General features: G+C 50.2%; 108 protein-coding genes, 1 tRNA gene, 1 CRISPR repeat array and 1 other annotated feature. Of the genes, 20 read left to right on the top strand and 89 right to left on the bottom strand.

Annotated features, from left to right (window positions below; translation table 11 throughout):
- Positions 1-503: 503 nt before the first annotated feature.
- The 3 genes from L6H65_RS10965 to L6H65_RS10955 form a co-directional block, all read right to left on the bottom strand.
- Positions 504-680: a hypothetical protein gene (locus tag L6H65_RS10965; RefSeq protein WP_236341744.1), complete on the bottom strand. Its 177-nt coding sequence runs from the start codon at positions 678-680 to the stop codon at positions 504-506.
- Positions 681-888: 208 nt separating this feature from the next.
- The gene (gene dtd, locus L6H65_RS10960) at positions 889-1,332 is read right to left on the bottom strand and encodes a D-aminoacyl-tRNA deacylase (protein ID WP_236341742.1); all 444 of its coding nucleotides are present in this window, start codon (positions 1,330-1,332) and stop codon (positions 889-891) included.
- A gap of 51 nt (positions 1,333-1,383) precedes the next feature.
- The gene (locus L6H65_RS10955; protein WP_236341915.1) at positions 1,384-3,567 is read right to left on the bottom strand and encodes a RelA/SpoT family protein; all 2,184 of its coding nucleotides are present in this window, start codon (positions 3,565-3,567) and stop codon (positions 1,384-1,386) included.
- A 389-nt stretch (positions 3,568-3,956) separates the two neighbouring features.
- Between L6H65_RS10955 and L6H65_RS10950 the strand changes: the two genes are divergently transcribed.
- Positions 3,957-4,556: a hypothetical protein gene (locus L6H65_RS10950; RefSeq protein WP_236341731.1), complete on the top strand. Its 600-nt coding sequence runs from the start codon at positions 3,957-3,959 to the stop codon at positions 4,554-4,556.
- Between the two features lie 88 nt (positions 4,557-4,644).
- On the opposite strand, the gene L6H65_RS10945 is transcribed toward L6H65_RS10950, so the two are convergent.
- From L6H65_RS10945 to L6H65_RS10920, 6 genes are all read right to left on the bottom strand, one after another.
- Positions 4,645-5,157 carry an adenine phosphoribosyltransferase gene (locus L6H65_RS10945; protein ID WP_236341729.1) on the bottom strand — a complete coding sequence of 171 codons (513 nt, stop codon included), beginning with the start codon at positions 5,155-5,157 and terminating at the stop codon, positions 4,645-4,647.
- Positions 5,154-7,643 carry a single-stranded-DNA-specific exonuclease RecJ gene (recJ, locus tag L6H65_RS10940; RefSeq protein ID WP_236341727.1) on the bottom strand — a complete coding sequence of 830 codons (2,490 nt, stop codon included), beginning with the start codon at positions 7,641-7,643 and terminating at the stop codon, positions 5,154-5,156. The genes L6H65_RS10945 and recJ overlap by 4 nt, the downstream gene beginning before the upstream one ends.
- A 130-nt stretch (positions 7,644-7,773) precedes the next feature.
- The gene (locus L6H65_RS10935) at positions 7,774-8,685 is read right to left on the bottom strand and encodes a cation diffusion facilitator family transporter (RefSeq protein ID WP_236341725.1); all 912 of its coding nucleotides are present in this window, start codon (positions 8,683-8,685) and stop codon (positions 7,774-7,776) included.
- 115 nt (positions 8,686-8,800) lie between these two features.
- On the bottom strand, positions 8,801-9,727 hold the full coding sequence (gene secF, locus L6H65_RS10930) for a protein translocase subunit SecF (RefSeq protein ID WP_236341723.1): 927 nt from the start codon (positions 9,725-9,727) through the stop codon (positions 8,801-8,803).
- Entirely contained in the window at positions 9,717-10,976 is a 1,260-nt protein-coding gene (gene secD / locus L6H65_RS10925) for a protein translocase subunit SecD (protein ID WP_236341721.1), read from the bottom strand. The genes secF and secD overlap by 11 nt, the downstream gene beginning before the upstream one ends.
- Before the next feature lie 135 nt (positions 10,977-11,111).
- Positions 11,112-11,351: a post-transcriptional regulator gene (locus L6H65_RS10920; RefSeq protein ID WP_236341719.1), complete on the bottom strand. Its 240-nt coding sequence runs from the start codon at positions 11,349-11,351 to the stop codon at positions 11,112-11,114.
- A gap of 196 nt (positions 11,352-11,547) precedes the next feature.
- On the opposite strand from L6H65_RS10920, the gene spoVB reads away from it, so the two are divergent.
- Positions 11,548-13,119, top strand: a complete 1,572-nt coding sequence (gene spoVB, locus L6H65_RS10915; protein WP_236341717.1) for a stage V sporulation protein B — start codon at positions 11,548-11,550, stop codon at positions 13,117-13,119.
- Positions 13,120-13,170: 51 nt separating this feature from the next.
- Here spoVB and L6H65_RS10910 read toward each other — a convergent pair whose 3' ends face one another.
- Positions 13,171-13,875 (bottom strand): YetF domain-containing protein, encoded by a 705-nt coding sequence (locus L6H65_RS10910; RefSeq protein ID WP_443093983.1) that lies wholly within the window; start codon positions 13,873-13,875, stop codon positions 13,171-13,173.
- Between the two features lie 186 nt (positions 13,876-14,061).
- Positions 14,062-15,393 (bottom strand): ArsB/NhaD family transporter, encoded by a 1,332-nt coding sequence (locus L6H65_RS10905; protein WP_236341713.1) that lies wholly within the window; start codon positions 15,391-15,393, stop codon positions 14,062-14,064.
- Positions 15,394-15,547: 154 nt separating this feature from the next.
- On the opposite strand from L6H65_RS10905, the gene L6H65_RS10900 reads away from it, so the two are divergent.
- The 3 genes from L6H65_RS10900 (at position 15,548) to L6H65_RS10890 (ending at position 18,885) form a co-directional block, all read left to right on the top strand.
- Complete coding sequence (locus L6H65_RS10900; RefSeq protein WP_236341710.1) at positions 15,548-15,946, top strand: TIGR04086 family membrane protein; 399 nt, start codon at positions 15,548-15,550, stop codon at positions 15,944-15,946.
- A 98-nt stretch (positions 15,947-16,044) separates the two neighbouring features.
- Positions 16,045-16,911, top strand: coding sequence for a phosphatase PAP2 family protein (locus L6H65_RS10895; protein WP_236341708.1), 867 nt, complete (start codon positions 16,045-16,047; stop codon positions 16,909-16,911).
- 480 nt (positions 16,912-17,391) lie between these two features.
- Positions 17,392-18,093: a CRISPR direct-repeat array (repeat unit 32 nt; unit sequence GTCGCTCCCTACGCGGGAGCGTGGATTGAAAT).
- A 207-nt stretch (positions 18,094-18,300) separates the two neighbouring features.
- Complete coding sequence (locus L6H65_RS10890; protein ID WP_236341706.1) at positions 18,301-18,885, top strand: hypothetical protein; 585 nt, start codon at positions 18,301-18,303, stop codon at positions 18,883-18,885.
- 334 nt (positions 18,886-19,219) lie between these two features.
- Here L6H65_RS10890 and yajC read toward each other — a convergent pair whose 3' ends face one another.
- The 20 genes from yajC to rplU all read right to left on the bottom strand — a co-directional run bounded on the left by yajC (position 19,220) and on the right by rplU (position 37,903).
- On the bottom strand, positions 19,220-19,546 hold the full coding sequence (yajC, locus tag L6H65_RS10885; protein ID WP_236341704.1) for a preprotein translocase subunit YajC: 327 nt from the start codon (positions 19,544-19,546) through the stop codon (positions 19,220-19,222).
- Between the two features lie 17 nt (positions 19,547-19,563).
- Positions 19,564-20,697 carry a tRNA guanosine(34) transglycosylase Tgt gene (gene tgt, locus L6H65_RS10880; RefSeq protein ID WP_236341695.1) on the bottom strand — a complete coding sequence of 378 codons (1,134 nt, stop codon included), beginning with the start codon at positions 20,695-20,697 and terminating at the stop codon, positions 19,564-19,566.
- A gap of 24 nt (positions 20,698-20,721) precedes the next feature.
- Positions 20,722-21,768, bottom strand: a complete 1,047-nt coding sequence (gene queA, locus L6H65_RS10875; protein WP_236341685.1) for a tRNA preQ1(34) S-adenosylmethionine ribosyltransferase-isomerase QueA — start codon at positions 21,766-21,768, stop codon at positions 20,722-20,724.
- Positions 21,769-21,777: 9 nt separating this feature from the next.
- The gene (locus tag L6H65_RS10870) at positions 21,778-23,934 is read right to left on the bottom strand and encodes a SpoIID/LytB domain-containing protein (RefSeq protein ID WP_236341683.1); all 2,157 of its coding nucleotides are present in this window, start codon (positions 23,932-23,934) and stop codon (positions 21,778-21,780) included.
- A gap of 16 nt (positions 23,935-23,950) precedes the next feature.
- Complete coding sequence (locus L6H65_RS10865) at positions 23,951-24,457, bottom strand: thiol-disulfide oxidoreductase DCC family protein (RefSeq protein WP_236341682.1); 507 nt, start codon at positions 24,455-24,457, stop codon at positions 23,951-23,953.
- Positions 24,458-24,459: 2 nt separating this feature from the next.
- Positions 24,460-25,503, bottom strand: coding sequence for a Holliday junction branch migration DNA helicase RuvB (gene ruvB / locus L6H65_RS10860; protein WP_236341681.1), 1,044 nt, complete (start codon positions 25,501-25,503; stop codon positions 24,460-24,462).
- A 20-nt stretch (positions 25,504-25,523) separates the two neighbouring features.
- A complete protein-coding gene (gene ruvA, locus L6H65_RS10855; RefSeq protein WP_236341672.1) occupies positions 25,524-26,159 on the bottom strand; it encodes a Holliday junction branch migration protein RuvA in 636 nt (211 codons plus the stop codon).
- Positions 26,156-26,659: a crossover junction endodeoxyribonuclease RuvC gene (gene ruvC / locus L6H65_RS10850; protein ID WP_236341662.1), complete on the bottom strand. Its 504-nt coding sequence runs from the start codon at positions 26,657-26,659 to the stop codon at positions 26,156-26,158. Before ruvC ends, ruvA begins: the two co-directional genes overlap by 4 nt.
- 97 nt (positions 26,660-26,756) lie before the next feature.
- Positions 26,757-27,350: a kinase gene (locus tag L6H65_RS10845; protein WP_236341642.1), complete on the bottom strand. Its 594-nt coding sequence runs from the start codon at positions 27,348-27,350 to the stop codon at positions 26,757-26,759.
- A 244-nt stretch (positions 27,351-27,594) separates the two neighbouring features.
- Positions 27,595-28,221 (bottom strand): BofC C-terminal domain-containing protein, encoded by a 627-nt coding sequence (locus tag L6H65_RS10840; RefSeq protein ID WP_236341635.1) that lies wholly within the window; start codon positions 28,219-28,221, stop codon positions 27,595-27,597.
- Positions 28,222-28,370: 149 nt separating this feature from the next.
- Positions 28,371-30,533, bottom strand: a complete 2,163-nt coding sequence (locus L6H65_RS10835; protein WP_236341626.1) for a LysM peptidoglycan-binding domain-containing protein — start codon at positions 30,531-30,533, stop codon at positions 28,371-28,373.
- A gap of 320 nt (positions 30,534-30,853) precedes the next feature.
- Complete coding sequence (gene pheA / locus L6H65_RS10830; protein WP_236341611.1) at positions 30,854-31,720, bottom strand: prephenate dehydratase; 867 nt, start codon at positions 31,718-31,720, stop codon at positions 30,854-30,856.
- Positions 31,717-32,697 carry a homoserine kinase gene (thrB, locus tag L6H65_RS10825; protein ID WP_236341913.1) on the bottom strand — a complete coding sequence of 327 codons (981 nt, stop codon included), beginning with the start codon at positions 32,695-32,697 and terminating at the stop codon, positions 31,717-31,719. The genes pheA and thrB overlap by 4 nt, the downstream gene beginning before the upstream one ends.
- Positions 32,698-32,728: 31 nt before the next feature.
- Positions 32,729-34,015, bottom strand: coding sequence for a homoserine dehydrogenase (locus L6H65_RS10820; protein ID WP_236341609.1), 1,287 nt, complete (start codon positions 34,013-34,015; stop codon positions 32,729-32,731).
- Positions 34,016-34,038: 23 nt separating this feature from the next.
- Positions 34,039-34,476, bottom strand: coding sequence for an ACT domain-containing protein (locus L6H65_RS10815; RefSeq protein ID WP_236341607.1), 438 nt, complete (start codon positions 34,474-34,476; stop codon positions 34,039-34,041).
- Between the two features lie 227 nt (positions 34,477-34,703).
- Entirely contained in the window at positions 34,704-36,026 is a 1,323-nt protein-coding gene (gene obgE / locus L6H65_RS10810) for a GTPase ObgE (protein WP_236341599.1), read from the bottom strand.
- Positions 36,027-36,040: 14 nt separating this feature from the next.
- Complete coding sequence (locus L6H65_RS10805) at positions 36,041-36,775, bottom strand: Spo0B domain-containing protein (protein ID WP_236341597.1); 735 nt, start codon at positions 36,773-36,775, stop codon at positions 36,041-36,043.
- Positions 36,776-36,913: 138 nt separating this feature from the next.
- Positions 36,914-37,225, bottom strand: a complete 312-nt coding sequence (rpmA, locus tag L6H65_RS10800) for a 50S ribosomal protein L27 (RefSeq protein ID WP_236341589.1) — start codon at positions 37,223-37,225, stop codon at positions 36,914-36,916.
- 17 nt (positions 37,226-37,242) lie between these two features.
- Positions 37,243-37,581, bottom strand: coding sequence for a ribosomal-processing cysteine protease Prp (locus tag L6H65_RS10795; protein ID WP_236341587.1), 339 nt, complete (start codon positions 37,579-37,581; stop codon positions 37,243-37,245).
- A 10-nt stretch (positions 37,582-37,591) separates the two neighbouring features.
- Positions 37,592-37,903, bottom strand: a complete 312-nt coding sequence (gene rplU / locus L6H65_RS10790) for a 50S ribosomal protein L21 (protein WP_236341585.1) — start codon at positions 37,901-37,903, stop codon at positions 37,592-37,594.
- A 321-nt stretch (positions 37,904-38,224) separates the two neighbouring features.
- Between rplU and L6H65_RS10785 the strand changes: the two genes are divergently transcribed.
- Genes L6H65_RS10785 through L6H65_RS10775 form a run of 3 tightly spaced genes read left to right on the top strand, consistent with a single transcriptional unit; the run spans position 38,225 to position 40,468 of the window.
- A complete protein-coding gene (locus L6H65_RS10785) occupies positions 38,225-38,386 on the top strand; it encodes a hypothetical protein (protein ID WP_236341583.1) in 162 nt (53 codons plus the stop codon).
- A 35-nt stretch (positions 38,387-38,421) separates the two neighbouring features.
- Complete coding sequence (locus tag L6H65_RS10780; RefSeq protein ID WP_236341581.1) at positions 38,422-39,792, top strand: arsenic transporter; 1,371 nt, start codon at positions 38,422-38,424, stop codon at positions 39,790-39,792.
- 25 nt (positions 39,793-39,817) lie between these two features.
- Positions 39,818-40,468, top strand: coding sequence for a YwrJ family protein (locus L6H65_RS10775; protein WP_236341579.1), 651 nt, complete (start codon positions 39,818-39,820; stop codon positions 40,466-40,468).
- Positions 40,469-40,476: 8 nt separating this feature from the next.
- On the opposite strand, the gene L6H65_RS10770 is transcribed toward L6H65_RS10775, so the two are convergent.
- The 20 genes from L6H65_RS10770 to hemL all read right to left on the bottom strand — a co-directional run bounded on the left by L6H65_RS10770 (position 40,477) and on the right by hemL (position 63,570).
- Complete coding sequence (locus tag L6H65_RS10770; RefSeq protein ID WP_236341577.1) at positions 40,477-41,712, bottom strand: Rne/Rng family ribonuclease; 1,236 nt, start codon at positions 41,710-41,712, stop codon at positions 40,477-40,479.
- Between the two features lie 54 nt (positions 41,713-41,766).
- Positions 41,767-42,648, bottom strand: a complete 882-nt coding sequence (locus L6H65_RS10765) for a M50 family metallopeptidase (protein WP_307728327.1) — start codon at positions 42,646-42,648, stop codon at positions 41,767-41,769.
- A gap of 1 nt (position 42,649) precedes the next feature.
- Positions 42,650-43,603, bottom strand: a complete 954-nt coding sequence (locus L6H65_RS10760) for a M23 family metallopeptidase (RefSeq protein WP_236341573.1) — start codon at positions 43,601-43,603, stop codon at positions 42,650-42,652.
- Between the two features lie 115 nt (positions 43,604-43,718).
- Positions 43,719-44,867 (bottom strand): FtsW/RodA/SpoVE family cell cycle protein, encoded by a 1,149-nt coding sequence (locus L6H65_RS10755; RefSeq protein WP_236341571.1) that lies wholly within the window; start codon positions 44,865-44,867, stop codon positions 43,719-43,721.
- A gap of 7 nt (positions 44,868-44,874) precedes the next feature.
- The gene (minD, locus tag L6H65_RS10750; RefSeq protein WP_236341564.1) at positions 44,875-45,666 is read right to left on the bottom strand and encodes a septum site-determining protein MinD; all 792 of its coding nucleotides are present in this window, start codon (positions 45,664-45,666) and stop codon (positions 44,875-44,877) included.
- 81 nt (positions 45,667-45,747) lie between these two features.
- Positions 45,748-46,407 carry a septum site-determining protein MinC gene (locus L6H65_RS10745; protein ID WP_236341563.1) on the bottom strand — a complete coding sequence of 220 codons (660 nt, stop codon included), beginning with the start codon at positions 46,405-46,407 and terminating at the stop codon, positions 45,748-45,750.
- A gap of 125 nt (positions 46,408-46,532) precedes the next feature.
- A complete protein-coding gene (mreD, locus tag L6H65_RS10740; RefSeq protein WP_236341561.1) occupies positions 46,533-47,057 on the bottom strand; it encodes a rod shape-determining protein MreD in 525 nt (174 codons plus the stop codon).
- Positions 47,054-47,944: a rod shape-determining protein MreC gene (mreC, locus tag L6H65_RS10735; protein WP_236341559.1), complete on the bottom strand. Its 891-nt coding sequence runs from the start codon at positions 47,942-47,944 to the stop codon at positions 47,054-47,056. Before mreC ends, mreD begins: the two co-directional genes overlap by 4 nt.
- A 51-nt stretch (positions 47,945-47,995) precedes the next feature.
- Positions 47,996-49,030 (bottom strand): rod shape-determining protein, encoded by a 1,035-nt coding sequence (locus L6H65_RS10730; RefSeq protein WP_236341557.1) that lies wholly within the window; start codon positions 49,028-49,030, stop codon positions 47,996-47,998.
- A gap of 42 nt (positions 49,031-49,072) precedes the next feature.
- Positions 49,073-49,762: a RadC family protein gene (gene radC, locus L6H65_RS10725; protein WP_236341555.1), complete on the bottom strand. Its 690-nt coding sequence runs from the start codon at positions 49,760-49,762 to the stop codon at positions 49,073-49,075.
- A gap of 24 nt (positions 49,763-49,786) precedes the next feature.
- Positions 49,787-50,416, bottom strand: a complete 630-nt coding sequence (locus L6H65_RS10720; protein WP_236341553.1) for a Maf family protein — start codon at positions 50,414-50,416, stop codon at positions 49,787-49,789.
- Positions 50,417-50,451: 35 nt separating this feature from the next.
- A complete protein-coding gene (locus tag L6H65_RS10715; RefSeq protein WP_236341551.1) occupies positions 50,452-50,694 on the bottom strand; it encodes a DUF4321 domain-containing protein in 243 nt (80 codons plus the stop codon).
- A 60-nt stretch (positions 50,695-50,754) separates the two neighbouring features.
- Positions 50,755-52,245 (bottom strand): SPOR domain-containing protein, encoded by a 1,491-nt coding sequence (locus L6H65_RS10710; RefSeq protein WP_236341549.1) that lies wholly within the window; start codon positions 52,243-52,245, stop codon positions 50,755-50,757.
- Positions 52,246-52,396: 151 nt separating this feature from the next.
- Entirely contained in the window at positions 52,397-52,585 is a 189-nt protein-coding gene (locus L6H65_RS10705; protein WP_236341547.1) for a hypothetical protein, read from the bottom strand.
- 90 nt (positions 52,586-52,675) lie between these two features.
- Complete coding sequence (gene murC / locus L6H65_RS10700) at positions 52,676-54,082, bottom strand: UDP-N-acetylmuramate--L-alanine ligase (protein WP_236341545.1); 1,407 nt, start codon at positions 54,080-54,082, stop codon at positions 52,676-52,678.
- Between the two features lie 7 nt (positions 54,083-54,089).
- Positions 54,090-55,466, bottom strand: a complete 1,377-nt coding sequence (locus L6H65_RS10695) for a bifunctional folylpolyglutamate synthase/dihydrofolate synthase (protein WP_236341543.1) — start codon at positions 55,464-55,466, stop codon at positions 54,090-54,092.
- 57 nt (positions 55,467-55,523) lie between these two features.
- Positions 55,524-58,184: a valine--tRNA ligase gene (locus L6H65_RS10690; RefSeq protein WP_236341541.1), complete on the bottom strand. Its 2,661-nt coding sequence runs from the start codon at positions 58,182-58,184 to the stop codon at positions 55,524-55,526.
- Positions 58,185-58,293: 109 nt separating this feature from the next.
- Positions 58,294-58,532: a binding site (T-box leader), on the bottom strand.
- Between the two features lie 183 nt (positions 58,533-58,715).
- The gene (locus L6H65_RS10685; protein ID WP_236341533.1) at positions 58,716-60,107 is read right to left on the bottom strand and encodes a LysM peptidoglycan-binding domain-containing protein; all 1,392 of its coding nucleotides are present in this window, start codon (positions 60,105-60,107) and stop codon (positions 58,716-58,718) included.
- Positions 60,108-60,202: 95 nt separating this feature from the next.
- On the bottom strand, positions 60,203-61,192 hold the full coding sequence (locus tag L6H65_RS10680; RefSeq protein ID WP_236341911.1) for an RluA family pseudouridine synthase: 990 nt from the start codon (positions 61,190-61,192) through the stop codon (positions 60,203-60,205).
- A gap of 1,067 nt (positions 61,193-62,259) precedes the next feature.
- Positions 62,260-63,570 carry a glutamate-1-semialdehyde 2,1-aminomutase gene (gene hemL, locus L6H65_RS10675; protein ID WP_236341523.1) on the bottom strand — a complete coding sequence of 437 codons (1,311 nt, stop codon included), beginning with the start codon at positions 63,568-63,570 and terminating at the stop codon, positions 62,260-62,262.
- 114 nt (positions 63,571-63,684) lie between these two features.
- On the opposite strand from hemL, the gene L6H65_RS10670 reads away from it, so the two are divergent.
- A complete protein-coding gene (locus L6H65_RS10670; RefSeq protein ID WP_236341909.1) occupies positions 63,685-64,338 on the top strand; it encodes a Crp/Fnr family transcriptional regulator in 654 nt (217 codons plus the stop codon).
- Between the two features lie 19 nt (positions 64,339-64,357).
- Here L6H65_RS10670 and hemB read toward each other — a convergent pair whose 3' ends face one another.
- The 19 genes from hemB to L6H65_RS10575 form a co-directional block, all read right to left on the bottom strand.
- On the bottom strand, positions 64,358-65,353 hold the full coding sequence (gene hemB / locus L6H65_RS10665; RefSeq protein ID WP_236341521.1) for a porphobilinogen synthase: 996 nt from the start codon (positions 65,351-65,353) through the stop codon (positions 64,358-64,360).
- Positions 65,350-66,930: a uroporphyrinogen-III C-methyltransferase gene (cobA, locus tag L6H65_RS10660; protein WP_236341518.1), complete on the bottom strand. Its 1,581-nt coding sequence runs from the start codon at positions 66,928-66,930 to the stop codon at positions 65,350-65,352. Before cobA ends, hemB begins: the two co-directional genes overlap by 4 nt.
- Before the next feature lie 3 nt (positions 66,931-66,933).
- A complete protein-coding gene (gene hemC / locus L6H65_RS10655) occupies positions 66,934-67,902 on the bottom strand; it encodes a hydroxymethylbilane synthase (protein ID WP_236341516.1) in 969 nt (322 codons plus the stop codon).
- Complete coding sequence (locus tag L6H65_RS10650) at positions 67,902-68,558, bottom strand: precorrin-2 dehydrogenase/sirohydrochlorin ferrochelatase family protein (protein ID WP_236341508.1); 657 nt, start codon at positions 68,556-68,558, stop codon at positions 67,902-67,904. Before L6H65_RS10650 ends, hemC begins: the two co-directional genes overlap by 1 nt.
- Before the next feature lie 121 nt (positions 68,559-68,679).
- Entirely contained in the window at positions 68,680-69,498 is an 819-nt protein-coding gene (locus tag L6H65_RS10645; protein ID WP_236341506.1) for a cytochrome C assembly family protein, read from the bottom strand.
- Positions 69,499-69,593: 95 nt separating this feature from the next.
- A complete protein-coding gene (hemA, locus tag L6H65_RS10640) occupies positions 69,594-71,003 on the bottom strand; it encodes a glutamyl-tRNA reductase (RefSeq protein ID WP_236341907.1) in 1,410 nt (469 codons plus the stop codon).
- A gap of 152 nt (positions 71,004-71,155) precedes the next feature.
- Positions 71,156-71,560 carry an adenosylmethionine decarboxylase gene (speD, locus tag L6H65_RS10635; protein WP_236341491.1) on the bottom strand — a complete coding sequence of 135 codons (405 nt, stop codon included), beginning with the start codon at positions 71,558-71,560 and terminating at the stop codon, positions 71,156-71,158.
- Between the two features lie 293 nt (positions 71,561-71,853).
- Complete coding sequence (locus L6H65_RS10630; RefSeq protein ID WP_236341489.1) at positions 71,854-72,444, bottom strand: non-ribosomal peptide synthetase module; 591 nt, start codon at positions 72,442-72,444, stop codon at positions 71,854-71,856.
- Positions 72,445-72,628: 184 nt separating this feature from the next.
- Positions 72,629-73,231: a ribosome biogenesis GTP-binding protein YihA/YsxC gene (yihA, locus tag L6H65_RS10625; RefSeq protein WP_236341487.1), complete on the bottom strand. Its 603-nt coding sequence runs from the start codon at positions 73,229-73,231 to the stop codon at positions 72,629-72,631.
- A gap of 59 nt (positions 73,232-73,290) precedes the next feature.
- Positions 73,291-75,642 (bottom strand): endopeptidase La, encoded by a 2,352-nt coding sequence (gene lon / locus L6H65_RS10620; protein WP_236341899.1) that lies wholly within the window; start codon positions 75,640-75,642, stop codon positions 73,291-73,293.
- Positions 75,643-75,713: 71 nt separating this feature from the next.
- Positions 75,714-77,417: an ATP-dependent protease LonB gene (lonB, locus tag L6H65_RS10615; RefSeq protein ID WP_236341480.1), complete on the bottom strand. Its 1,704-nt coding sequence runs from the start codon at positions 77,415-77,417 to the stop codon at positions 75,714-75,716.
- 127 nt (positions 77,418-77,544) lie between these two features.
- Complete coding sequence (gene ispG / locus L6H65_RS10610) at positions 77,545-78,660, bottom strand: flavodoxin-dependent (E)-4-hydroxy-3-methylbut-2-enyl-diphosphate synthase (RefSeq protein ID WP_236341471.1); 1,116 nt, start codon at positions 78,658-78,660, stop codon at positions 77,545-77,547.
- 97 nt (positions 78,661-78,757) lie between these two features.
- Positions 78,758-80,014 carry an ATP-dependent protease ATP-binding subunit ClpX gene (clpX, locus tag L6H65_RS10605; protein ID WP_236341469.1) on the bottom strand — a complete coding sequence of 419 codons (1,257 nt, stop codon included), beginning with the start codon at positions 80,012-80,014 and terminating at the stop codon, positions 78,758-78,760.
- Positions 80,015-80,036: 22 nt separating this feature from the next.
- On the bottom strand, positions 80,037-80,624 hold the full coding sequence (gene clpP / locus L6H65_RS10600; protein ID WP_219873430.1) for an ATP-dependent Clp endopeptidase proteolytic subunit ClpP: 588 nt from the start codon (positions 80,622-80,624) through the stop codon (positions 80,037-80,039).
- Between the two features lie 391 nt (positions 80,625-81,015).
- Positions 81,016-82,317: a trigger factor gene (gene tig, locus L6H65_RS10595; protein ID WP_236341467.1), complete on the bottom strand. Its 1,302-nt coding sequence runs from the start codon at positions 82,315-82,317 to the stop codon at positions 81,016-81,018.
- 91 nt (positions 82,318-82,408) lie between these two features.
- A complete protein-coding gene (locus L6H65_RS10590; protein ID WP_236341459.1) occupies positions 82,409-83,320 on the bottom strand; it encodes a hypothetical protein in 912 nt (303 codons plus the stop codon).
- Positions 83,321-83,443: 123 nt separating this feature from the next.
- Positions 83,444-83,596 (bottom strand): hypothetical protein, encoded by a 153-nt coding sequence (locus L6H65_RS10585; protein WP_236341457.1) that lies wholly within the window; start codon positions 83,594-83,596, stop codon positions 83,444-83,446.
- Positions 83,593-84,492: a TetR/AcrR family transcriptional regulator gene (locus L6H65_RS10580; RefSeq protein WP_236341455.1), complete on the bottom strand. Its 900-nt coding sequence runs from the start codon at positions 84,490-84,492 to the stop codon at positions 83,593-83,595. The genes L6H65_RS10585 and L6H65_RS10580 overlap by 4 nt, the downstream gene beginning before the upstream one ends.
- A 16-nt stretch (positions 84,493-84,508) precedes the next feature.
- Positions 84,509-87,664, bottom strand: a complete 3,156-nt coding sequence (locus L6H65_RS10575; protein ID WP_236341454.1) for an efflux RND transporter permease subunit — start codon at positions 87,662-87,664, stop codon at positions 84,509-84,511.
- A gap of 173 nt (positions 87,665-87,837) precedes the next feature.
- On the opposite strand from L6H65_RS10575, the gene L6H65_RS10570 reads away from it, so the two are divergent.
- The 5 genes from L6H65_RS10570 (at position 87,838) to L6H65_RS10550 (ending at position 91,404) form a co-directional block, all read left to right on the top strand.
- Positions 87,838-87,914: transfer RNA gene (locus tag L6H65_RS10570), tRNA-Arg, on the top strand.
- Positions 87,915-88,289: 375 nt separating this feature from the next.
- Complete coding sequence (locus L6H65_RS10565; protein WP_236341453.1) at positions 88,290-88,847, top strand: hypothetical protein; 558 nt, start codon at positions 88,290-88,292, stop codon at positions 88,845-88,847.
- A 269-nt stretch (positions 88,848-89,116) separates the two neighbouring features.
- Positions 89,117-89,611, top strand: coding sequence for a hypothetical protein (locus tag L6H65_RS10560; protein WP_236341444.1), 495 nt, complete (start codon positions 89,117-89,119; stop codon positions 89,609-89,611).
- Between the two features lie 365 nt (positions 89,612-89,976).
- Positions 89,977-90,144, top strand: coding sequence for a hypothetical protein (locus L6H65_RS10555; RefSeq protein ID WP_219873424.1), 168 nt, complete (start codon positions 89,977-89,979; stop codon positions 90,142-90,144).
- A gap of 246 nt (positions 90,145-90,390) precedes the next feature.
- Positions 90,391-91,404 (top strand): ATP-grasp domain-containing protein, encoded by a 1,014-nt coding sequence (locus L6H65_RS10550; RefSeq protein ID WP_236341436.1) that lies wholly within the window; start codon positions 90,391-90,393, stop codon positions 91,402-91,404.
- 168 nt (positions 91,405-91,572) lie between these two features.
- Here L6H65_RS10550 and L6H65_RS10545 read toward each other — a convergent pair whose 3' ends face one another.
- Entirely contained in the window at positions 91,573-91,917 is a 345-nt protein-coding gene (locus tag L6H65_RS10545) for a hypothetical protein (protein ID WP_236341434.1), read from the bottom strand.
- Positions 91,914-92,264 carry a hypothetical protein gene (locus L6H65_RS10540; protein ID WP_236341424.1) on the bottom strand — a complete coding sequence of 117 codons (351 nt, stop codon included), beginning with the start codon at positions 92,262-92,264 and terminating at the stop codon, positions 91,914-91,916. Before L6H65_RS10540 ends, L6H65_RS10545 begins: the two co-directional genes overlap by 4 nt.
- A 167-nt stretch (positions 92,265-92,431) precedes the next feature.
- Between L6H65_RS10540 and asnB the strand changes: the two genes are divergently transcribed.
- On the top strand, positions 92,432-94,276 hold the full coding sequence (asnB, locus tag L6H65_RS10535) for an asparagine synthase (glutamine-hydrolyzing) (RefSeq protein WP_236341422.1): 1,845 nt from the start codon (positions 92,432-92,434) through the stop codon (positions 94,274-94,276).
- 68 nt (positions 94,277-94,344) lie between these two features.
- On the opposite strand, the gene L6H65_RS10530 is transcribed toward asnB, so the two are convergent.
- The 4 genes from L6H65_RS10530 to L6H65_RS10515 form a co-directional block, all read right to left on the bottom strand.
- Positions 94,345-94,806 carry a YdeI/OmpD-associated family protein gene (locus L6H65_RS10530; RefSeq protein WP_236341420.1) on the bottom strand — a complete coding sequence of 154 codons (462 nt, stop codon included), beginning with the start codon at positions 94,804-94,806 and terminating at the stop codon, positions 94,345-94,347.
- A 41-nt stretch (positions 94,807-94,847) separates the two neighbouring features.
- Positions 94,848-95,501 (bottom strand): RdgB/HAM1 family non-canonical purine NTP pyrophosphatase, encoded by a 654-nt coding sequence (gene rdgB / locus L6H65_RS10525; RefSeq protein ID WP_236341418.1) that lies wholly within the window; start codon positions 95,499-95,501, stop codon positions 94,848-94,850.
- Complete coding sequence (gene rph / locus L6H65_RS10520; RefSeq protein ID WP_236341410.1) at positions 95,498-96,244, bottom strand: ribonuclease PH; 747 nt, start codon at positions 96,242-96,244, stop codon at positions 95,498-95,500. Before rph ends, rdgB begins: the two co-directional genes overlap by 4 nt.
- Positions 96,245-96,499: 255 nt before the next feature.
- On the bottom strand, positions 96,500-97,552 hold the full coding sequence (locus tag L6H65_RS10515; RefSeq protein WP_236341408.1) for a GerMN domain-containing protein: 1,053 nt from the start codon (positions 97,550-97,552) through the stop codon (positions 96,500-96,502).
- A gap of 145 nt (positions 97,553-97,697) precedes the next feature.
- Here L6H65_RS10515 and L6H65_RS10510 point away from each other — a divergent pair, with 145 nt between their 5' ends.
- Positions 97,698-98,237 (top strand): phosphatidylglycerophosphatase A family protein, encoded by a 540-nt coding sequence (locus L6H65_RS10510; protein WP_236341399.1) that lies wholly within the window; start codon positions 97,698-97,700, stop codon positions 98,235-98,237.
- Between the two features lie 1,140 nt (positions 98,238-99,377).
- Here the strand turns inward: L6H65_RS10510 and hemG are convergent.
- From hemG to hemE, 3 genes are read right to left on the bottom strand one after another with little or no spacing between them, the layout of a single operon-like run.
- On the bottom strand, positions 99,378-100,958 hold the full coding sequence (gene hemG, locus L6H65_RS10505; protein ID WP_236341397.1) for a protoporphyrinogen oxidase: 1,581 nt from the start codon (positions 100,956-100,958) through the stop codon (positions 99,378-99,380).
- Between the two features lie 41 nt (positions 100,959-100,999).
- Positions 101,000-101,929 (bottom strand): ferrochelatase, encoded by a 930-nt coding sequence (hemH, locus tag L6H65_RS10500; RefSeq protein ID WP_236341387.1) that lies wholly within the window; start codon positions 101,927-101,929, stop codon positions 101,000-101,002.
- Positions 101,922-102,992 (bottom strand): uroporphyrinogen decarboxylase, encoded by a 1,071-nt coding sequence (gene hemE / locus L6H65_RS10495; protein WP_236341371.1) that lies wholly within the window; start codon positions 102,990-102,992, stop codon positions 101,922-101,924. Before hemE ends, hemH begins: the two co-directional genes overlap by 8 nt.
- Positions 102,993-103,247: 255 nt before the next feature.
- On the opposite strand from hemE, the gene L6H65_RS10490 reads away from it, so the two are divergent.
- On the top strand, positions 103,248-104,471 hold the full coding sequence (locus tag L6H65_RS10490) for an MFS transporter (RefSeq protein ID WP_236341368.1): 1,224 nt from the start codon (positions 103,248-103,250) through the stop codon (positions 104,469-104,471).
- 57 nt (positions 104,472-104,528) lie between these two features.
- Entirely contained in the window at positions 104,529-104,660 is a 132-nt protein-coding gene (locus L6H65_RS26570) for a hypothetical protein (RefSeq protein WP_290370372.1), read from the top strand.
- Here L6H65_RS26570 and L6H65_RS10485 read toward each other — a convergent pair.
- Entirely contained in the window at positions 104,651-105,040 is a 390-nt protein-coding gene (locus L6H65_RS10485) for a ribosomal maturation YjgA family protein (protein WP_236341366.1), read from the bottom strand. The two genes, L6H65_RS26570 and L6H65_RS10485, sit on opposite strands and share 10 nt — an antisense overlap.
- 14 nt (positions 105,041-105,054) lie before the next feature.
- Entirely contained in the window at positions 105,055-105,681 is a 627-nt protein-coding gene (locus L6H65_RS10480) for an O-methyltransferase (protein ID WP_236341358.1), read from the bottom strand.
- Between the two features lie 120 nt (positions 105,682-105,801).
- Between L6H65_RS10480 and L6H65_RS10475 the strand changes: the two genes are divergently transcribed.
- Entirely contained in the window at positions 105,802-106,947 is a 1,146-nt protein-coding gene (locus tag L6H65_RS10475) for a THUMP domain-containing class I SAM-dependent RNA methyltransferase (RefSeq protein WP_236341356.1), read from the top strand.
- Between the two features lie 85 nt (positions 106,948-107,032).
- Positions 107,033-109,015, top strand: coding sequence for an LTA synthase family protein (locus L6H65_RS10470; protein ID WP_236341348.1), 1,983 nt, complete (start codon positions 107,033-107,035; stop codon positions 109,013-109,015).
- Between the two features lie 286 nt (positions 109,016-109,301).
- Here the strand turns inward: L6H65_RS10470 and L6H65_RS10465 are convergent, their stop codons facing one another.
- From L6H65_RS10465 to ltrA, 8 genes are all read right to left on the bottom strand, one after another.
- A complete protein-coding gene (locus L6H65_RS10465; protein ID WP_236341346.1) occupies positions 109,302-109,526 on the bottom strand; it encodes a YuzB family protein in 225 nt (74 codons plus the stop codon).
- Between the two features lie 42 nt (positions 109,527-109,568).
- Complete coding sequence (locus L6H65_RS10460; RefSeq protein ID WP_236341344.1) at positions 109,569-109,871, bottom strand: iron-sulfur cluster assembly accessory protein; 303 nt, start codon at positions 109,869-109,871, stop codon at positions 109,569-109,571.
- Between the two features lie 104 nt (positions 109,872-109,975).
- The gene (locus L6H65_RS10455) at positions 109,976-110,218 is read right to left on the bottom strand and encodes a hypothetical protein (protein WP_236341342.1); all 243 of its coding nucleotides are present in this window, start codon (positions 110,216-110,218) and stop codon (positions 109,976-109,978) included.
- Between the two features lie 54 nt (positions 110,219-110,272).
- On the bottom strand, positions 110,273-110,437 hold the full coding sequence (locus tag L6H65_RS10450) for a DUF2304 family protein (protein ID WP_236341333.1): 165 nt from the start codon (positions 110,435-110,437) through the stop codon (positions 110,273-110,275).
- A gap of 150 nt (positions 110,438-110,587) precedes the next feature.
- A complete protein-coding gene (locus L6H65_RS10445) occupies positions 110,588-111,700 on the bottom strand; it encodes a sensor histidine kinase (RefSeq protein ID WP_236341325.1) in 1,113 nt (370 codons plus the stop codon).
- Between the two features lie 50 nt (positions 111,701-111,750).
- Positions 111,751-112,437, bottom strand: a complete 687-nt coding sequence (locus L6H65_RS10440; RefSeq protein WP_236341323.1) for a response regulator transcription factor — start codon at positions 112,435-112,437, stop codon at positions 111,751-111,753.
- Between the two features lie 346 nt (positions 112,438-112,783).
- On the bottom strand, positions 112,784-113,998 hold the full coding sequence (locus L6H65_RS10435; protein WP_236341318.1) for a M14 family metallopeptidase: 1,215 nt from the start codon (positions 113,996-113,998) through the stop codon (positions 112,784-112,786).
- Positions 113,999-114,173: 175 nt separating this feature from the next.
- The coding region (gene ltrA / locus L6H65_RS10430; protein WP_236341317.1) for a group II intron reverse transcriptase/maturase at positions 114,174-115,343 on the bottom strand (1,170 nt) is incomplete at its 5' end.

The raw sequence follows: 115,343 nt of genomic DNA, 5'->3' as shown, positions 1-115,343 counted from the left end.
GATCGTCTCTGCGGCAGTACTCGTTAGTCGTCAGTCCCGGGAGGGACACACAAGGGAGCGTCAAAATGGGAGCGGGTCCCAAAGGGACGTAGCGGGGATGAGCACATAAACTCGTTGGATCGTCTCTGCGGCAGCACTGGTTAGTCGTCAGTCCCGGGAGGGACTCACAGGGGAGCGGCAAAGTGGGAGCGGGTCCCGGAGGGACATAAGCGGGGATGAGCACAATGGCAGTGGGGAGCGCCACAGGAGAGCATATCGACAAAAATTCCGGGTGTCCAGAGGGCGGGAGTCCTTTGGGGTCCCCCTCAGGGGGATTTAGGGGGAAATCTGCAGAAAAAAACCTACAAACAAGTTGTAGGTCCATCAATAGTATATTCAAAAAAGGGGGTCGACTTTTATTATAGGCTTCCGTTGTTAAAGTAACATTGAAATCAAGTTACAATTCCATTACAGAAAATAAAGCGTTATCACCCTTGCACCCTTTGCTCCCCACGAAGATGAATTTAAAACCCTCGTTCTCCGCGTGGTCCTTGGTGTGATGAGAACGCCCCTGCCGCCCACTCTGCGGCTGCTTCAATATCTTCCTCAAACTCCGAGAACAATATCGCTTCCCTTCGATCGGGATGCAGCAGCCTTCTCGATGACCTCTCTACCCCTTGTTCCTTGCGGGATTGATGCATTGCAGGACACTCCTTCCGTTGATGCGCAGCCCCGCAATAGGGCAATATTGCCCCTAAAATGACGGCGATGCGCATTTCTACGTAATCTAGTGTTCCCGCAAATGCCCGTTCTAACACCTGACCCCATGACAGCTTTTCTTTCTACACCGTACACAGTTCTCAGCGCAATGCCGGGTTGGTATCCCATATCGAGATTGATTGAGCATTGTCAGTTTTTGCTGTCCACTATAATGGTGACGGGTCCCCAATTAACAAGCGACACATCCATCATCGCACCGAATTTCCCCATCGCAACCGTCAAGCCTGCAACGCGCAGCTTTTCATTAAAAAGATCATAAAGCGCTTCTGCCTGCTCCGGACGAGCCGCTGCCATGAAATTCGGCCTTCTTCCTTTGCGGCAATCGCCATACAGCGTGAATTGCGAGACGGAAAGTATGCCGCCGCCAATGTCACTTACCGACAGATTCATTTTGCCGCTTTCATCCTCGAATATTCGCAGACCGGCTATTTTCTCAGCCATCCAGCTGACATCATTCTCATTGTCCTCATGCGTTATGCCCACAAGAAGCATAAGCCCTTGACCTACTTCTCCGACAATTTCATCTTCTACAGCTACACTGGCTCTCTTGCAGCGTTGTACAACTACCTTCATGCGTGCAAAATCCTCTCCATGCAGGTCAGAGCGCGGTTCATTCGCCTGTCCTTATTGCATAATACGTTGGACGGAATATACGTCCTTCACACGTTTTATTTTCTCAACGACGGAATGCAAATGCTCAATATTGCGAATGAGTATGGTCATATGAATCATCGCCATCTTATTCTTGTCCGAACGGCCCGATACAGCCGATAAATTCGTCTTGCTCTCCGACACCGCTTGAAGCACCTCATTCAGCAGCCCTCTGCGGTCGTGGCCTGTAATCTCGATATCCACGCTGTAATTCGCTTCAACCGATTGCTCCCATTCCACCTCAATGACACGGGCTGCTTCTTCGCCGTCAGCACCTCCGGGAATGTTCTGGCAATCCAGACGATGCACGGACACCCCCCGCCCCCGTGTAATATAACCAATAATCTCATCGCCAGGCACTGGATTGCAGCAGCGGGCGAAACGCACTAGCAAATTGTCCACGCCCTTGACGGAAACACCATGTGTGGGACGCGATTTGCGAAGCGCCGGAGCTGTCTTGACTTCCTTCTTCTCATTGGATAGCTCAATCTGGCTGGCTTCCTCTGCTTCCTTGCGCATTTTCTCCGTCAGCTTCGTGACGATCTGTGCTGCCGTAATGCCGCCGAAGCCAATCGCGGACAGCATATCCTCATTGTCGTTGAAGGTGAACTTAACTGCAGCCTCCTGCAGCTTGTCTTCGGACATGAAGGCTGAAGGCTCCAGACCGAGCCGTTTCAGCTCCCGTTCAATGAGCTCGCGGCCTTTGATCACATTCTCTTCCCGCTTCTCTTTCTTGAACCACTGCTTGATCTTGCTGCGGGCATGGGAAGATTGCGCGATTTTAACCCAATCCTGACTGGGACCGTAAGAATGCTTGGAGGTGAGAATTTCAACGATATCCCCCGTCTTCAGCTTGTAATCCAGCGGTACGATCCGCCCATTGACCTTGGCGCCAATCGTCCGATTCCCGACCTCAGTATGAATCCGATAGGCAAAATCAAGCGGAACCGCGCCTGCCGGCAGCTCGAACACCTCGCCCTTAGGCGTAAACACAAATACAAGATCGGAGAAGAAGTCCATCTTAAGCGACTCCACAAACTCCGATGCATCGCTTGCCTCATGCTGAAGCTCAATAATTTCGCGGAAGATTGTCATCTTCTCTTCGAAGCTGTCTCCAGGCACGACACTGCCTTCCTTGTACGCCCAGTGGGCAGCAATACCGAATTCAGAGGTGCGATGCATATCCCACGTGCGAATTTGGACCTCAGTTGGTTCGCCAGTAGGTCCGATGACGGTCGTATGCAGCGACTGGTACATATTTGCTTTGGGCATGGCAATATAATCCTTGAACCGGCCTGGCATCGGCTTCCACAGCGTATGAATAATACCGAGAGTGGCATAACAATCTTTAATATTGTCTACGATGATTCGGATGGCCAGCAGGTCATAAATTTCATTGAACTGCTTGCCGCGCGTCGTCATTTTTTTGTAAATGCTATAAATATGCTTGGCACGTCCGGAGATATCGCCTTCTATCCCCATCTCATCCAGCTTCTCAGTAATCCGGCTTATAACATCGGAGACATATTGATCGCGCTCAGCCCGCTTCTTCTTCATCAGATTCGCAATCCGATAATATTGCTGCGGGTTCAAATAGCGCAGAGCGATATCCTCCATCTCCCATTTAATCGCCGATATACCAAGCCGGTGAGCGATGGGACAAAAAATCTCCAACGTCTCATAGGCAATACGTCGCTGCGCTTCCTCCGACTGGTATTTGATTGTCCGCATATTGTGCAATCTGTCAGCAAGCTTGATCAGAATAACGCGGATATCCTGGGCCATAGCAACGAACATTTTACGATAATTCTCGTTCTGCTGCTCCTCCTTAGAACGGAACTGAATCTTCTCAAGCTTCGTCAATCCGTCCACAACCATGGCGCAAGCATCGCCAAACCGAGTTCTGACCTCTTCAAGAGGAACCGTTGTATCCTCAACGACATCATGAAGAAGCGCCGCAATAATCGACAGCACGTCCATCTGCATGTTAACGAGAATTTCCGCTACGGCCACGGGGTGGAGAATATAGGGCTCTCCTGATTTGCGCACTTGCCCGTAATGAGCCTGATCCGCAAATTCATAGGCTTCTCTAATTCGCTTCAAATCCTGGTCCTTCATATATGTCGCTGCTTTTTCGAGTAAATGATCAATGCCCATGTATGTCCCTTTCCCGAACTTTGCGAACAGCACACGCTCCGCATCCGTTAACTTATAAATAATGGAGCTATAACGAAAAACAACCGCAGAAGCGGCCGTGAATTTCAATACGAGGTTTTCTACTATTATGCCTGTTTCATAGGCTTTCCGTCAACTACTCCAAGTGCAGTTGTCCAAATGCAGTTCATGTACATAGTGATCTCTCTGTGTCGGGCTTACAAGGGGTTGAACATTCGACATGTCATTTTTGGGACATATTTATATTTTATTCTCATTTTGGTTTTAATTCGTGTATGCTAAAATTAAGGGAGCTGCGTTCGAAGAATACTTAAAGGGATTAGGTTCAGTCATCTTTTATGTGCCAAAAACACTTTTCGGGAGGTATGCATGTGGGGAGGAATATTGCATTTTTTTTCGTTCTATCTCTTATATTAATGTCCAGTTGTTCTGATTCCAATTACATTACAAACAATAGTAAACCTGTATCTCAACAATCTCCCCAAGAGATAAGTAATCATTCGCAATTAATACATTACTCAGAGTATCAACAAATATTTGAAACATTTACAAAAGAACTTTCTATATCAGGTTATTCATACAAAAGCGGATCCGTTGGGCCTAATATTGTTATCATGGATAAAGACCTTTCATTCAATAAGAGAGAGTATTTAACGCTTGATGGTAAGTTTGATATGAATAATACGCAGCCTACCTCTGAATTACTCTTGTTTGAGAATGAAGATAGTAGCAAACAATTGGCAATTAGAATTTCTTATACAACAAGCTATATTGGAAATGATCTTGTTGATTGGTCATCCTCGCGGGGTTACAGCGGGACAAATGAAGCTTTAGCAAAAAAAACGGATCTGGTTACCCTATCATATAAAAATTTGATTCTCACAATTTTGCAGACTTCTGAAGAAGAAGCTGATATGGAAGCCTCGAAAACCGCCGTTAGATCTATCATATCCATTATAAGCAAATATTAATAGCAACAAGCCTCTGGTGCTAAGTGGCACCGGAGGCTTGTTGCACAACATCATTACGTTCGCGAACAATCTGAATTGTTCTTAATGATCAATAGCTCATCAACGAGAAAACATCCAGGCCATCCATCTTATCCCGCCCGTCCAAATAGCCCAGCTCAATCAAGAAAGCCGCACCGACGGGAACCCCGCCTAGCTGCTTGATCAGATTGATCGTCGTTGCAATCGTGCCGCCGGTAGCAAGCAGATCGTCCGCGATCAGTATACGCTGGCCTGGCTGGATAGCGTCGCGGTGGACCGCGAGCTTGTCTTTGCCGTATTCCAAATCATAGCTGGCCTCAACTACGGCTCCTGGAAGCTTGCCGCTCTTGCGAATAGGAACAAATCCGACTCCAAGCGCAATCGCAAGCGGTGCGCCGATGATGAATCCGCGGGCCTCCGGTCCTGCTACCAGATCAATTTGCTTATCAGAGACAGCCGACTTGATCGCCTCGATTGCAGAGCGGTAAACCTCACCATTATTAATTAGCGTTGTAATATCCTTGAACCGAATGCCAGGCTGCGGAAAATCAGGGATAATGCGAATATAATCTTTAAAATTCATGCTATGCCCACTCCTTCTTTCTTCGATCGTAGTTCAGTTGACAACTGCTGTCCAATCCATTCGGTCAGCGCCTTCGCCTCCGCGAACAGAATACTGTCGGATTCCATCGTGCGCTGCGCCTCCCGGTAGGCTGCCGAATAGGTCAGATCCTTCTTCGCCGGAGCAGGAACAAGCACTAGCTGTCCCCCAGCGCCTGTCTCAATAAACTCCAATTCTTTAAACACCTGAAGCATATAGTGAATAACGTTCTCCGGATAATCCAGCATAACTGCAAGCCTTCGGGCGCTTCCTTCAGCGGCGATGGGACAGACACGCTTAAGCGTTCCATACAATCGCCCGAATTCCTCACGGTCTGTTGTCAGCTGCGATTCGCCAGCGCCCTGCTGAAACTTTGCACTCACTGCTCGATTCGACTTCAAACTATTATGCTGAGCGACTGGAGAAGTGCTATTCTCGTTATAAAATAAGTACATCGCTTCAAGCGGCGAACAGCAGCTAATGACGTCTGCAAGCTCATCCGCCGAGGGCGGTCTGCCTAGCAAAATTAAATCCGTGCATGAGCGGGCCCCAGAGCAGAATTCCTCATATGTCCATACGGTTATTTCTCCAGGCATTGCCCCGTCTTGCGGCATTGATTCTATCGCTTCCCGCCACGATAGGTTCGTAACAAGTATAGCCCCTTGCGTGACGCCTGTGTCAAGCAGCCATCTGCCGATTGACGGAAGCGATTCATTGTAAGAACGACGGTCGTAAAGCCTGACATGCTCGATGCGCATATCCTGAACGACGAACTGCGCTTTGCGCTGACCATTCCATTCGTTGACGTTCAGCTCTCCAACCAATTCCAGTGCAGCGCCGTCTGTCAGCTTGTGCGCCAACGGCCCAAACCCGAAGCCGATTGCATCCAGCAGCTTGCCCTTCCCGCTTAGCGACAGCTTCAGATGCTTGCTGTCCTTGCCTATGACACGCCGATCAGCAAGCGCTGCATGCTGAAGCAATAAGCGAGGCGCAGCATTGCCGATGCCAAACGGCTCAAGCTGCTTGAATTGTTCGATCACTTCGAGTGTCGCATCCTCTATCGCACAGGCCAGATCAATTGTTGTCTTAGGCAGCCAGTCTTCACTGCTTAGCCAGCGATCCGCAAGCTCGCCTAGCCGCTGCTCCAGCTCGCCTAGCTTATCCTTGTGCAGACTCATGCCTGCGGCCGCCTGATGACCGCCATAGTGATCCAGCAATTCGTCACATGCCGTCAAAGCAGCGTGCAGATCATAGCCTTCTATTGAACGCGCTGATCCTTTGCACATTCCGGTTGCAGAATCAATGCCAAGAATAAGCGTTGGTTTATAGTACTTCTCAATAAGCTTGGACGCGACGATTCCAACCACACCCACATTCCAGCCCTCGGCGGCCAGCACAATTACAGACGGCTCACGCTGCCCCGCGCTTGCCGATTGCTCACATTTCCGGGTCCAGATGTCTACTGCTTCCTTAACGGTCTCTTCCACGATCCCTTGACGCTCACGGTTGAGCGTATCGAGCGCTACAGCAGACAATTCCGCTGTTTGACCATCTGCTGCCGTTAACAGCTGAACCGCAGCTTCAGCATGGCGCAGCCGCCCTGCAGCATTAATCCGTGGAGCCATGCCGAAAGCAACGTTAGACGCGCTGATCGTCGACAGCTCAATCCCAGCTACATTAGCCAATGCCAGAAAACCCGGCTTATCCGTTTCTTTAAGCTGATCAAGTCCCATTCGAATCAATACTCGATTCTCATCCGTTAGCGGCATAAGATCTGCAATTGTTCCGAGAGCTACAACATCGGTCCATTCCACTGGAGGTTCACCAAGCATAGCCTCTGCTAGCTTAAAGGCAACACCAACACCTGCTAATCCCTTGAACGGATACGGGCAGTCCTCCTGCTTCGGGTTAATGAGAGCGAGCGCAGCCGGTAGCTCATGCGGCGGCTCGTGATGGTCTGTGACAATGATATCGATTCCGAGTGAATTGGCGTAGGCGATTTGAGCTACAGCACTAATCCCTGTATCCACCGTAACAATCAGCTTAACACCAGCTGCTGCCGCTTTGTCGATAGCTCCCTCATTCAAGCCATAACCTTCTAATGTCCGATGAGGAATGTAATAATCGAACGTCAGTGCCAGCCGTTGGAACAAATAAGTCATTAGCGTCGTCGAAGAAACGCCGTCAGCATCATAGTCGCCATAAATGCGTATGAATTCTCCCCGCTCCTTGGCAAGCTGGATACGCTCCACAGCGGCATGCATCCCTTTCAGCAGGAACGGATCATGCAGACATTCAATGCCGCCTGTAAGGAATAGACGCGCCTTGTCCAAATCATGAAATCCGCGCTGAACGAGCAGCTTGGCAACTAGCGGAGATAGAGAGAGCTTCTTGGCAAGCAGAGAAGCTCTCTCCACTCCTGTCGGGTCCAGTTCGGCAACTTGCCAGCGTGTTTTCGATTGCAGCAAGCGTATAGCCCTCCTTTATCAATCAGAACCGGCTTCTCCAACCCCCTTGGCAGCGAAGGAAGTCCGCTTCTGATCTGAACATACTAATTTAATTCCTTGTCACATAGACAGGCATGGAACGACGCTGCTGCTATTGCAGCAGCGTCGCCACCTGCTCTCCATTTGGATCATGATTCGATTTGTAGGGATAACCTGGATCATAAGGCTCGACATGAACCGTTACATCTGTAATATGGCTGAATCGTTTCATTAAGAAATATTTCACTCGCTTGGCGACCTCGTTGCCTTCCAGAACGGATATGCGTGGATTGACGCTAATGACCACATCAACCACAACATAATGTCCATGCTCACGAGCGCGAAGCTCTTCCACGGTCACGACGCCTTCCATTCGTCCGACTGCAACCTTCAATTCGGCAATGTCTGTCGCCTCGATTTCACAGAAGAGTCTGCGCTGCACAGAGGCTGTAACGATACGATAGCCATTATTAAATACAATCACGACAATGATAAGCGATGCAGCCGGATCGAAGTAATAGAGCAGCGGCATTTGCAGCGGCTGACCCAGCGCAGCAGCACTTGTTCCAATAAGAGCGGCAAGCGATGCATACAAATCCGCTTTGCGCTCCTTCACAGGAAAGAAAAGCTCCTTTAATGCGAACGCAATGATTATTGCCGCGGCCGCTGACCAACCCGGCGCTTTCTCGACTCCCGCTGTTATCAGCTTGATAGCCGATATGCCTATCTCCAGCCCGACAATGATCAGAACGATGGAAGTAACAACACCTGAGTAAGCTTCTGTTCGTCCGCGAACAGACGATATGGGCGCAGCAGTGGCGCCAACCTGACGGCAGCGGCGAATGTCGGTCAACGAAACAAATGAAGAAGCCGCATCAGAAGCGCTTCGGCAAGCATCAGCCAACAATGTTTTACTGCCTGTATTCAGGCCGATGCCACCCTTTACTGCCGCAAGGCAGACATTGCCGAGCAACCCTGTCCACGCTGCGGACTCCGCTTTAGCATAACGTTTGTGCGCTGACATGGACGCCTCCTAAACATGTTTGCGCAGCCTTACGCTTATCCCTGTCTGTCGTTCATACAACAAGAGGCGAAGGCTCGCTATAATGATTAAACGATTGAAGCGTGTGAAATTCCTCTTAGGATGTCGTTGATACTTTGGAACCCTGCTTTGGTTTCTGTCCCCTCTTGAGCAGCAGCCATAGCGGACTTGCAATAAAGATGGACGAATAAGCACCACTTGCCAGTCCGAACAATATTGCCAGCGCGAACAGCTTGATCGACTCGCCTCCGAAGAGGAATAGACAGAGCGCAGTGACTACTACAGTCAATACTGTATTTATGGAACGTGATAACGTTTGCCATACACTGTCATTGACGACCTTCGCAAGATCGGCTGCCGTCTTCACTTTCGCAAATCTCATATTTTCACGGATACGGTCGAAGATAACGATCGTATCATTAATGGAATAGCCGATAATCGTCAATATGGCGACGATAAATGGAAGATTAACTTCCAGGCGCAGGATAGAGAACAAGCTGATTACGATGAAAGCGTCATGCAGGAGCGCGACAATAGCGGCAATAGCAAACCGCCATTCGAACCGTATGCTCACATAGATGATAATCCCGAGACTGGCGATCAGAATCGCTTTCAGCGCATTAAATTGCAATTCTCTCGCAATTTCCACATCGACGATATATACTTCCATCGATGCATCCTTATCAAAACTAGCTGCAAAGCCATCCTTCAACTTATGTTCTTCCACATCTGACAGTACATTGTCAAATCTGAGTGTTATGCGGTCTGCACCTATTGTCGTTGCCGGTGCTCCCAAGCCGCTGTCTGCAATAAACTTCTCGATTTCCGCTTTTTTGCCTGATAGATCCTTTGTTACGACGATATCCACACTTGAACCTGATTTGAAATCCACACCGTAATTAAGTCCAAAGATCGCAAGCGAAAGTACACCCAGTATAGTGATCACTATTGAGAATATGAAGAAGTGTCGAGACTTCGCAACAAAATTAAATCTCGTACTATTGTCCCCTTTGTTAAAGTTCACGTATTTCACTCTCCTTGACTCCGAAATAAGCAGGTTTATTAAACTTGTTGCTGCGAATGAGCATATAAAGGAGTAGGCGTGAATACGCTACGTTCGTAATAACACTGATAATAATACTGAGAATGAGAATAACCGCGAACCCTTTGACAGAGCCAGTTCCGATAAAGAAGAGCACCAGTCCGGCAATGATTGTTGTGATGTTCGCATCCATAATGGTACGGAACGAATTCTTCGATCCCGCTCTAAGTGATGACAGTACGCTCTTGCCGCTTCGCATCTCCTCGCGAATCCGCTCATAGGTAATAATATTCGCATCCACAGCCATCCCGATTGCGAGTATGAACGCCGCGATGCCCGGCAGCGTTAATGTCGCATTGATCAGATAGAAGCCAAGCAGCAGCATCCAGATAAAGACGATCAATGAGATGCTGGCAATTATGCCAGGAATCCGATAATAAATCATCATGAACAGAAGAACCAGCACTGTGCCTAACCCGCCGGCAAACAATGTCTGCTGCAGAGACAGCTGGCCAAGTGAAGCGCCAACGCTCTGTGTATATTTCTCAGTCAGCTTGAGCGGCAGAGCGCCCAGGTTAATCGTATCCTTTAATTTCTTGGCTTCTTCACGTGTATAGTTGCCGGAGATTACAGCCTCCTTGCTGTTAATCTCATAGCTGACATTTGGTGCTGACAGCTCTGTTTCGTCAAGGTATATCGCAAGCTGATTGCGGCCTAGCTTGGCGACTTCTCTTGTGATCTCCGCGAATTGCGTGGCACTCTTTAGCTCAATCGTTATTTCCCAACTTCCTAATGTAGATTGCTGGGTATTTGCTCCACCCTCCACGAAATCAATGCCCGTCAGCTCGACTTTGCAATAACCTGCATCTTCAGCACAGCCTCTTGCACTTCGAAAGGTCAGCTCCTGCGGCTTCTTTAATATATTCCGCAAATCCTCTTGGTCGGTTACGCCTGCAATTCTGGCACGAATCCGGTCATTGCCTTCTGGAGTGATTTCCGGTTCCTCAACCCCATTTGCATTCACGCGCGCCTCCAGACTTTTTGCCGTCTCACGCAGCGCATCCTGAGTAATTACACCACCTGGCGTTATAGGCTCCGCCTGGTATAATATTTCGAACCCGCCCTTCAAATCAAGACCTAGCTTAATTTGCTTGACCAGTTCCGTGCTTGTAGCTGCCACGACGCCCACAGACACGACGACGACCAGCAAAAACGCCAACATACGGTTCATAATGTTCAAATGCTCCCTCTTGAGTGATAGTCAATATTCCTATTATAGCGATGCCCCAAATTCGAGTCAAAAAAAAGCCCCTCGACTCCAAAAGAGGCTGCCACATCTTCCTCACAACAGAGCATGCAACCCCGCTTAGAATTGCGTCCCCCGATATGCGCTTATCGTCATGAAGTTCATAAATTTCATCACCTTGAGCGATAAAATATCGTTCACAACCTGATGCATGGCAGGCTCGCCTGTTTTGGCGTAAGCGGCGCTTACACATTCCCATACTTCCTGTGCTGTCACATGCTCATAGCCGATGAGGCGAAACTCTCCCGCCTTGCTCTCGCATAATGACTCAATGGTCGCGATCCATTCCTCATCCTTCATTACCGCGCCCTCCTTTGCTTCTTCCCTGTTATAATTTCGCCTTCTGACCCCCGGATTCCTGCCTGCAATGCCCCTCACGCGAAAAAATGGCTGCATGGAATGAGACATGCTCTGCATAAGCATGAGGATAGGACATGTCAGCGCTGCCCGAATATTGTGCATGTCCCATAGATAGCTCATGAGAGAGGGAATGCATATGACCAAGCAAACTTTTATAAAAGGCGCGCTCATCCTGCTCCTTGCAGGCATCGTAAATCGCATTCTCGCCTTCGTCCCCCGCATTGCGCTGCCCCGCATTATTGGAGCTGAAGGCGTCGGGCTGTATCAGCTTGGTTATCCGTTTCTAATCGTGCTGCTTACGGTTATTACGGGCGGAATTCCACTGGCAGTCGCCAAATGGATAGCCGAGGCACAATCCAAGGGAGATGCGAAACGGGTCAAGCATATATTCCGTGCCGCTATGGGACTCACTATTGCACTCTCCTTAGCGCTCACCTTATTATTCGTTGCTCTAACGCCCTGGATGACGAAGCATTTAATGACAGATCCCCGTGTCTATCAGACCTTCCTGGTTATGACTCCGCTGCTTCTCATTATTGGAATATCCTCTGTTTATCGAGGGTACTTTCAAGGGAAACAAAATATGGTGCCAACTGCGCTCTCACAGACAGTAGAAACTATAATTCGCATTATTTTTGCGTTGTTGTTTGCAGTCCTGCTGCTTCCCTTCGGACTTGCATGGGCTGCCGCTGGGGCAATGCTTGGAGTAGTAGCAGGTGAAATCGGCGGTTTGGCTGTCCTGCTGTGGATGTATGCAAGAGAACGTAAGCGCAGCCTCCCCCCTGACATTCAACCGCTTGAACAGCAGCCCTCTCCAATGGGCGCTAGACGGGTTCCAGTACTGCGACGTCTTATCAGCTTATCTATCCCAGTAACAACCAGCCGCATGATCGGTTCATTGTCCTATTTGCTGGAGTCGATTCTGACAGCCAGAGCGCTGGCTGCCGCAGGACTTGCGACCGGCATCGCAACCGCACAATATGGCGCGCTGCAAGGAATGATCATTCCCATTCTTCTGCTGCCCACAGCGTTAACCTATTCACTTGCCGTATCCCTCGTCCCTTCGCTATCTGAAGCTGCGGCAGCGGGCAATACAGCCATCATTCATAAACGGCTGCACCAGTCCATGCGGCTGGCTTTAGTTACTGGCGCGCCTTTCATCGTTGTCATGCTGCTGTTTGCTGAGCCTATCTGCCTCATACTGTACAATCACGCTGACATTGCTCCAATGCTCCAATGGATAGCGCCCATAGGGCTGTTCATCTATTTGCAAGCTCCTCTGCAAGCTGCGCTGCAAGCGCTGGATAAGCCCGGCACGGCGTTAATGAATACATTCATCGGCGCTGTCGTGAAGCTGCTGCTCATTATGAAGCTCGCTTCGGACCCGGAACTAGGCATTTACGGCGCTATTATCGCCATTAATGTCAACATCGTGCTTGTTACAATCCTCCACTGGATCAGTGTCGTTCGTTTCGTCGGTTTTCATATGAAGCTGCTCGATTTCTTAAAAGTAGGATCGGCCATGATCATCATGGGCGCAGCGGCGCTCTGGGTTATGAACCGTCAAGTGCTGCCGGCATTATGGCTCAACTTGTTAACAGCTGTCCTTGCCGGTTTGATCATTTATTTAATTCTTATGCTGCGCCTTGGCATCATCGACCGGTACGATGCCGCGCGTCTCCCCATTATCGGAAGATGGTTCCAATGATGGGCGCGCAACGAAGCAGCCGGGCCATCGACCATTCCTGACAGGAAGTGATCAATAGCCCGGCTTCTTTATTGTATCGATAAAGAGGTTTCCTTTGTGGTCAATCGTACACATGTACACTTGCCTGTAATCCGCAATGCCCTTCTCCCTCAACTGCTCATTCAGCCAGAATCGGTTCTTGCCCAGCTTCAACAGATTGCTCCCTTGCACTTTTCCATCCATAATCAGGGGAACTGGCAATGTTTCAAATCTGAAGCCTCTTGGAAAAACACTGGCGATTTCACCACTCTTGTCGCTCTTCTGCTGCGCAGGGAAGCCGTCCGATCCTGAGCTTCCTGAATCTGAAGTCGCCTTGAAGCCGCTCGATTGCTCCTTCGTAATGACTGACAGCGACCCCGTCGTCTCCAGAATAGCAAATTCAACATCCGCCACATTTGAAACCTGATTCTCCCGAAGCTGCTGCAGCAAATCATCCAGATTATACCGTTGCTTATGCATCGCTTCCCGATTCAGCTTCCCTCTCTCGATCATAACGGTAGGCTTGCCGTCGAACCAGAACCTGAGCTTGCGGCTTTTTAAAGCCAGATAAGCAAGAGCGATCTGAATAATGAGCAGCACCACCATGGGCAGAATGCCTTCGATCATCGGCCGATTCGTATCTTCGATAACCATCACCGCAATTTCAGCAATCATGAATGAAATGACGAGATCAAAGACCGACAGCTTGCCTATTTCTCTCTTGCCCATAGAACGCATAATCAGGAACACGACAAAATAAATCAATACCGTACGGAATAACAGGATCCACAGCTCCAATGGAAACCGCCTCCTCCAATGCTGCCCAGCATTCGCAAGCTAATATCCATCGTTATGCTTCCCATAACGTTGTAGAGGTATTGTCACCCCATGTTACTTTCGTCATACAGGAAGCTGGAGCCCGATTTATGGAAGTAAAAACAGTTGAACATACACGGTCGAAATAAGAAGCGAGAGCAGAGTAACCGGTGCGCCAATCTTGATAAAGTCCATGAATCCGAAGCCCTTGCCTGCCTTCGAAGCCAGGCCTGCCGCTATCACATTGGCGGATGATCCGATTAATGTGCCATTGCCCCCAAGACTTGCCCCGAGCGCAAGCGACCACCAGAGAGAATTCAATTGCTCGGGATGCGTAATATTCAGCTCCACCCCTACGCGTTCTATAAACGGAATCATCGTTGCTACGAACGGAATATGGTCAATCGTTGCCGAAGCAATGCCTGATATCCAGAGGATCAGCATGGATGTATAAGCGATATCGCCCGAGGCAATCTGCAGCGTCATCGAAACAAGCTTCGTTATGACCCCGGTTTCGATCATCCCCCCTACCACAATAAACAACCCGATAAAGAAGAATACCGTCTTCCATTCGAGCATTCCGATCGTTTCCTCCACATGCTTCTTGCTTACTCCAGCAAGCATGAGCAGCAAAGCGCCCATGATTGCGACAGCAGCAATCTCCACATTCAATACTGAATGAAGCAAGAAGCCTGCAGCAGTAAGGGCTAGAATAACAATCGCCCTCCGAAGCAGCCCTCTATCCTGCAAATAATTCGCTGCATTCAGCCTCATCAGATCACGCCGCGCAGCCTCTGTGACGACCAGCCTCTTCCGAAAGACAAGCACGAGAAGCAGGATCGTTACGATCATAATGATAATGGATATCGGCGCCATATGAATGAGAAATGACTGAAAGCTCAGATGCTCATTCGCAGTGCCGATCATCATATTCGCTGGATTTCCAATCAGGGTTGCCGTACCGCCAATGTTGCATGCCATTATTTCCGAGATGAGATAAGGAACCGGGGTCACCTTTAATTCTCGTGTTATCGCGATGGTAACAGGCACGATCAGAAGCACCATTGTAACATTGTCGAGAAAGGCTGACCCCGCTCCTGTCAAGAGCGATAAGATGACGAGGACGCGGAGCGGTCCACCTTTTACAAGTTGAACCCCTTTAATGGCGAGATATTGAATGATCCCGGTTTTATTCGTCATGCCAACAAGAATCATCATACCTAGCAGCAAGAATATTGTTCTCCATTCGATATGCACAGTGAATGCCGTATACAGATCCACGATGCCGAGCAGCAGCATGATACCTGCACCACATATTGCAATGGCCGCTCTGTTTAATTTTTCCGTAATAATAATGGCATATGTAACAAGAAAAATGATGGCTGCAGCTGCGATTTGCCAGAAAGCAGGCTCAATTGCTGCAATTACTTGATGTTCCAACTCTGCACATCCTTCCTTTATCTTCCCACACATCATTATACAAGAATGCCATTTGAACCGTCTACGTTGTACTATTTCCGCCTGCTTGACCATATGTTGTACAAACCGTTCCCGTGTATGCAATAGATAACAAGATTGGGAGGAGAGAGTTCAAATGAATCCAATGAAGAGTGTTCCGAAGGTGAAGGTGCAAATGACTTCACCGCTATTGTCCGGTATTCTCTATGCAGCCATATGGCTGTCTATCGGTGCTTTCATTCTGTCGGTGCTGCTGCGCTGGGGCAGTATGCAGGAAACTGCTTTGCCTGGTTACAGCCTTATCATTCATGGATTGGCGGCTGTTGCTGGCGGCTTCGTTGCAGGCAAAAGATCCGGACAGCGCGGATGGTACTACGGCTGCTTGCTTGGCATAATTTATGGCTTGCTCGTTCTGCTGATCGGTTTTCTCGCTAATAATTCTGGAATAACGGGGAGAACTTTGATTATGCTAGGCGAGGCTTTGCTAGGCGGCGGTCTGGGCGGCATGTTTGGCGTCAATGCCAAACGCAGATGACATCTTGTACCGTTTGTGAATAGTCTTGGCAAATTGCATTATCCCCTTGAATATATGCTATACTAGATCGAGTATTTTTTAAGGGGGAAGAGAACGCGATGATTTTGTTTGACAGCATGAAAACAGTAACCATATATACAACAATCACTGTTATTTTCCTAATCTGGTACGGTTCTTTCGCTAATCCTTTTCGAGTCGGCGGCTTGTTCCTGAAGGAGCTTGCCACAAATCGCAAATATCTGTTTCACTTCGCCGCATTGATGGCTATTCTGTTTCTCAATAAAGTCGAGCTGCAAATCGAGCAGGATATGAACTATACCTTGGATTTCACGGGTTGGTTCCAAGCTATAGAAGGCAGCTTTGTCAGCAACTTTCAGCAGCTGTTCCATAACGATATTCTGACCACCGTTCTTGCTTTCATCTATGTCGTCGTGTTCCAGGCGCTTATGATTGTCTCTATCGGAATCTATACCTATCAAAGCAAGAACAAAGCCATGTTCTATGCGACTTGTTACGCCATAATGATCAACTATCTCGTCGCAATCCCCTTCTACTTGTTCTTCCCGATCAATGAGGTGTGGGCGCATGATCCGAACGTCGCCTTTCTGATGCTGGATGTATTCCCAAATTTCGAATCGGAATACCGTGCCCTGTCAGGACTGGACAACTGCTTCCCTAGCTTGCATACATCCATATCCGTAACGCTGGCCATTCTAGCGATTCGCTCAGGCAATAAGCGGTGGGCATGGTTCTGCGGCATTATCGCTGCTTGCGTCATCTTCTCCATCTTCTATCTTGGCATTCACTGGCTTATCGATATGTGCGGCGGTGCCTTGCTCGGCATATTCGCTTCAACAATGGGCATACGGCTCAGTGAGAAGGGCTTCACCTTCATTAATCGCCGCCGGAGACAATCGGCTCCTGTCGGCGGGCAGGCCATAAGCAAAGCAACAAGCAATAAATAGTAAATTATAAGCCGTCTGTTTCCGATCATTTCGGATTCGGCGGTTTTTTGTTGTTTAAGCAAGCGATTAGCAAAGCAGCACATATACCTATCTAAAGCTCGGTAAACATATCTCTCCGCCTTTTTTTGTGAAAATATCAATAGCTAATCTCTTGCTCATCATATTATGGAACCAAGAGTTCGTATGGATCATTGACAAAATAGCCGTCAAGAAATACTCTTAATTGGTATCTATTTTACATTTATTCCTACATGGGTAAGGTAGAACTTGTAGAAGCCCTGGAATGGATCGCTTTGGCTGGTTCATTCTGTAGGTGCGAATGTGAAGCTCACATGAAATCCCTGGGAGATTCGCACCTCGCTCCAGACAAGGGTTTCGGGGATTTTCAATACATAATTTACCATTTTTATTCGCTTGAAAATGTGATTCGCACTAAAGCGCTTTCAAAGCCTTGCCAGACAAGGGCTCAATACGCCCGCTGTCGCTCCCTACGCGGGAGCGTGGATTGAAATCATACACACAACAACGATGATGTTATTATACGCGTCGCTCCCTACGCGGGAGCGTGGATTGAAATTTGTCATTCATTCCGTTAACGTTCATTTGTCTCCGTCGCTCCCTACGCGGGAGCGTGGATTGAAATATTGCTAAGTTCTTACCGCAGCAAGATGCAAAAACGTCGCTCCCTACGCGGGAGCGTGGATTGAAATGCCACGTAGAACGCAAGCGGAATTGCTACCGCAAACGTCGCTCCCTACGCGGGAGCGTGGATTGAAATATAATATGGCGGATCAAACGAACATTAGACATTGGTCGCTCCCTACGCGGGAGCGTGGATTGAAATTACGATACTGTCCTGCATCGGGTAGTCTTCGCTGCGTCGCTCCCTACGCGGGAGCGTGGATTGAAATAGCCCATACAGTTTCTGTCCTGTTTCGACATCAAGTCGCTCCCTACGCGGGAGCGTGGATTGAAATCTCAAAAGATAGATTGGGCATTGCCGCAGTAGGCTTATGTCGCTCCCTACGCAGGAGCGTGGATTGAAATGTTGCCCCTTGTGTTGTCCCTCTCGTTGTCCTTGTCGCTCCCTACGCGGGAGCGTGGATTGAAATAACAGTTGACCGCCGTCTTAGCAAGGGTATCGAACCATGTCGCTCCCTATGCGGGAGCGTGGATTGAAATAAGGCTTAATTTTTACGTTTCTGGAGAAGGTGAACGTACAATTTGGACAATTCAAATGGAAGACTCGAAATACATATTGGATATAATAACTGCAGCGGAATACCTTAGAAAGAACAATTCTATACATCAAGCAATGATAACGATGATATTAGACAACTTTACTTTTGATGAATAGCAAATCCCTCAGCCGATGAGGAGTTATTAGGAATGATCTTTTTGAATTGGGACTGGTTTTACTCACTATATTCGATTTCTTTTATGTTTCTGATAATAGCTTTCTTCTGGAAGATAATCATCTATCCAATCACTCTGATTTCACTTATTTTCACAGACAACATTCAGTTTATATTTATGAAAGTTATCATGATAATACCTTATTATTTTATGGCGACTTTTGCAGCTGTTGTGGGATTAGGTGTTAATGAAGGAGTAAGATCGTTTTTTATATTGCTAGTAGGTGGAATATTTTTGTTTATTCAAAGCATTACTGGTGTCTTTCAAGCGGAAATGGATAAAGATGGTAAAAATGATCAATTGGGTTTAATTAGATACAGATACTTTGGTGCAATATTTGGAGTAGTGTATTATGTAGTTTTAATATTTGTTCCAGAGCTAACTTATAACAGCGTTATTATTTTCGTTTATGAAATTATATATTGGATTAGAGAAATTCAAATTTTAAGCATGATAATTGCCCTTTTTGCTTTCTTATATGTTCTCTATAGCATGCTAATATGTATTATAGCGGTAGTTGGCATGATTTCGACTTCGTTAAAAAAGAAGAATAGCTAACCCCCACATCGGGGGTTTTACTTTTATTTGCCCCATCCTATAATAATATTAATTATCGCTTTTCATAAACGAAGAAGAGGCTATTGTAAGCAGACAAATTTTCAATTGGGTACTTAATGAATGGGGTAAAATAAAAATTGCACGACTATTAAATACTATGGGGATAGGCGGAACGCCACTGCCGGCACAAAATGGGGTCTGTCGTATAAGTCTGTAATAGGATTGACGTCGTTCCCCACGCGGGACCGGATCACAGCCAAATACGAAAAAACCGGATCAAGGAAAACATCCTCAACCCGGTTTAGCCGATATTCCATTCAGAAAGAATGCTTGATTAAGCTTTCAGCTCTTCTTTCTTGTCTTCCTTCTTCTCAATCGTCACTGTTGACGCTGCCGATGTGCTTGCAGCAGATACATTGTTCACCGCGCTGCGGTCGAATGTCACCTTTGTTGTGTCATTGACACGCAGAACGACGATGTCATCCGTAATTTCAAGAATCGTACCATGCATACCGCCGATTGTGACGACTTTGTCGCCTTTCTTCAGCTGACCCAGCATCAAATTGCGCTGTTTGGCTTTACGCTGCTGCGGTCTGATTAGCAGGAAATAGAATACTGCAAACATCAGCGCAAACATAAGAAGCGGACTTAAACCCTCCATTGATTGTTCACCCCTTTCTAAAATCCTCTCGAACCCTCAAACAGTCCATATTTCGTAAAGAAGTCCTGACGGAAATCAAGCAGCCTATCCTCCATAATCGCCTGCCTCACATCCCGCATGAGCTGCAATAGGAAATGCAAATTATGATAGGTCGTCAAACGAATACCGAATGTTTCATCCGCTTTGATCAGGTGACGAATATAGGCACGGGAGTAATTTTTACAAGTATAACAGGAGCATTCAGGATCAAGAGGTCCAAAATCCTCCGCGAACTTCGCATTGCGGATAACTAGTCTGCCAGAGCTTGTCATTGTCGTGCCATTGCGAGCGATACGAGTCGGCAGCACGCAATCAAACATATCAATGCCGCGGATCGAACCGTCTATTAGTGCATCCGGGGAGCCTACGCCCATCAAATAACGCGGTTTGCCCGCAGGCAGCAGGGGCACTGTGCTCTCAAGCATCTTATTCATCAGATCCTTGGGCTCGCCTACGCTCAATCCTCCAATAGCATACCCCGGGAAATCCATGGAAGTCAAATCTGTCGCGCTTTGACGGCGCAGATCCTCGTACATGCCGCCCTGAACAATTGCGAACAGCGCCTGATCCTGCGGTCTGGCATGCGCCTGCAGACATCGTTCCGCCCAGCGGGTTGTCCGCTCTAGCGATTTCTTCACATAATCGTATTCAGCGGGATATGGCGCACATTCATCGAACGCCATCATAATATCAGAGCCTAGCGCATTCTGAATTTCCATCGCTTTCTCCGGGGAGAGAAACAGCTTGTCCCCATTCAAATGCGAGCGGAATTCAACGCCTTCTTCTTTTATCTTACGCATATTGCTCAAACTAAAGACCTGGAATCCACCGCTATCTGTCAGAATCGGGCGGTCCCAGTTCATAAACTTGTGCAGTCCGCCGGCTTTGCGCACGATTTCATGTCCTGGCCGAATAAACAGATGATACGTATTGCTGAGAATAATATGGGCATCCATCATCTTCAGCTCTTCAGGACTCATCGTCTTGACCGTTGCTTGCGTACCTACAGGCATAAATGCCGGTGAATCAATTACACCATGCGGAGTATGAATCCGCCCCAGTCTTGCTCCTGATTGTTTGCAGGTTTTTATCAATTCATATTTAATCGCCACTGTTCACTCTTCCAATCCTGATTGCTAGTAAATAAACATTGCGTCTCCAAAGCTAAAGAAACGATATTGCTGCCCGATAGCTTCTTCATAAGCCTTCATTACATGATCCTGACCCGCCAGTGCGCTCACAAGCATCACAAGCGTTGACTTGGGCAGATGAAAGTTAGTTAGCAGCGCATCGACAAGCTTGAACGAATATCCTGGGTAAATAAAAATATCCGTCCACCCGCTGCACGCTTCCAGCTGTCCATCAGGAAACTTTCCTGCGACTGTTTCAAGCGTTCTTGCCGAAGTCGTGCCGACAGCTACAATTCGCCCGCCCTGCTCTCTCGTTCTTCCCAGCTGAGCCGCCGTATCAGCACTCAGCTCATAATACTCGGCATGCATCGTATGATCTTCCACTTGTTCGACAGACATCGGCCGGAACGTGCCAAGACCAACATGAAGCGTAATATAAGCGATCTGGACACCTTTCGCTCTCAATTGATCGAGAAACGGTTCATCGAAATGAAGGCCTGCCGTCGGTGCGGCAGCCGATCCCTCATGCTTCGCATAAACGGTCTGATATCGTTCGCGATCATCAAGACGTTCCTTAATATAGGGCGGCAGCGGCATTTCGCCAAGCCGGTCAAGCAGCTCCTGAAAGATGCCCTCGTAGCTGAACTCGATCTCCCGCCCGCCCATCTCACCTTCCGATACGATGGTCGCTCGAAGCAGCGGAGCGCCTGTGCCATCATCTCCGAATGCGAGCTGGGCGCCAGCCTTGAGCCTTTTTCCAGGCTTCGCCAGCGTCTCCCAGCGATCTCCGTGCAACTGCTTCAGCAGCAGCAGCTCCACCTTGGCGCCAGTATCTGCTTTGACCCCAAGCAGCCGAGCCGGAATTACGCGAGTGTTGTTCAGCACAAGCGTATCACCCGCGTTCAGCATATCCGCAAGGTCACGGAAACCGTGATGGCCTACTGCTCCAGTATGCCGATCCAGTGACAGCAGCCTTGAAGCTGTCCGCTCGGTCAGCGGCGTCTGGGCAATAAGCGATTCCGGCAATTCAAAATCAAATTGATTGACATTCATATCAAGTTATCATTCCTTAACAATCGTAGCGTCTTTGTAGTAGTATTGCAAAATATATGTGTAGTCATACCCTTTTTCTGCCAATCCACGCGCGCCATATTGGGACAAGCCAACGCCATGACCATAGCCAGTGCCTACAAAACGGAACTTCGGCGATAACGTCGCCGCCCTGACCGTTCCTTTGCCGTTCATGACATACAGGCTGTCGCCTGTCAATTGCTTAGGCTTGCCGTCAGCGCCAATGACGACCATTGCCCCCTGATCAGCAGGACGCTCACGCTTGCTGTCAGCTCCTGCAATCGTCATTCTGGCAGTTTCATCAATCGTGAATCTTGTACTCGGCAGGCCGCCGAGAGAGGAGCGAAACAGATCTGGATATTTGACATCCAGCTTCTGCCCATTTGCCACAATTTCTATCGCCCTGCCGGATGGTCCCGTTTGACTAATCTGGAGCGTTCGAATCGCTCCGTTCACGGGTGTTTTTACTTTTCCTTTAATAGAAGCAAGCAGCGCATCCGATGTGAAAGGTCCTCGCACCCATGACATTTCATTGGACTGGACCGTTTTCTCAAGCACAACGACACGCGTGCCTGCATTCAGTTGTCCCACGATCTGCACATTTTCTTGAATGAGCGGAATCGGACGCACCTTCACACCATCGCCCTTTACCTTCATTACGGGAAGTCCTACGGCTGATTTGTCACCCGTTTCTTCCAGCAGATCGCCTCGAATATAGCCCGAAGCTCCATCTGGAATAACAACGCGATACCATGCGTACAGCCCCTTCTCTGACAGCTCATCAGGACTCGCAACACTTTTTAAATATGGAACCTCACTGCCCCATATTTCCTTCGAATCCGAGCTGGCCCCGCCTGCGCTTGAAGAGAACACAGCTTCAACCAATTTCCCGTTATGCATGGCCACTTCCCCGCGTGTCGCGTCAACGGCCGTTATCGTCGTCGGCTTCTCTGAACCGATCCCGCCATAAGCCTGGCTGAGAACCGTATCAACGACATGGGCAATCTGGAAGCCAAAGCCTTGGTAGAGCGCATAGGTTCGAGCAGCAACAGCCTGCGCCTTAAGCGCCTCGGCATGCCATGAGCCGGGCATCTCCCCACCGACCACCGAGTACAGGTATTGTTCGAACGGCAGCTCGTTCACAATGGCCAGCTTATTGTTGAAGCCGCTAATCTCGAATGCTCCCCGATAGCTACGATTGTACCGCTCTGCCAGCTTTATGCCTGCAGGCGCGCTCGAAGCAAGCGATACCTTCGTATCCTTCATGGATACGGCATAGAGAGGAACGGAGGATTTGACTGATTCTGTTGTTGTATGATCATCTCTGAGCCACAGATAAGAGGCCGCAGGATCAGTCTGACGCAATGCGGCTGCTCCGTCTGCCGATTTGGCAGCAATCGCTTTGACCGCATTCAATGAAGCCGCATTCGCTTCCGCACCTACCAATACCGTATAGACAGCCCCGCTGTCGCCTGATTGCTTGATCGACGGAAAAGCATCGACGCCAAGCGCGCCGAAGGATTGGGCTGCCAGACGGGCGTCCGCCTCTGAAGCATAGGCGCCAGCTTCAAGATGAAGCGGACCTGCAATTGTTGGTTTCACAGAACCGATGAGTCCTTGCAAAGCGCTGTCCTTGGTCCATTTGGCGCTTGCGGCTGATGCTTCCGCTTCAGTCGCATATGTACCTTCAACGACTTGATAGACGACACTATTGTTTTTCGCAAGAGAGGTGAGAATAGCTGTTCCGCCCAATGCCTTCACTCGCTTCATGATTGCGAGCGCCGTTCCAAAGTCTGGCGTCTCCATCAATCTCGGCTTATAATCATCCAGCGTGAACCTGACAGCCTGTCCTGCATTCGTCTGCACAAGCGGGATAACGCCAGCCGGCTGCTTCAAGCCAATCTCCATCGCAGCTGCCGAGCTGTAGGTAACGGCAGCCGTATTCAATGTGTACTTGGAGGGCAGATTGATAAAAAGAGCGACCCGAATCGTATCCAGCTTCGGTACAGCAGCATAAGTCGGCCATGCCGTACCGAGTGATATAAGGATGGTCGCAGCTAATAGAACAGCAAGCAGCTGTTTCCATTTCGGCAGCAGTGCAGCCGTAGTCCTCTCATTCTCACTTCTAGTGATGTCGACAGCACTCATTTCGTCGCTCATCCCCCTATTCGGTCTTGTTGGGCCTATTATGATTCGGCAGGCTGCAAGCGCCCGCATGGCAGCTCTCATCCGTCTTGCCGAACCAGTCATATCGTCTGGATGCAATAAAACGGTATAGCGCATTGGCAACTCTGCCCATGCCAGGAATTCGATACAGTCCAGCAAGCCATTGGAAGCCGCGAACGGTTCTCATAATCCGAACGATGCCATCTGCGCCTGCGAATATATTCCCCTCCATATCTACAACATGAATCTTGGCAAGCAGCTGCTCCTGCGACATCGAGGCAACAGCCGGAATTGCCGCTGCACCACCATCATCGGCGAGCGATTGGATGGATACATCGTGAAGCTCGGCAGAGGATGGGAGCTCCTTCATGCGGCGAACGCTGGCCAGACATAGGTTGCATACGCCATCATACAGAATATACAGCTTCTCGCCTTTGATGCGGCCTGCGCCGTTGGCAGGGTCCTGGCCTTTCGTGAAGTCCGTTCTATCGTTCATCTTGTTCATAGTTAATCGCCACTCTCTGTCTGACCGCTGTCCTCCGGTTGACCAAATTGCTGCGGAACAGGATATCCGAGATGGCGATATGCTTGAGGCGCTACGATTCTCCCGCGCGGTGTCCGCTGGATGAATCCAATCTGAAGCAGATACGGTTCGTATACATCCTCAATCGTCTGGCTCTCCTCGCCGATTGTCGCAGCTATCGTATCCAGCCCTACCGGTCCGCCGCGATAATTAACGATCATCGCCTTAAGCATCTTATGGTCGATTCCGTCGAGTCCAAGCGGATCAACCTGAATAAGCTCTAGCGCAGATCGCGCAAGCTCATGGGTGACAATACCGTCTCCGCGAACCTGTGCAAAATCACGTACTCGCTTCAACAGACGATTGGAAATCCTTGGCGTCCCACGAGAACGCATCGCAATCTCCTGCGCAGCTTCGCCTACAACAGTCACACCGAGAATTTCCGAGGCGCGCGACACAATAAAGGCAAGCTCGTCGATATGATAGAACTCCAGCCTGCTGACGACTCCGAATCGATCGCGAAGCGGAGCGGACAACAGACCTGCCCTGGTCGTTGCTCCTATCAATGTGAATGGCGGCAGGTCCAGCCGCACAGAACGAGCGCTTGGACCCTTACCGATCATAATATCGAGTGCAAAATCCTCCATCGCCGGATACAAAACTTCCTCAACTGTTCGGTGCAGACGATGAATCTCATCGATGAAAAGCACATCGCCCTCCTGCAAATTCGTCAGCAGCGCAGCCAGATCGCCAGGCCGTTCGATTGCCGGACCGCTTGTCGTGCGCAGATTAACGCCAAGCTCATTGGCTATAATATTGGATAAGGTTGTTTTGCCAAGCCCTGGAGGGCCGTAAAGCAGAACATGGTCAAGCGCTTCTTTGCGCATCTTGGCCGCTTCGATGAACACCTTTAAATTCTCTTTCACTTGAGACTGACCGATATATTCGGACAGGAAGCGTGGACGTAGACTAAGCTCCATCACTGTGTCTTCCATCATGAGGTTGGCGGAGATTATCCGGTCTTCCATGTGCGCTTCCTCCTTTCCACTCAACCTTTGAAGAGCTGCTGCAGCGCTTTCTTCATAAGCGCGTCAACCGTCTCGTCAGGCTTAACCGTGCCCTTCAGCACATGCCACGCCCGATCCAGCTCCGCTGCCGTATATCCCAGCGCGGCAAGCGCTTCACGGGCCTCCTGCCAAGCGGTCCCGCCTTCGGATGCCCCGCCGCCGCTGTCCATCATATCTACCAGCGCCAATCCGGCAGCAGCGCCGCCGAAGCCGGTCGTTAGCGCATCCAGCTTGTCCTTCAAATCCAGAATCATGCGCTGGGCGGTTTTCTTGCCGATGCCGGGCAGCTTGGTCAGGAATGCAATATTCTCCTGCTGTATTGCCGCCGCAACGGCTTCCGGCTTGCCTCCGGCCAATATGCCAAGCGCAACGCGAGGTCCGATGCCTGACACCTCAAGCAGCTTGCGGAACATGGATTGTTCCTCGCGAGTTGCGAATCCGAACAACAGAGTCGCGTCCTCACGGACATGATGGTGGGTGAAAATCGTTACCGCATCGTCATTTTTCACGAATGAATACGGGTTTGGGGTGTAGACTTGATAGCCAATATCCCGAACATCAACAATAACATATTCGGTTTCCCAGTGGATGACACGGCCTCGCACGAAATCGATCATGGCCTCTTCACCTCGTTTATCATCTGCGACAGTACGGAGGAATGGGCATGACAGATCGCTACTGCAAGCGCGTCCGCCACATCATCCGGCTTCGGGATTGCACTTAGATTCAGAAGCATTCGCACCATCTCCTGCACTTGCCGTTTCTCAGCCTTGCCATAGCCGACAACAGCCTGCTTCACCTGCAGCGGTGTATATTCCGATACAGGCAGACCACGCTGTGCCGCCGCCAAAATAATAACGCCCCGCGCCTGGCCGACTGCGAACGCAGTTGTGACATTCTTATTGAAAAACAATTTCTCCACAGCGACAGTATCCGGCTTATATTTGTCCATAAGCGCACACGCAGATTCATAGATCTGCTTCAGCCGCAGCTCCTGCGCTGTACGCGCTTCCGTCTCGATAGCACCATATTGGACGGGAACGAGCTTGCTCCCAATCTTATCAACGAACCCGAACCCCGCAATGGCGATCCCCGGATCGATTCCTAATACTCGCAAGCCTCTTCTCTCCTTATGCCTATCGAATGGTCATTAATGGGCTACCTCCCATTATAACAAATGAGAAGCAGTATGAGAACAAGCGTTTTGTCCGTGTTTAATTATTCAGAACCGCATCAGCTTGCTTGGCTGGAGCTTCTGTCCGTACATAATAGTCCTCTGCTTTCCAGTATCTGTTTCTGAACTTTTCCAGGTTCTGTCTAGCAGAAATGCTCTCCCGAGCAAACCTCATATTCTGCGGACAATCCAAATAAGCCACATAATCATAAAACCCCCTCCACTCCTTGCGTTGAAGGAATACCCCTTCAATTATAACGACGCATGTGTCAGGCATTACTATGTTCTGCATGTTATGACTATCGGTCTCAGGATCATAGAATGGAAGGTTAAGGCTGCCAAACTCCCTCAGTTTATTGAAAAGATGGTGTGACAGCCAATCAACATCCCACTGTAAATTGTAGTATTCATGCCATTCCTCATGTCCAGTATTGTAACGCTTGTTACGACTCACAATGTAATCATCCATATGAAAGACACATACATGAACATTTCTTTCCTGCAGCAATTGGCTCAGCTTTTTCACAACAGTCGTTTTCCCTGAACGGCTCAATCCATCTACACCTACAATAAAGCGGCTTCCTTCCACTAATGCCGGAATGGCATTCAATAAAACCAATTCATTTTCTTCCAATCTCGCCATCCCCCTTGATTCCTGTTGCAGACCTTAAATATCAATAATTTCATTCTTAAACCCAACTAAATTTTAACATAATTATACGTTTAATCAGAAATAGTGTTCTGCACCGCGCAGCTCCAGCGTGCGATGGGGCGATACGGCACGAGAATTTAACGATAAGGCGAAAACAACGAAAAAAAAGAACGCCCCTATTGCTAGCTTGACGTTCTTCCCATACATTCTAACCGCGACACGATTGCTAATAAGTCGGTTTCATTACTTTTTCGCTTTTAATCCGGGCAAAGTCACTAAAGGTAGATAAGATGCTATTATAGTCATCCTTATCGGTTACACGAATGCCATTCATCAGTTGATCGATTTGTTCCTTGGGCAGGCTGCTCTCCATGTAATGCACATCCAGCTGAAAAAAAGTGCGAAGCACCTTCTCCCTTTTAGGCGGACCATCAAAAAGAGACAGTATGCCATTCTTATCAAGGCTCATATAGGCATTTTTCTTGCATGCTTCCGATAAATCATCCACCAGCTGCTCCATAACAACCGACCCATCCAGATCCATAACTGCCCTCCAATTCGGATGGCTGCTCAACAGCTCAAGGGCTGCTTTGGCATCCATTCGACCGAGCGAGTCCGTCTTCTCCCCGCACAAATAAACAAGTCGATGCTTCACTGAAACAATACCTTCCATGTCATACAGAGTACGAATAACACTTTGAGCTTCCGGTTTGCTGGAGGGGGCGGCTTCGGCCGATGCTTGCGATAGTAAAATAAGCAATAGCGGACCTAGCAGGCAGCCAAGCGCCCACATCGCTCTCTTGCTGCGGCGCAGCCGTTTCTTCAATTGTTTCCACAGGCTGAATTCCATCATGGAGGAACTCCCCTTTGCGACTTTTTTGCTAGTGTTCCTCCTCCATTGGTAATTATACGGACATATGGAATTACATTCGCATAAATAAATTAGGCCGTCCCTGCATCATCGGCGATGACTTGAGACAGCCCAATAGAACGATAGGGTTGTTAACGATTAATCCAAGGCAGATTGTTTCGGGATCTCGGCTGCGACTGGCTTGCTTTACGGTTTTTTTTCGCCGCTTTGCGAACAGTCATTTGCTCCTTGTTTTGGGAAAGGTCGATTTTTTCATATTCGGGGTTATCAATGGTTTCGTCTTCCCGACCTTTGCAGCCGCAATTGCATTTCTTGGCTTCTGCCCCCCCAACAGGAGAGACCTGACCAAAGCCTGTGTAGCCGTATGTCTGCACATTCGCCCCTAATGGACTAACCGTGGATGGTGAAACGCTACTCGGGCCATGACCGTATGGACCCATCCCTGCTGGCGATACGCCTGTCGAATCATAACCGTATGGACCCATTCCTGCTGGCGATACACCTGTTGGACCATAGCCGTATGGACCCATTCCTGCTGGCGATACTCCTGTTGGGCCATAACCGTATGGACCCATTCCTGCTGGCGATACTCCTGTCGGATCGTAACCGTATGAACCCATTCCTGCTGGCGATACGCCTGTCGGATCGTAACCGTATGGACCCATTCCTGCTGGCGATACGCCTGTCGGACCATAACCGTGCGGACCCATTCCCGCTGGCGACACGCCTGTCGGACCATAACCGTGTGGACCCATTCCCGCTGGCGATACGCCTGTCGGACCATAACCGTGTGGACCCATTCCCGCTGGCGACACGCCTGTCGGACCATAACCGTGTGGACCCATTCCCGCTGGCGATACGCCTGTCGGATCGAAACAGTCATACGGATTTATTCCCACAGGCGAGATGCCAATCGGACCGCATTCGCAGCCATACGGACCAATCGGGCCGATTGGACCGATTGGTCCGATTCCAGCCGGTGCTATCGCTATCGGTCCATAGCAGTCATACGGATTCATTCCTGCTGGTGATACCGCTGTCGGGCCACAGTCATAACCATACGGCCCGGTTTCCGCTGGCATTACTGCTGTCGGGCCATGACCATAACCATACGGACCCGTTTCCGCTGGCGATACTGCTGTCGGGCCATGACCATAACCATACGGGCCCGTTTCCGCTGGCGATACCGCTGTCGGGCCATAACCATAGCCATGTGGGCCGCTTTCCGCTGGCGATACCGCTGTCGGGCCATGACCATAGCCATGACCATAATCGCCATAAGGGGTAAAACCTGCAGGGGATACGAAGTCTGGTCCGTACGGAGCTCCAGTGCCGAGCGGACTAACCGCTTGAGAATCCCATTGACCATACGATACTGGCGATGGAGCTCCCCAAGGAAGAGTCGATGTCCCCATGACGGACTCCGGAGGACACCATCCCGCATGGGCTTCTGCTGCAGGCAGCGTTTGCGGTGTGCCATAACCGCCCATCATAGCAGGCGATACAGCGGGAACGCCATGACCGTAGTCTGCCATTCCAGCAGCAGGCGACACAGCTCCCGGCATTTGCGGCATATTATACATGGACATGACTTCCTTTGCTGGGGTTCCGTATTGTTTGAATAAATCAATATGCTGCTCATATTGAATATGAATCGGATACGTTTTATGCTCAACTGGCTTCTCCATAATCGGCATTGGTGCCGGAGCCGGTGCGGGAGCTACAATCGGAGCCGGTGTCGGCGCTGGCGCCGGTGCGGGGATCGGAAGCGGCGCAGTGGTCGCTTTGGGAGATATCGGCGCCGTCGGTTTTTTGCCGATGAATGGCGCTGTAGACATTTTGCCCATTAAGTCCTGGACACCCTGCACACCTTGCTGGACGCCATGGCCCAGTCCCTGCATAAGCGACATTGGATGCATAGGATGATGCCCTGCTTCTTCCTGCCCCATATCCGGGCTGGCTGCAGGCATGCCGGCCTTCGGTATATTGACAATTTCACCGGTCAGCAGCACATTCGGGTTTTTCAGCTGTGGATTGGCCTTGATCATATCGCTCAAGGGAACTCCCCATGCCTTGGACAGCTTCCAAAGCGTATCACCTTGCTTCACAACATGCTGATGCATAATTTCCGTATTCCCCGGCTTCGACGCCGGTATTTTCACCTTCATGCCGACATCAATCATATCCGGATTCGTAATTTGCGGATTGAGCTTCACTATTTCCTCAAGGGAAACATTGTACTTCTGTGCAATCATGTATAACGAGTCGCCTTTTTTGACTATGTGAATTTTCACTCGCCTCTTACCTCCTGTCACGGACTTAGTTTCACGGGCATACGCAGCAAATGCCCATTACCAATCCTTACATCCTATGCATGTTATGGGCGAGTGTCACCTATCCCCGAAAAAAAAAGTTAAAGCTCATCCGACATGTTGTCGTCTTGAGCTTTAACTTTTTAAGAATGCGATGTTTGCAGCCTAGCGAATATTCCCGCCTTTTCGGTTGCCGTACATCGTCTATTCAATGCTGTGAAAAGACTTCCTCCAGCGGCTAGCTTCCTCTGCTATGATGATCATGCAGATACGTCAGGACAGGAAATTTCAATCTGAAATTTCTAAGAACTGTATGTGTAGCTTGGATAACTGCCCAATACGCGCACCTGGCAGCCGATCGCCTCGATTTCGGCAATTGCGGAAGGCAGAAGAACGGTTTCGAGCGACATTTCAATATCGATCAGAAAATAGTAGCTGCCCAGCTTCTTCTTCGTCGGGCGGGATTCGATCCGCGACAAATTGATTTTGCGCCAAGCGAATGCCGACAATACCTGATGCAGCGCTCCCGGATAATCCTCCGGCATCGTCATATGAATGCTGGTCTTGAATTTGTCGGTCGGCCTTCCCTTGAACGGCTCATCGCCAATAAGAAGAAAGCGGGTGAAGTTATTGTCGTGATCCGTAACTCCTTGCTCTAGGACATCTAATCCATTGTTGGCAGCTGCTGATAGTTGACCAATGGCTGCCCACCCATGATGCGGATTGTCCCGCACAATTCGGACGGCCTCCGAGGTGCTGCCGACATTCTCAAGCTCCGCATGCGGAATATGCTTCCTCAAGTACTGCAGACATTGCGCCATCGCTACAGGATGGCTGAGCACCTTGACGATTCGGCTGTAATCCAGCTGTCCGTCGTCTCCAGACAATTCCGAGAGCGGCCCGATCAGGTTCTGGATCGACGGGTAGACCCACTCCGCTTGAATGGGGATGTTCACCTCATTGACCAACCAATCCGTGTGCAGACTGACAGAGCCGTCGATCGTATTCTCAATAGGGATAATGCTGTAATTTGTTTTCCCCTCAGCGGTAGAGAGGAATACATCGGCAATGATGGGAAAGTAGCTAAAGCTCACATCCATTCCTGCGAATAAGTATCTCGCAGCCTCGTCTGAGGTAGACCCTTGCGGTAAACATGCAACTTGTATCATGCTATTATTTCTCCTTTAATCCGTTCCATGAACGAGGCTGATTCGTCTGGCCCCTCCCATACGGTAAGCTCCGGTCCGCTGACGCATGGCTTCAGCCACATCGTCTGAGCCTCGATGCCCTCCTTCAGCAGCGTTGCCTTCAGAAATGCCTCAAGCTCCCCCCGTTGCGGGCTTCCAGCTTCTACAAGAGCCAGCAGCGTAGGTCCCGCGCCGCTTAATGCTGCTCCAAGAGCGCCATGCGCTGTCGCCTCTTCCAAAATGGTCGCCATACCGGGTATAAGCGCCGCCCGATAGGGCTGATGCAGTCGATCGCGCATCGCATGCTTGATAAGATCGAACCGCCCGCTCGCCAAAGCGGCAACTAGCAAGGAGCTGCTTGCCACGTTGAAGACGGCGTCATTCAAGGCAATTTGGGATGGAAGCGCATGGCGGGCCTTTTCTGTCGATAGCTGAAAAGCAGGTATCGCCACCAGCACGTCAAGCTCAGGATGCGGCTCCAGCCTGATCAGTTCTGCGCGGCTGCCATCCCATGAGGAAACGATAATCCCGCCGAATAGCGATGCCCCGACATTATCGGGATGGCCCTCAAGCTTGGTCGCGATCTGGAACAAGCGATCCTGCTCCAGCGGATTGCCGATAAGCGCATTCGCAGCTGTCAATGCGCCTATAATTGCTGACGCGCTGCTTCCTAACCCGCGCGTCAAAGGAATTTCACTGTACATCGAGATATGAAGCTCCGGAATTGCGACACCCGCCTCATCAAAGACGAGCTGGGCTATTTTGTAGATCAGATTGGACTTGTCCCTTGGAATCCCGTTCAGCCCATCTCCATGCAAATCAATGACCGTCTCTCCGCTGGCAAGCGCGGACATCTCAATCCACGCATACAGAGAGAGAGCCATGCCAAGCGTATCAAAACCCGGACCGAGATTGGCGGTACTGGCCGGAACCTTAACGATTACTTTACGGTTTATCATCATGCTCCACCTTTTAACTCTTCTGTATGGATCAACCTTCTACGCGGTACACACTCTTAACGCTCTTCACAACTTCCATGCTGCCGAATGACTGCAGTACCTTCCCGATGGAAGCCTTGCTGGCATCATGCGTAATAATAATAATCTCAGCAATCTGATCACTGGAGTTCGGCTGCTGAAGGACGGAGCCCAAGCTTACCTCGCAATCAGCGAATGCTTGCGTAATTCGAGCCAGCACACCCGCACGGTCTTCCACATGCAGCAGCATAAAATATTTGGCCGCGATCTGCTCATCTGTCTTAAGCTTCTTCTCTTTGTATGAAAGCAGCTCCTGCTTGCCGTTCACGCCAAGCTTCAAGTTCTTGACGACAGCGACGAGATCTGCGACTACCGAGGTCGCTGTAGGCAGCTCGCCTGCGCCAGGACCATAGAACATCGTCTCGCCAACCGCTTCGCCATACACATAAACAGCGTTGAAAACGCCGTTGACTGATGCAATAGGGTGACTCTGCTTCACCATTGTCGGCTGAACGCTCACACTGATGTAATCATCCTGTCTCTCTGCTATTCCGAGCAGCTTCACCTCATAGCCAAGACGCTTCGCATACTGAATGTCCTCACGGCTGACGGAGGAAATCCCCTTCACATCAACATCTTCAAGCGCAACGTTCGCACGGAAGCCGAGAGTAGAGAGAATGGTCATCTTGCGGGCTGCATCCAGACCTTCCACGTCAGAGGTCGGATCGGCCTCTGCATAACCGAGCGCCTGCGCTTCCTTGAGCACTTCGGCATAATCTGCACCCTCCTGACTCATCTTCGTGAGGATGTAGTTCGTAGTACCGTTGACGATACCCATAATCTTCGTAATCCGGTCAGAGGAGAAGCCCTCGATCAAGGTGCGAATAATGGGGATGCCCCCTGCAACGCTTGCTTCATACAGCACATCGCAGCCATGCTCCTGCGCTTTTCGGAGAATCTCAGGGCCATGCAGCGCCATCAGATCCTTATTCGCTGTCACAACATGCTTGCCGTGAGCCAACGCTTCAAGAATATAGCCCTTCGTCCCCTCGATTCCGCCCATTACTTCAACAATCACATCTATATTCGGGTTATGAATAATGTCCCATGGATCCTCTGTCAGCTTCTCAGCATCGATCGTTAGCGAACGCGATTTGCTCTTGTTCTGTACGAGTACCTTCTCAATTACAATTGGCGAACCAACCTGGCTTTGCAAATCCTCCTGATGTCCCTCCACGATTCGAACGACACCCGTTCCGACCGTTCCAAGTCCAAGCAATCCTACTTTTACAGGTTTCATTGTTTCTCCTCCATCATCTACATTTAGCCTTGTCCGATAACCGCTGCTTTACGAACGCCGTCCTGCCCTCTGATGGCCTCCATAAGCGCAGTCAATCCATCACTCAGGAACGATGTTTCTACGGATATGACTACATTCGCCATCCCTTGCAGCGGAATGGTCTGATTGATGGTCAGCACATTGCATTCCGAGCTGGCAACAAGGCCCAGCACCTTGGACAACACACCGGAGCGATGCTCCAAATCCATCGAGATCGTAACGATCCTCTCCCGGTCAAGCTGATTGAGCGCATATACGCCATCCTTGTATTTATAGAAGGCGCTGCGGCTAAGTCCCGCTCGCTCTGTCGCTTCATGGACAGTAGCGGCTTCACCGCGCTGAATCATATTCTTGACCTGAATGGTCTTCACAATGGCTTCGGGCAAAATATCCTCGCGAACGACATAGTAACGTTCCGTCATTCTGAGCGTCCTCCCACAAGAGACTGATGTACGTCTATAGTGGACATTATATACAACTTTGCACGGCTCGGCAATAGGCAAAACATTGCTTATCCTAAATATGGATGCACCGCTGAATGCATCAAGAAGGCCCGCCTCGCATGAAACAGAAAAACTGCCCCGAAACATAGACTGCTCTAACAGCAAGCCTACTCTCGAAGCAGTTGCACCATCTTATTCACTATCCACTATTCGTAGAAATAGTCGCTGCCCTCGAAGAATTCGAAGACGAAATCGCCAATGCGTATCGTATCGCCGTCCTTCGCGCCTCTCTTGCGAAGCTCAGCATCAACGCCCATCTTGCGCATCGTGCGCCCGAATCTGAGAACAGCATCCTGCGTATTCAAGTTCACGCGTTTGATGAACTTCTCAATTGCCGCGCTCTCCACAACATAATCCTCATTCTCTCTGCGGATCGTGAACGAATTGTCTTCCTCCTGCTTGAACGTAAACACCTTACGCTCGGCAACATCCTTCACCTCTTCAAGCGACGGCAGCTCCGGCACGGTTTCCAGCAGATCCGCCGCCTTGTAGAGCAGCTCCTGCACACCCTTCTTCGTGAGGGATGACATCGGGATGATCTCATAAGTGGAGCCGCCTTCATGAGCGGCCAGTGCTTCGCGGAACCGCGCAAGCTGCTCCTCCGCTTCTGGCATGTCCATCTTGTTGGCTGCGATCACTTGAGGCCGCTCTGCCAGCAGCGGATTGTACAGCTTCAGCTCCTCATTGATCTTCACCCAATCCTCGAACGGATCACGACCCTCCGAGCCGGACATGTCCAACACATGAAGAATGACACGGGTCCGCTCGACATGCCTTAGGAAATCATGTCCCAGTCCAACGCCCTCATGCGCTCCTTCGATAAGTCCAGGCAGGTCAGCCATAACGAAGCTGCGTCCATCGCCAACATCAACAACGCCGAGATTAGGCGACAATGTCGTAAAGTGGTACGCGCCAATCTTCGGCTTCGCGCCAGAGACAACAGACAGCAGCGTCGATTTGCCTACGCTTGGAAAGCCGACCAGACCCACATCAGCCATAACTTTGAGCTCCAGAATAATCCAGCGCTCCTTGCCCTCTTCACCATTCTCGCAGAAATCAGGCGCCGGATTGTTCGGCGTAGCGAATCGGCAGTTGCCTCGACCGCCCCGACCTCCGCGAGCGACGACCACTTCCTGGCCATGCCGCGTCATATCGGCAATAATCTCCTGTGTATCATCATCAATCAGCACCGTGCCTGGCGGAATGCGAACAACCATATTCTCCGCGTTAGCACCATGCATGCTCTTGACTTTGCCGCGCTCCCCGCGATCACCCTTAAAGTGCTTCTGATAACGGAAATCCATCAAAGTTCTCAAGCCTTCATCTACACGAAAAATAACGTCCGCGCCTCGGCCGCCGTCTCCGCCAGCCGGTCCCCCTTCAGGCACATACTTCTCACGACGGTAAGAAACGATTCCATTGCCGCCGTCTCCACCCTTAACAAATATCTTCGCTTTATCGACAAACATGTCTTTTCCTCCGTTTAGTTCCCAAGCTTCGCCTCAAGCATTACATTGCCTGGCTGCTCCAATTCCACCGCCTTGAGCGGCGATCCCTTCAGAGCTCGCTTGCATTTCTGCTTCCAATCACTCGTATCATTCAATTCTCCATCATAATGGAACGTTATGACAAGAGAATGATCCCCAAGGACAAAATCGACCGACAGCTTCGCTACTTCTCCCGCTCCCGGCTTAACCGCAAGCCGATATGCATTGACGATCTCAACAATCGTCTCGCCAGCCAGTTCCCCATCCAAGGCAAGTCCCGCCAGGCTAAGCTCGCCCTCAATCTCCACATCAAGCTCCATAGCATGCGTCAACGTACGGAATGATTGCAAATACGTTACGAGAGACGGAATTCCCAGCTTGGCAATTTTACTTTCAGTCGTCATTCGTTCTCTTATCTGTTCCACGCATGCAACCAACTTATCCGTCTTGCCCATTCGAATGTAGCCATACAGCACTTGCAGATCATTCATCCAGTCATGACGATGATGATTCAAAGTCACAATAGATGCCGTCTGCATCGCATGAATCGTTCGAGTAATACGCTGCGCCTGTTCCTTGCGATCGCACCATATCCACAATAATGCCGCAATAACAAACCAAACGATAAATAATGCAATCACCCACAGCTCAGAGTGCCAAATCAAAACTGCAGCCGACGGCAGAATAACCGATGCCGCTGCATAAAGCTTCGTCATTCTCAACCGATTCATCTATGGATCCTACTTTCCTATTCTTTCCTAACCTTAATCAGTATAGCATGACAAGCTGGAAAGTTCATCACAAGGACCGCCACATTCATAACAAAAAAAAGCCCCGGCCTGCATAAGCAAACCGGGACTTCGTGTCTATTATGCTTGAACTGCAGCAGCTACTGCTGCCACTTCTACTGGATAGACGCTAACTTTCTTGCGATCGCGTCCCCAACGTTCAAACTTAACCACGCCTTCCACTTTCGCGAATAACGTGTCATCTTTACCGATTCCAACATTGTTGCCCGGGTGGATCTTGGTTCCGCGTTGACGGAAAAGAATGCTGCCCGCTGATACCAATTGACCGTCAGCACGTTTAGCGCCGAGACGTTTCGATTGGCTATCACGACCATTCTTTGTGGAACCTACACCTTTCTTCGAAGCGAAAAGCTGAAGATTCAGTTTCAACATGGATGTTCCCTCCTTCATTACCGATTTTGTTCACGAATCCGAACATACTTGCCGTATGAGGCTGCGATTGTTTCCAGCATGACAATCATGGATTCCAGCAGCAGTTGAACCCGCTCATTCACAAGCTCATCCGCTTGCTCCGGAACCTCCGATTGCAGCCATCCGCTCTTCATGGAAGCTGGCAGCTCAAGGCCAGCCAGCTTCTCAATCGCGTTCACCGTGCCGACTGATACAGCCGATACACCTGCACAAATGATATCCTTGCCAGGATTAGCGAACTTGGCGTGTCCCTCAATCGCAAACGATACAATCCGACTATCGTCGGCGGAATGCCGCACAATGTTGATTGTTATCATTATTTGCCTGCTATGCTTTGATAGCGCCGATCGTCACTTTCGTGTACGGTTGACGATGACCTTGCTTACGACGGTAGTTTTTCTTCGCTTTGTATTTGTAAACGATGATTTTTTGACCTCTGCCGTGTTTCTCGACTTTCGCCGTTACAGTAGCGCCGGCAACAACCGGAGTACCTGTTACGAGACCGTCGCCTTTGGAAACAGCCAACACGCGGTCGAACGTTACGTTCTCGCCGTCGTTAGTGTCCAGTTTCTCAATGTAAAGTACATCGCCCTCTTGAACTTTGTACTGTTTGCCGCCAGTTTCAATAATTGCGAACATGTAGTGCACCTCCTTATTTTCGAAGACTCGCCTGATACAGGTGTCGGACAGCCACGGCTATTCGAACTTGTGAACCTGACCTGTGCGGTATTGACACGCGAGAGAAAACAGCCTCTTCCACGCGCACCATAGTAGTTTATCATACAGACTGCCTACAATCAACTATTTTTTATCTGCCCCTATGCAAAATAGACTTTCATTCAGCCGCCCGACAGGTTAGCCGTCTATCACCATCCCTGTCCGCTCACATAAATTGATAGTATCAATATCTATCAAGGGTGAATGGTAGATCGATATATTTGCCAAGGGAGGCGAACAAACATGCTTTTATTGCTAATCATCATTGCGGTTGCCGGGTCCGTATTATATTCCCTGCTTATACCGCCTGTCCCGGAATCGGCAGCCGCCGACATACAAAAACAGTCCGACACTGTCAGTGCCATTGGAAGCGAAGAACCAACCTACACCAACATTCATCTGTAAGGATGTCATGTTCAGACAGGGGTGATTAATAATTCATGTATGGGTCAGCAGCTACAACCATTACGATTTTTGCATTTGTGATGACCGTTGTTCTCATTTTATGGAGGCCCAAAGAATTGAATGAAGCCATTCCTTCTTCGATAGGAGCCTTGCTTGTCATCATAAGCGGCAGTGTCACATTGGCTGATTTCGGACAGATCAGCGCTACCGTAAGCGGTGCAGCAATCACAATTATGGCTACAATCGTAATGGCAGTCGTACTGGAAAGCTTCGGCTTCTTCTTATGGGCAGCGGAAGGTCTGGCAGCCAGAGCGAAAGGTTCCGGCATACGGCTATTCTGGTATGTGAATCTGATCTGCTTCTTGATGACACTGTTCTTCAACAATGACGGCAGCATTCTCATAACGACTCCGATCCTGCTCATTCTGCTTCAGAATCTGGGCCTCAAAAATCATCAGAAAATCCCTTATCTGCTTTCTGGCGCACTGGTCGCCACAGCTTCGAGCGCTCCTATCGGGGTCAGCAATATCGTCAATTTGATTGCCCTGAAGATCGTTCATATGGATCTGTATATGCACACGATCATGATGTTTGTTCCCGCAACTCTCGGTCTCATATTTCTAGTCCTCCTGCTTTTCTTATGCAGCTACAAAGTCATCCCCAAACGGCTGCCTCTGCTATCGAACAAGCTGTGGGCAACCGGAATGGACCGCTGGCATCATCCGCTTAAGAACCAGCCAGTATCCAAGCTTAGCGCAATGAGCTCCAAGCAGAGAACCCGCTTCATGCAGAAGGTGCTATTGTTCGTATTCGCCGTTCGTGTCAGTCTGTTTATAGCCTCGTACTTTGAAATCCCTATTGAGATTGTCTCCGTAGTTGGCTCCTGTCTGCTCTTGGGATGGAGATGGTATTACTTGCGAATGCCTCCGATGGACATGGTGAAAAAGACGCCTTGGCATATCCTCATCTTCGCATTCGGCATGTATGTCATTATTTATGGCCTGCACAATATCGGGCTTACCAACTGGCTCGTCAACTTCTTCAGCCCCGTCGTCCAGGGCAGCTTGTTCAATGCCAGCTTAATTATGGGAGCGGTGCAGAGCCTGATGTCCACCTTGTTCAATAATCACCCCGCACTCATGATCGGCACACTTACCCTAACCGAAATGAATCTCGATCCGCTATCGCTCAAGATCGCTTATTTGGCTAATGTCATTGGCAGTGATATCGGCTCCTTGCTGCTGCCGATTGGTACGTTGGCTTCGTTGATTTGGATGCATATTTTGAGAAAAAACAAAGTGAAAATTACGTGGAAGGATTACACGAGGATTACGATCATTGTTATTCCGCCGACCGTTCTATTCACGCTCATCGCATTGTTCTATTGGGTCAACTGGCTCTATTAATCCTTGAACGAAGGGAGTGTTCGATATGAGCTTATTCAAACCGTACCTGGGAAAGCCTGTCGCAATTGATGTGACAGATTATAGGGGAATGACTGGCGTGCTTATCGATATTGGTGAAGATTACCTCGTCGTGCATAGAGACAGCAGCTATTATTACATCGCATTACACCATCTTCATCTGTTGACTGCCGACCTGGATACACAGACGACGACATCCTCTGTTCCGCGATGGACCGCCAGCGGCAGCGATTTCAACTCACTGCTTCAAACTGCGCTAGGTGAATTTGTAGCCCTCTATATTACCGGACAGCAAACGCTGTATGGGCAGATTCTGCACATCAAGGACGACTATATTGTGTTAGACACTGTACGTCACCATATTTCCTACATTCCAACATTCCATATCAAGTGGTTCTCTCCCGCTGCAGCAGAAGGCTTCTTGGACAAGGACGCCAGCCTGCTGGCAGACCCCCATCTATTGAAGCAAACCTGGCAGGAACAGCTCAAAACTTGCGCAGGTACGATTGTCGTTCTTGATTTGGGACTTCGAACCAACCAGGTTGGACGAGTGCAAGCCGTTGAGGGAGGAATTATTGAGCTCATTACACCAGATAGCCTGTCCAAATGTTGGCATTCAGCACATATCAAATCGATTCACAAGCCTGGCAGAGCATAAGACAAGAACTACAGCTTGCCTCTTCCCTTGCATACACTGCACGTTTCATGGCGCGGACTTAGCGCATGCTCGCGCACTTTCTTGCGGGTCATCTCCAGCAACCCGAGTCTTGTCCAACCTACCACCTGGCATTTCGTGCGATCTTCACGCATGATTTGTTCAAGGCGGGCCATAATTTGCTCCCGATGAGCATGCTGCTCCATGTCTATGAAATCAATAATAATAATGCCGCCCACATCACGCAATCGAAGCAATCTGGCTATTTGCTCCGCCGCCTCCATATTGGTCTTGAATACCGTATCCTCCAGATCGCTCGTGCCGACGAACCTGCCTGTATTCACATCCACCACAGTCAACGCCTCCGTCTGATCCCAGATCAGATCACCGCCGCTGCCCAGCTGAATTCTCCGTTCAAATGCGCTATGGAGCTGCTCGTTGACTCCATATCGATCGAATAATGAGGCACTGTTCCCAGCCTCATACAATTTCAGTCGGGGCAGCATAGCTGGAGCCATCTCGCGCATGAGGCGCTCCATCTCCTCATAACGTCCGGAATCATTAATCCATACCTCATCCATCTGTGCGTTCAGCAGGTCTCTTACAAGCCGATGCACCAATCCTGCCTCACGGTGCAGCTCAGCAGGCGCTGTCCCGACTTTTGCCCGATTCTCGATCCCCGTCCAGATCTCTCTGAGGAGCTCCAAATCCGATTGCAGGGAGTCATAGCTCTCGCTGTCTGCAGCAGTTCGCATAATAACCCCTTCACCTGATTGCCGGATTGATTCGCCAATGGAGCGTAGCCGTCCACGCTCTTGCTCTCCGCTAACCTTCTTCGAAACACCGACATAATCGGCATGAGGCATATAGACAAGGAACCGGCCAGGCAGCGAGTAATGTGTCGTTACACGCGCGCCCTTGCTGCCCAGAGGTTCTTTCATAATTTGAACAACCACCTCTTGTCCGGCCTTGAGCAGCTGTGTAATCGGCGGCTTCTCTTTGGGCTGACGCTCCAGATTGGGATGCAGCACATCATCGATGTAAAGGAAGGCATTCTTGTTAAAACCAATATCGACAAAAGCGGCTTGCATGCCAGGCAGAACATTTATGACTCGCCCTTTATAGATGCTGCCGACTAACTGGCCAGCGACAGTGCTTTTCTCCATATCATATTCTATCAACTGGCCTTCCTGAATAATTGCCGTTTGCAGCATGTCGCTTTGTCCGTGAATCAACATTTGTTTCATCGTTATTCGAACACCTGCCTCATCTATTTCTATCTATATCTATTTCTATCTATTTTACATGAAAAGCTCCAAAACTGCACGGTCAGCCTTTCCATCGGTCAAAAAATCTTCTACCAGCTGTTGCTCAGGAAGGATGGCCATAATGTCCCCCGAATCCTCCATTATTACAATCAGATGATAGCTGTCGCGCTTGAACAGCCGCAATACAGCCGCAACCGAATGGCGCTTGGAGACGGCAATAGGAATCGCCCAAACGCCTTGGGCAATGGATTTGGAAGCCGCCAGCCCCCGATTGGTCAAGAAACGAAGAAAGACGAACGGTATATAGCGGTAATACGTCCAATTCGTAACAAACAGAAATAAGCCCACCACCAGCAGATTGGCCTGGATTCCACTGCCGCCTCCCTCCGGGAGAAATGCCGGTACAAGAGAGAAGATGACCATGGCTCCGCTAAGAAGGAGGCTTATGCGAGCCCCCCACACTAATGATTGATGAAAGGTAAACATTCGGCTGAGCCAAGCGTGCAGCAATTTGCCGCCATCCAGCGGCAAAATCGGCAGCAGGTTGAACAAGCCGATCATGGCATTCGCCTGCCACACATATTCCGACCATTCGGGACTCCACCAGCCCAGCAGACCGAACAACCAGGCAGCCGCCCCCATCCATACATTTTGCAGCGGACCGGCTATTGCCACGATTGCCTCTTCCCGTGATGGCATCGTTCCCGCTTCCTCAACCTCTGCAACACCGCCGAAGGGAAGCAGCTTCACCTCGCGAATCCTCCAGCCAAAGCTGCGGGCCGCAATAACATGTCCCAACTCATGGACGAATACGATGGTGAATAATGTAAACAACTCGATAAAATAACCTGTAATGACCGAAGCCATCATTACGAGTACAAACAGCGGGTGTACAGACCATGCGATCCCTTTCATCCTAATCAAGCGGGACAACATCCGCCGGATTGACATAACGGTTCTTCTGTTTCACCGCAAAGAACAACAAACTGCTTTCATTCTCACCCGCTGCGGGCAAAGTGCCAATTACATTCCCGCCTTCAACCCAATCGCCAACCGCAACAGCTGCTTTCTCAATACCGCCATAAATGGTTTGCCTCTCGTTCATATGCTGTAGAACTACCGTCTTCCCCGCCTTCTCATCTTGCGTGACGAGCAGAACACGTCCAGTCTCAACAGCCGACACCCGTTCCTCTGATTCCCCGGCGATCTCCACACCACCAAGCGTCTCCGCGAAAGTACGAACGACCGTCCCATTATTCAGCGGTGCAACGACAGGAAGCGAGACATCTCCTCCTACCAGCTTCGATTCCTTCGAGTCATCCCCTCCGAAGAGAGGAATGAACGAGGGTGCGCCCGCGAATGTTGCATCGTACCAGGCAGCTGCTGTATCAAAGTCGATATTGTCAGTAAGCGCAACCGCAACAAATTCCTGTCCTCTCTTGAATTGAGGCATATCAATCCGAAACATTGCGACAATAATAAAGAATAGTGCTGCAGACACAATCGTCTGAATAAAAAAACCTCGGATGAAAGAGGGATAGCGTTTAATCGGATCCCGCTGCTCTCCCCCCTTAATTCCCACACTTGCGCGCGCATCTCTTGCCATTCTCCATCCTGCGCTTTCCCACGGGTTGGCTTGCGATTTCCACAATTGCTCCGGGTCAGGTCCGGCAGCATCCAATGACGACGCTTTCGGGATATGAAGCACCTCGGGCAGAGGCTGCGACTTCCATCCAGCCGGAGGCTGTGGCCCTATATTTTGATGGGGAAGCTCATTATCCAGCAATGTCATAGCCATCGATTGCTTCGCATTCATAATCTCTCTTATCCGTTCTTGCCTGCGCTCTCGAACACCCTTTTTTGCATCCATCTCCCATCCCCCTATACAGATACAGACAGCTTGTTCGCTTTATGTATATGAGGAGACAGGCCGCTTTATGTGGTTCACAAATGGAAAAGCCGTCTAGCGATAGTTCGCTAAACGGCTATTCCACCATCTCATATTTCTCCTGATGCGCCTTGACACTGAACACAATGCCGATACTTAGCATGTTCAGAAGCAGTGATGTTCCACCATAACTGATGAACGGCAGTGTTATCCCTGTTATCGGCATGAGCCCGATCATCATCCCTATATTCTGGTACACCTGAAAGACATACATAGAGATGATGCCGACAATGATAAAAGAACCACGCAAATCAAAGCATTGAAAAGCAATGATTATCATTCGATAGATCAGCAGGAAATACAGCATAAGTACCACGGCGGCGCCTTGAAACCCGAATTCCTCTCCGATGACAGCGAATATCGCATCCGAATAAGGGTATGGAATAAACCCTCGGTTCTTGGAATCCCCCTGCAAATAACCGTCTCCGGTAAGACCTCCTGAGCTGATTGCAATCTTCGCTTTCTCCGCTTGATACACCTCATTGGCAGAAGCCTCACTGGGATTGATGAATCCATTGATCCGCTCATGCCAGTGACCCTTCTTATGCTCATTAAGGTAATCATAGATTTCAGTGTTAAACGAGTTGAACAGGTACCCAAACAGCATTATTGCTCCGATAACCATGGTTAACCCGAGCAGCACATGTAAGTATCTAACATTCCCGATCCATAACATGCCGAGCAGTATAACCAGATAAATAATCGCATTCCCCAGATCAGGCTGGATCACTACTAGTACGAACGGCACAAAGGAAACGACTGCAATGACCAGCAAATCCTGACGCACCCTAAGGGGTTCGCCTTGACGCCTTCCCATCAGAAAAGCAACTGTAATGATGAGTATGATCTTCACCATTTCCGCAGGCTGGAATTGAAGACCTCCGGGAAGCTCGAACCAAGCTCTGGCGCCATTAATTTCTTCAGCAGTTAAATAGACGACGACCAAGAGCACAATACCTAAGCCATATAGAAATAGCCAGGATTTCAGTAAAACACGATAATCGATCAAAACCAGTGAAATCGCGACAACGAAACCGATTCCGTAGAAGATCAGCACCTTAATATCATAATTTTCATAGCCTGGAGTGACGCTTGTCGCACTACGAACAATAAAAAAACTGACAACCATCAAAGCCAGTAGAATGAGCAGCATGCCCCAATCCAGTTTTTTCAGTTTTCCTATCACAATCTGATCATCCTATTCCAAGAAACTTGCGAAACCGCTTAATAACACCTGATTTTTCCTCTAGCGGCATTAAAGGAACCATATCTCCCAGCATTCTGCGGGCTATGTTGCGGTAGGCAATCGCAGCTCGCGAGGAGGGGTCCATAACCGTCGGCTCACCGGCATTCGCTGCTCGAATGACTTTCTCGTCATCTGGCACAATGCCGAGAAGATCAACAGCCAGCACCTGGCAAATCTCATCAATATCAAGCATCTCGCCTGATCGAACCATATTTGCCCGAATTCGATTGATAACCAGCCGTGCAGGAACCTGAGACTGCTCCAAAAGTCCGATAACCCGATCCGCATCCCTTACCGCAGCATTCTCGGGTGTCGTCACAACAATCGCCCTGTCTGCCCCGGCAACAGCATTGCGGAAGCCCTGCTCGATACCTGCTGGACAATCGATAATGACATAATCATAATCCTTCTTCAGCTCCAGAATAATATCGCGTACCTGCTCAGGATCTATGTCATGCTTATCCTTCGTTTGGGCAGCCGGCAGCATGTACAGCTCGTCGAACCGTTTGTCCTTCACAAGCGCTTGATTCAGACGGCAGCGTCCCTCCGCCACATCGATCAGATCATAGATGATGCGGTTCTCCAGCCCCATCACAACATCCAGATTGCGCAAGCCGATATCCGTATCGACCATGCATACCTTCTTGCCAAGCAATGCAAGCGCTGTACCTAAATTAGCCGAGGTCGTCGTTTTGCCGACTCCGCCCTTCCCCGATGTTATTACTATCGCTTCTCCCATGACTTGCCACTCCTCACTGTATCCGCTAGTTTCGATTATGAACCGACTGGGGATAACAGTCAATTGTAAGGTTGTTCTCTGCTATGCTTTAAACACGACAGGCTGTATCCGCAAACGATGCAGCTGCGTCATCTTATCGATTTTCATTACGCCTTCGCTCAAATAAGCGAATTCCATTGCGGCGTCCCCGCTCATCCACTCATCCGGCGGACGGCTAATCACTTCACCGATCCGCAGCTGAGTCGGACGCATCAACGAGGCCGCAATTATCGATTCCTCCCGCCCTTGCATGCCCGCATGCGCCAGGCCGCGAAGAGCGCCAAGCACATAGATGTCGCCTGTGCAAAGCAGCGTGCCCCCGGGGTTCACATCGCCCATAAGCAGCAGGCTGCCGTTATGTTCAAGCGTTTGTCCGGAGCGTATAATGCCCGTATGCACCTTCAGATTATGCGGATTCTCGCCCTCAGGCTCCTGCGGAACATCGCTTTCAACGGACTGAACAAGCAGATTGCCGCGCTGACGAATAGCAGCTTTAATGCTCTCCTTCTCCTCTTCGCTGGCTTGGCGTGCGCCGAGCTTCACATGAACATGGACGATCGGACCGGTCAACAGCTGTTGATGCGACTTTTCCAATTTGAATTGAAGCTCATCCAGCAGCGCAGAAAATTCGCATTTATCATCAAGAAGGAAGACAAGCCCTTCCTTGACTCCCTTTATCGTAATATGCTGCTTATCGGTCACGCTCGCCCCTCCTTAAAGCTTTCTGCTTGCTTTGAAAGCATCTGTCTGCCCAGCTATCTGCATGCTTCTTCGCTCTTTCAAATCTGTTTCTATACGATTCTTGCTGAATGGAACAATTCCTGCTGCTATTCCTCATCCTCGTCGGATTTCTTTTTACCGCTGCTTTCAAACCATCGGCGCAGGGGCACATACAAGGCCAAAGAGAAGAGAACCTGCAGAAACAGGCTTGGCAGAATATGATGCAGCAGCGCCCATTGGAATGTCCCATGAGTGAGCTTGAACACGCTGTATATGAAATAAACAATCGTGTCATATACGAGAGTGGACATCAATATCATAGACATGGCCATAAACAACGTGCTTCTTTTGCGTTCCATCAGCAAGCCGGCCAAATATCCGACAGTCGCCATTGTAAAGGCATGCACCCCGATAATTTTCCCATAAAATGCGAGATCCTGCAGCAGTCCAAACGACATGCCCAGAATAAGGGCAGTATGACGATTGCGATACAGCCCGGCAAAAAGCACGAATGCAAGCATGAAATGAGGAACGACACGTCCAATCAAGCTCTCAGGCAGCAGCCAATAAAAGATTGTCCCTTCCGACAGGAAGAAGAGCAGCATGACAACGATAATCCGCTGCATGCTCATTGCCCGCTCTCCTCCATATTCGGCATTTGGACGACAAACACATTGGTCAGTTTATCGAAGTCTGCTGCCGGATCGATCGTTGCCGTGTGCGTCAAGCCAAAGTCGCCCACCTGCCTGTTATCAACCGTTCCGATAATCATCCCATAGGGAAACACTTTGCCTAGCCCGGAGGTGATAATAACATCACCCTTCTTCAGCTTGTCGTCTTTCTCGATCTTTGTCATCATCAGCATGCCTGTATCTTTGTCATAGCTCTCGATCATTCCGAATGATTCCTGCTCCTCTTTCCCCTTGCCCTCACGAAGCACCGTTGCCGCAATCAATTTGGAATCCGGCGATCTCACGTCCAGCTCCGTAATCGGCATGACGGAGGAATAGAACGGATCGACCCGGCTTATTAGCCCTACAAGACCTTTCGTTGTTACAACGACCATATTCGGCTGAATGCCATCCTTGGAACCAAGATTAATGCGAATGGTAGGATTATAGGGATCATTGCTGGCAGAAACAACTTGCGCGATCAAATAATTGTACTTGTTGCTTTGTTTCTGACGCTCGGTAAACTCAAGCGCCTCCATCAGCTCAATATTACGCTGTTCGATCTGATTGTAATTGATTTTGTCGCGAGCATAAGCTGCGGCAGTAATCCGCAGCTGCTCATTCTCCTTGGAGAGCTCCCGCATTGTGGCAATATCCTCGAAGAAACCTCCAATATATCCTGCTGGCCTATACAGCCACTCCTGTAGAAACCCGGAAGCATCCATTACGAAATTTTCCGGCCAGGACAGCTTCTTCCGATCCCCGATGGAGAAACCTAGCACAGCAACAAACACAATAAAAACGATCATTAGCACAAACATCCGTTTGTTGCGCATCCAATTAAACAATTTCGCTCACCCGCCCATTCCAATCATCCGTTGTCTACGTGCAAGCGGACGTTATCGTTTGGAACGAGAAACAGGACCGCTTCTTGTTTTGAATAGATCAATATGATCCAATGCTCTGCCAGTTCCGATTGCTACACAATCAAGCGGATTCTCTGCAACGATTACTGGCATTCCAGTCTCGCGAGCAAGCAATTTATCAAGATTCCGCAGCAGCGCGCCTCCGCCTGTCAGCACAATTCCACGGTCCATAATATCAGAGGACAGCTCCGGCGGACATTTCTCCAGCGTTACCTTCACAGCTTCAACGATCGCATTGACGGTATCCATCAACGCTTCCGTGATCTCATCCGAGGAAATAGACAATGTCTTCGGCAAGCCGCTCACAAGGTCGCGGCCGCGAATATCAATTGTGTCCGGCTTCTCCATCATGAGCGCCGAGCCGATCTCCATCTTCAACTGCTCCGAGGTTCTCTCGCCAATCATCAGGTTATACATACGTTTCACATACTGAATGATGGCCTCATCCATTTCATCACCAGCTACGCGGATCGAACGGCTCGTTACGATTCCGCCGAGCGAAATAACAGCCACCTCTGTCGTACCGCCGCCAATATCGACAACCATGCTGCCCGTTGGCTCCCATACAGGCAAATCCGCGCCAATTGCTGCCGCGAACGGCTCTTCAATCGTAAAGGCCTCCTTCGCTCCTGCTTGCTCTGTCGCATCCTTAACCGCTCTTTGTTCAACCGCTGTAATGCCAGAGGGCACACAGACCATTACATTCGGATGACGCGGGAACAATGACCGTGTTTTCTGTGCCTGACGGATGAAATATTTGATCATCGTTGCCGTCGTTTCGAAGTCCGCAATAACGCCGTCCTTCATCGGCCTGACAGCGCGAATGTTGCCTGGCGTGCGTCCGATCATTTTTTTGGCGTCCTCGCCGACTGCCTCAATTTTTTTTGTATCCGTCCGTATCGCAACTACCGAAGGCTCTCTGACTACAATGCCTTTGCCTCTTAAATATACAAGGGTATTCGCCGTTCCAAGATCGATACCCAGATCCTTAGAGAATCCACCGAACATGTTAATCTTCCTTTCTCTTCTAAGACAATCCTTATTATTATATTACATGTAACCTTGCTCCTTCAAACTTATAAAGCGATTGTCACCTATTACCAAATGGTCAAGAATATCAATCCCGACAAGTTCCCCCGCATCCTTCAGCCGCTGTGTCAGCGCTACATCTTCCGGACTTGGCGTTGGATCGCCGCTAGGGTGGTTATGCAGGCAAATTATCGAAGCGCTGCTGCATTTGATCGCAGAGCGAAACACTTCACGAGGATGCACAAGCGATGCATTCAATGTACCGACCGACAACGTTTCACGATGGATAACCTGATTCTTCGTATTCAGAAATAAACAGATGAAATGCTCCTTCTTCAGATAGCGAAGCTCCTCCATCATGAGGTTTGCCGCATCCGCTGGCTTACGTATTGTTGGCAAATCTCCTTGCCTGCTTCTGGACAATCGACGACCAAGCTCAATCCCTGCACGCAGTTGAACCGCTTTGGCGGGACCTATTCCACGTATAGTTGTCATTTCCTCAATACTCATATCAACAAGACCACGCAGACTTCCGCATTCTGTCAGAATACGTGAGGCAAGCGTGACCGCAGATTCGCGTTTCGTTCCCGTCCTTAGTAAAATCGCAAGCAATTCCGCGTGGCTTAGTGCTTCGGCCCCAACTGTCATCATGCGCTCTCTAGGTCGGTCTTCGTTAGGGACATCCCGCAACATATGAGGCTGCGTATTCATGTCCATACCTGCTTTCTACATGTTCTAAATAACGTCCACGCCAAAGCTCGACAGCATATCCGACAATAAGGAGAGCGGAAGCCCTACTACGTTAAAATAGCAGCCGTCAATCCGTTCCACTATGGTTGCGCCAATACCTTGAATGGCATAACTCCCCGCCTTGTCCATCGGCTCGCCGGTAGCGACATAACGGCGAATTTGCTCATGATCAAGCGATTTCATAGAAACGCGTGTTTTGCGGTGGGTAACAAGCTCATGCTCGCCATCCCAGCTTATACATGCAACGCCGGAGTAAACCTCATGCTCTCTTCCTTGCAGGCGGCTCAGCATGGATACTGCATCAGCTGTATTCTGCGGCTTGCCCAGGACTTCACCGTCCAGCACAACGATTGTATCCGCACCGACAATTATGGACCCTGCCGCTTGCTCTTCACCAAGCAATGGGACAGCTGCGCGCGCTTTCCTCAATGCCAGCTGTTCGACTATGTAAGAAGGACTCCAATCAGCAGGCGTCCCTTCATCTGCATCTGTCGACAAAATGAGAACCGGCAAGGAAAGGTCGAGCGTTGCGACCAGTTCCCGCCGGCGCGGTGAAGACGATGCCAGTACAAGCTGGCTGGCAATGAACGGCTTCGCATTCGTTGACGAACCCATTATTTGTAGCACTCCTTCTACACGGAGAATCTGTTCTACATTCTGCGATATACCCATATGGCAATGATGACACCGATCATGCTCAACAGGCTTATATTGATGTGGATGGTTAAATCATAGCTGAACACAAGCAAATCAGCAGCAGGAGACCATTCAATTTCTGACGTTTTCGTCAAAAATGATAGTCCCGGGACGGGCTCCAACCATCGCGACAGCAATGCGCCGGTCAGTAGACCAATTATGATGAATAGCAATAAAATCCATATATTTTTCTTCATCTTCCAACGTCCCTCGCCATATTTTGACACCCACTTTATTATACGCTCGAAAGGATCGCTTTACAATGCGTCCATTGACGCAAACCATTCATTCTGAACAAAAATCGCCTCCATCAACGCCGTCTGTATGGACCAAAGATGCGCATCCGAATTATTTTTCTCATATTCTCCCGAAGCAATCACAGCAGTATTAATCGCTTGCTGAAGCTTGTGAAGCGAGGTTCGTCCAACGTTATCAACAACACCCGACTCCATGCGTGCAGAGGTCTGTGTCCACTTCTGATGCAGATCGCTCCAATCCCCAACCCCGTCTGTACTTTGAACAAGCTTCGCTACTGTCATATTCCCCAGCTTGTCAATCAGTTCACGCGTTTGCCTGAAGAACGTCTCAGCAGTCGAGGCATCGCCAGCAAAGGTAAGGGAGGATATGGCCGGCTGATTGATTTCCTTCACGTACAGCTCCATATCCGCGAGAATCTGGCTCAACATAAGGGCATTGCTGCGGTCGCCTGCCATGCCTATGAAAACTCTGAAATCGTCATTCGAAGCAAGCTGCGCTGCGGCAAGTCCCTTGTCATTGAGCCCGGCAATTGCTTCATCCAGCCCGTCCTTGCTGCTGAACACCCCATATTGAAGCATATAATAGGTTGCTGCCGGTATGTTGACGGGAACAGTTCCTCCAACTATTGATCCGGATGTTATATCTTTCCCGCTACCGGATATGTCATTCGCACCGTTAGTAGATGGAGAAAGCCCCGTTGTGCTGCCGGACAGATTGCCATCGGAATTGGCATCATCCAGAGAGCTCTGCGCATTCGCTGCCATATTCACAGAATCAACAGCACCTCCGGTCTGGTCGCCTGTGAACAAAGCGAGCACCAAATAACCGAATAACGCCCCTGTTGCCACAGCCCCGATCACAGAGGCCAGTACTTTGTACCAGGAAGGACCGCGGCCTGGGCGGTAAGGCACCGCTGTTACAAGAGCTCCGCGCCCGAGTAAGCTCGACTCTCCAGCACGAACATCTTTGGTTAGGAGAAGCTCTGTTTCCTCCATATGCGCATTCACATTTCGTGGCGGCGGCGGGATAACTTCCGGGCTTTGCCCACGTTTCTCTACATATGGGCGGCCTTCATCACCTAGAGGAATGTAGTTGCTCCAATCGATATTGGGTTTCAAGTTCTGGTCAGCCGGCGCTTCACTGGGCATGAACGCTTCTGCTTCCATAGTAGCTGGCTTCGTTTCATTCGGCCCTTTGGCTGGAGATATGTCATTAGGCTGTTTCGCAGGGACGGCTGCTTTACGCAAGCCTTTAAGCGGCCTTGACGCTGTATCGTTGCCGTCTGTTGCGCGAATCAGCTCCTCAAGCGCACGCGCATCATCTTGAAACGGACTTTTCCAGCTCCCAATGTCTGATGTGAATGTCAACTCTTCCTGAAAAAAAGACACGACATTGGATTGTACTCGTTGCTCCGCTGCTTCCGACTTCCGCTCTTCGCGGGCTCCATTGCCTTTGTCGAATCGGTATGTAATGCGTGCTTTTTGATTCATCTCACTCTCTCCTTGTCCACATTCTCTAATGATAGAGTATGAAGAGTTTGAGAGATTTAGAACCTGAAAGCCGCCCCGCCAGCCCTCTGCCTCCAGGCAACAAGCATTGATGCAAGTCCTAATTAATACGAGCAGCCATCTTGATAATAAGCTAGTCCCTGCCTATAAAGAATTGACGATTCTTCATCGAAAAAAGCTTTATGTTTTTTGGCTTCTTCGGGCCGACTGTTCCGCTTACAGTTGTCTCCAGCATCGACGCCCCGCACTCCACGCCGTTCATGACAACCTTCGCTTCGCACACAATTGCTCGTGTCCATGAGTCCATTCTTAGAATTCCCACAGATCAAACCCTCCTGACTAGAGCCGAAATTTATGTTAAAAAGGACTATTCCGATAATCCGGAATAGTCCCTTTCAGTTTCATAATATTGCTACTCCCCATGCTTTGCGCGGAGGGATTTGGCCAGGCCGTCGGCAGCTTTCCAAATATCCCCCGCTCCCATTGTAATAACAAGGTCGCCAGGCGCTACTCGTGCGATCAGCACTTCCTGGACCTCTTCCTTGCTCGGTATATAGGTCGTGTTTTTATTGCTATTCAATAAGATCAACTCCACTAGCCGCTTGGAATTGACGCCCTCAATTTGTTGTTCACCAGCCGGTGAATAAATATCTGTAATGATGACTTCATCTGCTTCCGAGAACGCGCGGCTGAACTGCTCCAGCAGGAAATAAGTACGCGAATACCTTTGCGGCTGGAATACGGCAATAATCCGTTTCCCCGTTGCTTTAGCTGCACTTATCGTCGCTTGAATCTCGGTTGGATGATGCGCGTAATCATCAATAACAAGAATATCATTCACCTCGCCCAGCACCTGGAATCGGCGCTTGGCACCACGGAAGTCAACGATCGCCGCAGCGATATCATCAAAGGAGATGCCTGCACCCAAGCAGGTTATCACAGTGGCCATTGCATTATATACGTTATGGCGACCCGGCACAGACAGCTTGATGCGACCAAGAGTCTGGCCAAGATGCGTCACAACGAACGAAACCTGACGATCCCCAAGTACAATGTCCTCCGCCTTATAATCGGCCTCTCCATCAATCGCGTAAGTGATCAGGCCTGATGACGAACTGCCAAGCGGACCCGCACTAAGCTGAGGAAGCAATTCCTGAATATTGATGTCATCCGCACATACAATCGCTTTTCCGTCTTCCTTGACTTGACTGAGAAATTGGACATACGCTGATTTCAGCTTGCCGAAATCGCCATCATAGTTTTCAAGATGATCAGGCTCGATGTTCGTCACGATAGCAACTGCTGGATGATACTGTAGAAACGAGCCATCGCTCTCATCAGCTTCCGCAACTACATAATCGCCTTTTCCCGCCTTTGCATTCGTACCGACATTGACGATTTCTCCGCCGATAATGTAGGTGGGATCAAGCTCACAGGTTTCCATAACCAGTGCAATCATCGAGGAGGTCGTCGTCTTCCCGTGCGCTCCCGCTACTGCCACCCCTTTGCCGTTATTCATCAGTCGGGAGAGCATTTGAGCGCGATGCAGAATCGGGATGTTGAGATCCTCCGCCGCTATTCGTTCTACATTATCTCGGGATAGCGCCGTTGAATAGACGACAAGATCAGCACCTTTAACATGCTCTGGTTCATGTCCGATATAGATATGCGCCCCTTTGGCCGCCAGCTTCTCTGTAAGCTCCTGGCCTGCAACATCAGAGCCGCTCACCTTATAACCCATTTCCAGCATGACCCGCGCAATCGCGCTCATACCATACCCGCCGATACCAATGAAATGAACGTGTTCTGCCTTATTCAAAAACGGATCACCATCCTTTTTCAGATTCTGTGTTGTAAAGCAACTGCGAGCGAACATCGGCAATCAAATAAAGCGTGCCGGTCACCACCGCCAAATCGGCATTGCCGGTCAATTGCTGCAGCCGATCCAACGCTTTTTTCCAGTTCGGTTCAATTATTAGCTCGAATGCACTGCCGATTTCCTCCTGCATTTCCTGTACCAGCAATGCAAGCTCCTCTGCAGGCTTTGCTTTGCGGAAATGGGGCTCAGTCACAACGAGCGTATCCACTAGAGGTAGTATATGCCGCAATGTGTCACTATGATTCTTATTCGCCAGCATCCCGATCATAAGATGAAGCCGCTCATACCGATACGTCTCGCGAAGCGCCGCCGCCAACGTTTGCGCTCCCTCTGGATTATGCGCTCCGTCCAGCAGGATACGCGGTGATTCCTTGACCATCTCCAGACGTCCAGGCCATGCCGCTTCCTGTAATCCCCGGCGCAAATCATCATCTTCCAGAATAAGCGCATAGTACTGGCGCATAACCTCCAGCGTCATAACAGCAACCGCAGCATTCGTCCGTTGATGAGCACCGCTGAGTGTGATCGTTAGCGGCTCAATCGAACGGAGAATTCCCCGAAAAGCAAAGGTCTGCCTATTCTCCTTCACCTCAAGCGTGGATTCAGAGAAATGGTCGCCCAGCAAATATAAGGAGCTGTTGTTCTTGCTCGCCGTATTGACAATAATATCTACAGCTTCAGGCTGGGTAACTGCGCTTACGACCGGTACACCAGGTTTAATAATCCCAGCCTTCTCCCTCGTAATGTCCGCAATCGTATCCCCCAGAATATCCATATGGTCATGGCCTACATTCGTGATGACCGAAACGAGAGGCGTGATTATATTCGTAACATCAAGCCGGCCCCCAAGCCCAGTTTCCATGATGACAAAATCAGGATAGGCAACCTTGGCATAATAGAGGATAGCCAGTGCAGTTGATACTTCAAACATAGACGGAGACCCTAGCTCAGTTGCCGCGATCTCTTCCACACAAGGCCTCAGATCATTCGCAAGCTTAAGCAGAGTCTCTTCCGGGATATCAACCCCGTTATATTGAAATCGGTTCGTGAACTTTGTAATATACGGTGACGTAAAGGTCCCTACATCATAACCGCAATGGATCAGCACACTGGTCAAATAAGCACAGGTAGATCCCTTGCCATTCGTGCCGGCGACATGAATAAACTTTAGCCGGCGCTGCGGATTGCCGAAGGCCTCCATCAGCTTCAGGATGCGCTCCAGGCCGGGACGAATGCCGAACGGAACAAGTCCTTCGATCCAGTCCCTTGCTTCCTCATATGTAGCAAACGGAGCTGTCTTAGCTCCCAGATGCTGGTCACTCATATTGTCTCGCCCTTCTTCCTCAGTAACCATCGATGTCAGAAACAGTGGAGCAGCGCGTTATCCGCGCAGCTCCGCTATTCTTGCTCTCACCTTATCGCGTTTATCCGCGTAATCAGCCATCTTGGCCTTCTCTTCCTCAATGACCTTGGCAGGCGCCTTTGATACGAACCCTGCATTGCCCAGCTTCTTCTCAACACGCTCAACCTCGGCGTTCAAGTTCTGAATTTCCTTCTCCAGCCTTGCAATTTCCTGCCCGATATCAATTAGACCCGCAAGCGGCAAATACAGCTCCGCACCCGTAATAATGGCGGTCATTGCCTTGTCAGGAGCTGATAGGTCTACGCCAATCTCCAGCATGGATGTACCGCAGAAGCGGCTAATAAATTCCTCATTGCGGCTCAGTATGGCCGCTGCCTCCGCGTTGGAAGGCTTAATAAGCAGCTCCACCTTTTTACTCATCGGTACGTTTACTTCAGCACGAATATTCCGAACCGCGCGGATAACCGCCATGAGAAGCTCCATCTCGCGAACAGCCTCCGGCGCTTCCAGTGCCGCATCGTATTTCGGCCACTCCGCGAGTGTAATCGTGTCTCCCTCATGCGGCAAGTGTTGCCATATTTCCTCACTAATAAACGGCATAAACGGGTGGATGAGCCGCTGTGTCCGATCCAGCACATAAGCAAGCACAGATTGCGTTGCCCGCTTCGCTTCGGCATCATTGCCATACAGGCTCAGCTTCGCGAACTCAATATACCAGTCGCATAGATCATCCCATATAAAATTATTCAACAGACGACCCGTCTCGCCGAATTCATAGACATCAATCAAGCGCGTTACATCACGCGACGTTTCATTCAGACGATGCAGAATCCAGCGGTCAGAAGTGCCGAGCTTGCCGCTAATATCGATATCCTCCGCTGTGACTCCCTCCAGATTCATGAGGGCAAAGCGCGAAGCATTCCATATTTTATTGGCGAAATTGCGTGCCTGCTCCACCTTGTCCCAACGGAAACGCAAATCTTGTCCTGGCGTACTGCCCGTCGAGAGCATGAACCGCATCGCATCTGCGCCATAACGTTCAATAACGTCAATCGGATCAACGCCGTTGCCAAGCGATTTGGACATCTTCTGATTATTCTCATCCCGCACAAGACCGTGTGTGAGCACATCCTTGAATGGAATTTGCTCAGTAAATTCGAGAGCGGTGAAGATCATGCGCGCAACCCAGAAATAAATAATATCATAGCCCGTAACGAGCAAGCTTGTCGGGTAGAAGCGTTTCATATCTTCCGTTTCCTGCGGCCAGCCAAGCGTCGAGAACGGCCATAAGGCCGAGCTGAACCACGTATCAAGAACGTCCTCATCCTGTCGTAGCGAGGAGCTGCCGCATTTGCTGCATTCGGTCAAGTTTTCGCGGGATACATGCATAGCCTCACAAGAATCGCAGTACCACGCCGGAATCCGGTGTCCCCACCATAATTGACGTGATACGCACCAATCGCGAACATTCTCAATCCAGTTCAAATAGATCTTCTCGAAGCGATCCGGCACAAAGTTAACGCCTTTGCCAGAACGCTGCGCTTCTATCGCCGTTTCAGCAAGCGGCTTCATGGATACAAACCATTGCGTGGACAAATACGGCTCAATTACAGCTCCACTGCGCTCACTATGTCCCACCTGATGCACATGGTCCTCAATTAGAATGCATACGCCCTGATTCTGCAGGTCAGCAACGATCCTCTTCCTGCAGACCGCTCTGTCCAGTCCCTTATAAGGACCGGCCTCCTCATTCATCGTGCCGCTCTCGTCCATGATGACGATTTGGGCCAGATCATGCCGCTGACCAACCTCAAAGTCGTTCGGATCATGCGCTGGTGTAATTTTGACCGCGCCGGAACCAAACTCCTTGTCCACATACTCGTCGCCTACAATCGGAATTTCGCGGCCTATAATTGGAAGCACCAGCATTTGTCCGATCAGATGCTTATAGCGCTCATCCTCAGGATGAACAGCTACAGCTGTATCGCCAAGCATCGTCTCAGGGCGTGTCGTCGCTACAGTCATGAAGCCGCTGCCGTCCTTGAGCGGATATTGCAAATGATAGAGGTGACCATTCACTTCCTTGTGCTCCACCTCAATGTCTGACAACGCAGTTCGGGCAGCAGGGTCCCAGTTGATGATCTTCTTGCCGCGGTATATTAATCCTTTATCGTACAGGCGTACGAATACTTCTCTAACCGCTTGAGAAAGTCCCTCGTCCAGCGTGAACCTTTCGCGGGAGTAATCGAGTGAGAAGCCCATCTTAGCCCATTGCTGATGAATGGTTTCCGCATAATGCTCCTTCCATTCCCATACCTTCTCAAGAAACTTCTCCCGACCCAGATCATGACGGGAAATTCCCTCCTCGCGCAGCTTCTGCTCCACCTTCGTCTGCGTTGCAATGCCGGCATGATCACTGCCCGGCAGCCACAATGCATCGAATCCTTGCATCCGTTTCGTGCGAATCATAATATCCTGAAGCGTGCAGTCGAGCGCATGCCCGATATGCAGCAATCCTGTAACGTTGGGCGGCGGAATAACGACCGTGTAAGACGGCGCATCAGGCCGGTTGCCAGCTTTAAAATAATCGCCTTTCAGCCAATACTCATACCAACGTGCTTCCGATGCTTTCGGGTCGTATGTCGTCGGCATCTCGGTCGTCACTTGTTTCTCAGACATCGTTTCCTACCTCCAATAATTTCGCAAGCCGGCTCCCGGCGTCCAGGGACGCGGTCCGGATGACGTAGCTGCTTAGAGAAAAACAAATAAAACCTTCCGCCCCTATATTGCAAAGGACGAAAGGTTTAGCTTCCGCGGTACCACCTTTGTTTCGTTCAGCGCGATAACGCTAAGTACGACACCTCAAACAGATAACGGCTGCTGCCGGCAGGAACTAACGAATCGATTCGTTTCATTCGAGCAACTCCGGGGTGACTTGTCGCAACAGTCAATCCTGCAGAACCTCTCAGCGTAACAGTTCCACTCTCTGAAGGCACAGCTGCCACTCTTCCCCATCAACGTCTTTATAGTCAAAGTATAACCCTATATTTTCTATCATACACGTTATTAATTACCCGCGTCAATCCCAGCAGCTGGCCTCTCCTTCACAGGCTATTGAAAAAGTCAGTCCATATATTCGCTGAAAAGCGGAAAACGATAAGCAATCCCCCTGCAAAGACCTCGTCGGCCTGAAGGGGGATTGCGAACAAGTCATGGTATATAGAGCACTTGGCCCTCAGTAATATTTCCGTCGGAGAGGCGATTATAGAGTGCGATCTCGCGCGGCTGAAGCTGGTAACGGCCAGCGATTAATTCCAGTGTCTCCTCGCGCTGCACAATACATATGCGCAGCTTGCGGAATGACTCATCGATGGACTGGCCGAAGAAAATATTTTTCCATTCAATATCATCGCCAGCCGACTTATTCGCTTCCTCAGCCGCTTTCTGAGCGGATTGCTCCGCGATCGCCCTTGCCTCCTGCTCACGCTTGCTCGACTGGAGCAATGAACGAATTCCCAGGCCAGAGGCCGCCGGGTCAGGTTCTGCCGTCACTGATTTGCCCACTAGCGCAACACGTATTTCTTTCTTGTTATCCAATTCCGCTGAAGTCACATCACTAATTGGCGGCGGAGCATGAAAAGCCGAGGGCGTCGCTGCTTCCTGAAAGGAATCACTACCGCTGTTCTGAGGACCTGTTTCATCCATATTTGCCCCGGAATCGAAACGCTCACGCTCAGGTTCCGGCTGCTGGACGAATGAATTCACTGGTTCCGAGCTTTCATTCTTTTGCGCTGCCGATCCAGACTCATTCTCCTCCCGGAAAAAAGCCGCTCGCTGCTCAGCCTCCTGCCTCGCTACCTCGCGCTCAGTCTCATTGCGAGCTAATGCTTCACGCTCTTCCTCCTCGCGCCGAATTGCCGCTCGCTGGCTCTCTTCACGACGAATTGCTGCTCGTGTCTCCTCTTCGCGACGAGCAGCCTCACGCAGCAGCTGCTCCTGCGATTCCGCTTCGTACTGCAGCGCCTTCTCCCTAGCCTCTGCTTCTTGAATCAAACGTTCACGCTGCTGTAGCTCCAGAGCCGTCCGATGCTCCAGATCATTATCTGTTACGGGAACTGACGGCTCTGCCCATTGATCCAAACTGCTGAAGGGCTCAACCTGTTCAGGCTCCGCTTCACGCCTATGAACGACTGTGAATGGCTCTTCCCGCTGCCAGCTCTCCTGCTGGGGCTGCTTTTCCAGCTCAATGCCCAGCAAGGATAGAACTCCTGTAATATTGAGTGTTCTTGATGACAGGAGCTCGACATCGAAATTATCAATTTCTACCGAGATGTCGTCAAGCCGATGAACACGGTTCATCGGCAGCGTAATTTCAACCGGAATCCAATGCTCCAGCGGCTGCTCGACCGAAGGATCATCCTGCGCTCGATAAATACCCGTTAACAGCAGATGTCCTTTGAGCAGCACCTGTTCACCTTGCTGTACAATTTGGATGCGTGGAACAAGCTCAATTTCTTCCAGTTCATCGATTGCTGCCATGTCATCAGGCAAATGCACACGTTCATATACGTCAAATCGCAACCCGTTCGACCCGTTGGACACGCTTGTCGTCCTCCTTTCCCCTACTCATAGCTTGGTTACAGCTATCTTCCCTATTTATCTATATGGCCTGGGGAGGACGAACATGACTACGATTTTTATTCGATGCTGATCTGCTCGCGGACTTTAGTGAACCAATAAGGCTCTGGAGCAGCTGTTGTTATTTCATTTCCAGTCAACGGATGCGGAAAAACAAGAAGCTCACCGCGAAGCGCCTGATGATTGAGGTAAAGATTGCTTCCGCCATATAGCGTATCACCGACTAGCGGATGCCCCAAATGGCTCATATGCACACGAATTTGATGCGTCCGGCCGGTATCTAGCTGAAGTCGCACCAGCGAGGCCAGACGATATTCCTCCGCAACCTTATAGTGAGTGACCGCCTGATCCCCTGTATTCGAAACTCGTCTGCGGGCGCCATGATGCCGATCCTTGCCTATCGGTTCATTAATAGTACCTTGCTTGCGCGATAACGTTCCTTGTACGATTGCGGCATATCGCCTGTCAATCCTCTTCTGCCTCATCGCTTCATCAAGACGCAGTTGCGCAAGATCATTCTTTGCGAAAAGCACAGGGCCTGCTGTATCGTCATCCAGCCGATGAATATGCTTCACTGGCTGTGGATCTCCCATCATCAAACAATGACGCGCCGCTGCTTCAGCCAACGTACCGCGCTGACCGGGAGCAGACGGGTGGACTGGCATACCGGATGGTTTATCCAATACGAGGCACCAGTCGTCCTCATAGAGAATCGATATCCCCTTCTCCGCAGGAGAGGGAGGAAGCTTCGCCAGCCGATACATCGGTTCTCTCTCCACATCTGCCGAAGGAAAGGCGCGCAGCCGAACGGCCTCATCCATTAACTGTATACCACCTACTGAGAACAAGCGGTTGATCCATCTCTCCGGAAACAGCGAACGAGCCAGCAGCCATTGCCGCACATGATGCGGATGACTCTCGGCCCGCAAACCAGTCATTTCATTGCCATCACCAGATGTGTTTCGCAAATCGGAGCCCGTCCATGCCTCCAGCGCTTCCACAGGCAGCTCCAGCCAATCCCCATTTCGCACCATATGGTCCCATTCCATCACACTGCTCTCCCTCCTAAAAGTTTTGCATCGCAAAACTGCATCGAGCATATCCCTAAAAAGGTTTTGCTTCGCAAAACTGCATCGAGCATCCCCAAGTTTTGCCGAGTACAATACATTGCAGCATATCTTTAAAGTGTTGCCGAGCATATTGCATCGTCAGAGGCTATAGTGACAATCCACGGTGCATTTTCCCATTGGCATGATTTTTCAGTCGGTGCTACCATTCTCGTCGCTGCAGAAATACAGAAAAATTGATGAGAAAGCGTAATTTCGGGTCCATCTCCAGTCAAATCAAGCTGTCGGGTAAAAGTCCGATGGACAATGAACTGAAATCGTTCCTATTTCCTATTCAACCTACTGTTGACGAATATAGATAACGGTCCCCATTGCAGCAAAGGCAATGTCTACTGCTACTATCCGCTGTAAGCAGGAAATTCCGTGTTAACGCGAGAAATTTCAGCGCGAAGTGTGCTGTAAGCAGGAAAAATCGTGTTATAGCGTGGGCAAAGCCTTTCCGGTTGCTTTCTCTGTAGCTTTAAAACGGAAAAACCTGCTTACAGCGTACCAAACGAACATTTCGCGAGCATTAAGCCGGAAAAAACGGCTTAATGCTCGTGCTGTGTGAGGCGGCAGGTCTGCCACTGGCATAGTGCCGTTCTGACATACTGAGATACTGAGATACTGACATTCTGACATACTGGAATTCAGACATACTGGCATTCTGGCATACTGGCATACTGGCATACTGGCATACTGAGATACTGACATTCTGACATTCTGACATACTGGAATTCAGACATACTGGCATTCTGACATACTGACATACTGGCATTCTGACATAGTGCCAGTGGCACAGCCGTTGCCATTCGTGAGGGGGCGCAACTGATAAAGCAGCGCCACTTTCATGCTGAGGGTGACGTAGAGCAGCCTATTGGCGGGGAAGCCTTTGTTGAGCCCACATACGCTATCGCCACGCAAGCCTAAAACAAGAACCGGCTGTTGGAATTCACCAACAGCCTGGTCGCAAAAAACATATTCATTGTGTGGACTCACATTCCACGCAATTACGAATTCACTAACCTTCTCAGCGCCTCATCATGCGCTGCAATCGTTGCGTCAATGGCTGCTTCGTCATGAACCGCAGAGACGAACATCCCTTCAAATTGCGATGGCGCAATACTGACACCCTGATCCAGCATGTAGCCAAAATATGCTCTAAACCGTTCCAGATCTGCTCCCTTGGCTGTATCATAATTAATAACATGGTCCCCTGTAAAGAAAGGACACACCATAGAACCGACCCGATTAATCGTACATGCGACCCCATGCTTGGAAGCATTCGCTTCAAAGCCGCGCTGCAGTCGCACAGACAGCTTTTCCAGATGCTCGTAGGTTTCCGGTTTCAACAGGCTTAACGTTGTATAGCCTGCTGCCATGGCAAGTGGATTGCCAGACAATGTGCCCGCTTGATAAATCGGTCCGCTTGGTGCGATCATCTCCATAATTTCGCGTTTACCGCCATATGCTCCAACCGGCAACCCGCCGCCAATGACTTTGCCCAGACAGGTCAGATCGGGTGTAATGCCGTACAAGCCTTGCGCACAATGATAGTGAACACGGAAGCCTGTCATCACCTCGTCGAAGATCAGCAAGCTTCCGTACTGCTCAGTAACCTCGCGCAGACCTTCCAGAAAGCCTGGAAGCGGAGGAACGACCCCCATATTTCCGGCAATAGGCTCGACAATAATACACGCAATCTCCTCGCCGAACTTCTCGAACGCCAGCTTGACAGAAGCCAAATCATTATAAGGCACGGTAATGGTATGGGACGCGATGCTTTCCGGCACACCTGGACTGTCCGGCAGTCCAAGAGTCGCTACGCCTGATCCTGCTTTGATCAGAAGAGAATCGGCATGACCGTGATAAGAGCCCTCGAACTTCAAAATTTTGCTGCGCTTCGTATATCCTCTTGCCAGGCGGAGAACGCTCATCGTAGCCTCAGTGCCGGAGTTAACCATCCTCACCACTTCAATAGACGGAACACGCTCGCACACAAGCTCGGCCATGACCGTTTCCAGCTCAGTCGGCGCGCCGAAGCTTGTTCCTTTCTCGGCAGTTCGCTTGATGGCCTCGATTACCTCAGGATGAGCGTGCCCCATAATAAGCGGTCCCCAGGAACCGACATAATCGATATAGTTATTGCCGTCAATATCATAGACCCGATAGCCTTCGCCACGCTCCATATATACTGGGGTCAGACCGACAGAGCGGAATGCGCGAACAGGCGAATTCACCCCGCCCGGGATAACCTTTTTCGCTTTTTCAAAAGCAATTTTAGAACGTTCATCCTGTCTTTTTCGATAAATTTCGCTCAAATTCGACACTCCTACCTGTTATTTAGTCATGCTCCTATGGTACACTTCTATGAGAATAGTCAACTGGTATAGACGGACAAACCTATATGAAAGAGGCGGATTGTAGTGATCGAAATGTTAAAAAAGGTGCAGCTGTTTGAAAGCTTGAATGATGAGCAGCTGCAGCATATCCTGTCTATCGCGAACAAGCAGATTTTCTCTACTGGCTCTGTGCTGTTCCATGAGAATGAACCGGGAGCTGCCTTCTATGTTCTGCTCAAGGGATCTATCAAAATCTTCACACGCGGCTCTTCGGGAGAAGAGAAGGTGCTGTCTCTTATAGGAGCAGGCGAAAGCTTCGGCGAGCTGTCCCTTATTGATGGCCGGCCACGCTCCGCATCCGCACAAGCAGTAGAACCTTCAACCGTGCTAACTGTAACTGCCAAGCCGTTTCTGGAGCTGCTGCGTCACCATTTTGACATTACCCATCACATTATGACGGAGCTTTGCCGGCGTCTGCGTGACACGAACCAGCATGTGTACGACTTAACCTTTCTGGATGCCAGAACAAGAGTGCTCAAGAACCTTATCCTGCTGGCGAACCGTCATGGATCACGAATCGGCAATAAAATTACAATCCGAATTCCATTGAACTATGACGAGCTGGCCCAGATGGCTGGCGTTCCTAAGCAAGCGCTCTCCCAAGTGCTTCGAGATTTGGAGGATCGACTTATCTTATCCAGCGGTTCCAATGAATACACGCTCGATCTATCACGCCTTAACGGTTAACCGTTAAGGCGTTCCTCTATTATTCGCCTCTCAGCCACCTGGCAGCATCAAGAGCATGGTACGTTATGATCAGATCGGCCCCTGCACGCTTCATGCCAGTCAGCGTCTCCAGCACGACAGCCCGCTCGTCAATCCAACCGTTGCTCGCCGCAGCTTTTACCATGGAATATTCAGCACTTACATTGTAGGCAACGACGGGAAGATCAAAGTGCTCCTTCAACATGCGCAGCACATCCAGATACGCAAGCGCAGGCTTGACCATCAGCATATCTGCACCCTCCACAACATCCGATTCCGCCTCACGAAGCGCCTCGCGGGAATTCGCCGGGTCCATCTGATAGGTTTTGCGGTCACCGAATTGCGGGGTAGAATGGGCTGCATCCCGGAATGGGCCATAGAAGGCCGATGCATATTTAACGGAATAAGACATAATCGGGATCATATCATAGCCCGCTTCATCCAAACCATCGCGAATGGCGGCAACGAAGCCATCCATCATGTTGGAAGGCGCGATCACATCCGCACCAGCTTGAGCTTGCGATACAGCAGTACGGACCAGCAGCTGCAATGAAGGATCATTGTCCACCTCCGCTGCCCCTGAATGCGCATCGTGATGAATGAGGCCGCAATGACCGTGATCGGTAAATTGACATAAGCAGGTGTCTGCCACGACAACGAGCTGAGGCGCCCATGCTTTAACAGCACGAATAGCCTGCTGCACAATCCCTTCCTCATCAAATGCCGATGAACCTGACGCATCCTTGCGATCAGGGACGCCGAAGATAAGTACGGCCTGCACACCGGCAGCTACGACAGCTTCGACCTCAGCCTGCAAGAGATCAAGAGAGAAATGATAAACGCCAGGCATGGAAGGAATCTCATCCTTCACACCGCTTCCATGTGTCACAAATAGAGGATAGATGAAATCATGAGCTGTTAATTGGGTTTCACGCACCAAATTGCGAAGCCCAGCCGTTCTGCGCAGCCGGCGATGTCTTGTTATCGGAAAACTCATTCTTCTGGCGCCTCCTTTGCCGTTATCCCTCTGGATGTCAGTCTTGCAGTTGCAATCGCATCAATTAGCGCATCAATTGTAGCATCCTCCGGTTGTATCGTAACCGTAAGACCTGCTTCCACAGCCGTCTTCGCGGTCAATGGACCAATACAGGCAATCTCTATACCATTCAGCACTTGCTGAGGCTCCTCAATGCCCATTCGTCTCATGACAGCAAGCAAATTTGTTACTGTAGAGGAGCTGGCGAAGGTGATGACGTCTACCTTGCCATCGACAAGAAGCTTGAGTGTTTCCTCTTCCTGATCTTCCGCGATAATCGTTTCGTACACATCAATCTCGACAGCCTGCAATCCTCTAGCCTCCAGCTGGCGCGGCAGCACCTCGCGTGCCAGATCGCCGCGCGGCAGAAGCGCGCATTGCCCTGGCTTCATGCTTTCGGACAAGCTGTCAAGCAGCCCTTCGGCCTGGAATATAACTGGCAGCACGTCGATCAGCAGGCCTCTCCGCTCCAATGCTTCTGCCGTCTTAGGACCTACCGCAGCAATTCGCGCCTTGTGGAAGGCCCGAATATCAATGCCAAGCTTCTTAAGATAACCGAAGAAATATTCAACGCCATTCACGCTCGTGAATATAAGCCAATCATAACGGTCCGCATTGCGCAGCGCCGTCTCAATTGCTCCCACCACTGCTGGATTAGCAGGCTCTCTCGTCTCAATAACGGGAAACTCGCAAGGCTCTCCGCCCAGTTCCTCAATACGATCCGACAAATCGCTGCTCTGCGCTCTCGCTCTGGTGACCATAACTCTCGTGGCAAAAAGAGGCTTGCGTTCATACCAGTTCAGCTTCTCCCGCTGTCTGACAACCTCACCGACAACAATAACAGCAGGCGGCTTGAAATTCGCCTCCGCTACTATGCCCTCTATCGTTTGAAGCGTGCCGATTATCGTTCGCTGCTCTACCCGCGTTCCCCAGCGGACAAGCGCAACAGGCGTCTCTGGCGGCTTGCCGTGACGAATAAGCTGATCGGCAATATAACCGATCTTGGCAACGCCCATTAGAAATATTAGTGTTCCCGTCGCATTGGTAACCTTATCCCAATGAATGCTTCTATCCAGCTTATCCGGGCTTTCGTGTCCAGTAATAATCGATAAGGAAGAGGCCAAGTCTCGATGTGTTACAGGTATGCCGGCATAGGCAGGCACTGCAATAGCCGATGTAATACCGGGCACGATTTCGAATTCGATTCCATTGTCGTACAGCAACTCCGCTTCCTCGCCTACACGCCCGAACACGGTCGGATCGCCGCCTTTAAGTCTGGTCACGGTCTTGCCTTGGAGCGCTAAATCAACAAGAAGCTGATTAATCTCTTCCTGTTTCATTGTATGGCGATCGGGAAGCTTGCCGACATAAACCTTTTCTGCTCCCGGCTTCAGAAATTTAAGCAGTCTGGGACTAGCTAAGCGATCATAAACGACTACATCGCATGCTCGTATGCATTCCTGCCCTCGAACTGTAATCAGCCTTGGATCTCCGGGGCCAGCACCGACAAGATATACTTTTCCTTTCCCCTTCTCCATCGCTCATCCCCCAAATTCAATTAAGATGCGTTCTGCCCCTTGTGCTTTGAGCGCATCTGCCAGTGCAATGCCAAGCTCCTCCGGGTTGTTTCCTTGAAGTGTTTCTTTCAGCAAGATCGAACCGTCAGGCAAACCTACGATGCCCGTAAGCTCCAGCTGCTTCGAAGCTTTCTCATCATTAGATTGGAGCAAGATAGCATGCGCCCCAATCGGAATTTGGCAGCCTCCGTTCAGCGCCCCAAGGAAGCTGCGTTCAGCACGAACGGTTAGCGCACTGTCATTATCATTCAACAATGCCAGCAGCTCCAGCACCTGCGTATCTTCCGCGCGGCACTCGATCCCTAGCGCCCCTTGACCAACAGCCGGTACAGATACATCCTCTTGCAAATAGGATGAAATTTTCTCTTCCCAGCCCATGCGCTGCAAACCTGCTGCCGCCAAAACAATGGCATGGAATCCTTCCGTCTCCAGCTTGCGAATCCGCGAATCAATATTGCCTCTTATTGATTCAATCTGCAGATCCGGCCGAGCCCGCTTCAGCTGACATGCACGCCGCAGGCTGCTTGTGCCAACCTTCGCCCCCTGAGGCAGCTGCTCCAGAGACATGCCGTCCCTGCTAATTAGGCAATCGCGAGGATCGACCCGTTTCGGTATAGCGCCATTCACTAATCCTTCCGGCAGCTCGTAAGGCATATCCTTCATACTATGAACAGCCAGATCAATCTCGCCATCGAAGAGCGCCTGTTCGATTTCCTTAACGAAAAGCCCTTTGCCGCCAACCTTTGACAATGTCACATCAAGAATACGGTCGCCCTTCGTTACAATTTTGCGAATTTCAAACTCATAGTCGAGATTATGCGAGGCACAGAGTGCTTTCAACTGATCAATGACTTGTCCTGTTTGAGTGAGCGCAAGCGCGCTTTGCCGTGTGCCTACAACAATGATTCGCCGTCCATCCCTGATATATGCCATTATGTATGCCTCCCATCAACCGTCTGCCCCAGCTTTACTATCCAGTCTTCAATACTTTCGTCTGCGCGCACTTCCGCAGGATTGCCTACTGCCACAATCTCAGCGGCTAGCCTCAATATGGCATGCCTTCGCGCTTCATCCGGCTCTCTCGCAAGCATTCGCTCCCGAAGCTCCCTCAGGAGCGCCAGACGACCGGCAAAGTCCTCGCCATACAACGCTTCCAGCTCTCGTTTCATTCGTGCCGTGAGCGCAGGACTCGCGCCTCCGGTCGTTATTGCAATTAGCAGCTCTCCGCGACGGACTGCTGCAGGCGTAACGAAATCGCCCTGTTCGGCAAGATCGGCCACATTTACCCATATCGCCGCTGCCCTGCAGGCTGTTGCGATTGCATCATTAACGCTCCGTATGGGAGTAGCGGCAAAAACAATCGCTGCCCCGAAGAGATCACTTTCTAGGTATTCCCTGCACTTCAGCAAGATAGACCCCTCTGCGGACAACTGCTCCAGCCCACTCGTTGCCTGCGGGCTCACCACAATCAGCTCGTTCGCTCCTGCAGCAAGCAGGCCGCGCACCTTCCTCTCGGCCACCGCTCCGCCTCCGACAACGACACAGCGTTTGCCGTTAAGATCAAGCATAACAGGATAGTAGGCTACCATCCGTCAAGACCCCTTCCAAGAACAGATCATGATCGTTCAAACTTGAACAAGCCAAGCTACCCTAGACGCTAGAACATAATTCGCTTATTAACAAAACAATCAATCGGTCTGCAGCTAAGCTTTACGACCAGCTATGAAAGGAAGATGCTTCATTGATAACCAAGGTGAACAGCAGCAATGCAAAGCAGAACAAATTCCACCGTGCCGTCTTCCAGCTCGGACTGTCAAACCAGCGGTAGTGAAGCATATTCCAAATATAGAACACCATCGCGATCAACGAAACAATCACCTTCAAATCAAGAAGCAGCCCATATCGGCCTTCTACCATTATTGAAGTGACCGCTATTGCGAGCGACATCGTCAGCAGCGGAGTGCCTATGAGCACGAATCGATACATCGACCGATTGATGACATCAAGACTTGGCAGCCTTTGTACCGTTTTCGTCCATCGCCTGCTCTTCAGCCTGCCATGAAGAAATAAGTACATGCCTGAGAAAATCGCTCCAATCGTCAAAGCAGCATAGGCGCATATCATCAGACTTACGTGAACGACCAGCAGTTCTCGCGCAACCTGCCAGGGCTCTAGCGAAACGCCGGACCGAATGCCAAATAAATTAAGTGTAAGAACCGCAAAGCCCGCGACATTGACGAAAAAAACAATAAACTCAATACGAAAAAATCGGCTGATAACAAGCGAAATCGTTATTAGCAGCCACGAAAAGAATAACAAATATTCAAACAAGGACATGAATGACAGATTAATATGGGAAATAATCCGATGTATGAGAAAAGCAGTCTGCAGCACCCAAACGAAAATAAGGAGCCCTGTTCCCATCCGTTTTGCCTGCCGATTGCGATCTACGAAATCGGAAAAGTAAAACAGGAGGCTCAGGGCATACATATAAAGCATTGCATCATATAACCAATTTTGCGTAATCATAAGCGCCTCCACGAGCCATGCATTTCTATCTCATGATAGCGAAACGGCGGCCTAGCGCCGCCTGCTTGCCGGTATTAGCGGCACTCCATACTTGTCTATGTCGTTGCGCCAGCAACGGATGGCAATCCCTTCGCATTCAAGCTCTTGCTGAACGCCGGTGCAGATTCGGCCTGCTGCACAATCGTTGATTTGGCCTCAAGCAGCTCTGATTGGCGCTGCTGTTTCTTCGCTTCGGCAAGCGTCTCTTCCAATGCAAATAATTTCACAAACAGATCCATCGCATCATCGCCATGCTTCTCGCCTGCCAGCTCTTTAATGCGCAAAATCGGATCCTGCATCATCTGATTCACGATACTCTTGGTCAGCTTGCGGATGATCTTCCGCTCCCGATCATCGAGATCGGGCAGCTTCTTGTACATGCTGTCCATCGTCTCTTCATGAATAGCAGCAGCCTTATCCTGCAAGGCGCGAATGAGCGGCACGACACCAAGCGTCTTGTACCACTGGCGGAATGACTCCAGCTCATCTGTAATAAATGTCTCGATCTTGGCAGCCTCCTGACGCCGCTGCTCCAGATTGCTCTCTACAATCCCTTCCAGATCGTCAATATCATATAAAAATACATTCTCGACCGAAGCGATTCCCGGATCTAGATCGCGAGGAACCGCGATGTCAATCATGAAGAGCGGTCTGGATTTGCGCCGCTGCATGGCAGCAGCAACCTGCTCCCTCACCAGCACGTAGCCGTCAGAGCCTGTCGAGCTAATTACAATATCGGTTTCATTGAGCTTGCCCAGCGCCTCATTCATCGATAGCGGTATCCCGTTGAACTTGTCGGCAAGCTGGGTAGCGCGATCATACGTACGATTAACGACAAAGACACGTTCAACCCCATTGGAATACAAATGCTTCGCAGTAAGCTCGCTCATCTTGCCCGCACCAACGATCATAACCGTCTTGCCGGCAAAATGACCGAATATCCGCTTGCCGAGCTCTACAGCCGCATAGCTCACAGAAACAGCCGCTTCGCCAATCGAGGTTTCCGAATGTGCCCGCTTCGCTAGCGTAACAGCTTGCTTGAACAAGGTATTAAACATTGTGCCCGTCGTTTTCTCATTCTGCGCAAGCAGAAATGCGTTGCGTACTTGTCCGAGAATTTGCGTCTCGCCGATAACCATGGAATCCAATCCGCAAGTAACGCGGAACAGATGATCAATGGCCTTCTCATCCTCATACATATATAGATGGTTCGTAAACTGCCCTCTTGGCAGCTTGAACCATTGTTCCATAAAGTTGCGAATATAATGGCCGCACAGATGAGGCCGATCAACAACCGCGTAGAGCTCTGTGCGATTGCAGGTCGCTACGATGACACATTCCATAATGCTCTTCGTATGCTGAAGCTGTCTGAGAGCTTCCGGCAAATCGCGATCAGCGAACGTAAACCGTTCCCTCACCTCGACTGGAGCCGTTCTGTAGTTCAATCCAACAACGATAATGTGCATGCGCATTCACCTGCCTCTACGATCATTTTTCATCATTTAGTATAGCACAGTTCGACAACATGTACCCCTGCAAATATGAAAATTGTTTGAAAACAAAGATGTATAAAAAAAATGACCCGGATTTCTCCAAGTCATTCTGAAGTTAGATTTATTTAGCTCTTAGCAAGCTCGGGCTGCTTCATTTCTGGTTCGACGACTTGCAGCTCGCCCATACCGCGAACTAGCTTCTTTGCATGAGTTGTCGTTGGTTTCAATACAGATATCATGTAGTCAATCGCGAGTTGCGGATCAACTGTTTCTCCACACGTATAACAGTCAAGAGCAGCGAAGCCTCTTTCTGGATACGTATGAATCGAGAGATGACTTTCCGACAGCATTACGAGCACAGTTGCTCCTTGTGGCTCAAATTGCTTAGCTTGCACAGAGAGTACAGTAGCGCCGCATGCTTCTGCAGCCTCCACCATATGGGCTTGCAAAAATTCCGCGTTGTTGAGCAGGTCGAAATCTACACCCCAAGTGTCAACAGCAACGTGTCTTCCGAAAGTTGAGTATTCCATCTTCCGGTTCCCCCTTCCTAGGAATAAAATGTTTAAAAATTTCATCCGCTAGGACCTACGTCATTCACTGCCCGAGGGAATAATCTCTCGCAACATTACATGTCCTGAGTGAATCCTGGTTCCTATTATTCATTTCAACGAGAATAAAAATAACATCTATCGCGAATAAAAGCAACAGTTATTTTTTAGAATTCTGCCAGTGTCACCCCCATAATGGGAGACATGCAGCGGCTGCATTAGAAAAAGCCGCCATACAAGCGGCTTTACTCAACTATTCTATGCGCGTAAGTGAATTATGCTTCAAGGATGAACAACTGTTTTGTCTGCTCCTTCAGCCGTTCGTCGATAATGGCGATTTCGCCACGATCACTGCATTGATTGCGCAAATCAAGCAATTCATTAATCGTATTCTGAATGGCATTAATCTCATGCTCCACTTCATTGCAGCGGAACTGTGCCTCCAATTGGCCAATCGTGTTCTTGTACTGAAAGATAACTCGCGACTCTCCACCTGCAGTCTCAACGATTCTGCGCACGGAGCCTTGCTCATAATGATAGATCATCGTATAAGTTGGATAAATGCGATTCACGATTGCATCTCCGCGGAATGCCGATACTGCCTTGCGCATCGCATTCGTAAGCTTCGGATGCATCAATCGGCAAGATAATTCACACACATACCGATCCTGCTGACGCTCGAACGTTAAGCGGATTTCTTCCTGTCCTGCATCGTCCTCAAGAAACATTTCGTGATTGCCGTTATCAAGCACCCGCACCTGCTGTCTAATATGCTGGTCTTCAAAAAACCGGACAAATCCCGCCATCTCTTCAGCCGTTAATTTCAGAGAAGCTTTGACATATTCCGTGGCTATCCGCTGAGCCATAAAAATCTCCTCAATTCTTTGAACTTACACCTTTTTAAACAATCCGTTTAAGTATATTATACCCGATCAGAGCGGTTTATTCCTGCCTGTTGTTCGTGATATTCTCGCATATTTCTGAAAAATCCGTTAGATTTTACGATGAGTGCTTGCTTTTATGCGTTATCCTCACTATTGTAACGGTACTTCACACGCTTTCTACGCCATCCGCAGTCGCTTTAAGAATGACGTCCCATAATTGCTCACGCCCAAGCCCTGTCTCCGAGGAGAAGAGGACAACAGGATCACGGGGATCAGCTTCGAGCGTTTGCTTAATTATTTTGACATGCTTATCCCATTTGCTCCGAGGAATTTTATCCGCCTTCGTAACAACGAGGCAGACTGGAATATCATAATGCTTGAGCCAGTTGTACATCAGGCAGTCATCCTTGGAGGGCGGATGCCTGACATCAATAATGAGCAGCAGCATCTTGAGCGGTTCCCGCTCCCTGATGTACCGTTCGATCATATCCCCCCACTGCTGACGCTGCACCTTGGATACCTTCGCGTATCCGTAACCGGGGAAATCCACGAAATATATCCGCTCATTGATTTTGTAATAATTAAGCTGCTGCGTCTTGCCCGGCTGGGAGCTGGTTCTTGCCAAGCTCTTGCGCTGGATCATTTTGTTGATTAATGAGGATTTGCCCACATTGGAACGCCCTGCCAGAGCAATCTCTGGCAAGGCGTCCTCAGGATATTGGTGAGGCTGCACAGCGCTTATAATAAATTCGGCTTGATTAATATTCATAACAGTGATTAACCTGCTTTCTTAGCATACCGAGCTCAGCTTGCTGCCGCTTCGATACACTAGTGCGTTTGCGTCGTCTCAACAGGCGTTTTGGCAAGGGCATGTGACAGCACCTCGTCCATATGGCCTACCGGAATAAAGTTCAAATCATTCTTCACACTCTCCGGAATATCTCTCAGATCACGTTCATTATCTTTGGGCAGAAGCACAGTCTTGATGCCAGCCCTGTGCGCCGCAAGTGATTTCTCCTTGAGGCCGCCGATTGGCAGCACTCTGCCGCGCAATGTAATCTCTCCCGTCATCGCCACTTCTCTGGAAACAAGTCGGCCCGTAAGCGCGGAGATAAGCGCTGTAGCCATCGTTATGCCAGCTGAAGGGCCATCCTTCGGGATCGCGCCTTCTGGAATATGAATATGAATATCGTTCTTCTCGTGGAAATCAGACGCGATATTCAGCTCCTTGGACTTGGAGCGCGTATAGCTGAAGGCCGCCTGTGCGGATTCCTTCATGACATCGCCAAGCTTGCCTGTCAGTGTCAGCTTGCCTGTGCCCGGAAGCACAGTCACCTCAATGACAAGCGTGTCGCCTCCCACCTCGGTCCAAGCGAGTCCTGTCACCGCTCCGATCTGATCCTCCAGCTCGGCCATGCCGTAGCGGAATTTAGGCGGTCCCAGCCATTCTTTAACCTTGTCAGAATCCACCTGAATCACACCGTCTACTTCATTGGACACAATGGCCTTGGCAGCTTTCCTGCATAACGCGGCAACCTGCTGTTCCAAATTCCTTACGCCGGATTCACGGGTATACTCGCGGATAAGTCCGAGCAAAGCCTCACCTTCCAGCTCCAGCCCTTCCTCTTCCAGTCCATGCTCGCGCTTCTGCTTGGGAAGCAGGTAACGGCTCGCAATTTGCATTTTTTCAAGCTCTGTATAGCCGGGAATGTACAGCACTTCCATCCTGTCAAGCAGCGGACGCGGAATATTGTGGATCGCATTCGCTGTCGTAATGAACATCACGCTTGAAAGATCGAATGGCACCTCGATGAAATGATCGCTGAATGTGCTGTTCTGTTCGGGGTCCAATACCTCCAGCAGCGCTGATGCAGGATCTCCGCGGAAGTCCATCGCCATCTTGTCTATCTCATCCAGCAGAAATACGGGATTGCTCGTCCCCGCTGTCTTCATCCCTTGAATGATGCGCCCCGGCATCGCCCCCACATAGGTGCGGCGATGTCCTCTGATCTCCGCCTCGTCACGAACGCCGCCAAGGGAAATGCGGACGAATTGGCGTCCCAGAGACTTGGCGATGGAGCGAGCCATCGAGGTTTTACCTACACCTGGAGGACCGACCAGGCAGAGGATAGGGCCCTTGAGCTTCTTGACCAGCTGCTGAACCGCCAAATATTCCAGCACACGCTCTTTAGGCTTCTCCAGACCGTAATGATCCTCGTTCAGAATGGCTTCTGCATTGGCAACACTCAAATCATCCTCCGTCTTATTGCTCCAGGGAAGCGACAGCAGCCAATCAATATAATTGCGAATGACGCCGCCTTCAGCAGAAGTAGAAGGCATCTTCTCAAGCCGGTCGATTTCCTTCTCAACCTTCTCTTTCACCTTGTCCGGCAATTCGGATTCAGCCAGCTGCGAGCGCAGCTCCTCCACCTCTCCGGCGCGGCCCTCCTTCTCGCCAAGCTCCTTCTGGATCGCCTTCATCTGCTCGCGCAAATAATATTCCTTCTGCGTCTTCTCCATCTGCTTCTTGACGCGCTGGCTGATCTTGCGTTCCAGCTCCAGCACTTCGCGCTCATTATTCAGAATATCGAGCAGCTTCTCCAGACGGGCGCGGACATCAATCGTCTCAAGAATATCCTGCTTATCCTTGATCTTGAGCGATAGATGGCTCGTAATAACGTCAGCCAGACGTCCTGGCTCATCAATATCCGAGACTGCCGCATGAGTCTCAGGCGTTACCTTCTTCGACAAATTAATATAATGCTCGAACTGATTCAGCACCGTTCGCATAAGTGCATCGATCTCCGGGTCCGTAGACTCCGTCTCAGGAAGCTCTTTTACCGTGACTTCGTAGAAATCTTCAGTCGGCAAATAGTTCATAACCTCCGCGCGGACAACACCCTCCACCAGCACACGAATCGTTCCGTTTGGCAGCTTCAGCATTTGTCGCACACGAGCAATGGTCCCTACGCGATATATATCTTCCTGCGTCGGTTCTTCAATATTGACCTCGGATTGTGAACAGAGCAGAATCATATGATCATCGAGCATGGCGCGATCCAACGCGCGAACTGACTTCTCCCTACCCACATCAAGGTGAAGCACCATGCTGGGATATACAAGGAGCCCTCTGAGTGGCAGAAGGGGCAGTCGACGGCCTTTCCATTTAGCAGGTCCCACAACCAGCACCTCCATCATTGAAGTTTACCTGCAATTAGGCAAGCGGTGAACTTCTTATAATCACCATTTTATCACTCAACGGAATCAGCCTGCAAATAAGGGAGTCCTGTCGCTATAAACACATCGCTGCTTGCTGCCGGTCCAATGGCTGAAATATGCGATTCCATCAGGCCAAAAACATGCTTGAACACCTCGTCGATATGATCGACTGGAATAACCTGAAGGCCTTTCAAATCAGCAAAAATGGCTTGCCAGTTCTCTCGTGGAATAATAACCGTCTCGGCCCCTGCCTGAAACGCAGCCTCTACCTTGGACAGCACTCCGCCTACCGGCTTTACGTTGCCATGAATGCCGACCTCGCCTGTCATCGCCAGCTTATTATCAATCGGCTCGGCCTTTATGGCTGACGCAATCGCCGTTGCCATCGCAATACCGGCAGAAGGACCGTCTATGGGCGTGCCCCCTGGGAAATTGATATGCAAATCGAAGTTTTCCGGCTTGAAGCCGCTTCGCCTTAATACAGTCAGAACATTCTCCACGGAGCCCTTTGCCATACTTTTGCGTCTAAGCGTGCGATTCCCGCCGCCCAGCTCTTCCTCATCCACGACACCTGTAATTGTAAATTGGCCTTTGCCTGTTTTCGCAGGGATCGCACTAACTTCAATCTCCAGAAGCGTCCCCATATTCGGACCATAAACAGCCAATCCATTAACAAATCCGACCTGAGGAAATGCCGGAACCTTCCGATCTGGACGAGGCGGAATCTGACTGCTGTTCGCCACCCATTCGATATCCGCAGCAGCAACGGTATCACGCTTCTCGGACAGTGCAAGCCCAGCCGCCAATTGAACCATATTGACCGCTTCACGGCCATTGGTAGCGTACCTCTTCACAACGTCTATCGCCTCCTGGCATGGCGGCAGCCCGATTTTCTTGAGCGCATTCACAGCAATCTGACTAATCTCATCAGCAAGCAGCGGCCGAAAATAAATTTCCATGCACCGCGATCTCAGTGCAGGCGGCAGCTCCTGCGGGGAGCGTGTCGTCGCACCGACTAAACGGAAGTCTGCCGGCAGTCCATTCTGAAAAATATCATGGATATACATCGGAACATTGGAATCTTCCGAATTGTAATACGCGCTTTCCAAATAAACCTTGCGGTCCTCCAGCACCTTGAGCAGCTTATTCATCTGGGTAGGATGCAATTCGCCGATCTCATCAATAAAGAGCATCCCGCCATGCGCCTTTGTTACAGCGCCAGGCTTGGGCTGGGGAATTCCCGCCACGCCCATCGCCCCCGCTCCTTGATAGATCGGATCATGGACCGATCCAATTAACGGATCAGCGATGCCGCGCTCATCGAATCGCGCAGTCGTCGCATCGATCTCTGTAAACTTGGCATCCGCAAGAAAGGGCGAAGCCGGATTCTTCTTCGCTTCCTCAAGAACAACACGCGCCGCAGCTGTTTTCCCGACTCCCGGAGGGCCATATATGATAACATGCTGAGGGTTGGCGCTGCACATCGCCGCCTTGAGCGCACGGAGCCCGTCTACTTGACCGATGATATCCCCGATGCTCTGGGGCCTCGTTTTCTCGGACAGCGGCTTTGTAAGCGAGATGGATCGAAGCTTGCGCAGCTTGTCCATCTCCTTCCGGGATTCTCTGTCAACCGCAGTGCGGTTGGTCTTCTGATTGCGAAGCAAATTCCAAAAGTACAGACCGATCACAATAGCAAAAAACACTTGAATCAGCATCAAAATCAAACTTAAATTCATCGCGATTACGCTCCTCTCTCTTGAAAAACAAAAACATCCGGCTTAACAGGACTCATACTTGTCAGTATTGCCCCTTGCCGGATGGAATAATCGCATTATGAATGTAAAGTTTGAAGTCTCTGCTTATTTATGAGGAGTGAACCGAGTGCTGCTTGCGCCCTGGAATTTCTCCCGTTGCGTCGAATACCCGAACGATTTCGTCGATTTCCTTCTTGAGCTCTGACAGCAGATCGGCTTCAGGAACCTTCCGAATCATCTCGCCATAGCGGAACAGCATGCCCTCGCCCCGTGCGCCAGCGATGCCAATATCGGCTTCACGCGCCTCTCCAGGACCGTTAACAGCACAGCCAAGCACGGATACTTTGATCGGAACCTTGATCTTGCTAATATATTCCTCTACCTCATTGGCGATGGAGAACAGATCAATATCAAGTCTTCCGCAGGTTGGACAGGATACAAGCGTAGCCGCATTCGTTATTAGCCCAAAGCATTTGAGCAGCTCACGAGCAACCTTCACTTCTTCAACCGGGTCTGCGCTGAGGCTGATGCGGACCGTATTGCCGATTCCCATCGACAGCAGGGCCCCGATACCGGCAGAGCTCTTGATCGTCCCCGAATGAAGCGTGCCCGCTTCTGTAATGCCCAGATGGAGCGGATAACGAATTTTCTCGGCAGCCATGCGGTAAGCAGCGATCGCCATCGGGACGTCGGATGCTTTGAGCGACACGATAATATCGTGAAAATCAAGCTCTTCCAATATGCCGATATGGAACAGGGCGCTCTCTACCATCGCCTCAGGAGTCGGATACCCGTACTTCTCCAGCAAATGATTCTCCAGCGAGCCTGCATTAACGCCAATGCGAATCGGAATTCCTTTATCCTTGCACGCTTTCACAACAGCTTCCACTTTCTCGCGACGCCCGATATTGCCCGGATTAATCCGAACCTTGTCAACGCCGTTCTCAATCGCAAGCAGGGCAAGCCGATGGTCGAAGTGAATATCTGCAACTAATGGAATATGAATGCGTTTTTTAATTTCCTTAATTGCTTCTGCAGCCTCCACATTGTTCACCGTTACACGAACAACTTGGCAGCCAGCCTCTTCAAGGCGAAGAATCTCTGCAACTGTGGCGTCCACATCAGCTGTCTTGGTCGTACACATGCTCTGGATGATGACTTCATCGCTTCCGCCAATTGTAAGCGGACCTACCTTAACCGGTACGGTGTCTTTTCTTAAATACATCAGGTAACCTCTCCCATGAACGGCAAAGTCCACCCCTGGCAACAGCGGCTTTAATAGCCGCTATTGGCAGAGGTGGATATGATCCGCGTGTATTGGTTCAGGCGCTTTCTTCCTTCTTCTTGCTCTTCTTCGTAGACAATTCTGGCATAATCCGCTCCTGAACGACTTTCTCAGTAATGAGACAGGTGTTGACATCATCACGCGAAGGAACTTCGTACATGACATCCAGCATAATCCCTTCGATAATCGCCCGCAAGCCGCGCGCACCTGTATTTCTCTTGATCGCTTCTTTGGCGATCGCATCGAGAGCTGCAGGCTCAAACTCCAGCTTGACGTTATCCATCTCCAGCAGCTTCTGATACTGCTTCATCAGCGCGTTCTTAGGCTCGGAGAGAATACGCACCAGTGCAGGCTCGTCAAGCGGCTCCAACGTGGAGATAACAGGCAGACGGCCTACAAACTCAGGAATAAGACCGAATTTGAGCAGATCCTCTGGAAGCACCATAGACAGGTACTCGCCAGCCTTCAGATCCTTCGCATTCTCGCCAGCAATGTTGAAGCCAATAACCTTCTTGCCGATCCGGCGTTTAATAAGCTGTTCAAGTCCGTCAAAAGCACCGCCGCAAATGAACAGAATATTCGTCGTATCGATTTGAATGAACTCTTGATGCGGATGCTTGCGGCCGCCTTGAGGCGGTACAGATGCAACCGTTCCTTCTAGAATCTTGAGAAGCGCCTGTTGAACACCCTCGCCTGAAACATCGCGCGTGATGGATGGGTTCTCTGATTTGCGCGCTACTTTGTCGATCTCGTCAATGTAGATAATTCCGCGCTCAGCTTTCTCCACATCATAATCTGCCGATTGAATCAGCTTCAGCAGAATGTTCTCCACGTCCTCGCCGACATAGCCCGCTTCCGTAAGCGATGTTGCGTCTGCAATTGCAAACGGCACGTTCAGGATTTTGGCCATTGTCTGAGCAAGCAGCGTCTTACCGGAGCCTGTCGGACCTACAAGAAGAATGTTGCTCTTCTGCAGTTCCACATCCTCCAGCTTATTCTGTGAATTGATCCGTTTGTAGTGATTGTATACCGCCACGGAGAGCGACTTCTTCGCCTGATCCTGACCAATGACATACGAATCGAGAATGTTGCGGATATCCTTCGGCTTCGGAATATCTTTGAGATCCAGCTCTTCCTCGTGGCCGAGCTCCTCTTCAACGATTTCTGTGCACAGCTCGATGCACTCATCACATATATAGACGCCTGGACCAGCAACAAGCTTCCGCACTTGATCTTGCGACTTGCCGCAGAAAGAGCATTTCAACTGGCCCTTCTCGTCGTTAAATTTGAACATGGGATCACCCCTTCGTTATTCGTTACAGGACATTCGACGTGACGACTCTGTCGATAAGGCCGTAATTCAATGCCTCTTCGGCACTCATGAAGAAGTCGCGATCTGTGTCGCGGTCGATCTTCTCATAAGGCTGTCCCGTACGATCCACATAAATGTTGTTTAACTTCTGCTTCGTCTTCAGAATCCAATCCGCGTGTATCTTGATGTCCGACGCTTGACCACGCACGCCGCCAAGCGGCTGATGGATCATGACTTCGCTGTTTGGAAGCGAGAGACGTTTGCCTTTAGCACCTGCGGTCAGCAAGAGTGAGCCCATGCTTGCAGCCAAACCGACGCATATTGTCGAGACATCCGGCTTAATGAATTGCATCGTATCATAAATACCCATACCTGCGGTTACTGAACCGCCCGGCGAGTTAATGTACAGATGGATATCCTTCTCCGGATCATCCGCTGCCAAGAAAAGCAGCTGAGCGATGATCGAGTTCGCAACATCGTCGTCGATCGCACTTCCCAGAAAAATAATCCGATCCTTCAAAAGACGGGAGTAAATATCGTAAGACCGTTCTCCCCGATTCGTCTGTTCAACGACTATAGGCACCAGATTCATGCGACCAACCTCCTAATATAAGTGATACCCCCAAATCACGCCTAAACAGATGACTCCGAAGCTGTTGTGCTGCGAAATTCCTCTGAGGCAGACTTGCAAGCTCCCGCCCTCGCGGGCGCTACTGATCTCTTTTGCCGCTTTAACGGTTTAAAGGGACCTGAATATTTATTTTATCATGTTCCGGATGCAATGTCATTTTTCTGCATAGTACATTATACGGCTTTGGTCTATCGATATGTATGGAGCGTAGCTCCGATTGTGAAAGTCTGCTATGTATGCGGGTATAGCTGCTATGTACTGCATTCTTCATGTCTTGTTAAAACAAGGCACGTATGCTGTACGTGCCCCGCCTGATGATGAAACGAGCCGTCCCGGGGACGGCTGCGCTTCCTTATGCTACTTCTGTAGCTTCTTTGCTGTTGTCGAGGAGGAACTTGATCGTCTTGCGAAGAACAAGGTCTTCCTTGATGTTTTGCAAATTGCCGTTAGCTGTGAATATCTCGCGCAGTTCTTCAACAGAGCGGCTGTAAGTTTTGGAGAGGTTCTCCAGCTCTTCATTCACATCTTGCTCTTCAACTTCGATGTTCTCGTTCTTCGCGATTTGCTCCAGAACAAGATTGTTGCGGACACGCTTCAATGCATCAGCATGCATTTGAGCGCGAAGCGCTGTTTCATCCTGGCCTGAGAACTGATAGTACAGATCGAGGTTCATGCCCTGCATGCGCAGACGATTCTCGAAATCGCGAAGCATGAAGTCCGTCTCGGAATCAACCATCGCTTGCGGGATATCAATGACAGCCGCTTCTGCAACTTTCTCTACGACCGCTGTTTCGCGAGCTTGCTCGCCTTCCTTTTGCTTGCGCTCTGCGAGCTTGCCTGACAGATCCAGCTTGAACTCTTCCAGTGTGTCGAATTCACTTACATCCTTGGCAAATTCATCATCAAGCGCAGGAAGGTTCTTGCGTTTGATCTCGTGCAGCTTCACTTTGAACACGACCGGCTTGCCAGCAAGGTTCTCAGCGTGATAGCTCTCAGGGAAGGTAACGTCGATATCCTTGAAATCACCTGTTTGCATGCCTACTACTTGCTCCTCGAAGCCCGGAATAAAGGAATTGGAGCCCAACTCCAGCGAATAACGCTCGCTCTTGCCGCCTTCGAACGGCTCGCCGTCCAAATAGCCATCGAAGTCGATTACCGTTACATCGCCCAGCTCTGCTGCGCCTTCGTCGATAACGACAAGCTCAGCCTGGCGCTGCTGGAGACGCTCCAGCTCAGCTGCGATTTCCTCTTCTCCTACTGCAACATCAGCTGCAGACACTTCAACACCCTTGTACTCGCCAAGCTGCACTTCAGGCTTAACCGTAACTTTAGCTTTGAACTTGAACGATTGGCCTTTGCCGAACTGCTCAATCTCAATGTCAGGGCGATCAACAGGCTCAACGCCTGTTTCCTTCAGCGCTGCGGAGTATACTTCAGGAAGCAGAATATCAATCGCGTCTTGATACAGACTTTCCACGCCGAAACGAGATTCAAAAATACCGCGCGGCACTTTACCTTTGCGGAATCCAGGTACGTTCGCTTTCACTACAACTTTCTTAAATGCCTTGTCCAGCGCTTCCTTAACTTGCTCTTCGCCTACCTCAATATCAAGTGCTACAAGATTCTTTTCTATCTTTTCCCAGGTTGCTTTCATGCTATACTTTCCCCTCCAAATTAAATAACGCTACAGCGTCCGGTTTCACGTTTAATAAACCACTATATTATAATCAACATCCTCAAGAATATCAAGGCTCGCCTCCATCATTATTCTGTTGCATTTCTACAACCTGCCGCAAAGTCCGGCAAGCCTGCTCGTACCTGAACCTTAATGAATCTGTAATACCGTATGTATCGCGTATGTCGTCATCATCCGCTCTGCCGTACAATGTCAGCTCCAGAGATTGGTGCAGCGCAGCCGCATAGCAATCAATGGTCTCATCATCGTCCTTCATTCGATCATAAGCGGAAGTGCCGTAGAAGCATTGAATGCATTCTTTCCAGAGCTCTCGTGCAAAATGCGGCATCGTGGCATCCATAACCTCTGTTATCGATTCTACCCTTTCTACCACCTTTGTAACCACTGGGGGAAAATCATCCATAGACAACGGCGTCGCTTCCAACTCAAGCTCTACCTGTTCGCCAATCCGATTCATACTAATGTGCCCCGTATGACCTCGTCTGCGCAAGCATTGAAGAGCCTTAAATTGAAGCGCCGGATGAAAATCGCTGCCATCCAGCCACGACAATATTGTCTCATCTACAATTGCGTTGTCGAGATGTGCTGCCCGTTCCAGTGCAAGTATCTGCTGATCCGCAATGGGGTGATGCTGCATGATGTACAGAACCTGTGCCACATATTCGTCGTCATGGCGGTCCGATGCGAGCGCTTGCTTGCGCAGCTCATCCTCGTTCTCTTCTTCATGCTCATTCTTTAATTTGGCCTGCTCCAAGGAACCAAAGCTCCGATTGTCTCCCTCATGGGAAGGAAATGCCATCTCCAGCCATGTCAGCAAATTGCCCCATTCCTCATAATGACGCTTATCCTCGCCCTGACACTGAAGCAGAAAAAGAAGCAGCTGTTTAGCTTCGCTGTACTGCTCGGCTTCAAGCAGCCGGGTCAGTTGAATCTGATATTGATCCAGCATGCGAGGAAACAAATAAACGTTCTCCTTATGGTCGTCCTGCGGGGGATTGGATGTCGAGATAGAATCACCGCCTTATTTATGTAACCTTGGCTGCCTGCAGGGCAGTTTCCTGGAGTTTTGAGTACGATTATAACATTACCTGTTGTTGATTACCATCATGAGGATGATGTGAAGCACCTTGCCGTGAAGCGCTTCTCCAATCTGTCCCAAGCCTCTGCTTGTCAAGCAAAAAAAGGACTGCTCAAGCGCCCATAATACTGGCGTGAACAGCCCTGTCTCTCTACTCACCCTATTTGCTCTTTGATATATTGCTCCAGCTTCGGCAGATGCTTCTTCAGTTCGGCCACTTTCATGCTCTTGATAAAGGACAGCATCCCTTTCATCACAATCGGCTGCGGCTCTGCCTTCTCAAACTCTGCTTCTATTACATGAAGCGAGGATAGAATTTCGTCCATCTGATCACCAGGCAGCGCTGCTTGCTCTACCGCAGCCCGCATTGCTGCAACCTCTTGCATGACATCTGCTTTGCCACCTTGACGGACCATGGCTGCGGAGGATTCCCACTGCTCCAATATGCCTTTGCCAAGAACTGTCTTTGCCTTGCTCTTAATCATGCCGTGAACGATCTCATCCATACGCTGCATGACAAAATCGGCCAAATCCTCGACATCGAATCGTTTATTCTCCAGAATAACGAGACTAAGATAACAATCGATGAATGAATGAAACAATAAAGCCGCATCGCAGGCATACGGCTCCACTTCCGGACCATAGAGCTTGCTGATCGTTCGCTGGCTGCTGAGAAGGCCCCGCCTTCTCATCTTCACTATTAGCCCATGAATTTCATCATTCAGCTCGAACCTCTCCTGCATGAGGATCATAATAAAACCTTTGTGCTCATCATATTGCTTGTAGCCTTGAGCGACCATCTCGCGCAGCTTCTCCCGCGGCTCAAGCTCGGAATTCTCATCGATATGCGCAATCGACATTTCTAGAAGCTCCAAATAATATTTGCAAATCGAATGCAGCAAATCTTCTTTGGATTTGAAATAGAAATACATCGAGCCCTTCGCGATTCCGAGCGCATCTGCAATATCCTGAATCGAAGTCCCGCGATAGCCTTTCTCGGAAAAGCATGCAATCGCCGCTTCAATAATTTGCTGCTTCTTGCTTATGCCTTCCACTGCTGTAACGACCTCCTTATTCTTGGCCTGCCGATTTTCTGCGGAATTTCGCCAAAAATTCATATACGATCGGCACAATCAACAAGGTTAACAATGTAGAACTGGTCAGACCGCCTATTACCGTAATACCTAGACCTTTGGAAATCAGTCCGCCGCTGCCGCCCTCGAATCCAAGCACGAGCGGGAGCAATGCTCCGATAGTTGCGAGTGCAGTCATCAGAATCGGACGGAGACGCGTACCCGCCGCTTCGAGGAGCGCTTCGCGCGTTGACAGCCCCTCCTTCTCCATATGAAGCACACGGTCAATCAGAACGATTGCATTGGTCACGACGATACCTATCAGCATGAGCGCACCCATCATCGCCGGGGCACTGATGGTTTCTCCTGCAAGATACAGACCAACTACAGCACCTATGACTGTGAATGGAAGCGAGAACAGTATGGCGAATGGCGTCAATGCGCCGCCGAAGGTAATAACCAGCAGCAGATAAACGATCGCAATAGCCGCCAGCATCGCCATGCCCAGTTGGGTGATCGTGTCGTTCAACTGCTCCGTAACGCCGCCAAAATCAACTTTGACTGTGGCAGGCATCTTCAATTCATCGACCTTCTCCTTAACCGCTGTGGATACTTTTGCGACATCCTTGGACGTAACCTTGGCTGACACTTCAACGAACAGCTTGCCATCCTTGCGCGTAATCGTGTTAGCCGATGTGCCTTCTTCAACCTTCACAACCTCTTTAAGCGGAATTGAAATTCCAAGACGTGAAGTGATCGTCTCATTCTCGATATCGGCGATCGTGTTGTACTGCTTTTTATCGACTTCAACATAAACACTATATTTTTTGCCGTCCACTTCCACTTGCGTCAATACCGGACGCTCACGCATCGGACTTAGCTTCATAGCAATCTCGCCCGCAGTTAATCCATATTGACTCAGCTTCTGCTGATCTGCGACGAGTGTGTACTGCTCATATTGCTTGGAAAGTGAAGTCTCAACCTTCTCCAGCGACTTATTTTCCTTCATGACAGCTTCAACCTGATCCACGATCGGCTTAATGTCTTCCAAGCTTTCACCATATACGAACAAGCTCATCTTGCTTCCGCCTAATCCGCCGCCAAAATCCATTTCGGCCCATTTGCCAGTCGGTTCGACCGCAGCAATGGTTTCAATAAGCTTCGCCTTTTCATCATTGAAGTTTTTCGTATCGCTTTCGTACTGAACATAGAATAGAGCATTTTTGTTCGGCCCAAAGCTGAGCGGGTTCTCTCCTCCAACAGAATATTGCAGGTTCGTAACACCTTCACGAGCCATAATCAGCTTCTCGGCTTCCAATGCCGTTTGCTCCACATCCGTTATCAATTTCCCCGGACCCGGCGTATACGTAACCATCGCATACTTCTCCGGCTCTTCAGGAAGGAAGCTGAAGCCAACCTTGGGAACAAGCGCCACGCTGCCTCCGAGCACTACTACTGCTGCGAGAGAAACAATAATTTTATGGTTCAACGACCACTTGAGAATGTTCCGGTATTTCTGTGCAAGCACACCTGTTTTCTCTTCATGCTTGTGCTTCTCCTTAAGCCCCTTACGGAACATAAGATGTGTCATCATCGGTACAATAGTAATCGCCACAAGCAGTGAAGCGAGCAATGCGAACACCATCGTCAGCGCGAACGGCATGAAGATTTCGCCGATTGGTCCGCTCACTGTTCCGAGTGGAAGGAATACGGCAATTGTAACGAGCGTCGACGACAGGATCGGGACGAACATTTCCTTCGTAGCGTCAATGATCAGCGCCTTGCCTGACATCTTCTCCGTGCGAAGCGACATCCGGCGGTAGCTGTTCTCGATGACGACAATAGAATCGTCTACCACCCGTCCGATTGCTACCGTCATCGCGCCGAGAGTCATAATGTTCAGCGTTATATCCATTTGCTTCAGAATGAGTATCGCAATAATAAGCGACAAAGGAATGGATACGACTGAAATGATCGTTGTGCGTATATTGCGCAGGAAGAGCATAATGACGATGACAGCGAACAATGCGCCGAACAGCGCTTTGTCAAACATCGTGCTGACAGAATCTTCGATTGGCTTGCCTTGGTCCAACAGGACGATCATTTCCAGTCCTTTATGGTCCTGCTCGAATTTGTCTGCTGCTTCCTTCACCGCATTTACAACAGTTACTGTATTGGCATCAGATGCCTTCGTAATGTTAATCCCGATAGAAATTTTCCCGTTCGTACGGGAGATAGATTCTGCTTTGCCTTCCAGCTTGATGTCGGCAATTTCCGACAGCTTGACCGTCGGAATGCCCGTCATAGCTGCTGGCGGCGGCACTTGTGCTTGACCTGCCTGTCCTGTATCAGCCGGCGCTTGACCCGCTGCTCCTCCGGGGGCAGTCATCCCGCCGGCGCCAGCTGCTGCCGGGATTGCCGGAATGGCGATGTTCTTCAGCTGTTCCAGCGTTGTTATATTGCCGTCTACAACGATCGCTTTATCCGTCTTGTCCAATTCGAACAAACCAAGCGGCGCTTTAATCGCAGAGGCTTGTACGATTGCTCTGACTGTATCCTCACTCAGCCCAAGCGTCTGCATCTTAGCCTTGTCAAAAGTCAACAGCACTTCCTTAACATGCTGTCCTGCAATAGCTACAGTCCCGATGCCGTCGATTCCTTCCAGGGAAGGTTTAATCTCATTCTCAATCAGCTTGCTCACATCTTCAAGCGATTGGCCTGTATCTGTTACACTAAGCGAGATGACTGGAAAGTCATTCAGGTTGATCTTGGAGATTTGAGGCGCTTGCGAGCCCTCCGGCGCGTCAAAGCCATCCAGAACAGCCCGCAGCTCACTTTCAGCCTCCTTCAAATCCTTGCTATAGTCATACTCCAATATGATGGACGATACATTTTCTCTCGATGTGGAGTTGTACGAGGTGATTCCGCTCAAGTTTTTAACTCGGGTCTCCAACTGTACGGTCAGATTGTTTGCGACTTCCTCTGGAGCAGCCCCCGGGTACACCGTATTCACCATTAGAATCGGCAAATTAATGTTTGGAATTGTCTCCTGCTTCATGTTCAGACCAGCGTACAGACCGCCAACAGTAATGATAATGGTCATGATCCATATCGCAAACTTATTGTTGATTGAAAAACTAATAATCCCCTTCACAGCCCCACTCCTCATCTTGTCTAAGATAACTTTTGAACAAAGTTCAACTATGAACAAATACTATTTGAATATTGTTCAAATGTCAATTAAGTCGACCGGTCAGTCACAATAAAAACATATTTCAAAAAATCCTTGCGCACTTCAATAATCACATGCTATAATATGCCTTACGTGTCCCAGTAGCTCAGCTGGATAGAGCAACGCCCTTCTAAGGCGTTGGTCGGGGGTTCGAATCCCTCCTGGGACGCCATAACGTTACGATGAGTCAAGTTTAATGAATAGATAAAAATCCTCAAACCCAGTGATATCAAGGGTTTGGGGATTTTTTGTTGTCTGGGCATTCGTCTGAGAATGTGATAGAAAACGATAGGTTATTATTTTTTCTACACATTTTTTACACACAACTATCGTTCTGATTCTAGAAAAATAAAATCCCAAACGCTTGGGAATATCAAACAAACCCCACCGACCTCATAGATCAGCGGGCTTTCATGCATTCTTCTAGTCATTCTTCTAGTCATTCTTCTAGTCATTATTCCACTTATCGTCAAAACATGACTTTTGTAGTAGAATATTGTCGAACATACTAAGCTTGATTAAAAGAGAATATTTGGGGGATATTACGTTGAATAGTATATGGGAGTATATCGTTCCGACTACAATTATGGCCATTATATGCGCGTATACTGCGCATCGGAAAGGAAAAAATCCTTTACTATGGTTTGCAGTTGGCATGTTATTTAATTTCCTTGCGATTATCATAATAGCCGGGACTCCGGATTCAAATCGAAAGGAACAAAAATCGAAGTTATTTGGCAGTTCATCAGTTGAAGTACCCGACAAGCGACCAGGAACTTTAACTGCTGCTGCAGTTCTTATTTTCGTACAAGCCGGAATTGTTGGTTTTCTTGGGTTGTTACAATTAGTTTTCATCGAAGAAGGAACATTATTTTATGCAATTTATAATATCGCCACGATGGCTATATGTATCATTTCAGGGGTCCGAATCATTAAAATGGATTCTTCAGTGTTTAAGATGGTACTTTTTTTTACTATAATCAATACGATATATGGATTAGTTCAATTGACAGGCGATGCGGCTATATACTTTTTAATTATAACACCAGTCTGTATTGCGACACTTGTTCTCTTGTTACTTAACTGGTCCGTAATGAGACGGTAGTCTCTTGATTTCCATATCCCCGCCCAACTCAGTCAAGGTTAGGCGGGGATTTCTTCTGCCTTCACATCTATCATCATCTAGTTCAGCCCGCCTGCTATTCTCTATGCCAACTCAATCATCTTGGAAGCAGGCAGAAACAGAGCCTATTTCATATGTTGTGGGCAATTATCGTTTCTATTTGAATTCTGCCCCATATAATATAGCAATGCTTGTACTAGGAAGAGCATATATCGCTTTCACAAGCATCGATGAGGTGAACTTCGATCTGCTTGGAGAAGTATTTGCAAGAGCTGGTGGGGAAGACTGCAAAATTCAAAGTGGACTCACTAGCTATCATTCAGTCGAACAACAGCAACGGGACGGACCCCTTATCGACTACTCCGCTATTAATTGGCGATATCGGCCTTCAGACGGGGGTTGCCATTCATTCGGGAAATGCAGCTAATGTGAGGGTTGCGCTTGAAGGAACCGTAGGGTTAACGGTTGCTACTGAAGCTACGGCTATAATAACGTTAACAATCGAAAGGAACGGGTCAAGCACAGCCGGAACCGGAGTATTAATTCATCAACAGGTGTTCGAAACAGATTTTGTCAGAGTATTCAGTCCGCTCAGTATAACTGCGGGTGATTTCCCGCCAGCAGCATTAGTTTTGGCAGGTGAGATCAGATATACGCTATTTATTTCATCCACATCGGATGCGATCATCTTATCGGGACCTGTCGGATTTAACGGCTCGGCATCTGCTGGAACGACAACGTCCTGACAGTAACCAGTGCCTTAAACCTCCAAAACCTTAATCTCCATAGGTTTTGGAGGTTTATTGTTTACATATCCATTTTCAAGAAGTAAAAAGGAATGATTTACTATATGTTGTCCTAATCTAGCAAGTCCCAAAGAGCTATCTTGCTTTGTTGCATAGGTTCCACCGAAAAATAGACAAATGTTATTATTATGGATAATGATGGGTTTTATGGTCGAAGTTATAGTTAGCAGGACCCCAACAGGTTCAATAAAAGCGCTCTCATTTATGACTTTTGTCCGGATTTCTAGGCATTGGACTGTCTGGTATAATTTAGAACGGGGCAAAAGTAAATCCCACTCTCATTCAGCAGGGAGGTGAATCAAACAATGGACAACCAACGTATGTTCATCACGGAGCTGGAAACCCGCAAATCCAATGCGGCGCTGTTCGCTAATTCCGAAGCACGCGACCGGATCTACACGACGCTTGCGATTGGAGAAGAAGGCGGAGATATTTTTACAACGATGGCTATTGGAGAAGAGGGCGGATGCTAATCAGCAAGCTGGTTCTTGCATCCATACTGCAGATTTCAAGGCTTCATTCCATATAAGAAAAAACAATTATTACTCATACTGAATCGAATTCGCATGTTCTAAACTGTAAGGATGGTATTGCTCTTTTTTGCATGTTGCCCCAGTTATGGAAGAACGGTCGCAGAAAAGGCTGCCGGGGTGATCGACCTCGCACCCCCTCTGCGGCCGTTCAATCGGTTCATTCTGAAATTTATGGGAGGAATCTATATGTCAAGCGATATTACGGTAGGCATTGTCGGCGCAGCAGCAGAGCGTCATTGTCTATATTTGAAGGATGAGCTTAACAAGCAAGGAGCAGCAGCTGTCATTCTCGATACTGTCGCCATGCCATCATTCCCTCTGGCGCTCAGGTCCAGCGGCAGTCTGGACATTGATGAGGCTATGGTCAATAGAAGCCGCCTGTCGGGCTATGAAGCAGGATACAACGGGCAGCCGCTTCATCCTGTTCAGGTGTTTTTTCTAAGAGCGCTGTTTCTTCCTACACCAAGCTTCGATGCCGGAGAGATTCAGGAGCAGATCGAGCGCGAAGGTTATGTCGCTTATGCTGCGCAGCGCGAGCGCTATGCGACCTGGTTGTCCTGGCTCAAGTGTCTGACCGTTCACGGCAAGCTGCTTATTAACCCCGTCGATACGCTGCTGCTTCATTTTGCCAAGCCCTATCAGGTAGAGATGCTGCGCATGGCCGGCATTCCCGTCCCGGATACGCTAGTGACCGGCAATGGCGATGACGTGCTGAGCTTTTCGCGTGATCGGGATGTCATCTACAAACCCGTCGCGGGAGGAGCACACTGCCATTTGTTGAAGGAAGCGGACAAGCAGCCCGAACGATTAAAAACGTTAAAATATGCTCCAGCCATGTTTCAAGAATATGTACCTGGCAAGGATATTCGTGTGTTTGTGCTGGATGGCCGCATTCTCGGCGCGTTTGAGCTGGAGGGCGAAGGGGTAGATTACCGCGCAGGACAGGCTTCCGTAACGCCGATTTCCATCAGCGAGACGGTCGCAGAGCTATGCATTCGGGCATGCAGGACCGTAGGACTGCTGTTCAGCGGCGTAGATCTCAAGATGCGGGAGGACGGCTCATTCGTCATGCTGGAATGCAATCCGAGCCCTATGTTCGAAGGATTCGATCGGACATCGCCGATCTCTATCGTCTCGCAGCTGGCTGCTTATATGATCGATCAGGCCCATGCCCGCCAGAAGATTGCCATACCGCGCTAACTCCCCTCTTGTCCCATGTGCATTCCACCCCCTGCACATTCCGGTCAAGGTACATGTGCTTTAAGCTGTCGATGCAACTCCGGTATCGACAGCCCGTACCCGCCACGCCACTCGATTCTCATATACCGCAGCTGCCCTCGTGACACGTTTTATTTTCCGAACCAGCATTTAACGATCCAGCAATCCAGCGATATCCGCCCTTACTCCCGGGTAAGACAGCACCTGCTCCTTGAACGTCTCGCGCCTCCCCCAATCAGTCTTCATCGTTGAAGTCTGGAACAGTCCAATACTGATATCAGAGAAGGCCTGGTGCAGATTATTATCGAACCAATCCACCTCCCGCTTCGCGTCATTGTTGACAATTGCCAGCATATCGAAGTCGTTATCGCGAGACGCACCGAAAAATGCCAGCAGCTCTGGCGCAGCCGGATCATCTGTCCGCACCTCCACCTCACAGCAATGAATGCCCTCGCGGTCAGTGGCCCGCCTTACATGCGCTTCCGTCACGTTCATGTCAAGCTCCCTTCCGGAAAAAGTCCCATCGTTGCAATATGCCTTCTTGTCTCCGATGTGCCGAGCTGATAGAGCAGCTTGTAAATATCTTCAAGAAATCCGTCAACGCCCGCTTTCATTTGCCTGTCAGACGCCGTTTCATAAGGGCTTCTGAGGAAATGGAACGTCTGCGCCTCATCCATCGAAACCAGCTCCTCAAACAACTCCTGAAGCTTGTTTAATTCCTCTTCATTGGCATGAATGACCAGTTCATAAGCTGCTGCGTGGGGATCCTCCAAAATAGAGCCCGCCTGAACGGATACATAATAGGTTTTGCGATCATAGTACGAGTTGGTATCATCAACCATTACTCCTAACTCCTTTCACGGCAATGTTCTCTAAGAAAAATAACGCTCCGTCATGATGTCGTTTTCACTCTGATAGCATCCCCTTTCGGACAGACATTTTATCCGCCGTGAACGCATAACCATTGTAGTATCGCTGTTTAAGCCCCGCTTAGAGAGGAATGAGAACCATGTGTGGATTCACGGGCTGGATCGATTGGACCGATGACCTGACGAAACAATATTCGATATTGGAAAAGATGACCGAAACGCTGGCCGCACGCGGTCCGGACGCTTCAGGAACCTGGATCTCCCCAAATTGCGCGCTTGGCCACAGAAGGCTCTCTGTCATCGATCCTGTAGGCGGCGCTCAGCCGATGGTGCGCACTACCGGTGACGATCCGTTCGTCATTGTCTATAATGGCGAGCTGTATAATGCGCCGGAGCTGAAGCGGGAGCTGGAGGGCCGTGGAAGGCAGTTCCTCACGACCTGCGATACAGAGGTGCTGTTGGTCGCTTTTATGGAATGGGGTCCCTCTTGTGTCGAGAAGCTGAATGGCATATTTGCCTTTGCAATCTGGGATTCTGCCGAGCAACAACTGTTTTTGGCGCGGGATCGGCTTGGCGTGAAGCCGTTATTCATCTCCAGGCAGCTCGGACGCTTCGTATTCGGCTCTGAGCCCAAAGCATTGCTGGCTCATCCGTCCGTCAAGCCGGAGGTCGGACCCGAGGGATTGGCGGAAATTTTCATCGTCGGTCCAGCGAGGACACCGGGAAATGGCGTATACCGCGATATAACGGAGCTTCTGCCCGGGCATTGCGCTGTAGTAAGCCGTGCGGGCGTTTCGGTGACGCAGTATTGGAAGCTGGAAAGCCGGCCTCATACGGACGATGTCGCGGCAACGGCGGCACAGGTAGGCGAGCTGCTGCGGGATACGGTGGAGCGGCAGCTCGTCTCCGATGTGCCTCTGTGCACCTTATTGTCCGGCGGCCTTGACTCCAGCGCACTCACCGCCCTTGCTGTTCGCTATTACGAGCGAACTGGGCAAGGCGCTGTGCATACCTTCTCCGTCGATTATGTGGATAACGACAAACATTTCAAGGCGCATGACTTCCAGCCCAATGCCGACGCTCCCTGGATTGCGAGAATGAGCAGCTATCTGCATACGGTGCATCATCCTGTTACCTTTGACACGCCGGAGCTTGTGAACGCCCTTCGTGAAGCGATGCTGGCGCGGGATTTGCCGGGAATGGCGGATGTGGACGCTTCACTGCTGCTTTTCTGCCGGGAGATCAAGAAGGAAGCAACTGTTGCTCTGTCTGGCGAGGCAGCAGATGAAATATTCGGCGGCTACCCCTGGTTCCATCGGGAGGATGCGATGAATGCCGGCACCTTCCCTTGGTCACTTGCTGCCGGTATGCGCGCTGAGCTTCTATCCGAGGATGTTGCCGCATGGATTAGACCGCTGGATTATATCGGAGACCGTTATTTAGACGCCATCGGAGAAGTTCCGAGACTGGCCGGGGAGGATGCCGCCGCAAGGAGAATGCGCGAGATGTCATATCTGAACATTACCCGGTTCATGCCTACACTGCTGGATCGCAAGGACCGGATGAGCATGGCTGTCGGGCTTGAGGTGCGCGTACCGTATTGTGATCACCGTCTTGTCGATTATGTTTTCAACATTCCTTGGGAGATCAAAACAGCTGGCGACCGCGAAAAAGGCATATTGCGGCATTCTCTTGAAGGCGTGCTCCCCAGCGATGTGCTTTACCGTAAGAAAAGCCCCTACCCCAAGACGCATAATCCCACCTATCTGGGCGCCGTCCGCCAACAATTGTTGGAAGTGCTGAGCGATAGCACCTCGCCCCTTCTTCCTCTCATTAATGTGAAGAAAATACGCCAGCTCGCCGAATCTGATACTGCCAGCTCCAATCTGCCCTGGTTCGGCCAATTAATGTCCGGTCCGCAGCTGTTTGCTTATCTGCTGCAGGTTGACATGTGGCTGCGCCACTATAAGGTTGCTGTGAGATAAAAGAGAGACATGAGAAAGCCCCGAATGCCTGTCGTATCAGGCCTCCGGGGCTTTCATTGCGTATTCGCTTATGGATGTTTTGCACCATCCTCCAGCATGACAATCATGCGTTCCAAACGGCTGCGGCGGGTATCCTCCCGCTTCGCGGTTGTCAGCCAGCTGATATATTTCCGTTTATTAGAATCGGACAGCCCCTCGAATGCCTTCCCCGCAGAGGGATGATGCTTCAGCTCGGCTTGGAGCAGCTCGGGCACCTCAATCATTCGCGGTTCCGCATCCCGCTCTATCGTAACATGAACCGTGTCGCCGCCTTGCTTGCCGATAGACTGGCGCACTGCTTTGGTAAGTCCGATGCAATGGCAGGACAGCCCCATCTTAGCAAGAATGCCCCGATATTCATAGCCGTCGAAGGTTGCCTTCACCTTCACTTGACCGCGGACACCGAACAACGCCTCCACATCAAACGGGAACTCGATATAAGCAGCGTCCATCCCCTCATGCATGTTGATGACGGCTGTAAACTCCACCATTCCGAGTCACCCCCTCTTCAGCGCAAGGCATGGCAAGCGGTTCAGCCATTGCTTGCAAGCTCCATTCTCCCAAGCAGCTGTTGAAGCGCTCCGCCGCGATGACTGATCGCCTGCTTCTCTTCGGTCGTCAATTCAGCCATTGCCCGGCCATATTGCGGAAGCCAGAACAGAGGATCATAGCCGAAGCCGCCGCTGCCTCTAGGCTTGTCTATAATGCGGCCAGCCACATAACCTTCCGCTTCCGTATACTTCCCCGAAGCTGGATCATAGAGAGCCAGAGCGCATACAAAGCGCGCATCGCTCAGCAATCTTGCTCCATCAGCCAACGTATCCTTGGCGTCTGGACGCTTGTCTGCCGCTGCGGATAATGCTTCTACCAGCTTCGCATTATTACGCTCATCCGTGGCGCCAGCACCTGAATAACGTGCTGAGTATACGCCAGGAGCTCCGTCCAGCGCAGCAACCTCAAGGCCGGAGTCATCCGCCAGAACAGGCTGACCAAGCGCGTCCGCAATCGTCTTGGCCTTCTTTCTGGCATTTTCCGCAAATGTAAGGCCGTCCTCCTCCACATCAGGCAAATTCGGATAATCGAACATGCTGACTACCTGCAAGCCAAGCTTGCCGAATGCATGCGCAAACTCACGCACTTTACCCGCGTTCTTCGTTGCTACGACGATGGTATCGCCTTGCCTCATACTGTGGTCACTCCAATGCGGCTGCCCATTGATCCCAGCGCCTCGCGCTGCTTGCCGATCAGGGAAAGGATGCCTTCCTCAGCCGCCCCCAGCAGTTCATCCAGCTCCTTGCGGCTGAATGGCGCTTCCTCTCCCGTTCCTTGTACCTCTACGAATTTCCCTGAGCCCGTCATAACGACATTCATATCGACCTTCGCCTTGGAATCCTCGTCATAATTTAGGTCGAGCAGCGTCCGCTCCCCGATAACGCCAACACTGACTGAAGCCATATAATCGGTAATCGGATATTTGGCAAAATCAACCGTTCTCGACAGCTTGTTCACCGCAAGCGCAAGGGCTACGAAAGCGCCTGTAATGGAAGTTGTGCGTGTGCCTCCATCAGCTTGAAGAACATCACAGTCCAGCGTAATCGTCCGCTCGCCCAGCGCGTGCAGATCCACGACGGACCGCAGCGCGCGGCCGATCAGCCTTTGAATTTCCATCGTGCGCCCGGTCAGCTTGCCTCTGGCCGATTCCCGGTGATTGCGCACCTGCGTTGCACGGGGAAGCATCGAATATTCGGCTGTTATCCAGCCCTTGCCCTGTCCCTTCATGAAAGGCGGAACCCGCTCCTCCACCGAAGCTGTGCACAACACCTTCGTGTCGCCAAACTCAATCAGTACAGAGCCCTCCGCATATTTATTAGCATTCATCGTTATCGTTACCGGTCGTAGCTCGTTCCACTGTCTACCATCAGTTCTCATGCTCTGTAATCCTCCATATTCTACATGCTTGCTATAGGCAATAGCTTATTCGCCAATCACACTATTCTACCAAACACAGCCGCGAAAAGCACCCACTCCATCCCACTGTTGGCAAAATCAAAACCATAAGTCCCGCTGCAAAAAAATGCCCCTACGTCATAAAATGACATAAGGGCGGCAAAGGAGACCCGGTCAATACAACCAATACTGGACCTGACCTCACGGAATATATGTTACGATTTGGTTATGATTTGGCTACGATTTGAAAGCGTTCATATGCTGGGGTCTGCTTACCGGCTCGCTGTAGGATTGGTTATTCGTATCCTTGACATTTGATTTGCCGTTTATTTTGATCTGCACCTTTGCAAGTCCTGTATTCTCAGTCATCGCCAGAACAAGTGCCTGCATCATCTCAGCCGGAGCCTGCTGCCCTTCCTCATAACCGCTATACTCCAGCTCTACAGTGGCGATATCGTTCTTCTTCGTTACATTCTTGACGATAACGTCAGGCGTCATCACCGCTTCAAGCTCATTGCTGCCCACAGGGCCGCTGATCAGCTGCTCGATCGCCGCCTTCGCCCGATTATCCGTGCGGTTAATCAGACGGGTTATGGGCACGTAATACGTCTCGTCATTAGGCGTAACGGCTGAGAAATATAGCGTAACTGGTGTGGATTGACTATAATTGATCCCCTCCTGAGCCTCCAGATTAATCCCTACTGCCCGTGTCAGCGGCTCGTCGAGCGGAAGCCCGTCGACAGGCATCTCAAGCAGTTCCTGGCCATCCACCCAGATTTTTACCTTCTCAATATTGTGCATCCCTGTCAACGTCCAGGTCACTGCTTCAACGATGCTTCGTTCATCCATCGCATTATAGTCGGTGAAGGATTGGGAGAAGTCTACAATAGCCAGCTTCTGGTCTGCCACAACATTGTAGCCAATTACTTGCGTCCCTTGTGGAAGAACCGCTTGAAAGCCTTCTGGAATCTCATTGGCTAGAGGGCCGCCTTCCACCATCATCTCCAGCGCTTTCTGGCCGGCTTTCTCCTCGCTGCCAAGCGCGGCAAGCACCGTTACCGGCGCCAGCTTGCCGTTCCTATCCTTGTAATACACGGTCAGCTGCGTTCCCTCGCCAGGCTGAACAGCATTGCCGTTATCCTCCCAGCTGACAGCATTTCCTGTGTTTCCTTGCGGCGGGTCAATCGGCTGGCTCGCTTCTTGTGAGAACAAGCCGCATCCCGTTGTCAGAATAGGCAGTGCCAGCACTCCAGCCAGCGCAGTCCGGCGTAACAGGCGATAGTGATTCATGTCGTTTCTTCCTCCCCATGATTAGTCATACGTATAGCGTGCAGCAGGAATGGTACAAGTTCCTCTTTTGTAGTAATATGTATACGAGCCCGTCAGGTTAATTAGACCAGTTTTGTCCCACAAATACAGACAAGGGGTGATACCGATGTCCAAATCCAAAATGTATAGTCTTAACAGTGAAAAAGTAGCTGCTGCCACCAAGGAATGGCTCCTCAAGCGTGGTGTCACTACAACACAGATCGCCGAGCTTGTCATGTTCTTGCAGCAATCGTATTTTCCAGGACTCACAATTGAACGCTGCGAGCAGAATGTTGAGGCTGTATTATCCAAGCGCGAGGTGCAGAACGCTGTCCTTACAGGCATTCAGCTCGATATATTGGCAGAGGAAGGCAAGCTCCTGTCACCGCTGCAAGAGATGATCGAGAATGACGAAGGACTCTACGGCTGTGATGAAATTCTCGCTCTCTCTATCGTCAATGTATACGGCAGCATCGGCTTTACAAATTTCGGCTATGTGGACAAGCTGAAGCCCGGCATTCTGAAGAAGCTGAATGACAAAGAGGACGAGCAGTGCCATACTTTCCTCGACGATATCGTCGGCGCTATCGCTGCTTCTGCAAGCAGCCGCATCGCTCACCGCTATCAGGCTGAACGCGAAGGAAGCTACAATCCGCCGCTTGACTAATGTGGTCGACCGACTGCTGTCATGCAGCTTCTGCACTGCGCGTTGAGAGCTGCTCGTGGTGCTGAAGCGGAAGATTCAGCTCCTGCCTGCCTGGACGATTGCCTGTCTCTAATCATGCCGAGCACTCAGGTCGGCCTTTCTCCAGACAATAGAATGAACAATGAATCTGCCTATACAATGCTGGTACTGGCTTATGTATGGGTATAGTAAAAACCGTCAGGGCAGTTTCGAACTGCATCCCGATTGTTAGACGCCATCTAACGATTGGGGTGCAGTTCATTTTGATCCTGACGGTCTTTTTGATTTGACGAATATATGCTACTTCAACTTCACATCCTAGTGCCCCTCTGTATTACTCCAAGCAAGCTCATCTCATCTCATTCACTCACTCGGTCGAGCTGGGCTGTAAGGCGATTTTGTCTGCTTACACAAAGGATCGCACACTTTTTGCGAGCTGTAAGCGGTTTTTGTCTGCTTATCATCTCCACCGAAGCCCATTTCACTCGCTCACTCGCGCTGTAAAACGATTTTTCCCGCTTACACGAAGGATCGCGCACTTTTTGCTAGCTGTAAGCGGGTTTTGTCTGCTTATCGTCTCCACCGAAGCCCATTTCACTCGCTCGCTCGCGCTGTAAAACGATTTTTCCCGCTTACACGAAGGATCGCGTACTTTTTTGCTAGCTGTAAGCAGGATTTTTCCGCTTACAGTAGTCTCCAGCATCTACGACCTGCACACCATGCATATTATGACAGTCTTCGTACCCGAACTGCTTGAGTCCATTTTTTGGATTCCCATGATTCCCATAGACTTTCTACCCCGTGATGGGAGTTGCGCGCGGTGCAGATCAAACACTCCTGAATAGGGCAGCTTTTTACACTTGCTGATAAGTTAAGTATAAATAGGGGCTATAGTGGTTGTAGGGGCTATAGTGGTTGTAGGGGCTATAGTGGTTGTAGGGGCTGTACGAAAAGTCCAATATCGACTGAGTCAGACCCAAATGATGTGAAAAGATGCTTCCAAAACCACTATAGAAGTATGGCTGGAAGCATCTTTTTCATCCTATATGGAGGGAGCTTAGTGGGGGCTTATTAGTTGCTTAGAATGCAGGAACGCGAAGATACGATACGGTTTCATTGTAATTAAATCATCTCATACACGCGAACCGCGGCTTCTTTGCCTTGGCGAATACAATCGGGCAAGCCGACCCCATCGAAGGCCGCACCCGTTGTCCACACGCCGGGCAGTTCCGATTCAAGCTCCTTGCGCATAGCGGCAATGTGCTGCAAATGTCCGACCGGATACTGGGGCATCGAACGGTGAAGCCGTGTAATTTCGGTGAATAGCGGCACTGCCGTTATACCCATTACCTCGCGGATATCATGTCTAACCGCTTCGGCAAGCTGATCATCCGGCAAATCGACAATGGCCTCGTCGCCTGAACGGCCGACATAGCAGCGAAGCAGCACCTTATCATCTGGGCTGGTGTGCAGCCATTTGGCCGATGTCCATGTACAGGCTGTAATCGTCATTCCTTCGGAGCGGGGAACCACAAAGCCCGAACCGTCGAATTCACGACCGAACGTTGCCTTGTCAAACGCCATAACAACATTAGCGACAGACACGTAACGGACAGCCTCCAGCGCTGCGGTATTTACATGCGAGCCTAATAATTCCGCTGCATCATAAGCAGGCGTAGTGACAACAATGCCGTCCGCTTCTATCGTCTCGCCATTGCTCAGCACTACTTCATAGCGTGAGTTGGCTTCACGCGCTTGCACAGCTCTATCAGCCGCAGCATCTGCAGCATCCACAGCATCCACAGCATCGCGCTCAGCTTGCGGCCCTCCAGCTAATTTAGATTGACCCTCCCGTGCCGAGTCCGACTCTGCGAGCTTGGACTTCCTTCGGTCTATAATCTGTACCGCTTTTACTCCGAGCCTCCGCTCAGTTCCCGATAAGGCTTCTTCAAGAGCCATTACAATTGTAGATAAGCCGCCTTTGAACGTTAAGAATACACTCTTGCCCGCAGCGCCTGGCAGCGAGCTTGGATTAGCGGCCGTATTCGCGCCTGCGCGCTTACTCGCACGCATCCCCCGAATGAGACTGCCGCGTTTGCGTTCCGCTTCGCCGAACTGCGGAAATGTAGCCTGCAGACTCAGTTTGCGCAGATCCCCTGCATAAATTCCAGCAAGGAGCGGCTCTGCGACACGCTCCATAACCTCCGTCCCAAGTCTCCGCTCAAGAAAACCTCCAAGAGATTCATCCCCCGTCTCCTTGCGTGATGGCAGAACAAAATCCATCATCGCACGAAGCTTGCCGCCCCATGTTAGCAGGCTCGTCTTGGCGAATGGCGCAATCTCCGTCGGAATGCCCAGCACAAGACCTGGCGGCATGGGGTGAAGCTTGCCGCGATGAAGAATATACGTTTTCTTCGCTTCCGGATTCGTTCCGGTAAGCTCCCCTTCAATGCCAAGCTCGCGCGCCAGATCGATCATGGGCTGCTTGCGGGCAAGAAAGGAATCCGGCCCGCGTTCTATAACGAAGCCATCCCGCTTCAACGTATTGATCTTCCCGCCCAATCGCGGCGCGGGATCAATGATCGTCACATGCGCCTGCCGGCCTCGCGCCTTTGCCTCTCGAAGCAAATAAAAAGCGGAGCTCAGTCCGCTGATCCCGCCGCCAATTACGACTAGCGAATCGTGCCCTCTTGATCTCCGCATTTCATTCATCTCCTCTGTCTATCGCGGAATGCGCCAATCTCTCATTCATGCTGCCAATCGTCTTCGGATACAACCGACTCCGCCAAAGTCTCCATATAGAGGATGTCCGTATTAAGCATCTCGATACGTTCGAGCACCATGCCGAGCTCCTTCGCTGCACTCTTCGCCTCGATATCAAGATCATAGAGCACTTCCAGGTGATCGGATACGAAACCGACCGGGGCAACCAGCACCCCTTCATATCCGTTCCCCTTCACTTCCTGAAGTGTGTCCAGAATATCCGGTCCAAGCCACGGCTCGCGCGTGCGCCCTGCGCTCTGCCATGTGAACTGCCAATCGGCAGCGCCTGCGCCCGCTGCGACAGCTGCAGATGTCTCAAGCAGCTGCTGCTCGTACGGATCGTTCATTTCGCGAATCTTCTCCGGCAGACTGTGCGCGCTGAACAATACTTTGACAGGCTTCACTGCATTCAGCCCTTCCAGTCCATGAGACACACGATCGGTCAGCGCTTCAATCAGCTTCGGATGAAGATGATAGCTCTCCACGAACCGCATCGCAATACCGAGCGCTTCCGCTTTCTCGCGAGCGCGCTTCACATAGCTGCCGACACTCATGACAGAATAATGCGGCGCAAGGACAATACCGATCGCTTCTTTAATGCCATCGGCCGCCATGCTCTCCACACCATCCTCTATATAGGGGCGTGCATGCTTCAAGCCCTGATAGCAGACATAGCGTTCAGGCGCCATCCGATCCAGCACAGCCTGCAGGCCTGCCACCTGCCGGTTCGTATTCTCGCGAAGCGGGAATACACCGCCTACTACTGCATCATAGCGCCCAGTCAGCTCAGCGAGCTGCTCCGGCGTCGGAGCATGTCCTCTGCGAATATGGGTGTAATATTCCTCAATGCCGTCCATGCTCTCTGGCGTTCCATAGGACATAACGAGCACTCCAATTGTCCGCTTAGGCATGACGCGCCTCCTTGGTGTCCGCTTTATTGATAGCCTCTGCCGAGTACTCATGAACGAATTCCGTCAGCTGACGAAGCTTGTCGAGCGAGGCTTCCGGAAACAGTCCATGTCCGAGATTAAAAATAAACCCAGGCTGCTGAAGCCCTTCGTCAATAATCGGCTTGGCATAAGATTTCATCATTTCCATGGACGCAGTCAATACATAAGGATCAAGATTGCCCTGAACAGCAAACGATTTCCCAAGCCTGCGGCGGCCCTCCGCAATCGATACACGCCAATCAAGCCCGATTACATCAGCTTGGATGCTTCCCAATACGGGAAGAAGCTCGCCTGACGCAACACCAGGGAAGTAAATTTTAGGCTGCTCCAGATCCGACAGCTCCGCGAATATCCGCTCAATCGTCGGAAGCACAAACTTCTGGAAGTCCGCTGGCGAGAGTGCTCCAACCCAGCTGTCGAACAGTTGGAATGCCTTGCCTCCAGCCGCCATATGCGCCCGCAAATAAGTGATCACCATATCGCCGAGCTTGTCCATCAGCTGGAACCAGATCGCCGGTTCACTGTACATAAGCGTCTTCGTCCGAATATAGGACTTGGACGGTCGGCCTTCAATAAGATAGCTCGCGATTGTGAACGGCGCGCCTGCGAATGTAATTAGCGGCACGTCAAGCTCACGGTCAAGAATGCGAATCGTTTCCAGCACATGCGACAAGTCGCCTTCCACATCGATCGGCTTCAGCTTCGCCACATCAGCCGCCGTACGAATCGGATTGTCTATAACAGGTCCGACGTTCGCCACGATATCGAAATCAATACCGATGGAAGCCACCGGATTCATAATATCGGAATATAAAATAGCTGCGTCTACACCCAGCTTCTTAACGGGCATAAGCGTTACCTCGGCAGCCAGCTCAGGCTGTTTGCAAATTTCCAGCAGTGAATATTTCTCTTTAATTTTACGGTACTCGGGATCATAGCGTCCCGCTTGCCGCATATACCATACAGGCACCTGATCGATAGGTTCCTTCCGGCATGCTCGGATGAAACGGTCGTTGTAGCTCATTCACGTTCCCCATTTCTATCGTTTTCCTTGTGTTTCATATCATTATGCCCTTTTTGCGGCAGTGTAACAACCGTCAACAATCGACGATCATTGACAATCGTATGACAAATGGCTGGATTCCAGCATCTATTCGAGCCATCCTCCTTCTCATTCCTTCCTCCTTCCTCCTGCCAGTCTTGGTCGCATTGCTCCTTATGATATACTTGCATTACTGTGTTTACTTACATCTAGAGAGCAAGACAGGAGTGCGATACGATGGAGCAATGGAAAAAGAATTTGATTGTGCTATGGTTCGGACAATTTCTCGTTATGGCAGGCATGACGATGATTATCCCTTTCCTGTCGCTTTACTTGCAGAGCGATTTGGGAGTGAGCGATCCCCATGAAACCGCTACTTGGGCCGGCATTATTTTTGCAGGCAACTTTGTAACAGCCTTTCTGTTTCAACCTCTTTGGGGCAAGCTGTCAGACAGATATGGACGCAAAATCATGCTCCTCCGGTCAGGCTTCGGCATGGCGATTGTGATGATTTGCATGGGTTTTGCGACATCGCCCTGGCACTTGCTGGCACTGCGGCTGATCAACGGCACGATATCCGGCTTTAGTCCGGCTTCCATATCACTCATATCTGCAACAACGCCTAAAAGCCGCATGGGCTTTGCGATGGGAACGCTCCAGTCAGGCGCAATCGCCGGCACGATTCTGGGGCCTCTTATGGGCGGCCTGCTGGCGGATTGGATCGGGTTCCGTTCCATCTTCTACATTACGGGAACATTTATTTTTCTAGCATCCTTACTTGCCATGTTCGTTGTAAAAGAAAGCTTCGACCGCGTGCAAGCAGCCGCCATGCCCAACATGTCGCTCATCGAAGGCTTTCGCCAGCTCGGACGCATACCTCAGCTGGCATCATTATTTGCGGTCACCTTCCTGATCCAGTTCGCCATGATCGGACCTATGCCGCTTATGCCGCTTTATGTGCAGGAGCTGCATGGAACGGCAGTCAATCTCGCCTTCTGGGCTGGCTTTGTCGGGTCTGCGGCGGGCCTGTCCAATATGATTGCCGCCCCGCTTCTGGGCAAGCTGAGCGACCGAATCGGCCAGGAATGGGTCCTTGGCGTCTCGCTTATCGGAGCAGCAGTGCTGTTCATACCGCAGGCGATGGCAACAACAGTGTGGCAACTGCTGCTGTTCCGCTTCCTGCAGGGGATGTTCCTGGGCGGCCTCATACCGTCTGTCAATGCGCTTATTCGGAAATTTACGCCTGATGGCATGGAAGGCCGCGCCTTCAGCATGAACAGCAGCACGCTCAGCATAGGCAATATGATCGGCCCTATTGTTGGCGGGCTCATCTCAGGCTGGATCGGCATCGAGGGTGTGTTCCTCACCTCAGCCGCTCTCTTCTTCATTAATGCGATATGGGTCCGGCAGACGCTGTTGGCACGCAGCAGAGACGAGCGAGGCATAAAACAATTGGAATGAATCGCGGAGTAACGCTGTCTGCAGTGGGTAGCTATCTGCGGTGGGTGGCTATCTGCAGTGGGTAGCTATCTGCGGTGGACAGCTATCTGCAGTGGGCAGCTATCTGCGGTGGACAGCCGTCCACTGCTGCAAGCTGCTCCATTGAATCTGACTGGAGCAGACGGCCCTCCCGATCAAGGTCAAGAATGACGGGCCTTCATCAAGCAGCAGCGGTCGATCAGGCAGGCAGCAGCAATCCCGACACTGTACCGGATAAGGTCTACGGCAAGGAATCCCTTTCCCAATACGAGTCCGCCCAGTGAAGTCGATCGAACAGCATTGATCCAAGGGGATTGGTAGAGCTGGCTGCATTCGATTGCAAAGCAGAACAGCACGCTCAGAGCGATAGCCGACTTCAATGGTCTATCCCCCTGCAGTGCGCGTATGCCGTAATAGATCATTGCTGCCCATAAGACATCGCCCGCATTGACCGCAATATAATCAGGCAAGAAGTCCCCGTATGCTCTTGAGCCCAGACCAAGCGCGATAACAATCAATACTATGATGGCGTAGTACATTCTTGCTCTCATAACTGCGGCCGCCTCTATTTCACAATGGCTACAGCCAGACCGTCATAGGCCGGCAGCAGAGTTCCCATCAAGCGCTCGTCCCGCACCATTCGCTCATTGAACTCTCTCATCGCAACGACAGAAGGGCCATTCTTATTGGAATCAATCGTTCTTCCATGAAGAAGAGCGTTGTCTCCTGTAATGACTGCACCTGGATTGGCAAGCCGAATCGCCCAGTCCAGATAGACAGGATAACTCTCCTTGTCCGCATCGATGAAGAAAAAATCAAACTTGCGCCCCTTCTCCTCCAGAATAGCCAAGCTCGCTTTGGCATCCCCAAGAATATAGTCAACACGATTCCCATATCCCGCTTCCTTCAGGTTCGTCCATGCCACATCGGCGAATTGCGCCTTGATCTCCAGCGATGTCAAACGTCCATCCTCAGGCAGCCCCCGCATCAAGCAAATTCCGCTATATCCGCCCAGCGCCCCTATTTCCAACACATTCTTCGCTCCCGACATTTTCACCAGCATCGAGAGGAGCCGCCCATAACCCGGCGCAACCGAAATTGCCGGCATGTCGTGCTGGCTGATGGATTGCTTCACACGCTCCAATTCCGCGTCCTGACCCAGCAATTGTTCTACATAATGTTCTGTTGGCATCTCTGACAGCCCTCCAATAAATCCGGGTTTGTAATTAAACCACGGTTTGTCCTATACTTGATTGTATGATTTTGTGAGACCGGACACAACCGAGGATAACCGAAAACGGAGTGAATGTTAATGGATAAATTACAGCTGATCGCAACTGCGCCAATGGGACTTGAAGCCATTGTAGCGCGAGAATTAAAGGAATTAGGCTATACCGATACAGTAGTTGGGAACGGACGTGTCACATTCTCAGGGGATTATGCCGATATTTGCAGAACAAATCTGTGGCTTCGGACATCTGACCGCGTATTGGTCAAGATGGCGGAATTCCCAGCCAGAACCTTCGACGAATTGTTCGAGGGGACGAAGGCGCTGGATTGGCCGGATTGGATACCAGAGGACGGCGAATTTCCTGTTGAAGGACGATCTCATAAATCCCAGCTCTCAAGCGTTCCTGCATGCCAGAGCATCGTGAAGAAAGCCGTTGTGGAGAAAATGAAAGCAGCCTACGGGACAGAATGGTTCCATGAGGATGGAGCCAGATACGTCATTGAAGTCAATCTGCTGAATGATATTGCTCTTATTACACTGGATACAACCGGGCCAGGGCTGCACAAGCGAGGCTATCGCAAGCTCGTAACAGAAGCGCCGCTGAAGGAAACGATGGCAGCGGCCTTGGTGCTGCTCAGCCGCTGGCGTCCAGAGCGGCCGCTATACGACCCCTTCTGCGGTTCAGGAACCATTCCGATAGAAGCCGCGCTAATCGGCTGGAACATTGCGCCTGGCCTTCGCCGCACGTTCAATAGTGAAGGGTGGGACATCATTCCCCAGCGGCTATGGGAGGACGCTCGTGACGAGGCTTACGATTCCGTTAAAGATGACTTCCCGCTCATGATCTCCGGGTCCGATATCGATCCCACTGCCATTGAAGTAGCAGAGGCAGCCATTAAGAAAGCCGGGCTAGGCAAGGAGATCAAGCTGAACGTATTGCCAGTGACGAAAGCAAAGCCGGAAGGCGATTACGGCTGCATCATTACCAATCCGCCTTATGGCACCAGACTTGGCGATGATGAAGAGGCGGAGAAAGCGATACGCCAGCTCGGCTTCACGACGGCAACACTGCCGACATGGTCCTTCTTTGCGCTCAGTCCCGCCAAGTCCTTCGAGCACTACCTGGGCCGCCAAGCGGATAAGAAGCGCAAATTATACAACGGCCGAATTGAATGCGCCTTGTACCAGTTTTTTGGTCCCCTTCCTCCTTTTCGCAGCCAAGAGTAATTATTCTATATTTGAAATGCGGACGGACTGTACTATAATTAGAGGATCATATTGATTTTTTGTAAATAGAAAGGAATTCCTAATAATGATTGGTAAGCTCTTAACCGCGTCACGTCGTGGCGTTACAGCATCCCTTGCGTTCGCTAAGCGCATGAAGGGTATCGATCTGCTCCTGTTTTTCGTGCTGATGATGTTGAAGCTTGTAATGTTTGACCGATTTATTAATGTTCCCAATATGGCGATGAATGTGGACGACGTATTCACCGGATTAGGAGCGCTTGCACTCGTTTCCTTCTGGACATTGTGGCTGCCGCTGCGCGGACGCATCGTTGCGCTTGTGCTTCTGAACCTGCTGTTAACCGGGATTATCTACTCCGACCTCATCTATTTCCGCTACTTTCAAGATTTAATCTCGATTCCAGTATTGACACAGGCAGGTCAGGTGAGCTCGCTTGGCGATAGTATCGGCTCACTGCTCTACGCTGCTGATATTTGGTTTTTTGTCGATTGGCTGTTTATTGTTCCTTATGCCATTCTTGTATTGTTCCGCAGGAAAGACAAACAGCTTTCGCTTTCCTTCGCCAAGCAGCAGAGATGGCGCCGAATCATTCTGCGGTTCTCGATTAGCTTGATTGTATTTGCGACTGGCCTCACACTCGTATTCGTGCCCGTCAACATTGCGAAGCGGACTTGGGCTCAAGGGCTGTTCGTCGGCAACTGGTGGAATCTGTCCCTGTATAATGTTACGGGTGTAATCGGCTTCCACGGCTATGACATTTATCGTTACGCGAATCAGCACTGGTTCGACGTTAAGACGGTTCCACCGGAGCAGATTGAAGCTGCCAAGCAATGGTTTGCCGAACGTGCAGGCCAGCGGGAAGGACTGGAGTCAGATGCCATGTTCGGCAAGTATGCCGGCAAGAATGTCATTATGATTCAAGCTGAAGCGTTCCAGAACTTCGTTATCGGCCGATCAGTCAACGGTGTAGAGGTAACGCCGAACATAAACAAGCTGCTCGAAGAAAGCGTCTATTTCAGCAATTTCTATCATCAGACATCGCAAGGCCGGACCTCTGATGCTGATCTTGCTGCCAATATCTCATTGCAGCCGCTGCCTACAGGCTCGGTATTCATCCGCTACTCGCATCATCAATTCGACAGCCTGCCTGCCACGCTTAAGGACAACGGCTACAGCACTTCCGTCTACCATGCATACGATGGCGGCTTCTGGAATCGGAACACGATGTATCACAACATGCGCTATGATACCTTTTACAACAAGAAGGATTACACGATCGATGAACCGCTCGGCTGGTCGCTCGGCGATGACTCTTTCTTCAGACAGTCCATTGATAAGATGACGAAGCAGAAGCAGCCCTTCTACTCCTTCTTGATCTCCTTATCCAGTCATCATCCGTATGCGCTGCCTGAGAGCTATCAGAAGCTGGATCTCGGCGATTATAAAGGAACGATGTTCGGAGATTACCTGCAGTCCATTCATTACGTTGACATCGCATTCGGCCATATGGTGGAACGATTGAAATCCGAGGGACTATGGGATGAATCCATCCTGTTGTTCTATGGGGATCACGACAATTCCATCAGAGACTGGGAGCCGTTCGAGAAATTCATGGGCAAGCCGCTGAACGATCTGGACCGGCTGAAGATCCTGAAACAGGTTCCGCTTCTAGTTCATCTGCCAGGCGGGGATCAAGCTGGGGTATACGACGATGCTGGCGGTCAGATTGATTTGATGCCAACCATTCTGCACTTGCTTGGCATTTCAACCGCTGACAAGTATTTGATCGGAACACCGCTCGTCCTGGACAAGCCGCTAGCGGGCAAAACAATGGTGCTGCGCAACGGCGCCTATACAGATGGCAAGGTATTCTATATACCGGCGGAGGACGGATTGCCGGAGCATAGCAAATGTCTCGATGCGGCAAGCGGCGAGCCATTGGACCGCAACCTTTGCAGCGATGGAGCCGCTGCAGCGCGCAAAGAGCTGGTCACCTCTGATCTGGTTGTTGAGAATGATTTGATCAAAGCATTCCGTCAGAAGGAATAGGGAAGCCTTTGAACGATTGAAAGGAACTTCCATACCGCTGCGCTGGGGAATGTTCTTACGATCGCTGTTGTTCCCTGCTCCGCTCTGTTGTTCTTCTTTCGTACAATTTATATAGTAACCAACAATGGCTGAGCAGGGTTAGCATTCCCCTTTGCTCAGCCATTGTTTCATGAAGCGTCTCAGCCTTCTCCTGCAAAAGTTACATAGAAACAACCTACCAAGATCCGTTAAAAGCGACGAGGCCATCCCATGAGCAGCAGCGTGCATCTCGGGACAGCCTCTTCCATTATTTCTTAATATATTTGCTCGCCTTCGCAATGACTTCGTCTTCCGTAGCCGCAGTTACATAACGTCCATTGATGAATATAAAGGCAAAGCGCGAGCAAGGCCCGCAATATGACTTGCAGCCGACGCGAATCTCTGTGCCCGGCGCCAGCTTCTCCAGCTTGGTCACCATCGTTTTGACGCGTGTATGCTTGCATTTATCACATATCCGTATGTCGTTTGCCATCGTCAGTCTCCCCGCTCCACATTCCTTGCCAACCCTCGGCGATTAGTGATCGCCGTGGTTGCCTTTGGTCGGATTCGATATAACGAAGCCTTCTTTGGGCAAGTAATGATAATCAATTTTGACGCCATCCAGCAATTCGACGCCTTGCTCCAGAACGACGGTAATCCCCTTGTCGGTTTCAATTGTCTCATCGTTGCTGCCGGCATCATCCATACGCATGCCATAATGCGCATGATCACCATGCGAATGGGTGACATAAACGCGCAGCAGCTTACCCTCATTCTCAGGCATGTCCAGCTCTTGGCGGAGAACCTTCGCCGCATTGCGGGTTATTTTGCAATTCATATTCGCCTTCCATCTCCTTCAGCTCAGGCCTCCGCATGGGGGAAGCCTTATCTTCTTCATTTATCTATCTTATTGTAAAGAATCAACCGGCAATGTTCAACATGCTATTGTTGAATGCGCCCTGAATATTTGCGTTCCATGTATTTGGTGTACCCTTCTGCAACAATCATCGTAAAGGCTATATCATCAATCGGCAGAAAAGGGAGGAAATCAGGCAGCACCCAGTAGAGCAGAACCGGCACTACGTAGAGAAGCTTGTCCGACAAGCGTACTTCTCTTGCGCCCAGCAAACGAAAAATTCGCACAAACACATGACGCCAATGACGAAGTGACAATAACTTACGCACCGAGATCAGCCTCCTTTTCCCCCTATTATATCATAGAAGAAAGCTACCCTGTCGTTAGCGCTGATCCATACAGATCATGAACAGCATCATGCTGAAGCATCCTCCGCTAAGCGAGATCCACAGCAGCGCATATTTTCGGCTGAGCATATTCCGCCTAATCGACCAAACAACGAATAGAAAAAACAATGCGCACAGCAGTATGAACAACATCCGCATCATTCTGTCCCCCTTTAATAATCAATCAAGAATCGCATCTTTACCAAAGTATAAATACCGATTCTTAACTTCTGCAGGGGTAAAATCTTATGTTTTTCTTAACAATGAGTGGAAAGCGCAATGCATCTCCATGTCCGAGGTTCACCTCAGCAATTAGTTCTGAGATGCGCTTATCGGCAGCTGGACGGTGAATTCAGTCTTGCGTTTGCTGCTGCTAACTCCAATTCTGCCTCCATGCAGGTCCACGATGCTCTTGGCAATTGCAAGTCCAAGCCCGCTGCCTCCTGTTTGCTTGGAGCGGGACGGGTCCTCCCGATAGAAGCGCTCGAACAGATGCTGCTGGTGATTGCTTGGAATCGCCTCGCCATAATTGCGGAATGTGACCATTGCCCATTGATCGTCACGCTCCAGCACGATATCCAGAAGACCGCCGTCCCGCCCATAACGTATCGCATTCGATACCAGATTCTCGAATACGCGAAGGAGCAGCTCAGCATCCCCTACTACTGTGATCGACTGGCTAGGGATATGCACCTTGCAGACCATATCTGCCGCCTCCAGCTGCGGCATGAATTCCTCAGCTAGCTGTTGAAGAAAGGGAACAAGCTCAAGCTTCTCCTGCTGAAGGGGGATATCGCTGCTTGTCACGCGCGTATATTCGAATAAATCATCAATCAGCTTGCGCAGCACAAGAGATTTCTCATAGGCGATGCTGACATACTGACGCAGCTCCAGCTCATCTCTATAGCGGTCATGCTCGATATATTCAAGAAAGCCCAGAACGGATGTCAGCGGGGTTCGCAGGTCATGCGATACTCCCGTAATCAGATCGTTGCGAGCCTGAACGGCTGCCCTCTCCTCTGCTTGCGACTCGCTGAGACGCTCCGCCATCTTGTTCACAGTGCGAGCCACTTGACCTAGCTCGTCAGCAGAGACGACGGGGATCCGATGCGAGAGATCGCCTTGAGCCATTTGTTCCAGTCCAGAAGTAATAACCTCGATAGATTGAATAATCCTTCTGGAGAACAGGAAGAAGAACACAAGGAACAGAACACAGCCCAGGACAGACATGACGGGGACAGAGCCAATTCGATTAATAATCCACCTAAGAAAGGTTGTAAGGGGAAAGGATGAAGAGGGATTATACCGAATGATCGTATAGGCGACGTAATAGATAACAGACAGCACCACTCCCAATGCGGCTATACTCGTCAGAAAGGCGAGCATGAATTTCCACAGAAAAGTCTGGAACAGCTTCGTTTTCATAGGTTTGTCAGCTTCCTCTCGTCGTGTGCATGTCCAAAAGTGTGCATGCTCTAAATCTTATATCCGACACCCCAAACGGTTTTAATGTAGGTGGGCTTGCGCGGATCGGCTTCGATTTTCTCGCGAATTTTGCGGATATGCACCATAACGGTATTGTTCGCTTCGAAAAAAGTATCCTTCCATACCTTCTCGTACAGATGCTCAACGCTGAATACGATTCCCCGATTGTTCGCCAACAGCTCCAGAATAGCAAATTCTCTTGGCGTTAATTTAACCGGCTTGCCCTCAACGATCACCTCATGCGTAGCTGAATTAATTGTCAGGCCATCAATCTCAATCGTGTCATTCGCTGACTGTGAAGAGGCATACTTACTGTAACGGCGAAGCTGACTCTTGATTCTCGCGATAAGCTCAAGCGGACTGAACGGCTTCGTAACGTAATCATCCGCCCCTACGCTTAATCCTGTAATTTTATCAATCTCCTGCCCTTTGGCGGATAAAAAAATGATTGGCATCTCGCTATGTTCCCGAATTTCAAGACAGGTTTCGATTCCATTCCTGCCTGGCATCATCATATCAAGAACAACGAGATCCACCTTTTCCTTGCGTACAATCTCCAACGCTTGCTCGCCGCTGTTAGCGACCAGCAGCCGGAACCGCTCCTGCACCATATAGATTTGCATCAGCTTAATAATTTCGGGCTCATCATCCACGAGCAGTATCGTCTCATTATTCATATCGTTCAGCTGCTTCCTATTGAGAATTCTTCTTCATTATACCAACCCATGTTCAACAATTCCCCTCTTCAAAATCTTAAATTTTCCTTATCCTCGTCATAGCAGCCCAAAACAAAAGAGCGGCACCCATGTCCAGTGCCGCTGAACTTCAAGGTTTGACCGCTGGCGTGTGACCGAGCACCGCGTGCCGGGATGGCGCCGCGTGCCGGGATGGCGCCGCGCGCCGGGAGGCACGCGCGATGCGGAGCCGCCCTTACACCAAGCACTGGATGCAATCGCGCGGTTTAGCTTGGCATAACGGCAGCTCCCCAGTGAACTGGGGTGTTCTTCCATCATCTGCTGCTTCTTATTTATCGCATGCGACTGCCTCCATTGCGGCAATGAGCAAGGGACGGATCTCGTCATACAGATCAGGAAACGATTCAATCGGGAGCGGATTTATTCCATATCCGACTTCAACTGTAAATCCAGGCTTGCGATAATCTTGGATGAACCAATCCTTGTAACCGGCATCACTGCCGCGCAGCTTTACAGACTTATACCCGCTGGCCTGAGCCAGCTTATAGGAAATTCGCTCCGATTCCGGCGGCTCATAGCCGCGATAATTCCAATAAATCTCCCCGCCCTGCGTATGAAGCGCCACAACAAGATCGAACTGCTCCTTCTTGGTGAGATTCGCCAAAGCTTGGGCTTCCGGCTCTGTTAATGGCGCGATGCCGGGAAAATCACGCGGCCCCGGTCCATTCGCCGCTCTACGCTCCACCTCCTCCTCCCAGAAGGCAGGAAACTGGTCGTTCAAGTCTACCCCCCGCACATTGGCCTTCCACTTGGAGAAACGATGCGATTGGCGGTTCATCTGAAGCAGTGTTGCATAATGGGGATGGTTCCGCCGCAAGCCCTCCTGTGCCAGCTCGACACCATCAGGATTGACAAGCGGAACGAACCACACTGTCACTTCCTTCAGAAGCGAGCGCATATCCGTACCGCCTATCATCTCGCCAAGCGAGCATGCCTGTGCAGCATCCTCGGCGAATGTCATCAGCAAGGGCGTCGTAATCCACTCATTGGCATGCATAGCCGCATTAAAATGAACTTTGCGCTCCCCTTCTCCCATTCGCAGCGCATAGATCGGCTTCCCCATGACGCTATGGCCAATGACGCTCTTGGAGAGAATCGGGTACTCGCGCTCCAGCATCTCCATGTCCTCCATCAGCTCGACATGTCCGTATTCAGCTCTGGCATCAACAATGCGATGATAACCGCCGCTGGGCACAATTAGAAGCTGTCCTGTCACAAGCTGTCTGGGGTCCAAACCGGGATTGGCAGCTGCAAGCGCTTGAATAGACAGTGAGAATGCTCCTGCCAGCCGGATTATCGTATCACCGGGCTGAACGCAATAGACCGTAACCTTCCCCGTCGGTATCGAAAGCAGCAGACCAGGCATTAGCTGCAACTCGGGGGATATCTGCGGATTGGCGGCTAACAGCGAAGCGGCATTCACCTCGAATCTGCGAGCAATGCGAAGCAGCGTGTCCCCCTGCTGCACAACATAGGGTAGCATGAGATAACCTCCTTGAAGTGGGCGCATGCCCTGCCTTCTCCTTCTTGTCACATGCTATGCTGACCGAGCAATAGGCATTCCACTTCGTATCGCCGCCTAATCGGATAGGAGGCTACCCATTAGTTGAGTAGCCGACCTTCCACACCACCGTACGTACCGTTCGGTATACGGCGGTTCAACCGCTTGAGTGCAATTGACGGAGACGCTCGTACTGGGCAGGGAAGTCATAATACCCTGCCTGTGCGAGCTTTTCGTTTGTAACAGAGCATTGCAATACAGCGCTACCGGCAATGCGCCAGTACCCGAGTCTTGTATTTCCCCACTGGTAAGCCTTCCCTCCCGGTACTCCCAGCTTTCGCAGGTTCTGTACCTTCGTTCTCGGCTTCTTCCACTGCTTCCAGATGTACATGCGCATCCGTCTTCGCAGCCATTCGTTCCACCTTTGCAGAGTTCGCTTCATGTCGGCTATGTAGAAGTAGCCGATCCAGCCGCGAATATAGACTTTCACTTTCTCCATGACCTGCCGCGCATTCCTGCCTTGGCTTCGACTCGTTAACTCTTTCAGCTTCTTCTTTGCCTTAGCTAGGGATTGACGATGTACGCGTACGTATACGCCGTTTCCGTTCTTCCCCAAAGCAAATCCGAGGAATTTGAAGTGTTTCTGCGCCATGACGCTGACTACCTTGCTCTTCTGCGTGTTCAATTGGAGCTTTAGCCGCTTTTCCAAATAGGTTCGGCTGGATTCCAGTAGCCGCATCGCTGCACGCTTGCTCTTCGCAAGCACCACGATGTCATCCGCATAGCGGATGACCGTTACTCCCCGACTTTTCATCTCCTGATCGAATTCGTTCAAATAGATGTTTGCCAAAAGCGGCGACAACGGGCCGCCCTGAGGCGAGCCTTCTTCTGTTTCGCGGCGTATCCCATTTTCCATGACTCCGCTTTTCAGATACTTTTTGATTAGGTCGGTTACGCGCTTATCCTGGATTTGTTTGCGCAAGAGATTCAGAAGCAGTTCATGGTTCAGCGTGTCGAAGTATTTGGACAGGTCGATTTCAACTGCATGACCGTACCCCTGCTCCGCATAAGCTTTTACTTTTCGGATGGCTTGTTGTGCGCTTCGCCCCGGACGGTAGCCGTAGCTTCCCTCCGAGAAGAGCGGCTCGAACAGGGGGTGCAGTTGCTGGGCGATGGCTTGCTGGATGATGCGGTCTATGACTGTGGGGATGCCGAGCTTCCGCACGCCGCTGCCATCTGGCTTGGGGATCTCTTTGCGTCGCACCGGGCTTGGCCTGTATCTTCCATTCCGGATGTTTTGCAGTAGCTCCTCTCTGTTTTCACGCAG

Origin of the sequence: Paenibacillus plantiphilus, assembly GCF_927798095.1 — a bacterium.
Classification (GTDB): domain Bacteria; phylum Bacillota; class Bacilli; order Paenibacillales; family Paenibacillaceae; genus Paenibacillus_Z; species Paenibacillus_Z plantiphilus.
Note: the sequence above shows the minus strand (reverse complement) of the source record. Positions and strands in the feature narration are given on the sequence as shown.

Bases quoted from the DNA above. Each gene is read 5' to 3' on its own strand.
- ruvA (WP_236341672.1), bottom strand. From the start codon at position 26,159: ATGATCGATTTCGTGCGAGGCCGTGTCATCCACTGGGAAACCGAATAT.
- hemE (WP_236341371.1), bottom strand. From the start codon at position 102,992: ATGAGCTACAACGACCGTTTCATCCGAGCATGCCGGAAGGAACCTATC.
- L6H65_RS10815 (WP_236341607.1), bottom strand. From the start codon at position 34,476: ATGACGGAACGTTACTATGTCGTTCGCGAGGATATTTTGCCCGAAGCC.
- L6H65_RS10630 (WP_236341489.1), bottom strand. From the start codon at position 72,444: ATGGCTCAGCGGATAGCCACGGAATATGTCAAAGCTTCTCTGAAATTA.
- clpX (WP_236341469.1), bottom strand. From the start codon at position 80,014: ATGTTCAAATTTAACGACGAGAAGGGCCAGTTGAAATGCTCTTTCTGC.
- L6H65_RS10540 (WP_236341424.1), bottom strand. From the start codon at position 92,264: ATGGTTGATGATACCAACTCGTACTATGATCGCAAAACCTATTATGTA.
- tig (WP_236341467.1), bottom strand. From the start codon at position 82,317: ATGAAAGCAACCTGGGAAAAGATAGAAAAGAATCTTGTAGCACTTGAT.
- L6H65_RS10485 (WP_236341366.1), bottom strand. From the start codon at position 105,040: ATGAGAGCAAGAATGTACTACGCCATCATAGTATTGATTGTTATCGCG.
- hemB (WP_236341521.1), bottom strand. From the start codon at position 65,353: ATGAGTTTTCCGATAACAAGACATCGCCGGCTGCGCAGAACGGCTGGG.
- mreD (WP_236341561.1), bottom strand. From the start codon at position 47,057: ATGAGCATGCAGCGGATTATCGTTGTCATGCTGCTCTTCTTCCTGTCG.
- L6H65_RS10555 (WP_219873424.1), top strand. From the start codon at position 89,977: ATGGACAACCAACGTATGTTCATCACGGAGCTGGAAACCCGCAAATCC.
- L6H65_RS10450 (WP_236341333.1), bottom strand. From the start codon at position 110,437: ATGATGCGGATGTTGTTCATACTGCTGTGCGCATTGTTTTTTCTATTC.
- L6H65_RS10545 (WP_236341434.1), bottom strand. From the start codon at position 91,917: ATGAACGTGACGGAAGCGCATGTAAGGCGGGCCACTGACCGCGAGGGC.
- L6H65_RS10770 (WP_236341577.1), bottom strand. From the start codon at position 41,712: ATGAAACAAATGTTGATTCACGGACAAAGCGACATGCTGCAAACGGCA.
- secD (WP_236341721.1), bottom strand. From the start codon at position 10,976: ATGAACCGTATGTTGGCGTTTTTGCTGGTCGTCGTCGTGTCTGTGGGC.
- L6H65_RS10690 (WP_236341541.1), bottom strand. From the start codon at position 58,184: ATGTCTGAGAAACAAGTGACGACCGAGATGCCGACGACATACGACCCG.
- L6H65_RS10530 (WP_236341420.1), bottom strand. From the start codon at position 94,806: ATGGTGGAGTTTACAGCCGTCATCAACATGCATGAGGGGATGGACGCT.
- L6H65_RS10895 (WP_236341708.1), top strand. From the start codon at position 16,045: ATGATTTTGTTTGACAGCATGAAAACAGTAACCATATATACAACAATC.
- L6H65_RS10795 (WP_236341587.1), bottom strand. From the start codon at position 37,581: ATGATAACAATCAACATTGTGCGGCATTCCGCCGACGATAGTCGGATT.
- L6H65_RS10670 (WP_236341909.1), top strand. From the start codon at position 63,685: ATGTTAAAAAAGGTGCAGCTGTTTGAAAGCTTGAATGATGAGCAGCTG.
- L6H65_RS10920 (WP_236341719.1), bottom strand. From the start codon at position 11,351: ATGAAGGATGAGGAATGGATCGCGACCATTGAGTCATTATGCGAGAGC.
- L6H65_RS10515 (WP_236341408.1), bottom strand. From the start codon at position 97,552: ATGAATCACTATCGCCTGTTACGCCGGACTGCGCTGGCTGGAGTGCTG.
- L6H65_RS10870 (WP_236341683.1), bottom strand. From the start codon at position 23,934: ATGAGTGCTGTCGACATCACTAGAAGTGAGAATGAGAGGACTACGGCT.
- L6H65_RS10720 (WP_236341553.1), bottom strand. From the start codon at position 50,416: ATGGGTTCGTCAACGAATGCGAAGCCGTTCATTGCCAGCCAGCTTGTA.
- asnB (WP_236341422.1), top strand. From the start codon at position 92,432: ATGTGTGGATTCACGGGCTGGATCGATTGGACCGATGACCTGACGAAA.
- L6H65_RS10890 (WP_236341706.1), top strand. From the start codon at position 18,301: ATGATCTTTTTGAATTGGGACTGGTTTTACTCACTATATTCGATTTCT.
- L6H65_RS10550 (WP_236341436.1), top strand. From the start codon at position 90,391: ATGTCAAGCGATATTACGGTAGGCATTGTCGGCGCAGCAGCAGAGCGT.
- rph (WP_236341410.1), bottom strand. From the start codon at position 96,244: ATGAGAACTGATGGTAGACAGTGGAACGAGCTACGACCGGTAACGATA.
- obgE (WP_236341599.1), bottom strand. From the start codon at position 36,026: ATGTTTGTCGATAAAGCGAAGATATTTGTTAAGGGTGGAGACGGCGGC.
- L6H65_RS10730 (WP_236341557.1), bottom strand. From the start codon at position 49,030: ATGTTCGGTGGATTCTCTAAGGATCTGGGTATCGATCTTGGAACGGCG.
- L6H65_RS10785 (WP_236341583.1), top strand. From the start codon at position 38,225: ATGCTTTTATTGCTAATCATCATTGCGGTTGCCGGGTCCGTATTATAT.
- hemA (WP_236341907.1), bottom strand. From the start codon at position 71,003: ATGCACATTATCGTTGTTGGATTGAACTACAGAACGGCTCCAGTCGAG.
- L6H65_RS10695 (WP_236341543.1), bottom strand. From the start codon at position 55,466: ATGAGTGACCAGCATCTGGGAGCTAAGACAGCTCCGTTTGCTACATAT.
- lonB (WP_236341480.1), bottom strand. From the start codon at position 77,417: ATGAATTTAAGTTTGATTTTGATGCTGATTCAAGTGTTTTTTGCTATT.
- L6H65_RS10470 (WP_236341348.1), top strand. From the start codon at position 107,033: ATGATTGGTAAGCTCTTAACCGCGTCACGTCGTGGCGTTACAGCATCC.
- L6H65_RS10935 (WP_236341725.1), bottom strand. From the start codon at position 8,685: ATGTCAGCGCACAAACGTTATGCTAAAGCGGAGTCCGCAGCGTGGACA.
- L6H65_RS10765 (WP_307728327.1), bottom strand. From the start codon at position 42,648: ATGAAAGGGATCGCATGGTCTGTACACCCGCTGTTTGTACTCGTAATG.
- L6H65_RS10840 (WP_236341635.1), bottom strand. From the start codon at position 28,221: ATGATGGAATTCAGCCTGTGGAAACAATTGAAGAAACGGCTGCGCCGC.
- rpmA (WP_236341589.1), bottom strand. From the start codon at position 37,225: ATGTTGAAACTGAATCTTCAGCTTTTCGCTTCGAAGAAAGGTGTAGGT.
- L6H65_RS10680 (WP_236341911.1), bottom strand. From the start codon at position 61,192: ATGGAATGGGACCATATGGTGCGAAATGGGGATTGGCTGGAGCTGCCT.
- pheA (WP_236341611.1), bottom strand. From the start codon at position 31,720: ATGATACAAGTTGCATGTTTACCGCAAGGGTCTACCTCAGACGAGGCT.
- spoVB (WP_236341717.1), top strand. From the start codon at position 11,548: ATGACCAAGCAAACTTTTATAAAAGGCGCGCTCATCCTGCTCCTTGCA.
- rdgB (WP_236341418.1), bottom strand. From the start codon at position 95,501: ATGAGGCAAGGCGATACCATCGTCGTAGCAACGAAGAACGCGGGTAAA.
- L6H65_RS10865 (WP_236341682.1), bottom strand. From the start codon at position 24,457: ATGAACAAGATGAACGATAGAACGGACTTCACGAAAGGCCAGGACCCT.
- hemC (WP_236341516.1), bottom strand. From the start codon at position 67,902: ATGGCATATATCAGGGATGGACGGCGAATCATTGTTGTAGGCACACGG.
- L6H65_RS10910 (WP_443093983.1), bottom strand. From the start codon at position 13,875: ATGCGTTCTATGGGCAAGAGAGAAATAGGCAAGCTGTCGGTCTTTGAT.
- rplU (WP_236341585.1), bottom strand. From the start codon at position 37,903: ATGTTCGCAATTATTGAAACTGGCGGCAAACAGTACAAAGTTCAAGAG.
- L6H65_RS10780 (WP_236341581.1), top strand. From the start codon at position 38,422: ATGTATGGGTCAGCAGCTACAACCATTACGATTTTTGCATTTGTGATG.
- L6H65_RS10710 (WP_236341549.1), bottom strand. From the start codon at position 52,245: ATGAATCAAAAAGCACGCATTACATACCGATTCGACAAAGGCAATGGA.
- queA (WP_236341685.1), bottom strand. From the start codon at position 21,768: ATGAATGTCAATCAATTTGATTTTGAATTGCCGGAATCGCTTATTGCC.
- hemG (WP_236341397.1), bottom strand. From the start codon at position 100,958: ATGCGGAGATCAAGAGGGCACGATTCGCTAGTCGTAATTGGCGGCGGG.
- L6H65_RS10440 (WP_236341323.1), bottom strand. From the start codon at position 112,437: ATGAATAATGAGACGATACTGCTCGTGGATGATGAGCCCGAAATTATT.
- L6H65_RS10715 (WP_236341551.1), bottom strand. From the start codon at position 50,694: ATGAAGAAAAATATATGGATTTTATTGCTATTCATCATAATTGGTCTA.
- minD (WP_236341564.1), bottom strand. From the start codon at position 45,666: ATGGGAGAAGCGATAGTAATAACATCGGGGAAGGGCGGAGTCGGCAAA.
- cobA (WP_236341518.1), bottom strand. From the start codon at position 66,930: ATGGAGAAGGGGAAAGGAAAAGTATATCTTGTCGGTGCTGGCCCCGGA.
- hemH (WP_236341387.1), bottom strand. From the start codon at position 101,929: ATGCCTAAGCGGACAATTGGAGTGCTCGTTATGTCCTATGGAACGCCA.
- L6H65_RS10820 (WP_236341609.1), bottom strand. From the start codon at position 34,015: ATGAAACCTGTAAAAGTAGGATTGCTTGGACTTGGAACGGTCGGAACG.
- L6H65_RS10435 (WP_236341318.1), bottom strand. From the start codon at position 113,998: ATGCTACCCTATGTTGTGCAGCAGGGGGACACGCTGCTTCGCATTGCT.
- L6H65_RS10460 (WP_236341344.1), bottom strand. From the start codon at position 109,871: ATGAATTGCAAAATAACCCGCAATGCGGCGAAGGTTCTCCGCCAAGAG.
- ruvB (WP_236341681.1), bottom strand. From the start codon at position 25,503: ATGGAAGACCGGATAATCTCCGCCAACCTCATGATGGAAGACACAGTG.
- L6H65_RS10445 (WP_236341325.1), bottom strand. From the start codon at position 111,700: ATGAAAACGAAGCTGTTCCAGACTTTTCTGTGGAAATTCATGCTCGCC.
- L6H65_RS10945 (WP_236341729.1), bottom strand. From the start codon at position 5,157: ATGAATTTTAAAGATTATATTCGCATTATCCCTGATTTTCCGCAGCCT.
- ispG (WP_236341471.1), bottom strand. From the start codon at position 78,660: ATGTATTTAAGAAAAGACACCGTACCGGTTAAGGTAGGTCCGCTTACA.
- L6H65_RS10760 (WP_236341573.1), bottom strand. From the start codon at position 43,603: ATGGATGCAAAAAAGGGTGTTCGAGAGCGCAGGCAAGAACGGATAAGA.
- L6H65_RS10510 (WP_236341399.1), top strand. From the start codon at position 97,698: ATGTCCAAATCCAAAATGTATAGTCTTAACAGTGAAAAAGTAGCTGCT.
- L6H65_RS10480 (WP_236341358.1), bottom strand. From the start codon at position 105,681: ATGCCAACAGAACATTATGTAGAACAATTGCTGGGTCAGGACGCGGAA.
- L6H65_RS10805 (WP_236341597.1), bottom strand. From the start codon at position 36,775: ATGAATCGGTTGAGAATGACGAAGCTTTATGCAGCGGCATCGGTTATT.
- yihA (WP_236341487.1), bottom strand. From the start codon at position 73,231: ATGAATATTAATCAAGCCGAATTTATTATAAGCGCTGTGCAGCCTCAC.
- dtd (WP_236341742.1), bottom strand. From the start codon at position 1,332: ATGAAGGTAGTTGTACAACGCTGCAAGAGAGCCAGTGTAGCTGTAGAA.
- speD (WP_236341491.1), bottom strand. From the start codon at position 71,560: ATGGAATACTCAACTTTCGGAAGACACGTTGCTGTTGACACTTGGGGT.
- yajC (WP_236341704.1), bottom strand. From the start codon at position 19,546: ATGGAGGGTTTAAGTCCGCTTCTTATGTTTGCGCTGATGTTTGCAGTA.
- L6H65_RS10465 (WP_236341346.1), bottom strand. From the start codon at position 109,526: ATGGCAAACGACATACGGATATGTGATAAATGCAAGCATACACGCGTC.
- L6H65_RS10475 (WP_236341356.1), top strand. From the start codon at position 105,802: ATGGATAAATTACAGCTGATCGCAACTGCGCCAATGGGACTTGAAGCC.
- L6H65_RS10955 (WP_236341915.1), bottom strand. From the start codon at position 3,567: ATGGGCATTGATCATTTACTCGAAAAAGCAGCGACATATATGAAGGAC.
- L6H65_RS10490 (WP_236341368.1), top strand. From the start codon at position 103,248: ATGGAGCAATGGAAAAAGAATTTGATTGTGCTATGGTTCGGACAATTT.
- L6H65_RS10965 (WP_236341744.1), bottom strand. From the start codon at position 680: ATGCATCAATCCCGCAAGGAACAAGGGGTAGAGAGGTCATCGAGAAGG.
- L6H65_RS10650 (WP_236341508.1), bottom strand. From the start codon at position 68,558: ATGGTAGCCTACTATCCTGTTATGCTTGATCTTAACGGCAAACGCTGT.
- clpP (WP_219873430.1), bottom strand. From the start codon at position 80,624: ATGAATCTGGTGCCTATAGTCGTTGAACAGACGAATCGGGGAGAACGG.
- L6H65_RS10645 (WP_236341506.1), bottom strand. From the start codon at position 69,498: ATGATTACGCAAAATTGGTTATATGATGCAATGCTTTATATGTATGCC.
- L6H65_RS10900 (WP_236341710.1), top strand. From the start codon at position 15,548: ATGAATCCAATGAAGAGTGTTCCGAAGGTGAAGGTGCAAATGACTTCA.
- thrB (WP_236341913.1), bottom strand. From the start codon at position 32,697: ATGATAAACCGTAAAGTAATCGTTAAGGTTCCGGCCAGTACCGCCAAT.
- radC (WP_236341555.1), bottom strand. From the start codon at position 49,762: ATGAATACGCAGCCTCATATGTTGCGGGATGTCCCTAACGAAGACCGA.
- L6H65_RS10775 (WP_236341579.1), top strand. From the start codon at position 39,818: ATGAGCTTATTCAAACCGTACCTGGGAAAGCCTGTCGCAATTGATGTG.